This is a genomic window from Ideonella sp. BN130291 (assembly GCF_036231905.1).
Lineage (GTDB): Bacteria > Pseudomonadota > Gammaproteobacteria > Burkholderiales > Burkholderiaceae_C > CAMLIZ01.
On record NZ_JAZARE010000008.1, the window covers coordinates 165,128 to 277,403 of the forward strand.

The window sequence follows — 112,276 nt, forward strand, 5'->3', positions numbered from 1 at the left end:
TCGATGTCGAAGCTCAGGTACACCGGCCGGTCAGGGCCGATGCGTTCGCGCACCTGCGCCATCAGCGGCGCCAGCGACTGGTACCAGACCTCATGCGCCTGCACCACGGTGAAGCCCTGGGCGCGCGGCCAGTCGAAGTCGTCGGCCGCGTAGCCGGTGCCGCGCAGGCCGATCTGCCAGACGGTGTCGCAGGCGAGCAGGCCTTCTTCCACCGCGCGGCGAAAGGGCGTGCCGTGAGCGATGGCTTCGCCGAACATGTCGTCGTTGATGTCGGCATGCGCGTCCACATGCACCAGCGCCACCGGGCCGTGGCGGCGTGCGATGGCGCGCAGGATGGGCAGCGCGATGGTGTGGTCGCCGCCCAGCGTGAGCGGCTTGCAGCCGGAGGCCAGCACCTCGTCGTAGAAGTGTTCGATGATGCCCACCGACTTGGGCAGCGAGTAGGTGTTGATCGGCACGTCGCCCAGGTCGGCCACTTGCAGCATGTCGAAGGGCGCGGCGCCGGTGGCCATGTTGTAGGGGCGCAGCAGGGCCGACTCGGCGCGCATCTGGCGCGGGCCGAAGCGCGCCCCCGGCCGGTTGGAGGTGCCGATGTCCAGCGGCACACCGATGAAGGCGGCGTCCAGGCCGGCCGGCGAGGTGGCAGCCGGCAGCCGCATCATGGTGCCCGGGCCGGCGAAACGCGGCATGGCATTGCCGCTGAGCGGTTGGTTGAAGTCCATAGCCTTCAGCGCCTGCGGCCCCGCAGCCATTCCAGCACCAGCAGCAAGCTGGTGGTGAAAACGATCAGCAGTGTGGCGACCGCGGCGATCGTGGGCGAAATGTTCTCGCGGATGCCGGTGAACATCTGGCGCGGCAGGGTCACCTGCTGCGGCCCGGCGAGGAACAGGGTGACCACCACCTCGTCGAACGAGGTGGCAAACGCGAACAGCGCGCCGGAGATCACGCCCGGCGCGATCACCGGCAGGGTGATGCGGAAGAAGCTGCGCACCGGCCCGGCGCCCAGGCTCAGCGAAGCACGCACCAGGTTCTGGTTGAAGCCCTGCAAGGTGGCCAGCACGGTGGTCAGCACGAAGGGCGCCCCCAGGGCCGCATGCACCAGGATCAGCCCGGTGTAGGTGTCGGCCAGGCCGGCATTGGCGAAGAACAGGTAGGTGCTCACGCCCACCACCACGATGGGCACCACCATGGGCGCGATCAGCACGCTCATCAGCAGGCCCTTGAACGGGAAGTTCGCGCGCGCCAGGCCCACGGCGGCCAAGGTGCCCAGCGAGGTGGCGATCAGCGTGGCGGCGGGTGCCACGATGAAGCTGTTCTTCGCCGCGCGCACCCACTCGGCCGAGTCGAAGAGGTTGTGGTACCAGCGCAGCGACCAGCCGGTGATCGGGTAGATCAGGAAGGTGCTGTCCGAAAACGACAGCGGAATGATCACCAGGATGGGCAACAGCAGGAAGGCCAGCACGCCCACGCACAGGCCACGGAAGGCCCACCAGCCGGCCTTGTCCAGCGGCGTGGCGTAGGCGGGGAATTGCGGCTTCAGGAAGGCAAGGGGGCTGGCGGCCCCCTCGGGGGGCAGCGAACGAAGTGAGCGTGAGGGCTTCATCATCCGAGGCTCAGCTCCGACTTCACAATGCGGCGGTACACCGCATACAGCACCAGCGTGGCGGCCAGCAGCAGCGCGCCCAGCGCACAGGCCATGCCCCAGTTGATGTTCACGTTGGTGTACTGCGCGATGTAGTAGCTCAGCATCTGGTCGTCACCACCGCCCAGCAAGGCCGGCGTCACGTAGTAGCCGATGCTCAGGATGAACACCAGCAGGGCGCCGGCGCCGATGCCCGGGTACGTCTGCGGCACGTAGACGCGGAAGAACGCGGCCAGCGGCGGGCTGCCCAGCGACACCGCGGCGCGCAGGTAGGTGCCGGGCACGCTCTTCATCACGCTGTACAGCGGCAGGATCATGAAGGGCAGCAGGATGTGCACCATCGCGATCACCACGCCGGTGCGGTTGAACAGCAGCTGCAGTGGCTGCGAGATCAGGCCCAGGCCTTGCAGCGCGCCGTTCACCAGCCCGCCCGACTGCAGCAGCACGATCCACGCCGCCACGCGCACGAGGATGGAGGTCCAGAACGGCACCAGCACCAGGATCATCAGCACATTGGCCTGCCGCGCCGACAGCGTGCTCAGCCAATAGGCCAGCGGATAACCCAGCAGCAGGCACACCACGGTGACCACCGCGCTGATCTGGAAGGTGCGCCCCAGGATGGGCGCGAACACACGCTGGTCGGCCGGCATGCGCTCGATGTCACCCTGCGCATCACGCTTGAGGTCCACCGAGGCCAGCAGGTAGTCGGCGGTCCAGCGCGAGCTGTTCTTGGCGATCGCCTGCCAGTACTTCGGCTCGGCCCAGCGCTCGTCCAGCGCCAGCATCCTGGCTTTCACCTCGGCCGGTGAGCCATCGATCGGCAGTGCCTTGTAGGTGTTGAGGATCAGCGAGCGTGCGCCGGCCACCTCGCTGTTGAGCCGGCGCGCCAGGGCGCCGGCATCCGAGCGGTCGGGCAGGGCGGCCAGGTCGGCCGCCACGGCCGCGAAAGCGCTCGGTGGCGGCACCTCTTCGCGGTTCCAGCGCTGCAGCGCCTCGCCGGTGCGCGGCAAGGTGCTGGCCACCTCGGGGTTCTCCACGGCGCGCTTGAGCAGCGCGCCGATCGGCACCAGGAAGGTCAGCAGCAGGAAGCCCAGCAGCGGTAGGGTGAGGGCAAACGCACGCAGCTTGCGCATGCGCTCGGCCCGCGCCAGCGAGCGCTGCAGGCTGGTGCCACCAACGGGCAGTGGAACCGCGAGGGTGCTCATGCGCTGCGGCTTATTGCGCGACCCAGGAGGCGAAGCGCTTTTCCAGCTCCTCGCCCTGGTCGGCCCAGAACTTCACGTTGAACTGCACCGCGTCCTTCGCATTGGCCGGCGACGTGGGCAGGTTCGCCAGTACCTTCGGGTGCAGCTTGGCCAGCGCCTTGTTGTTGGTGGGGCCGTAGGAGATCTCCTCCGCGTACTTGGCCTGGTTGTCCGGCTGGCTGGCGAACTGGATGAACTTGTAGGCCGCGTCGCGGTTGGGTGTGCCCTTGGGAATGGTCCAGTAGTCCAGGTCGTAGATGCCGCCGTACCAGGCCACCTGCAGATACTTGCCTTCGCGCTGCGCGGCGCTGATGCGGCCGTTGTAGGCGGTGCTCAGCACCACGTCGCCGGCCACCAGGAACTGCGGCGGCTGCGCGCCCGCTTCCCACCACTGGATCTGCGGCTTGAGCTCGCCGAGCTTCTTGAACGCGCGGTCGGCGCCTTCCTTGGTGGAGAGCACCCTGTACACGTCGGCCGGCTTCACGCCGTCGGCCATGAGCGCGAACTCCAGGTTGTAGCGCGCGCCCTTGCGCATGCCGCGCTTGCCGGGGTACTTCTTCTGGTCCCAGAAGTCGGCCCAGCTGGTGGGGCGATCCTTGATCTTCTCGCCGTTGTAGGCCATGACGGTGGACCACACGAAGATGCCCACGCCGCATTCGTGCACGGCGGCGGGCTGGAAGTCGGCCTTGTTGCCCACCTTGGCCCAGTCGATCTTCTCGAACAGGCCTTCGTCGCAGCCGCGGGTGACGTCCGGGCTTTCCACTTCCACCACGTCCCAGGTGACCTTCTTGGTCTCGACCATGGCCTTCACCTTGGCCTGTTCGCCGTTGTATTCCACCGGCACCACCTTCACCCCGGTCTTCTCGAAGGGTTCGTAGTAGGCCTTCTTCTGCGCATTGGCGTTGGCGCCGCCGAAGTTCACGACCGTGATCTGCGACTGGGCCAGCGCGGGCAGCGCAAAGCCGGCCGCAACGACGACGGCCATGGCCAGGATGGTCTTGTTCATGGGGAGACTCCTTCGGGAGTGGGTGAGGGAAGGGAATAGATGCGGATCAGGTCCGGCGGGAACTCCAGCCACACGTCGTCGCCTGCCTGCAGCGGCTTCACCGCCGCCAGCGGCACCTTGACGGTGCTGTCCGGCTGGCCCCGGCCCGTGTTGCACAGCAGGCGCAGGTGGTCACCGTAGTAAATGACGCCGGCCACGCGTGCCTGCAGCACATTGGCGCGTTCGGCCGGTGCTTGCGTGTGCACGACGATGCGTTCGGGCCGGATGCAGGCCTCCACAGCCTCGCCCACCTGGGCGCCGTTGACGTTCAGGCCCGTGATCACGCGGCCATCGGGCAGCACGATGCCGCAGCGTTCGCTGTCGGCCGCGCGCACGGTGCCCTTGAGCACGGTGCTGTCGCCGATGAAGCCGGCCACGAAGCGGTTGGCCGGCGCTTCGTACATCTGCTCCACGGGCGCGATCTGCTGGATGGCGCCGTCGTTGAACACCGCCACCCGGTCGCTCATGGTGAGCGCCTCGCCCTGGTCGTGGGTGACGTACACGAAGGTCACGCCGAGCTGGCGGTGCAGCTCCTTCAGCTCGATCTGCATGTGTTCGCGCAATTGTTTGTCCAGCGCGCCCAGCGGCTCGTCCATCAGCACCAGCTGCGGCTCGAACACCAGTGCGCGTGCCAGCGCCACCCGCTGCTGCTGGCCGCCCGACAGCTGGGTCGGATAACGATCAGCCAGGCCGTCCAGCCGCACCATGCCCAGCGCCTTGGCCACACGTTGCGCCTGCTCGGTCTGAGCGACCTTGCGCACCGTCAACGGATAGGCCACGTTCTGGCCCACCGTCATGTGCGGGAACAGTGCGTAGTTCTGGAACACCATGCCGAAGTGGCGCTTGTGCGGCGGTGTGCGGGTGATCGGCTTGCCGTCCAGCACGATGTCGCCGGCGGTGGGGGACTCGAACCCGGCCAGCATCATCAGCGTGGTGGTCTTGCCGGAACCAGAGGGCCCGAGCAGGGTGAGGAACTCGCCGCGCCGGATGTCCAGGTCAAGCTGGCGCACCACGAGGTGCACGCCGTCGTAGGTTTTCTGCACGCCGCGAAAGCGCACCAGCGGCTCCGCCGTGGCAAGCGGGCGCTCCGCAGGTTCGAGCGGCGGGGCGGCCACGGCCTTCATTGGGCCGCGGCCAGGCTGTCGGCCAGGATCTGCAGGCCCTCGGCCACCAGCGCGTCGGCGGCCGTCAGCGGCACCAGGATGCGGATCACGTTGCCGTAGGTGCCGCAGGACAGCAGGATCAGCCCGCGCCGGGCGGCTTCTGCCACCACCCGCTTGGTGAGCTGTGCGTCGGGCCGCGCCAGGTCCCCACCTTCGAAGAGCTCGATCGCCACCATCGCGCCCAGGCCGCGCACGTCGCCAATCGCCGGCGTGTGCGCCCCGATGCGCCGCAGGCCGGCCACCAGCGCTTCGCCCATCGCCCGGCTGCGCTGCAGCAGCTGCTCGTCCTCGAACACCTTCAGCACCGCCAGCGCGGCGGCGCAGCCGATCGGCGAGCCGGCGTAGGTGCCACCCAGGCCGCCAGGCGCCGGTGCGTCCATCACGTCGGCGCGGCCCACCACGCCGGCGAGCGGGAAGCCGCCGGCCAGCGACTTGGCGGTGGTGATCAGGTCCGGCGCCACCGGCCACTGCTCGCTGGCGAACCAGGTTCCGGTGCGGCCGGCGCCGGTCTGCACCTCGTCGGCAATGATCAGGATGCCGTGGCGATCGGCAATTTGCTTCAACCCTGTGATGAACTCCGGCGGCGCGACATAGAAACCGCCTTCGCCCTGCACCGGCTCCAGGATGAAGGCCGCCACGCGCTCGGCCTCGATGTCGTTCTTGAAGATGGTTTCCACCGAGGCCAGCGCATCCGCCACGCTGATGCCGTGCAGCTCGTTGGGGAAGAGGGCGTGGAACACCTCGTTGGGGAAGGGCCCGAAGCCCAGCTTGTAGGGCGCCACCTTGCCGGTGAGGCCCAGCGTCATCAGGGTGCGGCCGTGGTAACCGCCGGTGAAGGCGATCACCCCGGCGCGCCGGGTGAAGCTGCGTGCGATCTTCACCGCGTTTTCCACGGCTTCGGCGCCGGTGGAGAGGAACAGCGTCTTCTTGGCGAAGTGGCCCGGCGCCAGCGCGTTCAGCCGCTCGGCCAGCTCCACGTAGGGCTCGTAGGCCAGCACCTGGAAGCAGGTGTGGGTGTACAGGTCCAGCTGCGCCTTCACCGCGGCGATCACCTCGGGATGGCAGTGGCCGGTGTTCAGCACCGCGATGCCGCCGGCGAAGTCGATGTAGCGCCGACCCTCCACGTCCCACAGCTCGGCGTTGGCGGCGCGCGCCACGAAGATCTCGTGCGCCTGGCCGACGCCGCGGGCCACGGCGGCGTGGCGGCGCGCCATCAGGGCGGCATTGCTGAGATGGGGTTCGCGGTGCATGGGGCTCTCCTCGGGGCTGGGACTGCTGGCGACTGTAGGCACCGGGGGTGCGGGCCGCCATATACAGCCACGCGGCTCGCGTGGTGTACTGTGCAGGTGCCGGCCCCTGTACATGGAACCCCTGACATGGAACCCACACGCTCACGTTGTTCGCTGCCCCCCGAGGGGGCGCCAGTGCCCTTCGGGCGGCCGGGCGGGCACTGACTCAGCGCCGGCTTGGCACACTCCCGCGTATCGCTTTCCGGCCCCGCCATGCTGAACGTCGACCCCGCTTCGTCCACGCCGCTTGTCACACAGATCGTCGAGGGCTTTCGCCGGCTCATCGCCGACGGGGCGCTCAAGCCGGGCGCCAAGCTGCCGTCCATCCGCAGCTTCGCGGTCTCGCACGGCGTGAGCGTGTTCACGGTGGTGGAGGCCTACGACCGGCTGGTGGCGCAAGGCTGGCTCACGTCCAAGGCGCATGCGGGCTTCTTCGTGCGCCGGCGCAGTGAGGAAACCCCTGCCGCCGAGGCGCCGCGGCCCGACCTGCGCTTCGACGCGCGCTGGTACCTCAAGCACATCTTCGAAAACAGCAACCTGCCGCTGAAGGCCGGCTGCGGCTGGATGCCGCACGACTGGCTGTTCGAGGACGGCGTGCGCCGCAGCCTGCGCCACCTGGCGAGCGACGGCGTGCAGCTGGGCGGCTACGGCCTGCCCTACGGTCACCTGGCGCTGCGCCAGCTCATCGCCGAAGGCCTGGCGCAGCACCAGATCTCGGTGGGCGCCGACCAGGTGCTGCTGACCCAGGGCTCCAGTCAGGCGCTGGACCTGGTGGCGCGCCGGCTGGTGCGCCCCGGTGACGCGGTGCTGGTGGACGACCCGGGCTACCCCAACCTGATGTTCATGCTGCGCTTCCTGGGCGCGCGGCTGGTGGGCGTGCCACGCCGGCCCAATGGCTACGACCTCGCGGCGCTGGAAGCGCTGATGATCGAGCACCGGCCGGTGGCCTTCTTCACCCAGCCGCGCTTGCAAAGCCCCACCAACGCCACCACGCCGCTGGCCCAACTGTACCGGGTGCTGCAGCTGGCCGAGGCGCACGACGTGGCGCTGGTGGAGAACGACATCTACGCCGACATCGACCCCGAGCCGCGGCCCTCGCTGGCCAGCCTGGACCAGCTGCGCCGCGTGGCTTATGTCGGCAGCTATTCCAAGACCATCTCGCCCAACATCCGCGTCGGCTACCTGGTGGCGCGGCCGGAGCTGGTGGACGAACTGGCCCAGCTGAAGATGGTGTCCGGCCTGACCTCGTCCGACCTCACCGAGCGCCTGGCCTATGGCGCCCTCACCGAAGGGCGCTGGCGCAAGCACCTGAAGTCGCTGCGCGACCGGCTGGCCGCGGCGCATGGGCAGGTGTCGCACCGGCTGGCCCAGCTGGGCTTCGAGATCTTCCACGAGCCCAAGGCCGGCATGTACCTCTGGGTGCGCCACCCCGACCTGACCGACAGCGCCGAGCTGTCGCAGCGCGCGGCGGCGGCCGGCATCATGCTGGGCCCGGGCCACCTGTTCCTGGTGGAGCCGCACACCACCGGATGGCTGCGTTTCAACGTGGCGTTCAGTGACGACGAGCGGCTGTACGGGTTTTTGGCCGAGCAGATTGCTTTGCATCCGCAGCCGGCGACGGTGTAGCGCAAACGCCTTCCCGCGATGACCGGCGCGTCTGATCGGGCCGGCGGGGCGCTCTGCTGCGCTCATGTCCCCCGGGCCTGTGGCCCTCCTCCTTTACTTCGCTCCGCAGAACGCCCCACCGGCCCGATCCCCCACCATCGTGGCTATTCCTTCCCCGCCCACCACGAGTGGTGGAGTGGCAAGGCTGGGGTGTGGCCCCGTAGCGAAGTCAAGGAGGAGGGCCGCAGGCCCGGGGGACATGAGCGAAGTGGGCCACACCCCAGCCTTGCCAACGCGCTCGACCACCCCTTTCCTATAATCAAAGGTTCCGCCGAATCAAGCACTTAACTGGCCCCCGCCGAGAGAGAACCGGATGAAAGCCTCCGAGATCCGCAACACGTTCCTGAAGTTCTTCGAGTCGAAGGGCCACCAGATCGTGGCCTCCTCGCCGGTGGTGCCGGGCGACGACCCGACGCTGCTGTTCACCAACGCGGGGATGAACCAGTTCAAGGACGTGTTCCTCGGCTTCGACAAGCGGCCGTATTCGCGCGCCACCACCGCGCAGAAGTGCATCCGCGCCGGCGGCAAGCACAACGACCTGGAGAACGTGGGCTACACCGCCCGGCACCACACCTTCTTCGAGATGCTGGGCAATTTCAGCTTCGGTGACTACTTCAAGAAGGACGCGATTGCCTTCGCCTGGGAGCTGCTGACCGAGCACTTCAAGCTGCCCAAGGACAAGCTCTGGGTGACGGTGTATGCCGAGGACGACGAGGCCTACGACATCTGGCACAAGGACGTGGGCGTGCCCACCGAGCGCATCGTGCGCATCGGCGACAACAAGGGCGCGCGGTATGCGTCGGACAACTTCTGGATGATGGGCGACACGGGCCCCTGCGGCCCCTGCACCGAGATCTTCTACGACCACGGCGAAGGCATCCCCGGCGGCCCGCCGGGCAGCCCCGATGAAGACGGCGACCGCTACATCGAGATCTGGAACAACGTGTTCATGCAGTTCAACCGCGACGAAGCGGGTGTGATGCACAAGCTGCCCAAGCCGAGCGTGGACACCGGCATGGGCCTGGAGCGCATCACGGCGGTGCTGCAGCACGTGCACTCCAACTACGAGATCGACCTGTTCGTGGCGCTGCTGGCTGCGGCCAAGAAGGCAGTGGATGTGGCGGGCGCGGGTGACTGTGACAAGGACTCGCCGTCGCTCAAGGTCATTGCCGACCACCTGCGCGCCTGCACCTTCACGGTCGTGGACGGTGTGATCCCCAGCAACGCCGGCCGCGGCTATGTGCTGCGCCGCATCGCCCGCCGCGCCATCCGCCATGGCTACAAGCTGGGTGCGCGCAAGCCCTTCTTCCACACGCTGGTGCCGGCGCTCGTGGAGCAGATGGGTGAGGCCTATCCGGAGCTGCGCCAGAACGCGCAGCGTGCGATGGACGTGCTCAAGCAGGAGGAAGAGGGCTTCTTCCGCACCATCGCCAACGGCATGGAGATCCTGGAGCGCGCGCTCGCCTCGGGCACGAAGCAGATCGACGGCGACACAGCCTTCAAGCTGCACGACACCTTCGGCTTCCCGGTGGACCTGACGGCCGACGTCTGCCGCGAACGCGGCGTGACGGTGGACGAAGCCCGCTTCAACGAGCTGCTGGACGAGCAGCGCAAGCGCGCCCAGGCGGCGGGCAAGTTCAAGATGGCGCAGGGCCTCGAATACAGCGGCTCGCCCACCACCTTCCACGGCTACGACAAGCTGATCCACGACACCGCGGCGGTGACCGCGATCTATGTGGACGGCACGCCGGTGCAGCAGGCGAACTCCGGCGACGACGCGGTGATCGTGCTCGACCACACACCGTTCTACGCGGAATCCGGCGGCCAAGTGGGCGACACCGGCGAGCTGCGCAGCAATACCAGCCGCTTCATCGTCGAAGACACGCAGAAGATCCAGGCCGATGTGTTCGGCCACCACGGCCGCATCGTCGAAGGCAGCATCAAGATCGGCGACACGCTCAATGCGAAGGTCGATGCCGACAAGCGCGCGCGCACCATCCGCAACCACAGCGCCACCCACCTGATGCACAAGGCGCTGCGGGAGGTGCTGGGCGGCCATGTGCAGCAGAAGGGTTCGCTGGTGACGCCCGAGCGCACCCGCTTCGACTTCGCACACAACGCGCCCGTTACCGATGAGCAGATCCGAAGGATCGAAGCCATCGTCAACGCCGAGATCCTGGCCAATGTGCCCACGCAGGCGCGGGTGATGCCGATCGACGAAGCGCAGAAGTCGGGCGCGATGATGCTGTTCGGCGAGAAGTACGGCGACGTGGTGCGTGTGCTGGAGATCGGCACGAGCAAGGAGCTGTGCGGCGGCACGCACGTACAGCGCACCGGCGACATCGGCCTGTTCAAGATCGTCGCGGAAGGCGGCGTGGCCGCAGGCATCCGACGCATCGAGGCGGTGACCGGCGACAACGCGCTGGCCTACCTGCAATCGCTGGAATCCACCGTGAACCAGGTGGCCGGCACGCTGAAGGCCACGCCGGCCGAGGTGTCGCCGCGCCTGCAGCAGGTGCTGGACCAGGTGCGTTCACTGGAGAAGGAACTCACCGCGCTCAAGAGCCGGCTGGCGTCGTCGCAAGGGGATGACCTGCTCGCGCAAGCCGTGGACGTCAAGGGCCTGAAGGTGCTGGCCGCCACGCTGGACGGCGCCGATGCCAAGGCCCTGCGCGAAACCATGGACAAGCTCAAGGACAAGCTGAAGACCGCGGCCATCGTGCTGGCCGCGGTGGACGGCGGCAAGGTGCAGATTGCCGCCGGCGTCACCGCCGACAGCATCGGCCGGGTGAAGGCGGGTGACCTGGTGAACTTTGTGGCCCAGCAGGTGGGTGGCAAGGGCGGCGGCAAGCCCGACATGGCGATGGCCGGCGGCACCGACCCGAGCAAGCTGCCGGCCGCACTGCAGTCGGTGCAGGGCTGGGTGGCCGAGCGCGCGTGACGCTACGGTGATCCGCAGGCGCCAGGCGCGCCTGCCTCGTCTACCATCGCCGCTCGCTGCCTCCAGGCTGGAGGCCCAACGAGCTCACAAGGCGAGGGAGACACATGAAGATTCAACGGCATGCACGATGGGCGGCTGCGGTCAGCGCCATCGCGCTGTGGAGCACGGGCGCGATCGCGCTCGACTATCCCGAAGCGCCAACGAAGCCGGTGGTGAACATCTACCACGGCGTGGCGGTGACCGATCCCTACCAGTGGCTGGAGCAGGGTGGCGCCGCCGAGGTCAAGGACTGGGTGGCCGCGGAGAACCGCCTGAGCCGCCAGTGGCTGGACGCGGTGCCCGGACGTGCGCTGCTGCGTGAGCGCATCGACCGCCTGATGAAGTCGAACTCGAATGCCTACTTCGACTTGATCGAGCGCGGAGGCCAGGTCTTCGCCATGAAGAGCCAGCCGCCGAAGCAGCAACCGCTGCTGGTGCTGCTGAAGTCGGTGGACTCCACCACCGAAGAGCGTGTGGTGCTGGACCCGAACACGCTGTCCGACCACGGCGCCATCACCATCGACTTCTACGAGCCCTCATTGGACGGGCGCAAGGTGGCGGTGTCGCTGTCGGCCAATGGCAGCGAGGATGGCACGCTGCATGTCTACGACGTGGCCACCGGCAAGGCCCTGCCCGATGAGGTGCCCCGCGTGGCATACCCCACCGGTGGCGGCTCGGTGGCCTGGAACGCCGACGGCAGCGGCTTCTTCTACACCCGCTATCCGGCACCCGGCGAGCGGCCGGACGCCGACGTCCACTTCTTCCAGCAGGTGTGGTTCCACCGGCTGGGCACGCCGGCCGCCAAGGACCGCTACGAAGCCGGGCGCGACTTCCCCCGCATTGCCGAGACCGTGCTGGAAACCGCACGCGACGGCGCCGCCACCACCGCGCTGGTGGCCAACGGCGACGGGGGTGACTATGCGCTGTACCTGCGGCAGGGCAGCCGCTGGCACAAGCTCGCGGACTTTGCCGATGGCATCAAGCAGGCCCGCTTCGGCAACGACGGCTGGCTGTACCTGCTGTCGCGCAAGGGTGCGCCCAAGGGCAGGATCCTGCGTGTGTCGATGAAGCAACCGCAGCTGGCGAAGGCCGAGGTCGTGCTGCCTGAAAGCGATGGCACGGTGGAGGCGTTCCAGGTGGCTGACGGCCAGCTGTTCGTCAGCGAACTGCTGGGCGGCCCCTCGCGCCTGCGCGCGGTGAACCTGCAAAGCGGCAAGGTCGACGAGATCTCACTGCCGGATGTCAGCGGCGTGAGCGGGCTGGTGCGCATCGGCCATGGCCAGGTGCTGGCGCGCGTGATGAGCTATGTGGCACCACCGGCGTGGTACCACGTGGCCGTGGGGCAGGCGCCGCGCAAGAGCGCGCTGGCAGTCACTTCAGCGGCCGACTACGGCGACACCGAGGTGCTGCGCGAGTTCGCCACCTCCAAGGACGGTACCAAGGTGCCGCTGACCATCGTCCGCCGCAAGGGCACCGCACTGGACGGCAGCAACCCGACCATCCTCCACGGCTACGGCGGGTATGGCGTCAGCATGACGCCTTACTTCAGCGCCTCGCGCCGGGTGTGGCTGGAACATGGCGGCGTGCTGGTGGTGGCCAACCTGCGCGGTGGTGGTGAATACGGCGAGGCCTGGCATCTGGCCGGCAACCTGACGCGCAAGCAGACGGTGTTCGATGACTTCATTGCCTCGGCCGAATACCTGGTTCAGCGCGGCTACACCCAGCCCGCACGGCTGGCCATCCAGGGCGGCAGCAACGGCGGCCTGCTGATGGGCGCGGCGCTCACCCAGCGGCCGGAGCTGTTCCGGGCGGTGGACAGCTCGGTGGGCATCTACGACATGCTGCGGGTGGAGCTCGATCCGAATGGCGCCTTCAATGTCACCGAGTTCGGCTCGGTGAAGGACAAGGCGCAGTTCGAGGCGCTGTATGCCTATTCACCGTATCACCGCGTGAAGGACGGCACCGCCTATCCGGCCGTGCTGATGGTCACCGGCGACAACGATGGGCGCGTCAACCCGGCGCATTCGCGCAAGATGGTCGCGCGCCTGCAGGCCGCGGATCCCAAGGGCCGCCCCATCCTGCTGCGCACCAGCAGCGCCAGCGGGCATGGCATCGGCACCGCGCTGTCCGAGGCGATCGAGCAGGCCACCGACGAATACGCCTTCCTGTTCCATGAGCTCGGGGTGTCGGTCACGGCGCCTTGACCCGCCGCGAGGAGCGCACCGATGAGCACGATCACTGTCCGCCGCGCCAGCGTGAAGGATGCCGCCGCCTATGCACGCGTCATGAGCCATCCGGAGGTGTTCCCCCAGTTGCTGCAGGTCCCCTTCAACGACGAGGAGCTGTGGAAGGCAAGGCTCGCCGAGAGCGCCACGCCCGGCAAACCGGATCTGCACCTGGTGGCCGAGCTGGATGGCGAGGTGGTGGGCAACGGCGGCCTGCACCCTGCGGCCTCGCAACTGCGCCGGCGCCACGCGATGGCACTGGGCATCGCCGTGGCGCATGAGGCGCAAGGCCGCGGCGTCGGCAGCGCGCTGATGCACGCGATGTGCGACTACGCCGACAACTGGGTGCAGGTGCTGCGCATGGAGCTCTCGGTGTTCACCGACAACCATCGCGCGATGGCGCTGTACCGCAAGTTCGGCTTCGAGGTGGAAGGCACCCACCGCGGATATGCGATGCGGCACGGCCAGTACGTGGACGTGCACTCGATGGCACGCTGGCATCCGGCTCCGCCCCGCGTGTCGGCCCCCGGCTGAGGCGTGTGCAGGGCGCCGATGTGGCGGCACCCGGCCGGCTACGATGCGGCATGGCTTCCATCGTTTCCCGAGTGCTGCTGCTTGCACTGACCACACTGAGCCTGGCCGCTTCGGCCCAGCAGTCGGTGCAGGTGCCCAGCCTCGACCCACCCGGCGGCCCGGCGCTGCAGCTGCCGGCGTTCTGGTTCGCTGCGAATGCCACCGGGCCGAGGCCGGCCGTGGTGCTGCTGCATGGGTGTGGCGGGCCGTATGGCAAGCAGCAGGGCCAGCTCTCCGAACGCATGCGCAGCTATGCGAGCCTGCTCAATACGGAAGGCTGGCACGTGCTGGTGACCGACTCGCTCACGCCGCGTGGCGAGCGTGAACTCTGCACCCAGCGCACCGGCACCCGCGCAGTCACGCAGACGCAGCGCCGGCGCGACGCGCTGGGCGCCTTGCGTTGGTTGGCGGCACGGCCGGATGTGGACCCGCAACGCCTGGTGCTGCTGGGCTGGTCCAACGGCGGCAGCACGGTGCTCGCGAGCACCCGCCGCAACCACCCGGAAGTCGCACGGTCGGACATCGCGCCGCGTGCGGCAGTGGCCTTCTATCCCGGCTGCGAGACGGACTTTCAGGCCGGCTACCGGCCGACCGCGCCCTTGCTCCTGCTGGTGGGTGGCAGCGACGACTGGACGCCGCCGCAAGCCTGCGTTCGCCTGACGGAAGCCGCTGGAGGTGCGGCCGGCACACCGCCGGTGCAGCTGCAGGTCTACCCGGGGGCCTACCACGGCTTCGATGGCGACGCCCCGGTTCGCCTGCGCCGCGACGTGCCCAACGGTGCGCAGCCCGGCGCCGGTGTGCACGTCGGGGCTGACCCGGCGGCCCGCGAGGCCTCGCGCGAGCGCCTGCTGGACTTTCTGCACGAGCAGCTGAAATAGCGCCTCGAACGGCAGGCGCGGTGGTATGGCTGCAGCGGGGCGGCGGCCACAATGGCTGCATGCGAATCGGTTTTTCCCTCAACGAAGTGCTCGCCCTGTTGACCGCGGCCACCGCGCTGTTGGCCGTGCTGTGGCGCTTGCGCCGCCGTGCCCGGCCCGGCGGCAAGCCCGGCTGGCTGGCCTGGGGCGCCGACTTCTTCGGCGTGGTGGCGCTGGTGTTCGGCTGCCGGGTCGCCCTGGCCGACTGGAAGGTGGTGCCCACCGGGTCCATGGAGCCCACCGTGCGCGTGGGTGACGTGATCCTCATCAACCATCTGGCCTACGGGCCGCGCCTGCCGTTCACGAACACGGCCCTGCCCTTGGGCCGGCCCCAGCGCGGCGACGTGGTGGTGTTCCGCGACCCGAAGGATGCGTCCGGTTATCTCGTCAAGCGCCTGGTGGGCCTGCCCGGCGACCAGGTGCGCTTCGTGCGCGACGTGGTGTCGGTGAACGGCGAGCCGCTCTCGGCCGCGGTGCTGGGCGCCGGCGAGCGGGCGGAGGACCTGGGCCACTGGCTGGTGCGCGAACAGAGTGCAGGCCGGGAACGGACCATCAAGATCAACCCGGTGCTGCAAGGCGGCATGCCGATGGCGGTGAACGCACCTGACTGCGTGAACGAGGCGGTGGGCGAATGGCACTGCAAGGTGCCCGCCGGCCACTACCTGATGCTGGGCGACAACCGCGACAACTCGGCCGATTCGCGCGTGTTCGGCTTCGTGCCGGAGCAGGAGCTCTACGGCCGGGCCGACCGGGTGATCTTCAACTACAAGGAACTGTCGCGCTTCTGGAACGCGCTATGAAGAAGGGGCCCCGCGGGGCCCCTGGTGCTCACTTCTCGACGAAGGCGCGTTCGATCACATAGTCGCCCTGTTCGCCCTGGCGCGGGCTGATCTGGAAGCCGCGTGCGTCCAACAGCTTGCAGCAGTCGTCCAGCATGGCCTGGTTGCCGCAGATCATTGCGCGGTCCACGGCAGGGTCCAGCGGCGGAAGGCCGATGTCGTCGGTGAGCTTGCCGGTGTCCAGCAGCTCGGTCAGGCGGCCGCGGTTGCGGAAGGGCTCGCGGGTGACGGTGGGGTAGTACACCAGCTTGTCGCGCAGCAGCTCGCCCAGGAACTCGTGCTGCGGCAGCTCCTGCTGGATGTATTCGGAATAGGCCAGCTCGCTCACGGTGCGCACGCCGTGCACCAGCACCACCTTTTCGAAGCGTTCGTAGACCTCCGGGTCCTTGATGATGCTCATGAAGGGCGCCAGGCCGGTGCCGGTGGCCAGCAGGTACAGGTGCTTGCCGGGCTTCAGGTCATGCGCGACCAGGGTGCCCACCGGCTTGCGGCCCACGTAGATCTCGTCGCCTTCCTTCAGGTGCTGCAGGCGGGAGGTGAGCGGGCCGTCCTGCACCTTGATGCTCAGGAACTCCAGGTGTTCCTCATGGTTGGCGCTGGCCACGCTGTAGGCGCGCAGCAGCGGCTTGCCGTTCACCGGCAGCCCGATCATCACGAAGTGCCCGTTGTGGAAGCGCAGGGCCGGGTCGCGCGTGGTGCGGAACGAAAACAGGGTGTCGTTCCAGTGGTGGACGTGCAGGACGCGTTCGGTACCGAGGTTGGACATGACGGGGCGGGCCTGTTGGTTAACCCCTATATTCTCCCTCAGCCGGGGATGGCCCTTAAGAATCTGAGAAAACTGTCTAAGGCCTATCCGTAACGCAGTTCACTCGCCTTGCCGCGGAACACCCAGTACGAAAACACCGTGTAAGCGCCGATCGCGGGCACAGTGACCGCGCAGCCCACCGCGATGAACACCAGCGACTTGTGCGCGCTGGCCGCCTGCCACAGCGTCATGCGGTCGATCACCACGTAAGGGTACAGGCTGTACGCCAGCCCGATGGCGCCCATCACGAACACCAGCACTGTCAGCACGAAGGGCAGCCAGCACAGCTTGCCGCGGATGCGGTGGGAATTGAGCAGCGCCCGCACGGCCAGCAGCGCGGCGGCGGTCATCAGCGGAATGGGCAGCAGGGCGATGAACTGCGGCAGCCCGAACCAGCGCTCGCGCACGGTGGGGCTCACCCAGGGCGTGGCGATGGAGATCAGCGCCATGCCCAGCACCATCGGCCCCCAGGCGGCCTTGGCCCAGCGCACCGCGCGCTCCTGCAGCTCGCCTTCGGTCTTCATGATGAGCCAGTTGGCGCCCATCAGCAGGTAGGCAGCGGGCAGGCAGAGCGCGATGGTGGCGGCGAACAGCTGGAAACCCAGGCCCTCGGCAAAACCGGTGATGTAGCGCCCCAGCATCCAGCCCTGGGACACCGAGGCCAGCGCCGAGCCCACGAAGAAGGCACGGTTCCACAGCGGTTTGTGCTGGTCCCGTGCCTTGACGCGGAAGTCGAAGGCCACGCCGCGCAGGATCAGGCCGATCAGCATCAGCGCCACCGGCAGGTACAGCGCGGTGAGCACGATGCCGTGCGCCTTGGGGAACGCCACCAGCAGGATGCCGATGCCCAGCACCAGCCAGGTCTCGTTGGCGTCCCAGAAGGGGCCGATGGAGGCGATCATCATGTCCTTGTCGGTGTCGCTGGCGCCGCGCAGCAGCATGCCGACGCCGAGGTCGTAGCCGTCCAGCACCACGTAGGTCAGCATGGCCAGGCCCATCAGGCCCATGAAGACCAAGGGCAAGGCTTGTTCAAAGCTCATGGTGTGCCTCCTGCCACTTCGGCCACCGCCTGCGCGGAGTGGCCGGGCGGTTTGGCTGCGGTGTCCACCGGGTGTTCCGCCAGGTACTTGAGCACGCTCACATACGCCACAATCAGCAGCGCGTACAGGCCGGTGTAGGCGGCGAAGGTGAGGGCGATGTGGGGCGCCGGCGTGCCGGACGCCACGTCGGCGGTTTTCAGCAGGCCGTACACGATGTATGGCTGGCGGCCGATTTCCGTGACGTACCAGCCGGCCAGCGTGGCCAGCCAGCCGGAGAAGGTCATCACGGTGAACAGGCCCAGCAGCGGACGCGGCAGCGCCTGCGCGTCCCATCCGCAGCGTCGATAGAGGAACCAGCCGCCCCAGCTGGTCAGCAGCATCAGCACGCCGGTGCCGACCATGATGCGGAACCCGAAGAACAGCGGCTTCACCGGCGGATGCGCACCTTCGAACTCGTTCAAGCCGCGGATCTGCGCGTTGGCATCGTGCGCCAGGATCAGGCTGCCGGCTTTTGGGATGCCGACGGCAAAACGGTTCTCCCGCGCGGCCTCGTCCGGCCAGGCGAACAGCAGCAGCGGCGCGCTGCGTTCGGTGTGCCAGATGCCCTCGATCGCCGCGATCTTCTGCGGCTGGTGCTCCAGCGTGTTCAGCCCGTGCAGGTCGCCCACCAGGATCTGCACCGGAATCAGCAGCGCGGCCAGGCTCAGGCCGAAGCGCAGCGCCTTGGGCGTGGCCTCGCTGGCCGTGCCCTTGAGCAACTGCCAGGCGCTCACACCGGTGATGAGGAACGCGCAGGTGAGAAAGGAGGCGAGCAGCATGTGCGTCAGCCGGTAGGGAAAGGACGGGTTGAAGATCACCTCCATCCACGACCGCACATGGAACTCACCGTTCACGATCTCGTGGCCGGTGGGGGTCTGCATCCAGGAGTTCAGGCTCAGGATCCAGAACGCGCTCATCGTGGTGCCGAAGGCCACGAGGAAGGTGGCGGTGAAGTGCACGCGCTCCGACACCCGGCCGTGGCCGAACAGCATCACGCCCAGGAAGGTGGCTTCGAGGAAAAAGGCCGTGAGCACCTCGTAGCCCAGCAGCGGCCCGGCGACGTTGCCCACGCGCTCCATGAAGCCCGGCCAGTTGGTGCCGAACTGGAAGCTCATGGTGATGCCGCTCACGACGCCGAGCGCAAAGCTGAGCGCGAACACCTTGGTCCAGAAGCGGTAGGCCGTGAGCCAGGCGTCGTTGCGGGTGTGCAGCCAGCGCCAACGGAAGAACAGCAGGCCCCATCCCAGCGCGATCGTGATCGTGGGGAACAGGATGTGGAAACTCATGTTCGCCGCGAACTGCAGGCGGGCGAGGATCAGCGGGTCCATGGATCAGGTGTCCTTCTCTTTGCGGCGGGTGGTGCGCTTCACCCGACAACGGCACGCCAGCAGTTTCTGCTCCTTGCGCCGATTCCGTCCATGGCGGTCACTTCCTGCGGACCCCGCTCCGTTACAGTGCCGCCCATGGACGAATCGACCGACCTCCAGGGCAAGCGCCTGGTGCTGGGGCTTTCCGGCGGCATCGCCTGCTACAAGTCCGCCGAGCTGGTGCGTGCGCTGGTGAAGGCGGGTGCCAGCGTGCAGGTGGTGATGACGCAAGCCGCCACCCAGTTCATCACCCCGGTGACGATGCAGGCGCTGTCCAACCAGCCGGTGGTGCTGGACCAGTGGGATGCGCGCGCGCCCAACAACATGGCCCACATCAACCTCACCCGCGAGGCCGACGCCGTGCTGGTGGCGCCGGCGAGCGCCGACTTCATCGCCAAGCTGGTGCAGGGCCGGGCCGACGAGATCCTGAGCCTGATGTGCCTGGCGCGGCCGATCGAGCGTTGCCCGCTGCTGCTGGCACCGGCCATGAACCGTGAGATGTGGGCGCACCCGGCGACCCAGCGCAACATCGCCCAGGCACGCGCCGACGGCGCCACGGTGCTCGGCCCGGCTGCCGGCGACCAGGCCTGCGGCGAGATCGGCGACGGCCGCATGCTGGAGGCGCTGGCGCTGCGCGATGAAGTGATCGCCTTCTTCGAGCCCAAGCGGCTGGCCGGCAAGCGCGTGCTCATCACCGCCGGCCCCACCTTCGAAGCCATCGATCCGGTGCGTGGCATCACCAACCTGTCCAGCGGGAAGATGGGTTTTGCGGTGGCGCGGGCCGCGCGGGAAGCGGGCGCGGCCGTCACCCTGGTGGCTGGCCCGGTGCACCTGCCAACGCCGGCGGGCGTGCGTCGCATCGATGTGCAAAGCGCGCTGCAGATGCATGATGCGGTGCTGCCGCTGGCGCCGATCCACGACGTATTCGTGGCCACTGCCGCAGTGGCGGACTGGCGCCCGGCCAGCCTGTCCGACCACAAGATCAAGAAAGATGGTGCCAAGCAGGTACCGAGCTTCGAGCTGACCGAAAACCCCGACATCCTGGCTGCGGTGGCGCGGCTGCCCCAGCGGCCTTACTGCGTCGGTTTTGCGGCCGAGAGCCACGACCTGCTCAAGCACGCGCGCGAAAAGCTCATCCGCAAGAATGTGCCGCTGATCGTCGGCAACCTCGGGCCCGCCACCTTCGGCCGCGACGACAACGCGCTGCTGCTGGTGGACGCGCACGGCGAGCGCCAGCTCGCCACGGCCAGCAAGCGAGCACTGGCGCGCGAACTGGTGCGCGAGATCGCCCAACGCCTTTCTTCCCCTACCGCCTCATGACCACCATCGACGTGAAAGTGCTCGACCCGCGCATGGCCGAGCAGTTGCCCGCTTACGCCACCGCCGGCAGCGCCGGGCTGGACCTTCGTGCCTGCATCGCGGCGCCGCTGGTGCTGCAGCCCGGCCAGGCCGAGCTCATACCCACCGGGATCGCCATCCACATTGGCGACCCCGGGCTGGCCGCAATGATCCTGCCGCGCTCCGGGCTGGGCCACAAACATGGCATCGTGCTGGGCAACCTGGTGGGCCTGATCGACAGCGACTACCAGGGCCCGCTGATGGTGAGCTGCTGGAATCGTGGCGGCGCCGCGTTCACCGTGCAGCCGATGGACCGCATCGCCCAGCTGGTGATTGTGCCGGTGGTGCAGGCGGCGTTCCGGCGGGTGGAGGAGTTCGAGGCGTCCGACCGAGGCGAGGGCGGCTTCGGCTCCACCGGCAAGCACTGAGGCTGAGAAGGCTCAGTGCACCCCGGGCCCGGTGGGCATGGTGTTCAGCACCGTGAGGCCCGCTTCGCCCACGCTGCCGGCCTCGATCTCTTCCTCGGTGGCTTCCCGCACGTCGCGCACCTGCATCTGCAGGCGCAGCGCGATGCCGGCCAGCGGATGGTTGCCGTCCAGCACCACGTGCGAGGGGTACACCTCGGTCACGGTGTAGATCACGTCCTGCGGCATGTCCGGTGTGCTGCTGCCCTCGGGCAGGCCTTCGAACTGCATGCCGGGCTCCACCTGCTCGGGAAAGATGGAGCGCTCCTCGTAGCAGACGAGATCGGGGTTGTAGTCACCGAACGCATGCTCGGGCTCCAGCTGCAGAAAGGCTTCGTGGCCAGCCTCCTGGCCAGCCAGCGCTTCTTCCACCTTGGGCAACAGGTCGTCGCCGCCAAAAAAGAACTCGACCGGTTCCTTCAGTTCGTCGATCGCCTGGCCTTGGGCGTCGGACAGGGTCCACGTCAGGCTGACGACACAGGGTGCTTGAATCAACATCGGAAGATGATCGCATACCGGTGCGCCGCCTTGGCCCATGGACAATCCCGGCATGGACATCGAAGCACCCACCGCCTTGCTGGGCGGCCTGTCGCCGCAGGCCTTCATGCGCAGGCATTGGCAGAAAAAACCCTTGCTGGTGCGGCAGGCCTGGGCCGGCGCCACCGCCCCGGTGTCGCGCAGTGCGCTGTTCGAGCTGGCCGCCCGCGACGACGTGGAATCGCGCCTGATCCAGCAGCGCGAGGACGGCTGGGCCCTGCGCCGCGGGCCACTGTCGCGGCGCGCACTGCCGCCCGTGAGTCGCCCGGGCTGGACCTTGCTGGTGCAGGGACTGGACCTGCATGTGCCGGCCGCGCATGAGCTGCTGTCGCGTTTTCGTTTCGTGCCGCAGGCGCGCCTGGACGACCTGATGATCTCCTATGCCACCGATGGTGGCGGCGTCGGCCCGCATGTGGACGCGTACGACGTGTTCCTGCTGCAGGTGCAGGGCCGCCGGCGCTGGCGCGTGGGGCGCGTGCCGCATCCACAGTGGGTGGACGGCGCGCCATTGAAGCTGTTGTCCAACTTCGAGCCCGAGACCGAGTGGGTGCTGGAGCCGGGCGACATGCTGTACCTGCCGCCGCTGTGGGGCCACGACGGCGTGGCCGAAGGCGAGTGCATGACCTGCTCCGTCGGCTTCCAGGCACCGGCTGCCGCACCGCTGGCGCATGACATGCTGCAGCACATGATCGATGGGCTCGACACGGATGTGTCCGAGCGGCTGTACCGCGACCCGCACCAGCCCGCCACCGATGCGCCCGGCCGCATTCCGGACGCGCTGGCGGCGTTTGCGCACGACGCGGTGCAGCGGGTGCTGCGCGAGCCCGACGCGCTGGCCTGCGCGCTCGGCGAGTCGCTCACCGAACCCAAGCCGCTGGTCTGGTTCGACGCCGGCACCCAGCTGGCGCCCGGCGTGGGTGTGCAGCTGGACCCGCGCAGCCGCATGATGTACGACGCGCGCCATGTGTTCATCAATGGCGAGTCATTTCGTGCGGGCGGCCGCGACGCGTCGCTGATGCGCCGGCTGGCCGACCGCCAGGTGCTGCAGGCGACCGAGGTGGCACGCCTGGGCGAAGAGGCGCGTGCCTTGCTGGACGAATGGGCGTGTGCCGGCTGGCTGCGGCCTCTGGCCGCGTGAGACGAAACAGGAGCCCAGGCGATGGCCACCACACCGATCAGCACCCGCGGCGAATGGATCGCCGCCTTGCGTGACAACCTGCAGCAGGCGCTGGCCGAGGGTGTGCCGCTGCTGCGCTGGTCCGATGTGGACTTTGCGGACTGGCCGCTGAACGAACCGGCGCTGATCGAGGCGCTCACCCGCTGGACCCGCCCGCACCACCGGCTGGTGCTGCTGGCCCAGCACTACGGCGAGCTGCAGCGCCGGCATCCGCGCTTCGTGCAATGGCGGCGCACCTGGGGCCACCTGGTGGAGCCGCGCTCGCCGACCGAGCTGCTGGCCAGCGACCACCCCAGCCTGCTGCTGGCCGGGCGTCGCACGGTGGAGCTGGTGGACCGGGATCACTGGCGCGGTCAGGTGAGCGACGAGCCTGCCGACGCCCAGCGCTGCCGGGAAGCGCTTGATGTAATTTTGCAACGCTCTGAGCCCGCGTTTGCGGCCACGACGCTCGGTCTCTAGGGAACTTCCCTAGCCGTCGTATAATCGTTGGCTAGGCAAAGGAAATGCTCGAGCGTTCCTTGTCTTTTCAAGAGGGAGCTTTGCACGAATCCTCGGCAGTTGTGAGGGGTCGGGTTCCCAGAATTACCGGTAATTGGTCGAACCTTTCATTGAGGACAAGCATGAACAAGTCGCTCCTGTTGGCTACCCTGGTCGCTTCCGTGGCTCTCGCCGCCTGCGGCAAGAAGGAAGAAGCTCCCGCTCCGGCGCCCGCCACCACCGTGGTGACCCCGCCGGCTGCCGCTCCGGCCGCTGCTGACGCCGCCGCTTCCGGCGCCGCTGCTGCTGCTTCCAGCGCCGCTGACGCATCGACGGCCGCTGCCACCGCCGCGACCGCTGCTGCTTCCGCTGCCAGCAAGTAAGCTGCTTCATCAGCCGGTTCGTCCGGCCGATGAAAGAAAAAAGCCGCCTTCGGGCGGCTTTTTCGTGGGCGCTCGCTGGCCCTCAGTGCAGGTCCAGCCAGGGGCTGCCTTGCCGGGGATCGGCGACCACGATGTCCTCGTGGCGCGTGCCCAGCACCTCGGCCAGCGTGCCCGCTGCCAGCTCCGGCCGGTTGTTGCGTTCGCTGAGGTGGGCGGCCACCACATGCTTGAGCCCGGCATGCCGGCAGCGCGACAGGATGCCGGCCGCGCTCGGGTTCGACAGGTGCCCGCGCGGCCCGGCAATGCGCCGCTTCAGGAAGTAGGGGTAGTCGCTGGCGGCCAGCAGGTCCAGGTCGTGGTTGCACTCCAGCAGCAGGGCGGTGCAGTGCTGCAGCTCCTGCACGATGCGCTCGGTCTCCACGCCCGCATCGGTGAGCACGCCCAGGCGGTGCCGACCGTCGCTCACCGTGAGTTGCAGCGGTTCGCGCGCGTCATGCGGCACCGTATAGGGGCGCAGCTCGAGCGTGCCGACCGCCACCGGCTCGCCGTCCCGCGCGAAGCGCAGCTCGGCCGGTGGCGCGTGCTCGCGCGCAAAGCCACGCCAGGTGCCTTCGCTCATCCAGACCGGCACCCGGTGCTTGCGCATCAGCGCGGTGGCGCAGCCCACATGGTCGCTGTGTTCATGCGTGACGAACACGGCGCCCAGGTCGGCCGGCGAACAGCCGCGCTGCGCCAGGCGGGCGGTGAGCTCGCGCAAGGTGAGCCCGCAATCCACCAGCACCCGGACGGTGGTGCTGCCGTCCTGCGCCTCGATCAGCGTGGCGTTGCCGCTGCTGCCGCTGCCGAGGTTGCAGAACCTCACTTCAGGTCGTCGACCAGCAGGTTGACGATGCGCTGGCCGATGTCACCCTTCTCGGGCGCGCCCTGCGCGTTGAGCACCGACACGGTGGTGTTCTCGGTGCCGCCGCGCTTGACCTCGATGCGGTAGCGCGCCGGCGCATTGCTGCCCGACTTGTCGCCGCCGAACAGCTTGGAGAAGAAGCCGGGGTCTTCCTTGCCGGCCTGCTTGGGGTCGGCGTAGCGCACGTAGTACACGCCGTTGGCGCGGTCGCGGTCTTCCACCGTGAAACCGGTGCGGTCCAGCGCCAGGCCCACGCGGCGCCAGGCGCGGTCGAAGGGCTCGTCCACCTGCAAGGCGGCGGCCGGCAGGTCGGTGAGCAGGCGTGCACGCGCCGGGGCCGCCGGCGTGGCGGCGGCGGTGGGAGTGGCGGGTGCGGCGCCGCTGGCAGCCGCTGCCGGTGCGGTGGCCAGCACTGCGCTGCGCGCGTCCTGCTCCTTGCTGCCCAGCTTGACCATCAAGCGGGCCAGCATCTCGGCCTCCAGCCCCGGGTCGGTGGGCCGCTGGCGCCAGAGGGTGCTGTCCTTGGCCTGGCCGGTGAGCACCTCCTCCATGCCGCGGTGGCTGATGAAGATCTCGGTGCCCTGCGGGGTGCGCTCGATGCGGGTGCGGAACTTGTCGCGTTCGCCGGTGGAATACAGCGAGTCGAAGAACTTGCCGATGGTGTTGCGCACCCAGTCGTTGGCCAGCTTGGCGCGGTTTTCGGCCCAGTCGGTTTCCATCACGCCGGCTTCGGGGCTGTCGATGGCGATGTTGAAGCCGCGGTCCTGCCAGAAGGAGCGCAGCTGCGGCCACACCTGTTCGGGCGACTGGGTGGTCACCAGCCAGCGGGTGTTGCCATTGCGCTCGACGCGCACTTCTCCCACCTGCTGGGGCGCCACCGCCGGGCCGGTGGCAGCCACCGGCGCAGCTCCGGCTGCGGCCGGGTTCTGGTAGTTGTTGGCACTGACCACACCGGCTTGCGGCTGGAAGCGGCCCTCGCGCTGCAGCTGGGTCAGGTCGGGCGGCACTTCGAGCGGTGTCGTCTTGGCGGCGGCGCTCTTGTAGTCGATCTTGTCGCCGGAGAGCATGTTCTCCATCGAGGAGCAGCCGGCAAGGCCCATGACGAGGGCCAGGGTGGCGGCCCGCACCGGGCTGATGGAAGGGAATCGATTCACGTTGCGCATCTCCAGCATCCGCACGCAATCGGCGCGGCGCATCTTCAGGGTCGGAAAACGGGTGAGGGTGGGCAAAACAGGGCGCACCTTACAGCACGCCGCCGTCGCGCAGCGCCTGTTCGAGCGCGGCATGGTGCGCGTCGGACAGCGGCGTGAGCGGCAGGCGCAGTGCGCCGCCGATGCGGCCCATGCGCGCCAGCGCCCATTTCACGGGGATGGGGTTGGGCTCCACGAACAGCTGCTTGTGCAGCGGCAGCAGCTGCATGTGCAGCTCGACCGCCTTCTTCGCGTCGCCGGCCACCGCGGCCATGCACAGCCCATGCATCGCCCGCGGCGCGACGTTGGCAGTGACGCTCACGTTGCCATGACCGCCCAGCAGCATCAGGGCCACGGCGGTGGGGTCGTCGCCGGAATAGATGGAAAAGCCCTGGGGCGCCTGCCTGATCAGCCAGGCCGCGCGGTCGATGTTGCCGCTGGCTTCCTTGATGCCGACGATGCCGGGCACCTGGGCCAGCCGCAAGGTGGTTTCGGGCAGCATATCGGCCACGGTGCGGCCGGGCACGTTGTACAGGATCACCGGGATGTCCACCGCCTCGGCGATCGCCTTGAAGTGGCGGTAGATGCCTTCCTGCGTCGGCTTGTTGTAGTAGGGCACCACCTGCAGGGTGCAGTCCGCACCCACGGACCTGGCGAACTTGGACAGCTCGATCGCTTCCGCGGTGGAGTTGGCGCCGGCGCCCGCCATGATGGGCACGCGGCCCTTGGCATGCTCCACCGCCACGCGGATCACCTCCTGGTGCTCGGCCACCGACACGGTGGGCGACTCGCCGGTGGTGCCCACGACGCCGATGCAATCGGTGCCTTCGGCGATGTGCCAGTCGATCAGGCGGCGCAGCGCGTCGTAGTCGACGCTGCCGTCCTCGTGCATCGGCGTGACCAGCGCGACGATGCTGCCAACAATGGGTGTCATGGATCTTCCTGCAGGGGAACCGGTGGATTTTAGCTGTGGGCCACCGGGCGGGCGGCGCGGGTCATGACGGCAGGGGAAAACGTGCCGGATCGGCGGCCGCGGCGCGCTCCCGCACGGCGGCGATGCGCTGCACGAAGCGCGCTGGATCGTTCAGGAACCCGTCCTCGTAGCCGAGCACCCGCAGCGCACCCGTGGTGGCCTGGAGCAGCTCGCCGGGCCGCAGCAGAAAGTCAGGCCGGGACGGCCGGCCGACGGATTCATTGCCGGCCGCGAAGGTTTCATACAGCAGCACGCCGCCGGGCGCGACGCTGTCCACCAGCAGCGGCAGCAGCGGACGCCAGAGGTAGTGGGTCACCACCACTGCATCGAAGCGGCGGCCCGTGAAAGGCCAGGGGCCGCCTTCGATGTCGGCCACCACCAGCTCGCCCACGCCCTGCAAGCCGGCCAGGGCCGCGGCATCCCGGTCCACGCCGGTGACGCGTGCGCCGCGCTCGGCAAACCAGCGCAGATGGCGACCGCTGCCGCAGGCCACGTCCAGCACGGTGGCGCCTGCGGGCACCAGGTGCGACCAGCGGCGGATCCAGGCTGATGCCTCGTTCATGGCTGGGCGCCTTCCCGGTTCAGGGCCTTGAGTGCCATGCGGTCCACCAAGGCAGGGGCGAGCAGCTTCATCCAGCGGCCGAGCTTGCCCTGGGCCGTCATGACGATGTCGCGCTGGCGCCGGGTGGTGCCGTCGATGATGAGGCGGGCGCATTCCTCCACGCTCATGGCACCGCGTTCGTCCAGTCCGCTGCGCCCGGCCGCCTGGCCCTGCGCGTCGAAGCCGCGATAGCGGATCTGCGTGGCCACCACGCCGGGGTAGGCGATGGTCACGCTGACGCCGCTGGCCGCGAGCTCGATGCGCAACGCTTCGAAAAAGCCGGTCATCGCGAACTTGGTGGCGCTGTAGGCGGTGCGGCCGGGCACGCCGACTAAGCCCGCCAGGCTGGACACCGCCACCAGGCGGGCGCGGCTGGCTTTCAGGTGCGGCAGCGCGGCCTGGGTGCACCACACCGCGCCCCAGTGGTTGATGCGCATCAGCGTCTCGTACCAGCCCAGGTCGTCCACCTGCTCGAACAGTGCGTGCGCGGACATGCCGGCGTTGTTCACCAGCACGTCGATGCGGCCGAAGGCCTGAACCGTCGCCTCGATCAGGGCGCGGCAGTCCGCCTGCACGCTGATGTCGCAGGGGCGCACCAGCACGGTGGCGCCGCGCTCGCGGCAGGCGGCCGCCACCTGCTCCAGCTTGTCCACGCTGCGCGCGGCCAGCACCAGGGCGGCCTGGGCGCCTTCACGGCCGGCCCACTGGCGCGCCATCTCGGCGCCGATGCCGTCGGACGCGCCGGTGATGATGATGACCTTCTGCATGCCCTGCTCCGCCTTGCACGAGGCGCGCATCGTCGCATGGCCCGGTGGGCCGCTGTCTGTCGTCAAGCCGACAAAGTGGCGGTCAGAAGCAGGCCCACACCTGGTTGGCCAGGTTGAAGACGAAGTCGCGCTGCAGGTAGCTGGCAAACACCAGCGCCAGCGCCGCCAGGCTCACGCTCCACCACAGGACCCGCTTGTGCCGCATCGTGCTGCCTCAAGCCGCCGCCGGCTGCGCGCGGGCGATGGCCCCTTCGCGCACCGGCAGGTTCACCAGCGCGGCGAACACACCCAGCGCCACCGCCAGCCACCACACCACGTCGTAGCTGCCGGTGGTGTCGTACAGCCGCCCGCCCAGCCACACGCCGAGGAAGCTGCCGATCTGGTGGCTGAGGAAGATGAAACCACCCAGCATCGACATGTACTGCACGCCGAAGATCTGGGCCACCACCGCGTTGGTGGGCGGCACGGTGGACAGCCACAGCACACCCATCACCGCCGAGAACACGTACACGCTCATCGGCGACAGCGGCACAGTGAGGAAGGCGACGATGGCCACCGAGCGCAGCAGGTAGATGGTGGCCAGGATGTGGCGCTTGGCGAGCTTCTGGCCCAGCACGCCGGCCGCATAGGTGCCGAACACGTTGAACAGGCCGATCAGCGCCAGCGCGGTGGTGGCCACGTCGGGCGTCATGCCCTTGTCGCGCAGGTAGCTGGGCATGTGCACCCCGATGAACACCACCTGGAAGCCGCACACGAAGTAGCCTGCCATCAGCAACTGGAAGCTGCGGTAGCCGAAGGCCTCGCGCAGGGCCGCGGCAATGCTCTGCTGCGGCTTCGCCGCTCCACTGGCCAGCCCCGGCTCCTTCAGGCCGAAGGCCAGCGGCAGGATGGCGAGCGCGGCGCATCCCAGGATGAACAGCGCGTTCTGCCAGCCCAGGTGGCCGATGAGGCCGTTTTCCACCGGCACCATCAGGAACTGGCCGAACGAGCCGGCGGCTGCGGCCACGCCCATGGCCCAGGAGCGTTTTTCCGGCGCCACGTTGCGGCCGATCACGCCGTAGATCACGGCATAGGTGGTGCCGGCCTGCGCCATGCCGATCATCAGGCCGGCGCTGCCGGTGAAGGCGATGCCGGAGGCCGACAGCGCCATCAGCACCAGGCCCGCCGCGTACAGCAGGCTGCCGATCACGATGACGCGGAAGGCGCCAAAGCGGTCGGCCAGCATGCCGGCGAACGGGCCGGTGAGGCCCCAGGCCAGGTTTTGTATCGCCAGCGCGAAGGCGAAGGTCTCGCGGGTCCAGCCGCGGGCCATCGTCATCGGCTGCAGCCACAGGCCGAAGCCGTGGCGGATGCCCATGGACAGGGTGACGATGGCGGCGCCGCAGACCAGCACCTGCGTCATCGACAGCCGGGCGGGAGAAACAAGGGTCGTGCTCATGGAGCGCGACTCTAGTGACAAAGCGATGCACCCGCTGCCAACGTGTGCATGCGGGCGTGCAAACGGTTTGTGCGGCGACGCAGAAGGCGCCACCCGCTGCGCCGGCATCCCGCGCGCGGCGAGCCGCGGGAGGGCCCCCACCTAGAATCCGCCGCCATGGCGACCAAAACGAATACGCCCGGCAGTTACGGCGAAGCCTCCATCCGCGTGCTCAAGGGCCTGGAGCCGGTGAAGCAGCGGCCGGGCATGTACACCCGCACCGACAACCCGCTGCACGTGGTGCAGGAAGTGATCGACAACGCGGCCGACGAGGCCCTGGCGGGCCACGGCAGGCGCATCACCGTGGTGCAGCATGCCGACGGCTCGGTGAGTGTGGAGGACGATGGCCGCGGCATTCCGTTCGGTTTGCATCCGGAAGAGAAGGTGCCGGTGGTGGAGATCGTGTTCACCCGCCTGCACGCGGGCGGCAAGTTCGACAAGGGCTCCGGTGGCGCCTACAGCTTCTCCGGCGGCCTGCACGGCGTGGGGGTGAGCGTGACCAACGCGCTGGCCAAGCGCCTGCAGGTCACGGTGTACCGCGACGGGCAGGTGGCCACGCTGGCCTTCAGCGGCGGTGACGTGATCGAGCCCTTGCAAGTGCGCAAGGCCGCCGCGGGTGACCGCAGGCAGGGCACCACCGTGCGCGTGTGGCCCGACCCGCGTTATTTTGAAAGTGCCGAGCTGCCCAGGACCGAGCTCACCCACCTGCTGCGCAGCAAGGCGGTGCTGATGCCGGGCGTCACCGTGACGCTGAAGAACGAAAAGGCCAGCGACCAGCAACAGTGGCTCTACAAGGGCGGCCTGCGCGACTACCTGCTGCAGAGCCTGACCGCCGACCCGCTGATCCCGCTGTTCGAGGGCGAGCGTTTCGCCACCGAAGGCGAGACCGAGAACTTCGCCGAAGGGGAGGGAGCCGCCTGGTGCGTGGCTTTCACCGAGGACGGCGCGCCGCTGCGCGAAAGCTACGTCAACCTGATCCCCACGGTGGCCGGCGGCACGCACGAGGCGGGGCTGAAGGATGGCTTGTTCGCCGCGGTGAAAGGCTTCATCGAGCTGCACTCCCTGCTGCCCAAGGGCGTGAAGCTGATGCCTGAGGACGTGTTTTCGCGCGCGAGCTTCGTGCTGAGCGCCAAGGTGCTGGACCCGCAGTTCCAGGGCCAGACCAAGGAGCGGCTGAACAGCCGCGACGCGCTGCGCCTGGTCACCGCCTACGTGCGGCCCGCGCTGGAGCTGTGGCTGAACCAGCATGTGGAACACGGCCGCAAGCTGGCCGAGTTGGTGATCAAGCAGGCGCAGACCCGCCAGCGCGCCAGCCAGAAGGTGGAAAAGCGCAAGGGCTCCGGCGTGGCGGTGCTGCCCGGCAAGCTGACCGACTGCGAAAGCCGCGACACCACCTTGAACGAACTGTTCCTGGTGGAAGGCGACTCCGCCGGCGGCAGCGCCAAGATGGGCCGCAACAAGGAAACACAGGCGGTGCTGCCGCTGCGTGGCAAGGTGCTCAACAGCTGGGAAGTGGAGCGCGACCGGCTCTTTGCCAACAACGAGATCCACGACATCTCGGTGGCCATCGGCGTGGACCCGCACGGTGCCGCGGACAACCCCGACCTGACCCAGCTGCGCTACGGCAAGATCTGCATCCTGAGCGATGCGGACGTGGACGGCTCGCACATCCAGGTGCTGCTGCTCACGCTGTTCTTCCGCCACTTCCCCAAGCTGATCGAACGTGGCCATGTGTTCGTGGCCAAGCCGCCGCTGTTCCGCATCGATGCGCCCGCCCGCGGCAAGAAGCCCGCGGCCAAGATCTACGCGCTGGACGAAGGCGAGCTCACCGCCACGCTGGACAAGCTGCGCAAGGAAGGCGCGAAGGAAAACAGCTGGAGCATCAGCCGCTTCAAGGGCCTGGGCGAGATGAGCGCCGAGCAGTTGTGGGACACCACGCTCAACCCGGATACCCGGCGCCTGCTGCAGGTGGCCTATGGCGAGCTGGACTTCGGCGCCACCGAGGGCTCGTTCACCAAGCTGATGGGCAAGGGCGAGGCGGCATCGCGGCGCGAACTGATGGAGCTGAACGCCGACGCGGTGGAAATCGACGTCTGATGGTCGATTGCACCTAGAGGGAAAACCCCTTCCAGTTGGCCTTCAACCAAGGGGTTGACCTGTAACAAGCGGCCCTCCAGAGTGACGGACTTCACAATCCACACTGGGGACGCTCTCATGGCGAAGTTCAATGGCCGCCTGGCCACCGTTGTACTGGGTATAGCAGCGGCCTTCGGTGCCGCTCCTCTGGCATCCCAAGCGGCCACCGCCGCGGACAAGGTCCGCGTGATCGTGGCCTTCAAGCAAGGTGCCGTGTCGGCCGGCCATGCAGCCATCGCCGCCGCCGGCGGACGCACGGTGCTCGATGTGGGTGGCTTCAATGCCGTTGCCGTGGAACTGCCGCGCAAGGCGGTCGCGCTGCTGCAGCGCAGCCCCCACGTGGAGTTCGTGGAGGAGGACAAGCTGCAGTACGCGTTCGCGCTCAGCGATCCGTCTGGCCCGCCCTACCTGCCGGGCCAGCAGGTGCCGTACGGCATCAAGATGGTGCAGGCCGACCAGGTCTCCGACAGCACCACCACCAACCGCACGGTCTGCATCATCGACTCGGGCTACGACCTGGCGCATGAGGACCTGAGCGCCAACCATGTGAGCGGCGAGAACCTCACCACCTCCGGCTCCTGGAGCACCGACGAAGCCCACCACGGCACCCACGTGGCCGGCACCGTCGCCGCCATCAACAACAGCGTGGGCGTGGTCGGTGTCAACCCCAACAAGAACCTGAACCTCTACATCGTCAAGGTGTTCGATGCCAGCGGCAGCGCACCGTCGTCGGTGATCGCCAAGGCCATGCTGCGTTGCGGCATGAACGGCGCCAACGTGGTGAGCATGTCGCTGGGTGGCTCCAGCCCCAACAAACTGCAGGAAAAGATCGCCGACTGGCTGACGACCAAGCGCAACACGCTTGTGATCGCTGCCGCCGGCAATGCAGGCAACAGCACCGTGTCCTACCCCGCCGGCTTCGAGAACGTGGTGTCGGTCGCTGCGTTGGACGTCAACAAGGCCTGGGCCAGCTTCTCGCAGACCAACCCCGACGTTGAAATCGCCGGCCCTGGCGTGAGCGTGCTGTCCACCGTGCCCATGGGCACTGGCACCACCGCCTCGGCCACCGTGGGCGCCACCGCCTACGAGGTGAACGGCTTCACCGGTTCGCCGCTGGGCACGGCCACCGCGCCGCTGGCCAACTTTGGCCTCGGTGACCACACCGACCCCGCCGTCGCGGGCAAGGTCTGCCTGATCCAGCGCGGCTCGGTCGACTTCGCCACCAAGGTCACCAACTGCCAGGCGAGCGGCGGCGTGGGCGCCATCGTCTACAACAACGCCCCTGGCGGCTTCCTCGGCACGCTGGGCACCGCAGTGACCACCATCCCCTCGGTCAGCGCTTCCGACACCGCCGGTGCCGACATGCTGACCAAGCTGGGCCAGTCGGCCACCGTGACGGTGGCAGCGAGCAACTACGCGCTGTTCGACGGCACCTCCATGGCCACGCCGCACGTGTCGGCCGTGGCTGCGCTGGTGTGGAGCCATTACCCGAACTGCACGGCCGCGCAGATGCGCAGCACACTGAACAAGAGCGCGCAGGACCTGGGTGACCCGGGCCGCGACGTCAAGTTCGGCTACGGCCTGGTGCAGGCCAAGGCCGCGCTGGACCGCATTGCCAGCCTGGGCTGCGGCAACTGAAAGTGATCGCCTGCACCTGCGGGTGCAAGCTGGACGGGGCCTTCGGGCCCCGTTTTCTTTTGCCTTCGGAATTGCGGGTTGTTTCACGCTTGGGCCCCGGAGCCGACTCCTAGAATGCCTTGATGAGTTCGCCGGCCGAGCGCATTCACCTGCGCCCCACCTTGTTGTCCGACCTGGACTACGTGATCACGGTCGAGAACGACGCCCAGAACCTGCCCTTCATCACGCCCTGGGAGCGCACCCAGCACGAAGGCGCGGTGCGTTTCCCCGACTTCCGCCACTTCATCGTGGAAGCGGGCGTGGAATACGAACCCTCGGGCTTCGTCATCCTCCAGGGCTGCCGCAACAACCACAAGAGCGTGGAGCTCAAGCGCCTGGTGCTGCAGACGAAGGGCCGCGGCCGCGGGCGCGCCTGCGTTCGCCTGCTCAAGCAGATGGCGTTCCGCGACCTGGGCGCACACCGCTTCTGGCTGGACGTGAAGACGCTCAACACGCGGGCGCAGCGGCTGTACCAGAGCGAGGGTTTCGTCGAGGAAGGCCGGCTGCGCGAGAGCGTGCGCGCCGGCGATGGCTACGACTCGCTGATCGTGATGTCGATGCTCGATCGCGAGTACCAGGCCCGCACGGCGCTGGGCCAGGAGCTGGGCTGATGGTCCGCACCGTCGCCCTGGTGCTGCTGGCGGCGCTGGCCGTGCCGGCCCAGGCCGCGCCGGTGCTGTGGGGTTATGTGGACGGCGGCGGGGTGGCCCACGTGGCCGACCACCAGGTCGATTCGCGGTACAGCCCGGTGCTGGGCGAGGTGAGCACATCCGGCGCCCGGGTGCCCGGCAAATCGGACGGCGTGGCACGCCTGCTCACCTGGCTGGAGTTCGCGCCCGAGGTCAAGTCCGTGCAGCACCTGCTGCGCGAGGCAGCGCGCCAGACCGGCGTGGACAGCGAGCTGCTGAAGGCGGTGATCGCGGTGGAGTCGGGCTTCAACCCGAATGCGGTGTCCCCGCGCGGCGCCATCGGCCTGATGCAGCTGATGCCCGACACCGCCGACCGGTATGCCAGGGGTGGCGAGGCCGCACGCCCGGCGTCGCAGCGCCTGCTGGATGCGCGCACCAACATCCTCACCGGCGCACGCATGCTGGCCGACCTGACGCAGCGCTTCGGGCGCATCGAGGTGGCCCTGGCGGCCTGGAACGCGGGCGAAGGCAACGTGCGCAAGGCGGGTGGCAACATGCCGCCGTTCGAGGAGACCCAGGCGCACGTGCACATGGTGCTGGAGCTGTACTGGGCGCTGCTGCAGCGCAGCCTGCCCAGCAAGGCGCAGGAGATGCAGTTGCATCCGGCGACCGGCAACACGCCCCGCTGACAACGCGGCCGAATTCAAGCGCAAGCGGCGGAGCGCGCGCAGGCCGCCTGGCCGGCACAGTGAGATCCATCGCGCCGTTGCGGCGACATGGAGCAGCCAATGACCCCCACCTTCACCACGGACGACGCGCGCTGGGCCGCGGTCAGCCAGCGCAATCCGGCCGCCGACGGTGACTTCTTCTACTCGGTGCGCACCACCGGCGTGTACTGCCGGCCTTCCTGCGGCGCCCGCCTGCCGCGGCGCGAGAACGTGGCTTTCCACGCTGATGCCCAGGCCGCGGAGCGCGCGGGCTTCCGCGCCTGCCAGCGCTGCCGGCCGGGCCAGCCGTCCACCGCCGCCCAGCAGGCACAGCGCGTGGCCGCCGCCTGCCGCCAGATCGAAGCGGCTGAGTCCCCGCCCAGCCTGGACGAGTTGGCGCAGGCCGCAGGCTGGAGCCCCTACCATTTCCATCGGGTGTTCAAGGCGGTAACCGGCCTCACGCCGCGTGCCTATGCCGCGGCGCAGCGGCACCGCCGCGTGCGCGACGAACTGCCACGCAGCCCCAGCGTCACCGCGGCCATCTACGACGCGGGTTACGGCTCCAACGGGCGTTTCTATGAAACCGCCACCCAGGTGCTCGGCATGGCGCCCAGCGCTTTCCGCGCGGGCGGCAGCGGTGCGGCCCTGAAGTTCGCGGTGGGCCAGTGTTCGCTGGGTGCCATCCTGGTGGCGGCCACTGCCAGAGGCATCTGCGCCATCCTGCTGGGCGACGAGCCGGAAGCCTTGGTGCGCGAGCTGCAGGACCGCTTTCCGAAGGCGGAGCTCGCGGGTGCGGACGCCGGGTTCGAACGCTGGGTGGCCCGGGTGATCGGGCTGGTGGAGGCGCCCTCCCTGGGGCTGGAATTGCCGCTGGACGTGCGCGGCACGGCCTTCCAGCAGCGGGTGTGGCAGGCGCTGCGCGACATTCCGCCCGGCAGCACCGCCAGCTATGCCGAGATCGCGCAGCGCATCGGCCAGCCGGCTTCTGTGCGCGCCGTGGCGCAGGCCTGCGCGGCCAACCCGCTGGCGGTGGCCATCCCCTGCCACCGGGTGGTGCGGCGCGACGGCGCGCTCTCAGGCTACCGCTGGGGCGTGGAACGCAAGCGCACCCTGCTGGAGCGCGAGGCGCAATCGTGAGCGCGCTGGCATCCGCGATGCCGGCCACCGGCCTGGACGAGCGCCTGGCGCAGCTGGACTGGCCCGTCATCGGGCAGGCGCTGGACCGGCAAGGCTGGGCGGTGCTGCCGGCCCTGCTGGCGCCACGGACCTGCGAGGCGGTGGCCGGCTGCTATGACGACGACACCCGTTTCCGCAACCGGGTGGTGATGCAGCGCCATGGCTTCGGGCAGGGCGAATACAAGTACTTCGACCATCCCCTGCCCGACACGGTGCAGCAGCTTCGCACCGGCCTGTATCCGCCACTGGCCGCCATTGCCAACCGCTGGCACGACGCCATGGGGCTGGCGGTGCGCTTTCCGCCGGACCATGCCGCCTTCATCGCCCGCTGCCACGCGGCCGGGCAGCGCCGGCCCACGCCGCTGCTGCTGCGTTATGGCGAAGGCGACTACAACTGCCTGCACCAGGATCTTTATGGCGAGCAGGTGTTCCCGCTGCAGGTGGCCGTGCTGCTGTCCCAACCCGGGCGTGACTTCACTGGCGGCGAGTTCGTGCTCACCGAACAGCGGCCACGCATGCAGAGCCGCGCCGACGTGGTGCCGCTGGGCCAGGGTGACGCAGTGGTGTTCGCGGTGAACCAGCGCCCGGTGCAGGGAACCCGCGGCCCCTACCGGGTGACGATGCGGCACGGCGTGAGCCGGCTGCGCGCCGGGCAACGCCACACGCTGGGCGTGATCTTCCATGACGCAACCTGAGCTGTTCGATGGGCCGGCCCTGCTGCCCCTGGCGCCGGGCGCCTGCGTGTTGCGCGGGTTCGCTGCCGCCGACGCGCCGGCCCTGTGGGCCTGCCTGCAGGCCGAGGTGCTGCCGCAGGCGCCGTGGCGGCACCTGGTCACCCCGGGTGGCTACACGATGTCGGTGGCCATGACCAACTGCGGCCGCGTGGGCTGGGTGTCGGACAGCAGCGGCTACCGCTACGACCCGGTCGACCCTTTGAGCGGCCAGTCGTGGCCCGGCATGCCGCCCGCGCTGCTGCAGCTGGCGGCCCAGGCGGCAGCGGCGGCCGGCTTCCCCGGTTTCGTGCCCGATGCTTGCCTGGTGAACCATTACGTGGCCGGCAGCCGGCTCTCGCTGCACCAGGACCGCGACGAGCGCGACCACCAGGCGCCGATCGTGTCGGTGAGCCTGGGGCTGCCGGCCACCTTTCTCTTCGGCGGCCTTCGCCGCACTGACCGGCCGCAACGCCTGCGGCTGGACCACGGCGACGTGGTGGTGTGGGGCGGCCCGTCGCGCCTGGCCTATCACGGCGTGGCCCCGCTGGCAGCCGGCGAACATGCGTTGCTGGGGGCCTGCCGGGTGAACCTCACCTTCCGCAAGGCGCTGTAGGCGGCATTGCCGGGCAGCGGCAGGGCGGCCTGGGCCACCGCCCCGGCGGCGAGCTTGCCGTGGGACTCCAGCGCCCAGCCGTCGGTGGCGCTGGCCCGGCTGAGCCACTGGCAGGCGGCGCCAGCCAGCTTGCGGCGGCCGGCGTACTGCACGATGTGCTCACATTCGCCCACGCTGAGGGACAGCGCCAGGCGCTGCCAGCGCCGCTGCACCAGCGGATGCAGCCACGCCTGCTCCATGCCGCGGCGCAGCGCCACCCCGGTGGCCAGCGGCCCGGCGGCGACCCGGCGTGCCAGCAAGGTGTGCATGAACACCTGGAAGGTCTGGCGTGCGGCGGTGCTGGGCATCACCGCGGCCAGGTCCGCCATGTTGCGGGCATAGGCCGGTTGGGTGAACAGCAGGGTGAGCAGGGTCTGCAGCGCCTGCACCGGGTTGAGCACCCGCAGGCGGTTGGGCGGCAGCACCAGCAGCGGCAGGCCGGCCACCTGCGCATGCTTCAAGGGCGTGGCCAGGCTCATCAGCACCCCCAGGCGCGACCACTCGATGGCGTCCAAGCCGCCGATGCGCTGCAGTGCGCCGCTGTCGATCTGGCGGGCGAAATCCAGCGCATCGTCCCAGCCGCAGTTGGCCTTGGCGGCCGCGGCGCGTGCGCTCATCACCACCAGGTTGCCGGCGGCCACGCCGGCGCCGTGGAACACGCGCTCCACCACGGCGTCGGTGCCCTGGCCCGTGCCTTCGGTGAGCGGTTCGCCGGTGACCGGGCAGTGCGTGACCGCCAGCTGGGCGAGGAAGTTGGGCGTGACCTGCATGGCCTCGAAGGCCTGGCCGCGCAGCCAGGCCTGCAGCCGCAGGCGCAACCACTGGCGCACGGCCGGCGTGGGGCGCAAGGTGCGCGGCCCGAACACCGCCTGGCCCGCCTGCCAGCCCTGGCGCACCGGGTGGCCCTGGTGCAGGTGCTCAGCCGGCGGCACCACGCGGTAGTGGGCATGGTCCCAGCCGATCTCGAACCCGAGGGCATCCCAGCCGGGGGCTTCGGAAGGCGTGTCGGTGGTGAACAAAGCGGCCTGAGACATGGAGAGCTCCCTGCACTGTGGGTCAACCGGGACATCCGGCAACACCAGTGTCGGCAGCCACAGGCTCAAGGCGTGAGCCACCTCAGGCTCACAATCGCGGTTGTTGCCCCGACCGATGCCCCATGGACCGCACCGAACGCTTCTACAAGATCGAGATGCTCATCCGCACGCGCGGCAGCGTCAGCTTCGCCACCCTGATGGACGAGCTGGGCGTCAGCCGCGCCACGCTCAAGCGCGACCTGGAGTACCTGCGCGCGCGGCTGGATGCGCCGATCGTGTATGACCGCTTCGACAACGGCTACAAGCTGCAGGCCGACCCGCGCGACCAGCGCCAGGTGAAGCATGAGCTGCCCGGCGTGTGGTTCAGCGAACGCGAGATCCATGCGCTGCTCACCATGCACCAGCTCATCCAGGGCCTGGACGAAGGCGGCGTGCTGGCGCGCCACCTGCAGCCGCTGCTGGACAAGCTGCACGGCATGTTGGGCACCAGCGAGCACGAGGCCAAGGAGCTGATGAAGCGCGTGCGCATCGCCAGCCCCGCGCGGCGGCCTGTGGCGCCGCGCCACTTCGAGCTGATCGGCAGTGCGCTCACCCGGCGACAGCGGGTGCAGATGAGCTACTGGGTGCGCAGCCGCCAGCAGGAAACGCAGCGCACCGTGTCGCCGCAGCGGCTGGTCCACTACCGCAACACCTGGTACCTGGACGCCTGGTGCCACAGCAGCGACGCGCTGCGCCGCTTTGCGCTGGACGCGATCCGCGAGGCCAGCCTGCTGGAGCAGCCGCGCGCCAAGGACGTCCCGGTCAAGACCATCGAGGCGGAGCTGGACGCCGGCTACGGCGTGTTCAGCGGTGCGAAGGTGCAGTGGGCGACGCTGCAGTTCTCGCCCGAAGCGGCGCAGTGGGTGGCGCACGAACAGTGGCATCCCCAGCAGCAGGCCACGTTGCAGCCCGATGGCGGGCTCACGCTGCGGGTGCCCTATGCCGACGCCACCGAGCTGGTGATGGACGTGCTGCGCCATGGTGAGCAGGTGAAGGTGCTGGCGCCCCAGGCGCTGGTGCAGCGGGTGAGCCGCCAGCTCAGGGACGCGGCAGACCGCTACGCCTGAAGAGGCGGGTGCAGCGCCGTCCCTTGGGGGCGGCGCCCGGGCGTGCCACACAGCGAGGCGTCGTCGCGAAACAGGCGCTGAGACATCGTGTTGCAGCCCCTCGCTCAACCCGCTCTATCCTGCCGGGTTCACAAAGAAGAGCGGGCTGTAGCAGGATGTTTGGTCGTTTCAATCCGGTCGCGTTCGACCCTTATGCCCGGCGCCGCAAGCACCGCAAGGTGCCCGCCTGGCTGGTGCTGCTGGCCGGTGGCCTGGTGGCCGGCGCGGCGGCGGTGCTGCTGGTGCAGGAGCGCTACCTGCCGCCACGCTTGTCCGCCGAGGCCTCGGAGCACCTGAAGACCTCGTTCGAGCAGGCCGACAAGGAGCGCACGCGCCTGAAGGCCGAACTGGCCGACACCGCGCGCCAGCTCGAGCGTGCGGTGGCCGACAACAAGCGCCTGGCGGACGAGCTGGCCGCCAGCCGGCGCGCCAGCGACGACCTGCGGCAGGACCTGGCGGCGCTGGTGGAATCCCTGCCGGCCGATCCGCGCGGTGGCGCGGTGCAAGTGCGTGCGGCGCGCTTTCGCACCGAAGGCGCGAAGCTTCTCTACGACGTGGTGCTCTCGCGTGAACGTGCCGGCGGCAAGGCCCTCAGCGGCGTGATGCAGGTGGTGCTGGCCGGTGCCGGCAAACGCGGCGCCGACACCACCGTGAAGCTGGAGCCGGTGGCCATCTCGGTGAAGGCCTTCGAAAGCCTGCGCGGTGGCTTGGCGCTACCCGAGGGCTTCGACCCACGCGAAGCCACCATCCATGTGCTGGACCGTCCGGAAGGCAAGCTCCTGGGCATGCGGGTGCTGAAGGTGAAGTAGGCGCCGGCGCGTCAGGGCGGCTTCAGCCGGCCTGGCCGGGCTTGCACTCCACCGCGAGGGTCTTGTCCGGCACGATCAGCATGCCGCCGGCCATCTGCTGCAGGCCGGGCACGCCGGTGGGGCGGTCCACCACCTCGAAGCCGGCGGGGCACAGCTTCTCCGCGCGCTCCTTGCAGCCTTCGATGCTGCGGAACATGCCGCTGCACTGCATCAGGTAGGCCTGCTGTCCGTGCGGGCCGGTGAACTTCATCGGCGGTTGCACGAAGGCGCAGCCGGAAAGCAGGACAAGGGGAGCGAGGAGAAAGCGCATGGCAAAGGCGGTCTGGAGGGGCAACGCCGGATCGTAAGCGCTCCGCGGCCCGGTCGGCCCCCCGCTTTTGCGTGCCCGGCGCGCCGGCGCAGCGGGCCGGGGGCACCCCGCTAAACTGCGCCCCTTCCCAGGTGCCCCGCACCGTCGCTCCCCACCCCATGGACCTGTTCACCCCCACCGACACCCCCGGCGACGCCATCACGCTTGCGCATTACGCGGAGCGGGCCTACCTCGAATACGCGCTGTCCGTCGTCAAGGGCCGCGCGCTGCCTGACGTGTGCGACGGCCAGAAGCCGGTGCAGCGCCGCATCCTCTATGCGATGGAGCGCATGGGGCTGGCGTTCACCACCGCGGCCGGCCCCAAGCCGGTGAAAAGCGCCCGGGTGGTGGGCGACGTGCTGGGCCGTTTCCACCCCCACAGCGACCAGGCGGCCTACGACGCCATGGTGCGCATGGCGCAGGACTTCTCGCAGCGCTATCCGCTGGTCGATGGCCAGGGCAACTTCGGCTCGCGCGACGGCGATGGCGCCGCGGCCATGCGCTACACCGAGGCGCGCCTGGCGCCCATCACCCGGCTGCTGCTCGACGAGATCGACGAAGGCACGGTCGACTTCGTGCCCAACTACGACGGCTCCACGCAGGAGCCGCGCCAGCTGCCGGCGCGCCTGCCCTTCGTGCTGCTCAACGGCGCCTCCGGCATCGCGGTGGGCCTGGCCACCGAGGTGCCCAGCCACAACCTGCGCGAGGTGGCCGCTGCCGCCGTGGCGCTGATCCGCAACGACCGCTTGAGCGACGACGAGCTGCTGGCGCTGCTGCCGGGCCCCGACTTCCCCGGCGGCGGCCAGATCATCAGCAGCGCGGCCGACATCCGCGAGGCCTATCTGAGCGGCCGCGGCAGCCTGAAGGTGCGCGCGCGCTGGAAGATCGAGGACCTGGCACGCGGCCAGTGGCAGATGGTGGTGACCGAGCTGCCGCCGGGCGTGTCGAACCAGCGCGTGCTGGAGGAGATCGAGGAGCTCACCAACCCCAAGGTCAAGGCGGGCAAGAAGGCGCTCAGCCAGGAGCAGCTTCAACTCAAGCAGACGCTGCTCGGCGTGCTGGATGCGGCACGCGACGAGTCGAACAAGGACGCACCGGTGCGCCTGGTATTCGAGCCCAAGACCTCGCGCATCAGCCAGCAGGAGCTGGCCCACACGCTGCTGGCGCACACCAGCCTGGAGTCGTCGGCGCCCATCAACATGACCATGGTGGGCCGCGACGGCCGCCCGGTGCAGAAGACGCTGCGCCAGGTGCTCACCGAATGGATCGATTTCCGCCTGGTGACCGTGCAGCGCCGCACCCGCCACCGGCTGGACAAGGTGCTGGACCGCATCCACGTGCTCGAAGGCCGGCAGCTGGTGCTGCTGAACATCGACGAGGTGATCCGCATCATCCGCAATGCGGACGAGCCCAAGCCGGCACTGATCGCGCGCTTCGCCTTGAGCGACCGCCAGGCCGAGGACATCCTCGAGATCCGGCTGCGCCAGCTGGCGCGGCTGGAAGCGATCAAGATCGAGCAGGAGCTCAAGCAACTGCGCGACGAGCAGAAGAAGCTCGATGAGATCCTCGGCAGCCCCGCCGCGCTGAAGCGCACGGTCATCAAGGAGATCGAAGCCGATGCCAAGGTGCATGGCGACGAGCGCCGCACGCTGATCCAGGCCGAGAAGAAGGCCGTGGCCGAGGTGAGGATCGTCGATGAACCCGTGACGGTGGTGGTCAGCCTCAAGGGCTGGGTGCGTGCGCTCAAAGGCCACGAGATCGACCCCGCCACGCTGCAGTTCAAGAGCGGTGATGCGCTCTATGGCGTGTTCCCCTGCCGCAGCGTGGACCCGCTGCTGGTGTTCGGCTCCAACGGCCGGGTGTATTCAGTGGCGGTGAGCGGCCTGCCCGGCGGGCGCGGCGACGGCCAGCCGATCACCACCCTGATCGAGCTGGAATCCGGCACCCAGGTGGTGCACTACTTCGCCGGCTCGCCCGAGCAGGTGCTGCTGCTGGCCAACACCGGCGGCTTCGGCCTGATGGCCAAGGTGGGCGACATGCTGAGCCGCCAGCGCGGCGGCAAGAGCTTCCTCAGCCTGGAGCCGCAGGACCACGTGCTGCCGCCGGCGGTGCGCCTGCCCGAGCACACCCAGGTGGCCTGCCTGTCGATGACCGGTCGGCTGCTGGTGTTTGCGCTGGACGAACTGAAGCTGCAGTCCAACGGCGGCCGCGGCCTGACCCTGATGGACGTGGACGCCAAGGACCCGCTGGTGTCCGTGGCCACCGTGGGCTCGGCAGTCAAGGTGATGGGCCTGGGACGGTCTGCCAAGCCCAAGGAAGAGGACCTCAAGGGCAACGCGCTCGCCGGCCACGTAGGCAAACGGGCGCGCAAGGGCAAGAAGGTGGAGGGCTTCCCGAAGGCGCAGCGGGTGTTGGCGGTCTGAGGCTGTTCAGGTGAGCGCCAGCTCGCGTTCGCGGATCCACGCCATCAGCACGGGCAACGGCAGGGGCTTGGCGAACAGGTAGCCCTGCAGGTGGTCGCAGCCGAGCTCGCGCAGGTGCTCGGATTGCGCCTCGGTCTCCACGCCTTCGGCCACGGTGGCCAGGCCGAGCGACTGCGCGATGCTGGCGATGCTGGCCACGATGACGGCGCTCTCGCGCTTGTGCGGCAGGCCGCGCACGAAGCTGCGGTCGATCTTGAGCTTGTCCACCGGCAGGCTCTGCAGGTAGCTCAGGCTCGAGTAGCCGGTGCCGAAGTCGTCGATTGCAATGCTGAAGCCTTCCCGGCTCATCGCATCCAGCAGCGGCGCCTGCTTGTCGGGCCGGCTCATGATGACGCTCTCGGTCATCTCCAGCTCCAGGTCGGCGGGCTGCAGGCCGTGGCGCGCGATCGCGCCGCGCAGCTCGGCCAGCAGCGGCACGTTGCTGTCGAGCTGGCGCGCCGACACGTTCACCGCCATGCAGGGCGGCTGCAGGCCTTCGGCACGCAGGGTGGCCACGGCCGCGCAGGCCATGTCGATCACGCGCAGGCCGATCGGGATGATGAGGCCGGTGTCCTCGGCCACGGGAATGAAGTCCAGCGGCGGTATCACGCCGCGTTCCGGGTGGCGCCAGCGCAGCAGGGCCTCCAGGCCGCACAAGCGGCCGCTGCGCGAGTCCACCTGCGGCTGGAACTCCAGGAAGAACTGGTCGTCTCGCAGCGCCACGCGCAGCTGCGCCTCGGTGTCCAGGCGCTTGCGCACCGCATCACCCAGCTCCTGCGAGAAGAACTGGCAGTTGCCACGGCCCTGGCCCTTGGCCTGGTACATCGCCAGTTCGGCCTGGCGCAGCAGCTCCTCGGCACCGGCGCTGCCGGCATCCACCATCACGATGCCCACCGACAGGCCCACGTGGGCCAGCGCTTCGCCGGCGGTCACCGGCTCGCAGGCCGACGCGATCAGGCGCCCGGCCACCCGCGCCGCATGGTCGGGCAGGGGCGTGCCGGTGAGGATGATCGCGAACTCGTCGGCGCCCAGGCGGGCGGCGATGTCGCAGTTGCGCAGGCTGCCGCTGAGCCGGTGGCCCAAGGCGCCCAGCACGCGGTCGCCGAGCTGGCGGCCCCACAGGTCGTTGACCCGCTTGAAGCCGTCCACGTCCAGGTAGAGCAGGGCGGAGGCGCCCTGGTAGCGCCGGTGGCGGTCGATCGTCTGCTCCAGCGCCTTCAGCAGCGCGTTGCGGTTGAGCAGGCCGGTGACCTCGTCCTCCGTGGTCAGGCGGGCGATGTTGGCCTCGGCCGCGGCCGCGCGCGCCAGCACCCGGCGGTAGGCCTGCGCGGCCAGGCCCACGCCCACCGTGCCCAGGGCGACCAGGGCGGTGGGCAGGCTGCCCGGGTCCAGCCACCAGACCGCGACCAGCACCAGCATCGCCACCAGCCCGGCCGCTGCCATGCGCAGCAATGCGCTGCGCTGCCAGGCGGTGCGGATGGCTTCGGCGCGGTTGTCGTCGACGCGCGGGGTGCGCGGGGCCGGTGCGTTGCCGGCGCGTGCGTCCGCGCGTGGGGTGGCTCGCATCGAAGTCGGCCCTGCGTTGTGAAGCGTGGTCGGCATGTTCAGAACAGCTCGACTTCGTTGTCCTGCCGCGCGGCTTCGAGGTCACCGGAGGCGATCAGCGCGGCATGGCTGCAGACGCGGTTGCGGCCGTGCTGCTTGGCGTGGTAGACCGCCTTGTCGGCGCGCTCGAAGGCCGCCGTGGGCGTGTCGTTGGGCAGCACCTCGGTGAAGCCGATGCTCACCGTCACGCGGCCCACCTGCGGGAAGCTGTAGTCGGCCATGTTCAGGCGCAGGCGGTCCAGCGCCACCAGCGCGTCGCTTTCGGTGGGGCAGCGCAGCAGCACCAGGAACTCCTCGCCACCGAAGCGGTACAGCCGGTCCTGGAAGCGGAAGGTGCTGCGCATGATGCGCCCCACCAGCAGCAGCACCTCGTCGCCGATCAGGTGGCCGTGGGTGTCGTTCACCGACTTGAAATGGTCGATGTCCAGCAGCGCCAGCCAGTGGCCGGTGTGGCTGTGGTGAATGCCGTCCACGCCCTGGCGCCGGCCCACCGCCGGCAGCTGGGACGTGGCCTGCACCGTCTTGTAGAAGGTCTCGTCGAAGGTCTTGCGATTGAGCAGGCCGGTGAGCGTGTCGCGCTCGCTGTAGTCCAGCAGGCCACAGAAGTTGCGGTACACCCGCAGCACGCTGTCGGCGGTGTGCAGCGCATCGTTGGAGAACGGCCCGCTGCAGCGCAGCTCCAGCACGCTGGCCTGCTCGCCCAGCGCCATGGGGAACAGCACGATGCAGCCGCCGGCCGCCGCGCCATCGGTGGCCGGGATGTCGTCGATGCGGATGACCTTCTGCTGCTCCACGCAGCTGGCGTGCGCCGGCATCGCGTCGCGTTCGGGCAGTTCGTCCAACCGCACCCAGCTCGGGTCGGAGGAGGCGGCCACGTCCTTGGCCTTCAGCCGGGCGCGCAGCAGCCAGCGCTGCGGTGCCCCCGGCGGGCCGACCAGCATGTGGATGGACACCTGCGATGGGCGGAACAGCTCACGCATCGAATGCGCCAGCGTCACGTCCAGCAGGTCCCGGTCGCGGTGGACCGTGAGGGAGGCCAGGTGATCGATCGCGTTGTTCGGCTGCATGGGATCCATGGTTCGGCCACAAGGCCGCTAGCCGGGTTATCGGCCACCCCGGCCCTGCTTGAACCACTGGCGCCGTGCGCGGCGTGAACTTGTGGCGTTTCATGCCGGCGTGTCGCGGCCGGCGTTACACAATCGGCCGATGACGCCTTTCGAACCCACGGTCATCCACACCGATCGGCTCACCTTGCGTTGGCTGGGTGCGGCCGATGCGCCGGCTTTGTTCACCATCTTTTCCGACCCCGAGGTGATGCGCTACTGGAGCACGCCGCCGGTGGCCGACATGGCGCAGGTGGAGCGCACGCTGGCGGCCGTGCAGATCGCCTATGCGGACGGCAGCAGCATGCGGCTGGGCATCGTGCGCAGCGAGGACGAGGCGCTGGTGGGCACCTGCACCGTGTTCGATGTCCAGGCCGGGAACCGGCGTGCAGAGATCGGTTATGCGCTAGGCCGGGCGCACTGGGGCCGCGGTTACATGCACGAAGCGCTGGAGGCCTTTGTCGACCACCTGTTCGGCCCGCTGGGCCTGAACCGGCTGGAGGCCGACATCGACCCGCGCAACACCGCATCGGCCCGCACGCTGCAGCGGTTGGGGTTCCAGCAGGAAGGGTTCCTGCGCGAACGCTGGATCGTGAACGGGCAGGTGTCCGACAGCGCGCTGTATGGCCTGCTGCAGCGCGACTGGACGCAGCGCCCGATTGCTGTGCGGCCGACACGGGCGTAGAGTGGGCCGGGTCACGAACGATGAGGGTGCCTGAGCGGGCGGCTTCCAGCCACCCGGGCCCACAAGGCCGCCGGCACTCCGCACAGGAGACGACGTGCAGCCTACCGGCATCGAAGATCCCGCCTACTTCCACAAGGTCGTCGACTGTCAGTGGGCCTGCCCGGCCCACACGCCGGTGCCGCACTACATCCGCCTGATCGCGCAGGGCGACTACACCGAGGCCTACCTCGTCAACTGGGCCTCCAACGTGTTCCCGGGTGTGCTGGGCCGCACCTGTGACCGGCCCTGCGAGCCCGCCTGCCGGCGGGGGCGGGTGGAGGACTCGAATGGGGAACGCCCCGAGCCGGTGGCGATATGCCGCCTCAAGCGCGTGGCCGCGGACTTCAAGGACCCGGACATCCGCGCCAGGCTGCCGCGCCCTGGGCCGCGCAACGGCAGGCGCGTGGCCTGCATCGGCGCCGGGCCAGCATCGCTCACCGTGGCGCGAGACCTGGCGCCGCTGGGTTACGAGGTCACGGTGTTCGACGGCGAGGCCAAGGCCGGCGGCTTCATCCGCACACAGATTCCGCGCTTTCGCCTGCCCGAGTCGGTGATCGACGAGGAGACCGGCTACATCCTGGACCTGGGCGTGCAGTTCCGGGCCGGCCAGGCCATCACCTCGATGAAGGCGCTGCTGCAGCAAGGCTACGACGCGGTCTTTGTGGGTTGCGGTGCGCCGCGTGGGCGCGACCTGGCGCTTCCCGGCCGCCACGAGGCGGCCGCGTTCATTCACATCGGCATCGACTGGCTGGCCTCGGTGTCCTTCGGCCATGTCACCTCGGTGAAGCCGCGTGTCATCGTGCTGGGCGGCGGCAACACGGCGATGGACTGCTGCCGCTCGGCGCGCCGCCTGGGCGCCGCCGAGGTGAAGGTGGTGGTGCGTTCCGGTTTCGAGGAGATGAAAGCCTCGCCCTGGGAGAAGGAGGATGCCATGCACGAGGGCATCCCCATCCTCAACTACCACGTGCCGCGCAGCTTCGAAGTGCGCGACGGCCAACTGGTCGGCATGAGCTTCCAGCTGGTGCGGGCCGAGCGCGATGCCAAGGGCCGGCGCCAGCTGTTGCCCACCGGCGAGCCGGACGTGTTCATCGAATGCGACGAGGTGCTGGTGGCGGTGGGGCAGGAGAACGCCTTCCCCTGGATTGAGCGCGACTGCGGCATCGGCTTCGACGAACACGGCCTGCCGGCGCTGGACGCGAAGACCTTCCAGTCCACCTTGCCGAACGTGTTCTTCGGCGGCGATGCCGCCTTCGGGCCCAAGAACATCATCACTGCGGTGGCGCATGGCCATGAAGCGGCCGTGTCCATCGACCGCCTGCTGCACGGCGAGGCGCCGTATGTGCGGCCGGCGCCCATGGCCAATCTGGTGTCGCAGAAGATGGGCATCCACGAGTGGAGCTACCACAACGCGGTGTCCAACGACGAGCGCTTCAAGGTGCCCTGGGCTGCGGCCGAGAAGGCGCTGGCCAGCATCAAGGTGGAAGTGGAATTGGGCTTCGACCTGCCCACGGCGTTCAAGGAAGCGCAGCGCTGCCTGAACTGCGATGTGCAGACGGTGTTCAAGCAGGCGGCCTGCATTGAATGCGATGCCTGCATGGACATCTGCCCGATGGACTGCATCAGCTTCGTGCCGCCCGCGGCGGAACCGGAGCTGCGCACGCGGCTGAAGGCCCCGGCGCTCAACCTCACGCAGGACCTCTACGTCTCCGACCCCTTGAAGACCGGCCGCGTGATGGCCAAGGACGAGGACGTCTGCCTGCACTGCGGCCTGTGCGCAGAGCGCTGCCCCACCGGCGCGTGGGACATGCAGAAGCTGATGTTCATGACCACGCAGGCCGGCCCGTCCTGCCGCGACGCCCACCCCGCCACGCGCGCCGCGCCGGAGGCCACGGTATGAAGCGCCTCGAAGCGACGAACGACTTCGTCATCAAGTTCGCCAACGTCAACGGCTCGGGCTCGGCGTCCGCCAACGAGCTGTTCGCCAAGGCGATCCTGCGCATGGGTGTGCCGGTGAGCCCGCGCAACATCTTCCCGAGCAACATCCAGGGGCTGCCTACCTGGTACGAAGCACGGGTGAGCGAGCAGGGCTGGCTGGGCCGGCGTGGCGGCATCGACATGATGGTGGCGATGAACCCGCAGACCTGGGCCCAGGATCTGGCGGAGGTGGAGCCCGGCGGCTACCTGTTCCACGACAGCACCCGGCCGCTCACACCGGCCGAGATGCGCGACGACATCCACTTCATCGGCATGCCACTCACGGCCATCTGCAACGCCACCTACGACGACGCACGCCAGCGCCAGCTGTTCAAGAACATCCTCTACGTGGGCGCGCTGTCGGTGCTGATGGACATCGACCCGGCGGAGATCGAGCGCTTGTTCGGCGAGCAGTACAAGGGCAAGGAAAAACTGCTGGGCGCCAATGTGCGCGCGCTGCACCTGGGCCGCGAATTCGCGCAGGAGCACCTGCAGCCCATCGGCCTGAAGGTGCGGCGCAGCCAGGCCGTGGGCGACAAGATCTTCGTCGACGGCAACAGCGCGGCCGCGCTGGGCTGCGTGTACGGCGGTGCCACCGTGGCGGCCTGGTATCCGATCACGCCGTCTTCTTCGGTGGCCGAGGCCTTCCAGAAATACTGCCAGAAGCTGCGCGTGGACCCGGCCACCGGCGAGCACCGCTACGCCATCGTGCAGGCCGAGGACGAGATCGCTTCCATCGGCATGGTGGTGGGCGCGGGCTGGAACGGCGCGCGCGCCTTCACCGCGACCTCCGGCCCCGGCGTGTCGCTGATGACGGAGTTCATCGGCCTGGCCTACTTCGCCGAGATACCGGTGACCATCATCGACGTGCAGCGCGGCGGCCCGTCCACCGGCATGCCCACGCGCACCCAGCAGGCCGACATCCTGGCCTGCGCTTACGCGTCGCACGGCGACACCAAGCACGTGCTGCTGTTCCCGCAGGACCCCACCGAGTGCTTTGAACACGCCGCGGCCGCGCTGGACCTGGCCGACCGCCTGCAGACGCCGGTGTTCCTGATGACCGACCTGGACATTGGCATGAACCAGCGCCTGTGCCAGCCCTTCCAGTGGGACGACAGCCGCGCCTACGACCGCGGCAAGGTGATGAGCGCCGAGGAGCTGGAAGCCGGCCGCGACTTCGGCCGCTACAAGGACGTGGACGGCGACGGCATCCCCTGGCGCACCCTGCCGGGCACCCACCGCAGCAAGGGCGCCTACTTCACCCGCGGCACCACACGCGACCCCTACGCCCGTTATTCCGAGGCCGGGCCGGACTACCTCTACAACGTGCAGCGCCTGCTGAAGAAGTTCGCCACCGCCGCCACACTCGTGCCGCAGCCGGTGCTGGCACCCGCGGCACAGAAGACGCGGCTGGGCGTGCTGTATTTCGGCTCCACCTCGCCCGCGATGGCCGAGGCGCTCACGGTGCTGGCGGCCGACGGCATCCACATCGACGCGATGCGGCTGCGCGCGTTCCCATTCCCAGCGAGCGTCGCCGACTTCATCGCCATGCACGATGCGGTGTTCGTGGTCGAACAGAACCGCGATGCGCAGATGCGCAGCCTGCTCGTCAACGAACTCGAGATCGACCCGATGCGGCTGCCCTCGGTGCTGCACTACGACGGCACGCCGATCACCGCACGCTTCATCACGCAGGCGATCACGAAGGCGGTGCACGCGATGGTGGTTCAACCACTGGCGGCGGAATGAATACAGCCCTCGCTCGGCGAGTGGGAAGCGATCGGGCGGGCGGGGCGCTCTGCTGCGCTCATGTCCCCCGTCGCCGGCCTGCGGCCGTCGCCTCCTCCTTTACTTCGCTCCGCAGAACGCCCCGCCCACCCGATCCACCCCCACCAGGCTGTTCGACGGTGGAAGAACACGCGCGTGTCCTGCCAAGGACGGCGGGTGGCCGGCGTAGCGAAGTAAAGGAGGAGGCGCGGGCGAAGCCCGGGCCGGGGGACATGAGCGGAGTCGGCCACCCGCTGGCCTTGGCGCGCACCAACCGTCGCATGGGGCGCGTCAGCCCCACAGCCGAGAAATGACATGACCTACATCGCCAAGCCGAAACTGCGCCACCCCAGCCTGCAGCCCAACGCCGTCGGCTACACCCGGCGCGACTACGAAGGCAAGATCTCCACGCTCTGTGCCGGCTGCGGCCATGACTCGGTGTCCGCGGCCATCGTGCAGGCCTGCTGGGAGCTGGATATCGAGCCGCACCGCGTCGCCAAACTCTCGGGCATCGGCTGCAGCTCCAAGACGCCGGATTATTTTCTCGGCGCCTCGCATGGCTTCAACACCGTGCATGGGCGCATGCCCAGCGTGCTCACCGGCGCCAACCTGGCGAATCGCGAGCTGCTGTACCTCGGCATCTCGGGCGATGGCGATTCTGCGTCCATCGGGCTGGGGCAGTTCGCGCATGCGATGAGGCGCGGCGTCGACATGGTCTACATCGTGGAGAACAACGGGGTCTACGGCCTCACCAAGGGCCAGTTCTCCGCCACCGCCGACCGTGGCTCGCAAAGCAAGAAAGGCGTGCTCAACAGCGACAACCCGGTGGACCTGGTGGCCATGGCGCTGCAGCTGGGGGCCACCTACGTGGCGCGCGGGTTCTCTGGCGACAAGCAGCAGCTGGTGCCGCTGATCAAGGGGGCGATGAAACACCGCGGCGCCGCCTTCATCGATGTGGTAAGCCCTTGCGTGGCCTTCAACAACCATGCGGGCAGCACCAAGAGCTATGACCATGTGCGCGAACACAACGAGGCGCTGAACCGCATCGACTTCATTTCCTTGGATACGGTGCCGGGCGCCATGCTGGAACCCGGCGCCGTGCTGGACCTGCCGCAGCCCGATGGCAGCGTGATGCGGCTGCGCCAGCTGCGTTATGACCACGACCCCTGCGACCGCACGGCCGCGATGACCCAGCTGCTCAAGCACCAGGCGGACGGCGAGCTGGTCACCGGCCTGCTCTATGTCGAGTCCCAGGCGACCCACCTGCACGACGCGCTGAACACCACCGCCACGCCGCTGAACCGCCTGGCCGAGGCGCAACTTTGCCCGGGATCGGCCGCGCTGGAGCGCATCAACGCCGGCCTGCGCTGAACCACTCCACTACATTAGGCGGCGTTGTCCTTCCGGAGCACGCCGTGCGATTGATCCATTGCACCGAAGCCGAGCACGCCCTCGCCATCCTGACGATCTTCAACGAAGCGATCGCCACCTCCACCGCGCTGTGGGATTACCACGCACGGACCCCGGAATCGATGGTGGGCTGGTTCGCCACCAAGCGCCAGCACGGCTACCCGGTGATCGGCCTGGAGACGGACAGCGGCGAACTCGCCGCGTTCGCCAGCTACGGCAGCTTCCGCGCCTGGCCGGCCTACAAGTACACGGTGGAGCACTCGATCTACGTGCAGCGTGAGCACCGCGGCAAGGGCTTGGGGCGCCAGCTGCTGCAGCGGCTGGTGGCCGAGGCGCGTGAACGCGAGGTGCATGTCATGGTGGGCGGCATCGACGCCACCAACGCCGCGAGCATCGCGCTGCACCGGCAGCTCGGCTTCGAACATGCCGGCACGGTGCGCCAGGCCGGCTTCAAGTTCGGCCGCTGGCTGGACCTGGCGTTCTACCAGCGCACCCTGGACACGCCGGCCGAGCCGGTGGACGGCTGAGCCGCTGCCTCAGGAGAAGTGCAGGTTGCCGATGCGCAACCACGGCAGCCGCACGCTGCCGGTGTCGATGCGCTCGCGGCTGACGGCCACCACGTCGCGCAGCATCTGCGCCATGTTGCCGCTGATCATCACCTCCGACAGCGCCGGGCCCACCTGGCCGTCGACGATGGCGAAGCTGTTCTTGATCACACCGGAGAAGTCGCCGTTGGCGGCCGGGTTGCCCATCGACAGCCGGCCCACGAGCGCACCCCGTGCCACGCCGGCCACCAGCTCACTGCGTGGTGTGCTGCCGGCGTCCAGGTCCCAGCCGGCCGAGGCCACCGGTACGTGCGGCAGCCCGGTCTTGCGGCTGCCGTAGAGGCTGGGTGTCAGCGTCATCAGCTGGCCGGCGCGCAGCAGCTCCACTGGCGCGGCGGCGAAGGCGTCGGCGGAGATGGCGGCCACACCGGGTGCGTCGAAGCGGCTGCGCAGGTGCAGCAGCGGCGAGGCGATGGCCTGGCCCACGCTGTGGCGGTAGAGCGAGCTGCCGGCAATCAGCTGCGTGTCGCCCAGCTGCCCCAGCAGCCAGCCCAGCAGCGCGCTCACGGCATTGGGTGTGAGCACGACGTCGCCGGTGAAGCGGCCGCCCAGCGGCTGGGTGTGGATCTGCTGCTCGGTGTCGCGCAGCATCTCGCCGATGCCGAAATGCTCCACCGCATGGCGGTCGGCCAGCTGGTCGGTGAAGCCGCCGGTTTCGTTGAAGGAGCTCGACTGCTTGCCGTCGCGCGCGGTGCCGAACAGGTCGATGGCGTACCAGCCAAGGCTGCAGGAGAGGTCGCTGCCACCGGTGGTGAGCGTGTGGCTGCGCAGCAGCGTGTGGCGCGCGCTCGCCTCGTCCACCATCATCTTCGGCGTCTCGCGGGCGCGGAACTCCAGCAGCTCGCCCACCTTGGCCGCCAGCAGCGGCACGTCGGCCTGCTGCGGGCCTTGTTCGATGCGCACGGCCTGGCCGGAGGAGACGGCGTTCGCTGCGTCCTGCGGCGCGGAGCCCGCATCGGCGAACAACCCGGCCACGGCCGCACGCATCGCGTCGGGCGCCAGGTCGGCCAGCTCGGTGCTGGCCATGCGGCCGTCCACGATGCCCAGCAACGACAGGCGCTGCATCTCGGTGCTGCGCATCAGGCTGGGTTCGTTGTGGTTGACGTTCAGCTCGTCCATCACCGTGCGGCTGGCGGACACCTGCGCGTGCTCGAACCCTTGTTCGCGCATGCAGGCCAGCGCCTGCTCTGCAATGTTCTGCAAAGACATGCTCGACTCCATCACTGGCCTCCCAGATGCGCACGCACCCGCAACGCGGGCCCGCCCATCGACACCACCATCGGTTGTTTCTTGCCGCAATAGCCACTGCAGTTCCAGGCCATGTCGCTGGAGACCGCGTCCGCGCTTTGCAGCACCTTGATGGCCGAGCCCGACAAGGTGGTGTCGCGGATGGCGGCACCGATGCGCCCGCCCTTGATCTCGTAGGCCAGGCTGATGCCGAACATGAACTCGGTGGTCGAGTCGGCCTGGCCGTTGGCCGTCTTCAGCAGCAGGTAGCCGTCCTCCACGCCGGCGATCATGTCCTCGAGCCGGCTGGTGCCCGGCAGGATGGCGGTGTTGCGCATGCGCACCAGCGGCTCGTCGGTGGGCGCGTAGGCGCGTGCGCTGCCGGTGGGCTCGCGCTCCATGCGGCCAGCGGTCTCACGGCTGTTCATGAACTCGGTGAGCACGCCGTTGCGGATGAGCACCGCGTCGCGCGCCGGCGTGCCCTCGTCGTCGGCATACACCGGGATCATCACTTCCTCGCCGCGGAAGCTGTGCGCCAGGTCCACCATGGTGATGAGGTCGCTGGCCACGCGCTGGCCCACCAGGTCGCGCGTGACGGCGCCGCCCAGCACCAGGTCGGCTTCGCACGGATGGCCCATCGCCTCATGGGCCAGCATGCCCGCCAGCGATGCGTCCAGCACCACGGTGTGCAGGCCGCCGCGTGCGGGCACGGCCTGGCGCTTGGCCTGCAGGTGCCGGTGCAGCTCGTCCAGGCGCGGCGCAAGGGTGTCGATCGACAGGTCCAGGTCCGCCAGGCTGCCCTTGCACGACAGCTGTTCCATCAGCTCCACCGGCGCACCGTCGGCGCCTTCGGCGGTGAAGGTGATGTAGCACAGCGCCCGCTGGATGCTGCTCAACACCTCGCTGCCGTTGCTGGTGGACAGGCGCTTGCTGTGGTGTTCGTCGGAGAGCACGAACTTGGCCGAGCGCAGGCCAGGATATTCACGCTTGCACCATGCGTTCAGCTCGGCGAGCCGGTCCACGCAATCCTTTTGCGAGAGGGCCGGCCGGCCGCGGAACACGTGCTCGCCGCGGTAGCTGCCGCCGGGCAGCGGCATCGCGCTCTTCTGCCCGAAGCGGGCCATGGCCTGAGCGTTCTGGCGCGCCTGGCGCTGCAGCCGCTCCACGCTCGCGTCATCGGCCGTGGGCGCGGCCGCAAAGCCCCAGTAACCGCCCTGGTAGGTGCGCGCACTGGCGCCGGCGTCGGCGGTCTGCGAGTTCAGCGTGAGGTTGCCGTCCACCATGAGCAGGCGGCGTTTGCGCAGCTCATGGCGTCGGGTTTCGACATAGGTCATGCCAGCTCCCTGTGCATTGTGGTGTGCCGATGATAGGCAGATCGGCACACCACGCGCATCAGCTGGCGACCAGGGCTTTCTGCAGCAGCGTCAGCGCGAGTGCGACCTCGTCGCCGGCGATGTTCAAGGCCGGTACGAAGCGCAGGCTCTGTGGCCGCACGGCGTTGACCAGCAGCCCGGGCGTGTTGGCATTGGTGGGCTGGCGGGCCGCGTCCGCCACCTGGGCAGCCTGGTCGGCCAGGGGCAGGTCCAGCGCCAGCAGCAGGCCGCGGCCGCGCACACGGCCCGTGCCGAGCCGGTCGGCCAGCGCCTGCAGGCCCGTGCGCAGCTGCGCGCCGCGCGCCTGCACCGCAGGCAGGAAGCCGGGCTCGGTCAGCGCGTCCAGCACGGCCAGCGCCACCGCGCACATCAAAGCATTGCCGCAGTAGGTGCCGCCCTGGTCGCCGGGCGCGAAGCAGCTCACGGCCTCGCGTGCCAGCAAGGCGCCGATCGGCACGCCGCCGCCCAGGCCCTTGCCCAGGGTCATGATGTCGGGCCGGATGCCGGCCTCGCTGTGGCCCCACAGCGTGCCGGTGCGGCCGATGCCGGTCTGCACTTCGTCCAGGATCAGCAGCAGCCCGAGCTCGTCGCACATCGCACGCAGGCCGCGCAGGAACTCGGGCGTGGCCTCGATCACGCCGGCTTCGCCCTGGATCGGCTCGAGCATCACCGCCACCGTGTTCGGGCCGATCAATGCGGCCACGCTCGCCAAGTCGTTGAGGTTCGCCTTCGGAAAGCCGGGCACCTGCGGCGCGAAGAGCTTGTCGAAGCCTGGCTTGCCGCTCGCGCTCATGGTGGCCAGGGTGCGGCCGTGGAAGGCGTTGTGGAAGGTGATTACCTCGAAGGCGCCGCCGCGGCGCACCTGGCCGTACTTGCGGGCGAGCTTGATCGCGCCTTCGTTCGCCTCGGCGCCGCTGCTGGTGAAGAAGCAGCGTTCCAGGCCGCTGAGCTCGGCCAGGCGATGGGCGAGTTTGATCGCGCGGTCGTTGTGCAGGCCCGGGCCGGCCTGCACCAGGCGCGTGGCCTGTTCCGCGAGCGCTTCAGCGATCTCCGGCGCCGCGTGGCCCAGGGTGTTCACCGCCCAGCCCTGCACCAGGTCCAGGTGGCGTCGGCCTTCGGAGTCCCACAGCCAACTGCCGCGGCCACGGGTGAAGACCTGCGCGGGTTTGTGGGCCACCGTCATCAGCGACTGCACCGGGTAGGCGCTGAAGGGTGTGATGGCGGGGGCAGGGGCGGTGGCGTGCATGGTGTCGTCTTCCTGAAGGGAGGAGAAAACGAAGGCACCAGGCCCCTCGGGCATCACCGCAATGACAAAGGCCACGAGGGGTCTCGTGGCCTTCGGGGGTGAACGCTCGAAACCTCTCAACGTCGACGTCGGGACAGTCGTCGCGAGAAGCTGCGTTGGGTGGCGTTCATGCGCTGCAGCATAACCCAGTTTGGCGCGCTGCACGGCGCCTCCGAGGTTCAGGCGCGCAGGAAGCGGATGTGCAGGTGCTGCTCCAGCAGCGACAGCAGCTCGCCGGCCTTGAACGGCTTGGTGATGAAGGCAGAGGCACCGGCCGACAGCGCGCGCGCTTGACCATCGCTGACCGCGCTGGCCGAGATCGCAATCACGGGCACGTCGCGCAACGTCGGCAGCTGGCGCATGCGCCGCGTGGCTTCCAGGCCGTTCATCACCGGCATCACATAGTCCATCAAGACCAGGTCCGGCGGATGCGCCGCTGCACGCGCGACACCTTGCTCCCCGTCGACCGCCTCCTCGATCTCAAATCCCAGTGGCCCCAGCATGTCCGCCAGCAGTGCGCGATTCTGGGGCACGTCGTCCACCACCAGCAGCCGCTTGCGCGGCCCTTCATAGCCCAGCACGACGGGCGCGTCGTGCTCCGCGAGCTGCGGCGTACCGGCCGACACCAGCTGCAGGACGAAGCCGAAACGGCTGCCTTCGCCCGGCACGCTGTGCACCTGGAGCTCGCCGCCCATGTGGCGCACCAGCTGCTGGCTGATCACCAGGCCGAGCCCGGTGCCGCCGCGGCGGCGCTGCTGGTCACCCACCTGCTGGAAGGGCTGGAACAGCGTGCGCAGTTCGGCGGGGGAGATGCCGACGCCGGTGTCGGTCACCTCCAGCGCCAGCCGCACGGTGCCGGCATCTTCGCGTTCGGCCCGCGCACACAGCGTGACGCTGCCGTGGTCGGTGAACTTGGCGGCGTTGCTCAGCAGGTTCAACAGCACCTGGCGCAGACGCCGCTCGTCCGCCATCACGGCCGGGGGCAAGCCCTCGGCCTCGTGGCAGAACAGCACGCCCTTCTGCTCGACCCGCACCCGGATGATGTTGGCGATGCTCTGCAGGAACGGCTGCAGCGCGACCGGGGTGAGGTGAAGCTCCAGCCGGCCGGCCTCGATGCGAGACAGGTCCAGGATCTCGTCGATCAGCTCCAGCAGGTGCTGGCCAGCCTGCTCGATGGTCTTGAGCGACGTGCGCTGCTGAGCGGTGAGCGCGGCCGGGTTCCATTGCAGCAGCTGCGCGTAGCCCAGCACGGCGTTCAGCGGCGTACGCAGCTCGTGGCTCATGCTGGCCAGGAAGTCGCTCTTGGCACGGCTGGCCTCGGCGGCCTGGTCACGCATCACGGCGAGCCGGTCCACCATTTCGGCCAGCTCCCGCTCGTGCATGCGCAGGCGCTCGTTGGCGAGCCGGAAGGCCTCCAGCGCCTGGGCCATGCGGCCCACCTCGTCCAGCCGTTCGCGTGCGGGCACGTGCACCTCATGTTCGCCTTGTGCCAGGCGCGACATCACGTCGGTCATCTGCACCAGTGGCGCGGAGATCGCGCGGCCGATCGACCAGGTGGCCAGCAGCCCGAGCGCTATGGCGGTCGCCACCGCGAAAAGCATCAGATTCACCGAGCGCGCGACGAAGCTTTCGCTGCGCTGCTGGCGCTCCTTCGCGGCACGGGTGGTGATGTCGGCCAGCTGGTTGAGGTAGGTGTCGAGCTGGCTGTAGTGGGCCATCAAGCTGCTCACGAGCACCGGATTGGGCTTGTCCTGCATGGCGCGGGTGGCGACGATGCGGTAGATCGACAGGAACTCGCCGATCGCATGGAGCAGGTCCGCGTCCAGCGAGATGGCGTTGGTCTCGATGCTCTGCAGCATCGATGCCACCTTGTCGAAGCGTTCGGGCAGCCGGGCACGCAGCTCGGCGCGCGCCTCGGTGCCGCTGTCGCTGCCGGGCAGGTCGATGTGGCGCACCACGTCAGAGTGGATGGCAGCCACGGCCAGCGACATCCGGCTGGTGGTGGTGGCGGTGTCGAAGGCGCCGCCCACCACCTCGCGGAACGCCTGGCCCTGGCCGCGCAGCAGCCAGATCGAGCCGGCCGAGACCGCCACGCACAGCAGCATGACGATCAGGGGCGCGACCATCACCTTCAGCCGTATCGACAACCGAGTGAGCATGCGTGCAGCCTGCTTCTGGTGGTTGCACACATCGGCCCTCCGATGACCGGCCGTGTGCACTCGACCGGCGCCCCGGGCAAGCGTACCCTATCGTGTGGCCGAACAACATGGGGGTCAACCATGCAAGCCTTGATCGCACTCCTGCTGGGTTTGGCGATGGCCGCGGCCCACGCCGACACCGACATCGTCATGCTCACCGGCAACACCGGCGGGGTGTACTACCCCATGGGCATCGCCCTCGGCAAGATCTGGGAACGCACCATCCCGGGTGCCCACGTCAGTGTGCAGGCCACCCAGGCCTCGGTGGAGAACTTCAACCTGCTGCAGCAGCGGCGGGGTACCTTCGCCTTCGGCCAGGGCGACGTGATGTCCGCGGCCTTCAAGGGCAACGTGGAGGCGGGGTTTCCCAGCTCACGCGACCGGCTGCGCATGGTCGCGGCGCTGTTTCCCAACTACCTGCATGTGGTGGCGCTGAAGAGCGCCCGCATCCGCTCGGTGTACGACCTGAAGGGCAAGCGTGTGTCGGTGGGTGCATCGCGCAGTGGCAACGAGCTCAATGCGCGCGCCCTGCTCGGTGCGGCCAGCATCAGCTACGCGGACCTCAAGCGGGCCGACTTCGTGCCCTACAACGACGCGGTGGCGCTGATGCGCGACGGCCAGCTCGACGCCGTGATCGTCTCGGCGGGGTTGGGTGTCAAGGCGGTGAGCGAACTGGCCGATTCGGTGCCGGTGGACATCGTGCCGATCACACCTGATCTGGTGGCCAAGGCAGGCGGCCTGTTCGTTGCCGGCACGCTGCCGGCACACACTTATGCCGGCCAGGCGCAGGACGTCCCGACCGCAGCACTGATCAACTTCCTGGTCACGCACAGCGGCGTGCCCGACGCGCTGGTCTACGAGGCGCTGAAGCAGCTTTACAGCCACCTCGACGAGCTGCGCCGTTCCCACCTGGCGGCCCGCGACATCGTGAGGGACGCGGCCCTGTCGAGCCGGCCGATCGCCTTGCACCCCGGGGCCGAGCGCTATTTCCGAGAGATGGGGGTTCTGCGCTGATGGACCTGTGTGTATGGCTGGCCGCTGGCACAGTGCTGTGGCTGCGCAGTGCAGGGCCGGTGCGCATCGAGTGGGAGCACAGCGTCGAACACTTCCGGATCGAGGAGCTGTACCAGGCCACGCCAGCCGGCGTGGTGCTCGCCCAGGTCGGTGTGCGCGGGCTCGGGGCCGGGGTCGAGCCGCCGGCCGACGCCGTGCTGGCCGACGGCTGGTGGCGCCATGCGCCCGCTGCGTCCGCGATGCCGGCCGTTGAATTTGCCAACTCGCGGCACGCGAAGGGTTACCGCGCCTGCGCTTCAGGCACCTGCCGTCCCGTGCCGGCGGGCAGTGCGATCGGCCTGCGTCGCTGCGGTCCCTGACTCGGCCGGCGCAGCCATCGCGGGGTCTGCCGGGCCCGCGTGCGGCGGCGCCGCGCCCCGGCCACGCCAAGCCACCGCGTGGATCACTCCCAGCACGAGCAAGGCCATGCCACCGTCAATGGCAAAGAGGGCCGACATGGAGACGAAGGGCAGAAGCAGCGCCGCCACCCAGGGCGCCGCCAGCATCGCCACGCTTTGCAAGGCGCTCACCTTGCCGCTGACCGCGCCCACGGCATCGGGAAACTGCTGCACGATCACCACGTTGGCGCGTACCGCTTCCACCGAAGAGAACAGGCCGGTGAGGAAGAACAGGGCGGCGGCGGCCACTTCTGCGCTGCCCGTGGGCAACAGGAAAGCGATGCCGAGCAGGCAGAAGCAGACGGCCACTGCCACGACCGACACCACCGTCGCCCGCATCGGATCTGCCTCAGGTTGACGGCGGCGGCTCAGGATGCTTGCGGCCAGGATGCCGCCCGCGCCGGAGCTGGAGACCAGGACGCCCAGCAGTGCCTTGTCGAAACCTGCTCCGTGCAGCAGCACCGGCAATTGGTTGTTGATGAGAAACACCATGAACGCATACGTCGTCACGGTCCACAGGAGTTGCCGCAGCAGCGCCCGTTTTTTCGGCGCGACGGTGGTGGCCGCTTCGGCTGCCTGGCGTCCTTTCGAGGTGTCTGCGACGCATGGCTCACCGAGCCATCGGCCCGGCTGCCGCAACGCCACCACGAGGCAGCAGAGTGCGAGGGACGTCAGCAGGACAGACAGAGCGACCGAGGCCCGCTCCCCCAGCAGCGATGCAATGGCGCTGCCGAGCACCGGCGCCGCGATCTTCGAGGCATTGCGCAGGACGCCCAGGGTGCCGAAATACCGCTGCACATCCGCCTGGTCGATGGTTCGCGACACCAGCACGTTGCTGGCCGGCTCCACCGGCACGGCCACGAAGGAGCGCAGTACGAGCAGCGCGCAGAACCAGGGCAAGGGCATGCCGGCCAGCAGCAGCACAGTGGCCGATGCGCGCAGTACCAAGGTGACCAGCAGGATGGGGGCCGGTCGTGCACGGTCCACCCCCCGGCCGACGAGCGGACCGATCAGCATGCCTGGCACCAGCAGCAGGGCGCTGATGCCCGCCATCTCGACGGCCGTGGCGCGGTACTCGTAGGCGGCCAGGGTCAGGATGGCGAGGAAGTCGATCCAGAAGCTGAAGCCGGCAAGGGCAGATCCGGCCATCAAGCCGAGCGAGGTTCTGTTCCACATCGCGGCTCCTGCCGGCGCAAGACGCCTGCCGATGGCGAACCGCTGTCTAGCGCCCGCGCCCGATCGGCTGCACCAGCACCAGCGCACCCGCCACGCCCAGCCCGATGAACAGGGCCAGGCTGTAGAACTCGTAGGGCACGCCCAGCAGCTTGACCGCGGCGTCGGCGCAGCTGGCGCGCGCCTGGAAGATCTCCGGCAGCATCGCGTCCAGCCCCAGGCTGTTCATCACCCGGTCGGCGAAGGTGAGGTTGCACGAGGCCGATGCGGCGGCCACGAAGTGCTGCCACAGCGCGGCCACGATGCCTTCGATCGCCAGCAGGATCACCGCGCCGCCGGCGATGCGGCGTGCGGTGCGTCCGCGCATCAGCAGGCCGATCACGCAGGCCAGCGCGATCACCGCGAAGATCAGCCGCTGCAGCACGCACCAGGGGCAGGGCTGGATGTCGTACACATGCTGCGACACCAGGGCGGCCCCGATCGCGGCCACGGACACCACGGCGCTGCCGCCCAGCAGCAGCACCGGCCGCTCACGCAAGGCCAGCAAACCCATTCACGCCACCTCGGCGATGAGCTCGATCTCCACGCAGGCCCCGGTGGGGATCTGCGCCACGCCGAAGGCGGCACGGGCATGCGTGCCCACCGTGGGGCCGAACACCTCGCCCAGCAGTTCGGAGCAGCCGTTGGTCACCAGGTGGTGCTCGGTGAAGGTGGGCGTGCTGTTCACCAGGCTCAGCACCTTGACGATGCGCTTGACCTGGGACAGGTCCCCCACCGCGGCTTGCAGGGTGCCCATCAGGTCGATGGCCACTGCGCGCGCGGCGGCCTTGCCTTCGTCGGTGCCCATGGTCAGGCCCAGCTGCCCCACCCAGGGCTTGCCGTCCTTCTTGGCGATGTGGCCGGACAGGAAGACGAGGTTGCCGGTGCGCACGAAGGGCACGTAGGCAGCGGCCGGAACGGCCACCGGCGGCAGCGTGATGCCGAGGGCGGCGAGACGGTCTTGGGGGGTGCTGGACATGGTTGTTGTGCAAGCGGAGAAGGCAATGAGCGGCGATGCTACACGACGCATTTGCGGTGCCCGCAGGCTCTTTTTGCCCCTTCGGCGAATGGGGGTCTGGCAGCGGTCATGTGGGAGGTTCATGATGCAGCGCAGGGGGTTGTCGCATGGATTTCCTCATCGTCGAAGACGACCCGGTGATGCAGCAGCTGATCGGCGGCATGCTGCAGCGCCTGGGTTATGCAGTGCGCGTGGCCGAGGACGGTTTTGCCGCCCTGGCCGCGTGCGCCAAGCGGCCGCCGAATGCCGTGCTGATGGACGTGCAGATGCCGCGCATGGACGGGCTCACCGCCACGCGCGAGCTGCGCCGGCTGCAGCGTGAGGAGGGCCTGGCGCGCTTTCCGATCATCGTGGCCAGCGCCTTCTATTCGCCCGCTGACCGTGCAGCCTGTTTCGAGGCCGGCGCCGATGGCTTCGTCACCAAGCCGCTGATGCTCGCCAAGTTGGGCGCAGAGATCTATCGCGTGGTGGGCCGGGCCGAGTCGGACCGGGCTTCTACACTGCGCCGATGGGAGCGGGAGGAGTCCACGGGCACGATCGGCCGGCAAGCCGCCTGACCTACGCCGGCACGGCCCTGGCCGGCGTGCTGCTGGCCTGGCTGGGTGGCCTGGTGCTGCAACTGCAGCAGCCGGCGCTGTGGTCAGCCGCCTTGTACGGCGGCATCGCGTCCGCGGCGTTCATCCTTGTCGGCCTGGCCTGGCGCGCGCGGAGCCATGGGTGGCCTGCGTTGCTGGCCGCCATGCTGGCCGTCGGCGCAGTCGGTTTTTCCTGGGCTGGCTGGCGCGCCGGGCTGCGCCTGGCCGATGGCCTGCCCACTGCGCTGGAAGGCCAGAACCTGATGGTCACCGGCGTGGTGGCGAGCCTGCCCCAGGTGTCCGCCTCTGGCAGCCGCTTCCTCTTCCGGGTGGACAGTGCGCAGTGGCGCGGCCAGCCGGTGCAGCTGCCACCGCTGCTGGCGCTCGGCTGGTATCGCAACTGGCAGGACGACACCCCGCTGGATGATCCGCGTGCGGAGTTGCGCGCCGGCCAGCGCTGGCAACTGCCGGTGCGACTGAAGCGGCCGCATGGCGCGATGAACCCGGGCGGCTTCGACCAGGAGCTGTGGCTGTTCGAGCAGGGTGTGCGCGCGAACGGTTATGTGCGCGCCACCCCCGCCACGCCGGCGCGCCAGCTGGAGGAGGCCGCCGGCTTTGCGCTGCAGCGGCTGCGCCAGTCGGTGCGCGATGCCATCTTCGAACGCGTGCCCGACCCCCGTGCGGCCGGCGTGCTGGCGGCGCTGTCGGTGGGCGACCAGGGTGCGATCGAGCGCGAGGACTGGGAGCTCTTCCGCGCCAGCGGCATCGCGCACCTGGTGAGCATCAGCGGGCTGCACGTGACCATGTTCGCCTGGCTGGCCGGCACGCTGATCGGCGTGGCCTGGCGCCGCAGCGCCCGCCTGATGCTGCGCTGCCCGGCGCCCTGGGCGGCGCGCTGGGGCGGGGTGGCGGCCGCGGCCGGTTATGCGCTGCTGTCCGGCTGGGGTGTGCCTTCGCAGCGCACGGTGTGGATGCTGCTGACGGCCGCGGCGCTGTGCAGCATGGGCACGCGCTGGCCCTGGCTGCTGGTGCTGCTGGCGACGGCGGCGGTGGTCACGGTCATCGACCCCTGGGCGCTGTTGCAGGTGGGCTTCTGGTTGTCCTTTGTGGCGGTGGCGCTGCTGATGTCGTCAGCGCCCGGGGCGGCGCCTTCGCCGTCGGCGCCGGCGGGGCGCTGGCATCCCGCCATCGCGGGTGCTGCGCGCGCGCTTCGCGAGGGCGTGCGCACCCAGGCGATCGCCACGCTCGGGCTGGCGCCCTTGACGCTGGTGTTCTTCCAGCAGCTGTCGCTGGTCGGCTTCGTGGCCAACCTGGTGGCGATTCCACTGGTCACACTGGTCATCACGCCGCTGGCCTTGTTGGGCCTGTTGCTGCCGCCGCTGTGGCAGCTGGATGCCTGGGTGGTGCAGGCGCTGGCCGGGCTGCTGGGCTGGCTGGTGGCGCTGCCGGGCGCGGTATGGACGGTGCCGCAGGCGCCAGCCTGGGCGCAGGCCGCGGGCCTGTTGGCGGGCGCACTGCTGCTGTTGCCCTTGCCGTGGAGATGGCGGCTTCTGGCCATGCCCTTGGCGCTTCCGCTGTTATGGCCGGCGGTGCCGCAGCCACCTCACGGCCGCTACGAACTGCTGGCAGCCGACGTGGGGCAGGGCACTGCGGTGCTGCTGCGCACCCGCTCGCACCAGCTGTTGTACGACACCGGCCCGCAGTATTCGCCGGAGAGCAACGCCGGCGATCGCGTGCTGCTGCCGCTGCTGCGCCTGCGCGGCACCGAGCCGCTGGACCTGCTGATGCTTAGCCACAGCGACACCGACCATGTGGGCGGTGCCGCCAGCCTGCTGGCGCATTGGCCGGTAAGTGCGCTCAGCAGCTCTCTGCCGCCCGGCCACGCGCTGCTGGCCAAGGGCGTGCAGCACACGCCCTGCCAGGCCGGGCAGCAGTGGCAGTGGGATGGCGTGCGCTTCACCGTGCTGCATCCATCGGCCCAGGCGCTGCAACCGCCACCGCCCGGCACCAAGCCGCCCAAGCCCAACGCGCTCAGCTGCGTGCTGCGCGTGGAGGACGCGGCCGGCCACAGCGTATTGCTCACCGGCGATGCCGAGGCCGCCCAGGAGGCGCTGATGCTGGCCGCGGGCGGCAACGCCAGCTTGCACAGCGAGCTGATGCTGGTACCCCACCATGGCAGCCGCACCTCGTCCACACCCGCCTTCCTGGATGCGGTGGCGCCGCGCCTGGCCATCGTGCAGGCCGGCTACCGCAGTCGCTTCGGCCATCCGGCACCCGACGTGATGGCGCGTTACGCCGAGCGCGGCATCGCGGTGGTGCGCAGCGACCGTTGTGGTGCCTTCCTGTGGAGCGCCGACGAAAGCGCATGCCAGCGCGACCTGGCTCGCCGATACTGGCACTTCACCGAATAGGTCCGGAACTTGCGGCAAGCGCGGATCCGCCCACCCGAAGGAACTTGCCTGTGGCCATCCATGTCGCGCTGAATCACGTCACCCATTACCGCTACGACCGGCGCGTGCAGCTGTCGCCCCAGGTCGTGCGCCTGCGCCCGGCGCCGCATTGCCGCACGCCCATCCTGTCGTACTCCTTGCGCATCGAGCCGGTGCAGCACTTCATCAACTGGCAGCAGGACCCGTTCGCCAACTACCTGGCACGCCTGGTGTTCCCGGAAAAGACCACCGAGTTCAAGGTCACCGTGGACCTGGTGGCCGAGATGTCGGTCTACAACCCGTTCGACTTCTTCCTGGAGCCCGAGGCCGAGAACTTCCCCTTCGCCTATGCCAGCGGCCTGCGCCATGAGTTGGCGCCGTATCTGGTGACGGGCGAGCTCACGCCGAAGTTCAAGGCCTTCGTCGACAGCATCGACCGCAAGCCACAGCGCACGATTGATTTCCTGGTGGGCATCAACCAGCGGCTGCAGAACGACATCCGCTACCTGATCCGCCTGGAGCCCGGCGTGCAGACCGCGGAGCACACGCTGGAAACGGCCAGCGGCTCCTGCCGCGACACCAGTTGGCTGCTGGTGCAGACGCTGCGCCAGCTCGGCCTGGCGGCGCGCTTCGTGTCCGGCTACCTGATCCAGCTGAAGCCCGACGTGAAGTCGCTCGACGGCCCCTCGGGCGCGGAGGTGGACTTCACCGACCTCCATGCCTGGTGCGAGGTGTACCTGCCCGGCGCCGGCTGGGTCGGGCTGGATCCCACCTCCGGGCTGATGGCCGGCGAGGGCCACATCCCGGTGGCCTGCACGCCGGAGCCGTCCAGCGCTGCGCCGGTGTCCGGCGCGGTGGACGAATGCGAGGTGACCTTCTCGCACCACATGGAGATCACGCGGGTGCATGAGTCGCCGCGCGTCACCAAGCCCTACACCGAGCAGCAGTGGCAGCAGGTGCTGGCGCTGGGCGAGCGCGTGGATGCGCAGCTGCAGGCGCAGGACGTGCGCCTCACCATGGGCGGCGAGCCCACCTTCGTGTCGGTGGACGACCGCGATGGCGAAGAGTGGAACACCAGCGCGCTCGGGCCCACCAAGCGCGGCATCGCGCAATCCCTGGTGAGCCTGCTGCGCGACAAGTACGGCCGCGGCGGCTTCCTGCATTTCGGCCAGGGCAAGTGGTATCCCGGCGAGCAATTGCCGCGCTGGGCCTTGTCGATTGCCTGGCGGGCCGACGGCCAGCCCTGCTGGAACGACCCCGCGCTGTTTGCCGACGAACGCCAGGCGCACCACGCCACCGACGCCGATGCGCGCCGCTTCATGGACACGTTGACGCGCCAGCTCGGGCTGGACGGCAGCACCGTGCAGCCGGCCTACGAGGACACCTTCTACTACCTCTGGCGCGAGCGCCAGCTGCCGGTGAACGTGGACCCCTTCGACGCCCGCCTGGACGACGAGCTCGAACGCGCCCGCCTGCGCCGTGTCTTCGGTCAGGGCCTGGACCAGCCGGTGGGTTACGTGCTGCCGCTCAAGCACAAGGACGCGGCCGAGCTGCAGGGGCCCGATTGGGAAACCAGCCGCTGGCACCTGCGCGACGAACGGCTGTACCTGATCCCCGGCGATTCGCCCTTGGGCTACCGGCTGCCGCTGGACGCACTGCCCTGGGCCAAGGAGGGCGAGCGCCAGCAGGTGATCGAGCAGGATCCGTTCGCCGGCCGCCAGGCGCTTCCCACGTCCGGCGTGGTCACGCTTCAGCCGCACCTGCCCGCGAGCAAGCCGGACGCTGCGCCACCGCAGCGCTTCGAGTCGGCCAAGGACCTGGTGCGCACGGCGCTGTGCGTGGAAGTGCGCGACCCGCAGCGCGGCAACGGCCCCAAGGCCGAGCGCCAGCATGGCGGCCAATCGCAGGTGCTGTATGTCTTCATGCCGCCGCTGGCGCGCCTGGAGGAATACCTGGCGCTGCTGGCGGCCATCGAGGCCACCGCACGCGAGCTGAAGCAGCCGCTGGTGCTGGAAGGTTATCCGCCGCCGCGCGACCCGCGCCTGAAGCTGCTGCAGGTCACACCGGACCCCGGCGTGATCGAGGTCAACATCCATCCCGCGGCCAACTGGGAGGAGCTGGTGGACCACACCGAGTTCCTGTACCAGGCGGCACACGAGACGCGGCTGTCCACCGAGAAGTTCATGCTGGACGGCCGCCACACCGGCACCGGCGGCGGCAACCACTTCGTGCTGGGCGGCGCCACGCCGGCCGACAGCCCCTTCCTGCGCCGGCCCGACCTGCTGGCCAGCCTGCTCGCGTTCTGGCACAACCATCCGTCGCTGAGCTACCTGTTCTCCGGCATGTTCGTCGGCCCCACCAGCCAGGCGCCGCGGGTGGACGAAGCGCGCAACGACCAGGTCTACGAGCTGGAGATCGCGCTGACCGAGCTGGACCGGCAGCTGCAGGAGCGTGGCGACAACGTGCCGCCCTGGCTGGTGGACCGGCTCTTCCGCAACCTGCTGATTGACGTGACCGGCAACACCCACCGCGCCGAGTTCTGCATCGACAAGCTGTACTCACCCGACGGCCCCACCGGCCGCCTTGGCCTGCTGGAGCTGCGTGCCTTCGAGATGCCGCCGCATGCGCGCATGAGCCTCACCCAGCAGCTGCTGCTGCGCGCGCTGGTGGCCTGGTTCTGGCGCACGCCGTACCGGCCGGCCGCGCGCACGCGGCTCACGCGCTGGGGCACCAGCTTGCACGACCGCTTCGTGCTGCCCAGCTTCGTGCAGCAGGACTTCGACGACGTGCTGGCGCAGCTGCAGCATGCCGGCTTCGCGTTCGATCCGGCCTGGTTCGCGCCGCACTTCGAGTTCCGCTTCCCGCTGATCGGCGAGCTGGCCACGCAAGGGATGCAGCTCACCCTGCGCAATGCGCTGGAGCCCTGGCATGTGATGGGCGAGGAGGGGGGTGCGGGCGGCACCGTGCGTTATGTCGATTCGTCGCTGGAGCGGCTGGAGCTCAAGGTGAGCGGCCTCAACGGCAACCGCCATGTGATCACGGTGAACGGACGGGCGCTGCCGCTGCAGCCCACCGGCCGCGAAGGCGAACACGTATGCGGCGTGCGTTATCGCGCCTGGCAGCCGTCGTCCGCGCTGCACCCCACCATCCCGCCGCATGCGCCGCTGACCATCGACATCGTGGACCGCTGGCTGCAGCGTTCGATCGGGGGCTGCCGATATCATGTGGCGCACCCCGGCGGGCGCAACCACGACACCTTCCCGGTCAACGCCTACGAGGCCGAAAGCCGGCGGCTGGCCCGCTTCTTCAAGTTCGGCCACACGCCGGGCACGGTGCAGGTGGAACCGGCCTCGCCCAGCCTGGAGTTCCCCTTCACGCTCGACCTGCGGCGGCCTTGACCGGCCGCCATCGCCCCACGATCGATGGCCCACACCTCGCCGCTGCCGCTGCACACCGACTCCGCCGCCGGCGCCGGCCTGGCCACCGAGGTGCTGCGCCATGCCGGCCCGGTGCCCGGCGGTGCCTTCGACGAACTGCGCGAGTCGCCCGACCGACTGCGTGAGCGCTGGCAGCGTTTCTTCCAGTGGGCCGGCAGCCAAGGCGGTGCGGGCCTGGACCAGGCGGCTGCGGGGCTGACGCAGCAGATCCGCACCGACGGCATCACGCACAACGTCTACAGCGAGCAGGGCTCGGCCGCACGCCCCTGGTCGCTGGAGCTGCTGCCCGCGCTGATCGAGCCGGCCGACTGGGCCGTGATCGAACAAGGCGTGGTGCAGCGCGCCGAGCTGCTGAACACCATGCTGGCCGACCTGTACGGCCCGCGCCGCCTGCTGCATGACGGCCTGCTGCCGCCGGCGCTGCTGTTCCGCCACCCCGGCTACCTGCGGCCGTTGCACGGCGTGGTGCCGCCCGGCAGGCTGCACCTGCACATCGTGGCGTTCGACATCGCGCGCGGGCCCGATGGCCGCTGGTGGACGCTGGCGCAGCGCACGCAAGGGCCGTCGGGCCTGGGTTATGTGCTGCACAACCGGCTGCTGGTGTCGCGTGCGTTCCCGGATGCCTTCCGCGAGATGCGGGTGCAGCACATCGCCTCCAGCTACCGCCGCCTGCTGGACACGGTGGAGGCGCTGGCGCGCCAGCAGGCGGGCGTGCCGCCGCGCATCGTGCTGCTCACGCCCGGGCCGCACAACGAAACCTATTTCGAGCACGCCTACCTGGCACGCTACCTCGGCCTGCCGCTGGTCGAAGGCGGTGACCTGATGGTCAAGGGCGAGCGCCTGTACCTGAAGACGGTCGAAGGCCTCGAGCCGGTGCACGGCGTGATGCGCCGGCTGGACGACGACTACTGCGACCCGCTGGAGCTGCGGGCCGATTCCACCCTTGGCGTGCCGGGCCTGCTGCAGGCCGTGCGCGCCGGTACGGTGGTGATGGCCAATGCACTGGGCAGCGGCTTCCTCGAATCGCCCGCCATCCAGGGCTTCATGCCGGCGGTGTGCGAGCGGCTGCTGGGGCAGGCGCTGGCGATGCCGTCGCTGCCTTCGTGGTGGTGCGGCGAGCCGGCCGCCTGGGAGGCGGTGCGCGGCGGGCTCGACGACAAGCTGGTGCGGCGCAGCTTCCCACGCCGCGGGGACGAGCGGCTGCTGCCGCATGCGGCCGACTCGGGCAGCTGGGCCGCGCGCATTGAAGCCGACCCGCAGGCGTGGACCGTGCAGGCGCGCATGCCGCTGTCGCACACGCCGCTGTGGCAGCGCGGCCGGGTGCAGCCCACGCCCTCGCTGCTGCGGGTGTACGCGGTGGCCGATGGCGCCGGGCACTGGCATGTGCTGCCGGGCGGCATGACGCGCGTGGCCACCGGGCCTGCGCACAGCGTGTCCATGCAGCAAGGCGGCTCCAGCCTGGACACCTGGGTGATGACCAACGGCCCGGTGGACACCTTCTCGATGCTGCCGCAGCGGCTGTCGGTGGACGACATCACGGCGCGGCACCGGCCGGTGTCCAGCCGCACCGGCGAGAACCTGTTCTGGCTCGGCCGCTACACCGAACGCACCGAGCAGCTGGTGCGCCTGGCGCGCGCCACGCTGAATCTGGTGGACGCCGATGCCGACGCACCGCCGGAGGTGCTGGCCGCCTTGTCCGCCCTGGCCGAACACAGTGGCCTCGCACCCGCCGGCACACCGTCGGCCACACGCTCGCCGCAGGTGTTCGAACGGGCCGTGCTGGCCGCCCTGGGCGACGCTCAGGGTGCCACCAGCATCGGCTTCAACCTGCAAGCACTGGCCGGCGCCGCCGGTGCCTTGCGCGATCGCCTGTCGCCCGAGCACTGGGGCCTGGTGCGCACCATGGCCGAGAGCTTCCGCGAGCGCCTGGGCGGCACGCTGGCGGCGGGCGGCGTGCCGGCGGTGGCGCAGGTGCTGCCGGCGCTGGACGCGCTGGCGGTGCAGCTGGCGGCGATCACCGGCGCACAAAGCGACCGCATGACGCGCGACCACGGCTGGCGCCTGCTCACCGTGGGCCGCTTCATCGAGCGCCTGATCGGCGTGAGCAACCAACTGGGCACCTTGCTCGAAGGCGGCGCGCTGGCCCATCCGGCGGGCATCGACCTGCTGCTGGACCTGTTCGACAGCACCATCACTTTCCGCGCGCGCTACCAGCGCCACCAGGACCTGATCGCACTCACCGACCTGCTGGTGCTGGACAACTCCAACCCGCGCGCCTGGGCCTGCGTGCTGCGCCGCCTGCGCAACGAATGCGCCAAGCTGCCCGGCGCCGTGGCCTCGCTGGACGAGCTGCTCGCCCGCCTGCCGCGCCAGGGCACGGGCCTCACGCTGGACGAACTGCGCACGCTGGGCGATGAGCCGCTGGCGCAGCGGCTGGCCGCCATGGCCACCCAGCTGGCCGAAGCGGGCGCACAGCTGTCCGACGACATCGGCCACCGCTATTTCGCCCATGCCGACGGTGGCGACCAGCTCCAGCAAATCTAGGAGGGATGGTGACCAGCGCGGTGCTCCAGGTCGAACACGACACCCACTACGCCTATGCCTGGCCGGTGGAGCAGGCGCAGCATGTGGCCTTCCTGCGCCCGCTGGAGGACGAACGACAGCAGGTGGAAGCGTTCGAGATGGTGGTGGAGCCGCCGCCCTCGCACCATGCGAGCGGGCGCGACGTGTTCGGCAACCAGCGCGTGCTGTTCAGCGTGCACAGCCCCCATGCGGCGCTGCGGGTGGCGGCGCGCAGCCGGGTGCGGCTGGTGGCGCCGGCGGCCTTCGATCCCGCGGCCACCGTGGCCTGGGAAGCGGTGCGCGATCGGCTGGTGTTCCATGCCGGTGCACCCTTCGAGCCGGCGGCGGAGTTCACCGCACCCTCACCCTATGTACCGCGCCTGGCCGCCTTGCGCGAGTTGGCGGCCGAGGTGTTCACACCCGGGCGCGCTCTGGGCGAAGCCGCCATCGCGCTGATGCAGCAGGTCCACCTCGACTTCCGCTATGAAACCGCCAGCACCGCAGTGGACACCCCGCTGCAGCAGGTGCTGGTGCAGCGGCGCGGCGTGTGCCAGGACTTCGCGCACCTGATGATCGGTGCGCTCCGCTCGGTCGGGTTGGCGGCCCGCTATGTCAGCGGTTACCTGCTGACCACGCCGCTGCCGGGCATGGCAGCGCTGCAGGGGGCGGACGCCTCGCATGCCTGGGTGTCGGTGTACTGTCCGGGCGTGCCGGGCGACTGGTTCGAGCTGGACCCCACCAACAACCTGCTGCCCTCCACCGAGCATGTGCGCCTGGCCGTCGGCCGCGACTATGGCGACGTGACGCCGCTGCGCGGGGTGATCCGCGGTGGCGGCCGGCACACCCTCACGGTGCGTGTGAACACGGTACGGTTGGACTAGAAGTTGCTAGAGTGGCCTGAGGAGACGAGACCCATGAAGCCCAGCTTCGACGAGATGCAGGCCGCCCCCGACGCGGTGCGGGAGCACTACCGGATCTACGACCGCTGGCTGGCGGGCCAGCCGCGCGAGGTGATGCATGCGCGGCGCGAAGAAGCCGAGATGATCTTCCGCCGCGTCGGCATCACCTTCGCGGTGTACGGCGCCAAGGACGAGGACGGCGCGGGCACCGAGCGGCTGATCCCTTTCGACCTCATTCCCCGCGTGATCCCCAGCGCCGAATGGCGTGAGATGGAGCAGGGCCTGCGCCAGCGCGTGACCGCGCTCAACCGCTTCATCCACGACGTGTACCACGAGCAGGCCATCGTCAAGGCGGGCATCGTGCCGGCCGAGCAGGTGTTCCGCAATGCGCAGTACCGCCCGGAGATGCAGGGCGTGGACGTGCCCGGCGGCGTGTACTCCCACATCTCCGGCATCGACATCGTGCGTGCGGCCAATGCCGACGGCTCGGGCAGCTACTACGTGCTGGAGGACAACTTGCGCGTGCCCAGCGGCGTGAGCTACATGCTCGAGAACCGCAAGATGATGATGCGGTTGTTCCCCGACCTGTTCAGCGCGCACCGCGTGGCACCGGTGGCCCACTATCCCGACCTGTTGCTGGACACCCTGCGCGCGGTGGCGCCACCCAGCGTGAACGAGCCCACCGTGGTGCTGCTCACCCCGGGCATGTACAACAGCGCCTACTTCGAACACGCCTTCCTCGCACAGCAGATGGGCGTGGAGCTGGTCGAAGGCAAGGACCTGTTCGTCAAGGACAACTTCGTCTTCATGCGCACCACGCAGGGCCCCAAGCGGGTGGACGTGATCTACCGGCGGGTCGACGACGACTTCCTGGACCCGCTGGTGTTCCGGCCCGATTCCACGCTCGGCTGCGCCGGCCTGCTGAGCGTGTACCGCGCCGGCAACGTGATGCTGGCCAATGCCATCGGCACCGGGGTGGCGGACGACAAGTCCATCTACCCCTACGTGCCCAAGATGATCGAGTTCTACCTCGGCGAAAAACCCATCCTGAACAACGTGCCCACTTGGCTGTGCCGTGAGGACGAGGACCTGAAGTACGTGCTCGGCCACCTGGACGAACTGGTCGTCAAGGAGGTGCACGGCGCCGGCGGCTACGGCATGCTGGTGGGGCCGGCGGCCAGCAAGGCGGAGATCGAGGCCTTCCGCGGCGCACTGATCGCCAACCCGAGCAACTACATCGCGCAGCCCACGCTGGCGCTGTCCACCTGCCCCACCTTCGTGGACAGCGGCATCGCGCCGCGCCACATCGACCTGCGGCCCTTCGTGCTGTCGGGCAAGACAGTGCAGATGGTGCCGGGCGGGCTCACCCGCGTGGCGCTGAAGGAAGGCTCCCTGGTGGTCAATTCCAGCCAGGGCGGCGGTACCAAAGACACGTGGGTCCTGGAGAGCTAGAGATGGACAACCCCCACGCTCACATTCGTTCGCTGCCCCCCGAGGGGGCGCAGGCCTCCCTTGGGGCGGCCCGGCAGGAGGCCTGACGTGTTATCAAGAACCGCCGACCACCTCTACTGGATGGCCCGCTACATGGAGCGGGCGGAGAACACGGCCCGCATGCTGGACGTGAACTACCAGACCGCGCTGCTGCCGCAGTCGGCCGACATGGCCGAGCAGGGCTGGCGCGGCCTGCTCAGCATCTCCGAGCTCACCCACGCCTTCCACAAGAAGTACGACAAGGTGAGCGCCGACAACGTCATGGACTTCATGGTGCGCGACGTCGCCAACCCGTCCAGCATCGTGGCCTGCCTGCGCGCGGCGCGCGAGAACGCGCGCGCGGTGCGGGGCGCGCTCACCACCGAGGTGTGGGAGACGCAGAACCAGACCTGGCTGGAGTTCAACCGCCTGCTCGCCGGCCCCGCCTTCCGCAAGGATCCGAGCGCGCTGTTCGAATGGGTGAAGTTCCGTTCGCACCTGAGCCGCGGCGTCACGGTGGGCACCATGCTGCAGGACGAGGCGTTGCATTTCCTGCGCATCGGCACCTTCCTGGAGCGGGCCGACAACACCGCGCGCCTGCTGGACGTGAAGTTCCATGCGCTGACCAGCGGCGAGTTCTATGGCATGCAGCAGACGCAGACCATGAACGGCATGCGCCAGACGCAGATGATCGCGCGCGACCAGCCGGAATTCGACTTCTATCACTGGTCGGCGATCCTGCGCTCGGTGTCCGGCTTCGAGGTGTACCGCAAGGTCTATCGCAACGTGATCCGGCCGGAGAAGGTGGCCGAGCTGCTGATCCTGCGCGCAGACATGCCGCGCTCGCTGGCCGCCTGCATCTGCGAGGTGGTGAACAACCTGCACCACGTGGCCAACGAGCAAAGCGGTGAAACCTTGCGGCGTGCAGGCCGCCTGCATGCCGACCTGCAGTACGCCCGCATCGACGAAATCCTGGCCACCGGGCTGCACGCGTTCCTCACCCAGTTCCTCGACCGGGTGGGCGACGTGGGCTATGGCATCAGCCGCGACTTCCTCGTGCCGGTTGCCGCGTGATCCTGGCGATCACGCACACCACCGAGTACCACTACAGCGAGCCGCTGAAGCACGCGATCCAGACGCTGTGCCTCACGCCGCGCTCGTCGGCGCACCAGACGGTGCAGCAGTGGCAGGTGAGCGGGCCGGGCCGCCTGTTCGCCAGCACCGACGGTTTCGGCAACTGCATGCACACCTGCACGCTAGCGCGACGCGCGGTGCGAGGGCGGGTGCACGCGCATGGCGTGGTGAGCACCCATGCGTCGCCGTGGACAGTGGACGAGGAACCGGACATGCCGCCGCCCTGGCTGTACCTGCGGCCCACGCCGCTGGCCTGCGCCCATGCGCCGCTGCACCAGTGGGCGCGCAGCCTGCTGGCGCCTGCCCAAGCCGACGCGGCGGCCGTGCTGCAGCTGGCCGCCGGCGTGCGCGACCGGGTGCGCTATGAGCCGGGGCAGACCAGCGTGCACACCACCGCGCCACAGGCCTTCGACCATGGCAGCGGCGTGTGCCAGGACCAGGCCCATGTGTTCGTGGCCGCCTGCCGCAGCCTCGGCCTGCCGGCGCGGTACGTGAGCGGCTATTTCCATGCGCCAGGCGCACCTGCGCTGGCCAGCCATGCCTGGGCCGAGGTCTGCCTGGACACGCAAGCGCGGCGCTGGCTGGGCATGGACATCACCCATGCTTGCGCCATCGACGAACGCCATGTTCGCCTGGCGGTGGGCCCCGACTACGCCGCCTGCGCGCCGGTGCGCGGCATGCGCAGCGGAGGTGGCGAGGAGCGCATGGAGGTCAGCGTGAGCATCAGCCGGGCCGACGCGTGAAGCGCATCTCGGCCAGCTTCACCAGCCGGCCGGATTGCAGGGCCACCTGGTAGAAGGTGAGGGTGCGCTTGTCGTTGCCCTCGTACGCTTCGGTCATGCGGTAGTTCACCGAGTGGCCATTGCCGTCGGGCTGCAGGGCGGTCCAGTACAGCGTGCGCGTCTGTTCGTTCCAGAAGCCGTAGTCGGTGCGCACCGCGCCGTCGTTGGTGTCCACCCAGGTGTCCACGTACTGCCGCGCCACGGGATCCCAGCCCCACACGCCGTGGCCCTGGAAAGTGGGCTGGCCCTTGGCACCCTCGGGGCCGTGCACCTGCAGGTCGTTGGTCACCCAATGGCCGTTGGCCAGCAGCACATTGGTCTGCACGCCCTTGGCCCCGCCGGTGCGCTCGCCACTGGCCGGGTCGAAGAAGCTGATGTCCGCGTCCCACACGCCCGCCTGCAGTCGCACCGGCTCGTACACGGCAGCCGGCGTGGCCGGCGGCGCGGCGGCGGGCTGGGCTTGCGCCATGCCTGCGGCCAACAACAGACACAGGGTGATCGTGGACATCATGGTGCGCATGGCGGCACTCCCGGTGGATGAAAGGCGCGCATCTTAGGAGGGGCGGCGCGGTCTCAGGCGTGCATGCGACCAGTGGCGGTTCTGGGAGGATGGACTACAGTGACCGACATCCCCTAGCATGGCAAAACACCCATGGGCATCGAACTGAACAAGGACGCACGCAACCAGGCGATCCTCTCCATCGAACGCTACTTCAAGGAACACATGGACGAGCCGATCGGCAACATCCAGGCGATGGGGTTGCTTGGTTTCTTTCTCGAGGAGGTCGGCCCCTGCATCTACAACCAGGCGGTGGCCGACGTGCAGGAACGGCTGCTGATGCGGGTGCAGGAGCTGGACATCGAATGCCACAAGGACGAGTTCGGCTACTGGCAGAAGTACGAGCAGGGGCAGAAGAAGCGACGCTGAGGGTGCGGCGGGATCGGGCCGGCGGGGCGCTCTGCTGCGCTCATGTCCCCCGGCGCCGGCCTGCGGCCGTCACCTCCTCCTTTACTTCGCTACGCAGAACGCCCCGCCGTCCCGATCTGGCAACACCGGGCTGTTCGACGGTTGAAAGCCACTGCGCGTCGAAGCGAGGGCGGCGGGTGCCCGACCCCGGGAAGTAAAGGAGGAGGCGCGGGCGCAGCCTGCGCCGGGGGACATGAGCGGGGTCGGGCACCCGCCGCCCTCGCCGCACCAGCCCGCCAGCCGCGTCCGCCGCGCCACCACCAGCGGACCGTCACCCCTTCATGTGCGCCGGCAGCCAGGTCACCAGCTGCGGGAAGGCATACACCAGCGCCACCGCCACCACCATGATGAAGAAGAAGGGCAGGGTCACGCGGGCGATCCAGCTGATCTCGCGCTTGGTCATGCCCTGCAGCACAAAGAGGTTGAAGCCCACCGGCGGCGTGATCTGCGCCATCTCCACCACCAGCACGATGAAGATGCCGAACCACAGCGGGTCGATGCCGGCCTTCTGCACGGTGGGCATGATCACGCCCATGGTGAGCACCACCATGGAAATGCCGTCGAGGAAGCAGCCCAGGATGGCATAGAAGATCGTGAGCGCCACGATCAGCTGCACCTTGCTCAGGCCCAGCGTGGCGATCCATTCGGCCAGGTGGCGCGGCAGGCCGATGTAGCCCATCGACAAGGTGAGAAAAGCCGCGCCGGCCAGGATGAGCGCGATCATGCAATACAGCCGCGTGCCGCCCAGCAGCGACTGCTTGAAGGTGGCCCAGTCCATCGACCCCTGCGCCGCCGACAGGACGAGCGAGCCCACCACGCCGATGGCCGCGGCCTCCGTGGCGGTGGCCACGCCGGTGTAGATGGAGCCCAGCACCGCCACGATCAGCAGCACCACCGGGATGAGGCTGCGCGAGGCCGCCAGCTTCTGCATGAAGGACAGGCGCTGGTCGCGCGGCGGCACGGCGCCAGGGTGGCGCAAGGCCCACAGCACGATGTAGCCGGAGAACAGCAGCGCCAGCATGATGCCGGGGATGACGCCGGCGATGAACAGCTCCGCGATCGACACGTCGGCGGTGACACCGTAGACGATCATGATGATCGAGGGCGGGATCAGCAGGCCCAGCGTGCCGGCGCCGGCCAGCGAGCCGATGGAGATGTCGTCCGGATAGCCGCGCTTGGCCAGCTCCGGCAGCGACATCTTGCCAATGGTGGCGCAGGTGGCCGCACTCGAGCCCGACACCGCGGCGAAGATGGCGCAGCCCATCACGTTCACGTGCAGCAGGCGGCCGGGCAGCCACTGCATCCAGGGCGCCAGGCCCTTGAACATGTCCTGCGACAGGCGCGTGCGGAACAGGATCTCGCCCATCCACACGAACAGCGGCAGCGCGGTCAAGGTCCAGCTGGAGGACGAGCCCCAGATGGTGAGCGCCATCGCGTCGCCCGCGGGCCGGGCGCTGAACAGCTGCATGCCGATCCAGGCCACGCCCGAGAGCGTGAGCCCGATCCAGACCCCGCTCGCGAGAATCAGGAACAGCGCCGCGATCAGCAGCGTGGTGACGAGCAGGTCGTTCATGCGGGCTCATTCATTGCGAAGCGGCTCCTCGGTGGCCGGCAGCACCCGCTGGCCGCGCAGCTCCAGCACCAGGTCGTCCAGCATCGCGATCAGCAGCACCAGCGCGCCCACCACCATCGCCAGCTGCGGTATCCACAGCGGCGTGGCGTCGGTGCCGGTGGACACGTCGTTGAACTCATGCGACTGCCAGGCCAGCTTGGCGCTGTAGAACGCGAACAGCCCGGCCAGCAGGGTGCCGGCCACCAGCGTCCAGATCTCGAGCGCGCGCCGCAGCCGCGGGGGCACCGCGTTCACCAGCAAGGTCACGCGGATGTGCTCGCCGCGCTTGAGCGTGTGCGCCAGCGAGAGGAAACCGGCCGCGGCCAGCAGGAAGCCGGCATAGCTGTCCACACCCTGCACGTTGAAGCCCAGCTGCCGGCTCACCACCGACAGCAGCACCGCCACCAGCAGCCCCACCATGGCGATCGCCGCCAGGGCAGCGGCACCGTCGTACAGCGCGTCGAGCAGGCGCCTCACAGGCGGCTCACTTCTTGGCCGGCGCCTTGGCGGCCGCGGCGGCCTGAGCCTTCTTGAAGGAGGCGACCAGCGCCTGCCCGTCCGGCCCGGCGCTCTTTTCCCAGTCGGCCAGCATGATGGCGCCCACCTGCTGCAGGTCCTGCTTGAGCTTGGCCTGCGGGCGGTGGATGGTCATGCCCTTGTCGGCCAGCTGCTGCTTGTACCACTCGTTCTTTTCCTGGCTCACCTTCCAGCCGCGCGCGTCGGCCTCGGCGGCGGCCTTGAGCAGCGCGTCCTGCGTGGGCTTGTCCAGCGACTCGAAGGCCTTCTTGTTCACGATGACAGCGTTCTTGGGCAGCCAGGCCTGGGTGTCGTAAAAGTTCTTGATGTGCTCGTAGGTCTTGGTGTCGTAGCCGGTGGAGCCCGACGACATGTAGCTCTCCACCGTGCCGGTGGCCAGCGCCTGCGTCAGCTCGGCCGCCTGGATGGTGACCGGCTGCGCGCCGATCAGTTCGGCGATGCGCGCGGTGGCCGGGCTGTAGGCGCGCCACTTGATGCCGCGCATGTCGGCCACCGAGTTGATCAGCTTCTTGGTGTAGATGCCCTGCGGCGGCCAGGCCACCGCGTACAGCAGCCTCATGCCCTGCGACTGCAGCAGCTTGTCCAGCGCGGGGCGCTGCACGTCGTAGAGGATCCGGGCGTCCTCGTAGGAATTGGCAAGGAAGGGAATGCCGTCCAGCGCGTAGATCGGGTTTTCGTTGGCGAAGTTCGCCAGCAGGATCTCGCCGGCCTGGGCCTGGCCACCCTGCACCGCGCGCTTGATCTCGTTGGCCTTGAACAGCGACGCATTGGGGTGCACCGTGATCTTGAGCTTGCCGCCGGTGGCCTTGTCCACGTCGGCCGCGAACTGCACCAGGTTCTCGGTGTGGAAGTTGGAGGGGGGGTAGGCGCTGGGCAGGTCCCATTTGGTCTGGGCGCTGGCGGCGCTGGCCAGGGCCAGGGCGGCGGCGCCCAGCAGCAGAGAACGTCGAGCGGTCATGCGAACTCCTGCAGGAAATAGGTCGGAACGGAGCATGGCGGCTGCCGGCGCAGCGCTGGATCGGTGTTGACCCGGGTGTGCCCCAGTCTAGAAATCATTACGATAAATTGTCAATAAAACTTCAACGTCTCATCAACGAATTCCGGGAAACCACCGATGCCGCGCAAACCCTCCAGCCCCGCCGGCGGCGGCATCGTGTCGTCGTCCCACCTGGTCTCCCCGCGCAGCGTGGAGCTGAGCGAGTTCGAGTTCGGTCTGATCGTGGCCTGGAACGCCTTCTCGCGCTGGGCCGTGCGCTGCATGGACGCCGCCGGCTGCCCCGACCTGGCCATCACCGACGTGCTGCTGCTGCACAACCTGAACCACCGTGCGCGCAACAAGAAGCTTGCCGACATTTGCTTCATGTTGAACTACGAGGATACGCACGTCGTGGCCTACTCCTTGAAGAAGCTGGTGGCCGCCGGCCTGGCGCGGGCGGACAAGGTGGGCAAGGAGGTGGCCTACAGCCCCACGCCTGCGGGCGAGGCGGCGGTGCAGCAATACCGCCAGGTGCGCGAAGCCTGCCTGGTGAGCAGCCTGGACATCGAGCGCAACCACGACATCGGGGAGCTGGCCCGCCTGTTGCGCACCATGTCGGGCATGTACGACCAGGCCGCACGCGCGGCAACCTCGCTTTAGCGGGCCGCACTGCCATGAACCAGCGTTTTGTCGAGGCCTTCTACTGGGTGGCCACCCTGCGCAGCATGACGCGCGCGGCCGAGAAGCTGTTCATGACGCAGTCGGCCATCTCCAGCCGCATCTCCGCGCTGGAAGAGGAACTCGGCGTGCTGCTGATCGACCGGCGCGACAAGCAGCAGTTCAGCCTCACGAACGCCGGTGTCCGTTTCCTGAGCTACTCCGAGCGCTTGATGGCGCTGCATCGGCAATTGCGCGACGAACTGGGCACCGAGGATGGCAGCGCCCACCTGCTGCGCGTGGGCGCGGTGGAGTCGGCACTGCACACCTGGCTGATCCCGCTGCTCAAGCACCTGCGCACGGAGCATCCCAAGCTCGAGCTCGAGCTCACGGTGGAGATCACGCCGGTGCTGCTCGAACAGGTCAAGCGCGGCAACCTCGACCTGGTGTTCGCGGCCTCGTCGCTGGCCGCCACCGGCATCCGCACCCGCGCACTGCCGCCCATGGCCATGGTGTTCGTGGGGCCCACCAGCATGAAGCGGCGCGAGCCGTATTCACTGGCCGAAATCGTCAGCCAGGAACTGATGACCTTCCAGCGCGGCTCGCAGCCGCACGTGGCGCTGCTGGAGCTGCTGCGCGGCGCGGGTGTGGAGCCGCCGCGCCTGCACACGGTGTCGTCCATCCCGGCGATGGTGCGCCTGATCGAAAGCGGCTTCGGCATCGCCACGCTGCCCTACGTGGCAGCCAAGACCCTGGTGCGCGGCCACGACGTCGCCATCCTGCCCTGCGACACCGAGCTGCCGGCCCTGCCGCTGCATGCGAGCTACCGGCTCGATCCGAGCTCGTCGGCCCTGGCCGCCGTGGTGCGGGGCGCGCTGCAGTTCATCGACGACTTCGTCGCCGGCCAATCGGCCGGCAAGCGCGCCCCCCGCGCTGCCGGCTCGGCTTGAGCCGAACGCGTCTCGCCTGACCACTGCCAGGCGCCTGCCGCACCGTGGTGCGCGCCTGCGCAAAAGCGGTGCAGATGCACGGTCGGCCTCACAAGAAAAACTGATGGCCAGACCAAAAGAATTTGCGTTTGCGCCGGCCCGGGCAGCGAAAACACAATGGTTCACATGCCCCTTTGCATGACCACCTCAACGAGGAGACACATGAAAGCAATCTGGAAAGCAAGGCTCGTTGCCACCGCGTTCGCCGCAGCGTTCGGCGCCTCGGCGCAGGCCCAGCAGGAGATCAAGATCGGCGTGATCTATCCGCTCACCGGCTCGCTGGCAGCAGCCGGCGCCGAGATGCGCAGCGCGCTCGAACTGGCGGCCGACATCATCAACAACGGGGCCAAGGGCGTGGGCGACCTGCCGTTCGCCGCGGGCGGCGGCCTGCCCAACCTGAAGGGCGCGAAGATCAAGCTGGTGTTTGCCGATCACCAGGGCAACCCGCAGATCGGCTCCACCGAAGCCGAGCGCCTGATCAGCCAGGAGAAGGTGGTGGCGCTGGTCGGCGCCTACAACAGCAACGTCACGGCCACGGCCAGCCAGGTGGCCGAGCGCAACAAGGTGCCGTTCCTGAACCCGGAGTCCTCGTCGCAATCGCTCACCCTGCGCGGCTTCAAGTGGTTCTTCCGCACCACGCCGCACGATGAGTTCTTTGCCCACAACGCCTTCGAGTTCCTGAAGGAAGTAGAAGGCAAGAAGAACATCAAGATCGCCAGCGTGGCCACCTTCAGCGAGAACACGCTGTTCGGCAACGAGGCCTCCAAGCTGCAAAGCAAGATGGCCGGCATGCAGGGCTACAACATCGTCAAGCAGGTGAGCTACCCGGCCAAGACGACGCAGCTCACCTCGGAAGTGCAGACGCTGAAGGCGGCCAACCCGACGGTGCTGGTGCAGAACTCGTACTCCGAGGCCATCCTGTCGATGAAGACCTACAAGGAGCTGGGCTACCTGCCGGACATGATCCTGGCCAACGATGCCGGCTTTGCGGACACCGAGTTCGTGAAGACGCTGGGCAAGGACGCCGAGTACGTGATCTCGCGCGAAGTGTGGGCGCTGGACCTGGCGCAGAAGAAGCCGATCATCAAGCAGGTGAACGACCTCTTCAACGCGCGCTACAAGATCAACTTCACCGGCAACTCCGCACGCAGCTTCACCGGCCTGATGGTGATGGCCGATGCGATCAACCGCGCCGGCAGCACCGACCCGGAAGCCATCCGCAAGGCACTCACCGAGACCAACATCCCGGCCGCCAAGCTCATCATGCCGTGGAAGGGCGTGAAGTTCGACGAGAGCGGCCAGAACACCCTGGGCGCCGGCATCCTGGTGCAGATCCTCGACGGCAAGTACAACACCATTTGGCCGGCCGACCTGGCCACCCGCGAAGTGGTGTGGCCCATGCCGAAGTGGGACCAGCGCCGCTGATCGTCGATCGCCGCGCCGGCTTGTGCCCTGCTTGATCCGGGTGCAGGCCGCCGCCGCGGCAAGGAGCCTGCCATGACCATTGACCTCTTGCTTCAGACACTCGCCTCGGGTGTGCTGATCGGGCTGATCTACGCCCTCGTCGCCATCGGCCTGACGATGATCTTCGGGGTGATGGAGATCACCAACTTCGCGCACGGCGAGTTCCTGATGCTGGGCATGTACGCCAGCTTCTGGATGTTCTCGCTGTACGCGCTGGACCCGATGTTCACCCTGCCGCTCACGGTGATCATGCTGTTCGCCTTCGGCGTGCTGCTGTACCGCATCGTCATCAAGCGCATCATCGATGCGCCGCCGTTGAGCCAGATCTTCACCACCTTCGGGCTGATGCTGCTGTTTCGTGGGCTGGCACAGTTCTTCTGGAAGCCCGACTACCGCACCATCGAAGGCTCGCTGGTGGCGGGCAGCGTCAAGTTCGCTGGCGTGCAGATCGGCCGGCCCCAGCTGGTCGCGGGCATCGGCGCGATCCTGGTGACCTCGGTGGTCTATTTCTTCCTCAACCGCACCAAGATGGGCGCGGCACTGGAAGCCACGGCCGCCGACAAGGAAGCCGCGCGCCTGATGGGCATCGACTCCAACAAGATGTTCGCGCTCGCCTGGGGCATTGGTGCAGCCTGTGCCGGCGCTGCGGGCGGCCTGCTGTCCACCTTCTTCCCCATCTTCCCCGACGTGGGAGCCAACTTCATCCTGCTGGCCTTCGTGGTGGTCAACCTCGGCGGCTTCGGCAGCGTCACCGGAGCCTTCTGGGCCGGGATGCTGGTGGGCGTGATCGAGGTGCTGGGTGGGCTGCTGCTCGGGCCGCAATACAAGATGGCGGTGGTGCTCACCTTGTTCCTGGCGGTGCTGATGTTCCGGCCGCAAGGGCTGATGGGGAGGGCGTGATGGAACTGCACCGCATGCCGAGGTTGGGGCTTGATCGGGACGCTGGGGTGCTCTGCTGCGCTCATGTCCCCCGGCAACGGCCTGCGGCCGCTGCCTCCTCCTTTACTTCGCTACGCAGAACACCCCACCGTCCCGATCCGGCACCGCTGCGGCTGTTCGACGGGCCGGGAACCACGGTGCATCGAAGCGAGGACGGTGGGTACCCGGCTCCGGGAAGTAAAGGAGGAGGGGCAGGCGAAGCCTGGCCCGGGGGACATGGACGGAGTCGGGTGCCCGCCGTCCTCGCCGCACACAACCCCGCACGCAGCCAAGACGTCTTCGTAGATCGCCAATCCCCCGGTGGAGCACTGACATGAGCTTCGATCCAAAGACTTCTCCAACCTCGCGCGGAGTCGCCATGCCGCTCGTACTCGGTGTCCTGGCCGCCATTGCCGCGCTGCTGGTGCCCTTCCTCACGAAGGACCCGTCGCATCTCAACGTCGCCATCCTCGCGCTGATGGCCGCGCAGATCGGCGTGGCCTGGAACCTGGTGGGCGGTTACGCCGGCCAGGCGTCGCTGGGGCATGCGGCCTTCTATGGCATCGGGGCGTACACCTCGACGCTGCTGCTGCTGAAGTTTGGCGTGAACCCCTGGTTGGGGATGCTGGCAGGCGGCGTCATGGCCGCGGTGTTGAGCGGCGCCTTTGGCTGGTCGTGCTTCCGCCTGAAGGGCCACTATTTCACGATGGCCACCATCGCGGTGGCGGAGATCGTGCAGATCGTTTTCACCAACTGGGAATACGCCGGCACGGCGGTGGGCTTGTACATCCCGATGGACAAGCAGGGCCTGGGGGCGATGGTGTTTGCCGACAAGCAGTCGTACTACTGGCTGGCGCTGGCGCTGCTGGTCGTCACCCTGTTGGCGACGCTGGCGGTGGAACGCAGCTACCTGGGCTACTACCTGCGCGCGATCAAGGACGAGCCGGACGCCGCGCGCAGCATCGGCGTGGACATCGCGCGCTACAAGCAGGTGGCCTTGAGCCTGAGCGCCTTCTTCACCGCGCTGGGCGGCAGCCTGTATGCGCAGAAGGAGCTCTACATCGACCCCGGCTCCGTGCTGTCCACCGCACTGTCGATCAAGATGGCGCTGGTGTCCATCCTGGGCGGCGTCGGCACGCTGTTCGGGCCGGTGATCGGCTCGGTGGTGCTCACCACGATCGAGGAGCTCACGCGCGCGGCCTTCGGCGGCACCGGCCGCGGCACCGACACGGTGATCTATGCCGGCCTGATCGTCATCATCGCGGTGTTCTACCCCACCGGCATCATCGGCTGGTACCAGGACCGCATGCGACGCTGGAAGTCGCGCCGTGAACAGGCACGCGACACCAGCGAGCACGAGGCTGTGCGCAATGTGCAGCGCCCGTCCACCCCGTCCACGGAGGCTGCACTGTGAGCCTGCTCGAACTGCAATCGGTCAGCAAGCGCTTTGGTGGCCTCACGGCCAACCAGGACGTGTCCTTCAGCCTGGAGAAAGGGCAGATCGTCGGCCTGATCGGGCCCAACGGCGCGGGCAAGACCACGCTGTTCAACTGCGTGGCGGGCTACTTTCCGCCCAGCGCCGGCAGCATCACGCTGGAAGGCCAGCCGATCGCGGGCCTTCCGCCGGAGGCCTGTGCACGCGCCGGCGTGGGCCGCACCTTCCAGATCGCACGCACCTTCACCAGCATGACGGCGGCGGAGAACGTGCTCAGCGGCGCGCTGCTGCGTGAGCGCAAGCTGCGCAAGGCGCGCGAGGCGGCGATGCGCTGGCTGGCGTTCGTTAACCTCGACCGCTTTGCCGACAAGCCCTCGGGCAGCATGACCATCAGCGAGCAGCGCCGCCTGGCGGTGGCGCGTGCGCTGGCCACCGAACCGAAGCTGCTGCTGATGGACGAGGTGATGGCGGGGCTGAACCCGTCGGAAGTGCGCGAGACGGTGGACGTGGTGCTGAAGATCCGCGACCAGGGCATCGCCTGCCTGATCGTGGAGCATGTGCTCGAAGGGATCATGCCCATTGCCGACAAGATCGTGGTGCTGGACCGCGGCGCCAAGATTGCCGAGGGCCCGCCGGCCGAGGTGTCGCGCGACCCCGCGGTGATCCACGCCTACCTGGGAGACGAGTGATGCTCGAAGTCACCAATGTGCGGGTCAGCTACGAGGGCGTGCTGGCGCTGTCGGACGTGAGCCTGAAGGTCGAACCGGGCCGCATCGTGGCGCTGGTGGGCGGCAACGGCAACGGCAAGTCGACCACCCTGCGCGCCGTGGCGGGCCTGAACCCGCTGGACGCGGGCAGCATCCGCTTCAATGGCCAGCCGGTGCACGCGCTGCCGGCGCACAAACGCGTGCCGCTGGGCATCTCGCTGGTGCCCGAAGGCCGGCGCCTGTTCCCCAAGCTCACGGTGCGGCGCAACCTGGAGCTGGGTGCGTACACCCGCGACAGCGACGATGAGGTGGCGCAGAGCGTCGACCAGATGTTCGAGCTGTTCCCGATCCTGAAGGAACGCGCCACCCAGCTGGCCGGCACCATGAGCGGCGGGGAGCAGCAGATGCTGGCCATCGCGCGCGGGTTGATGGCCAAACCGAAGCTGCTGATGCTGGACGAGCCCTCGTGGGGCATTGCGCCGAAGTTCGTGACCAAGGTGCTGGACGTGATCCAGCGGGTCAACGAAACCGGCGTGGCCATCCTGCTGGTGGAGCAGAACCTGCACAAGGCGCTGGCGATCGCGCACGACGGCTACGTCATCCAGACCGGGCGCATCGTGATGAACGGCGCGGCCAACGCGCTGCTGCACGACGAGGAAGTCAAGAAGGCTTATCTCGGCCTGTGACCCCGCCGCGAGACCGAGCGATGACGCGGCGCGAGACCCGGATCGACAGCCACCGTGCGCAGTACCTGATCGAGACCTACCTGCAGGCCAAGGACGGCAACCGGCCGCACCTGATGGCGCGCGCCTTTGCCGCCGACGCGACGGTGAACGTGGCGTCGTTGCGCAGGACGGCTGCGCCGCCCGCGCGCCTGCAGGGGCTGGAGGCGATCACCGCGGCGCTGGTGAGCGAGGTGGACCAGGCGTGCGAGAACATCTATTCCTTCTGCCTCCAGCGCCCCGACGAGCCGCTGAAGGCCAGCGCCTTCACCTGCGACTGGCTGTTCGTGATGACCCAGCGCAGCAGCGGCGACGTGCGCATCGGCTGCGGCCGCTACGACTGGCGCTTTCGCTTCACCGACCGCTGGCTGGTGCAGCGGCTGGACATCGTGGTGGCCGGCATCGAGGTGCTGCCGCCGTCGATGTGGCAGGCGGCGCTGGCCTGGGTGAACACGCTGGGCTATCCCTGGAGCAGCAGCGACGAGGTGCTGGCCTACTGGCCGGGCGAGCCGCGGCTGGATGCGCTGAAGCGCTTTGTCGCCGCCGGCGTGTCGGCGTCCTCCGGCACGCTGGGCTGAACCGCCGTGCCCGGAACGCGGAGCGCTTCACATCCACCCCATCGAAACTTTCGATGACCTGATTCATAAATTTCCCGTTTGCGCCGCCGCAGGCCTAAACCAAGAATCGATTCCATCGTTTCCGAACCCCGCCATGTCCAACCCTTCGCACCCTTCACAAGCCGAGCAGGCCCCCATGCTGCGCAGCGCCATTGCGGCCCGCGCAGCCATCCGCAGCGGCCAGTGGCAGGGCCACACCAGCGGCCTGGCCGCGGGCCATGTGCAGGGCAACCTGGTGATCCTGCCGAGCGCGGCGGCCCACGACTTCCTGCGCTTCTGCCAGCGCAACCCCAAGCCCTGCCCGCTGCTCGCGGTGTCCGAGCCTGGCGTGCCGCAGCTGCCCACGCTGGGCGCTGACATCGACATCCGCACCGACGTGCCGCGCTATCGCGTCTGGCGCCACGGGGAGCTGGTGGACGAACCCACCGACATCACCGGCCTCTGGCGCGACGACCTGGTGTCCTTCGTCATCGGCTGCTCGTTCTCGTTCGAGCAGGCGCTGCTGGAGGCCGGGCTGCCGCTGCGCCACGTGGAAAGCGGTGGCAATGTGGCGATGTTCAAGACGAGCATCCAGTGCGAGCCGGCGGGCCCGTTCCGCGGCCCGATGGTGGTGTCGATGCGGCCCTTCAAGCCGGCCGATGCGATCCGTGCGGTACAGGTCACGTCCCGCTTTCCGGATGTGCACGGCGCGCCGGTGCACATCGGCCGGCCCGAGCTCATCGGCATCCGCGACATCACGGCGCCCGACTACGGCGACCCCATCCACGTGGCCGACGACGAGCTGCCGGTGTTCTGGGCCTGCGGTGTCACGCCGCAGGCGGTGGTGCAGGCGGCACGCCCGGAGTTCTGCATCACGCACGCGCCCGGCGCCATGCTGATCACCGACCTGCTCAACAACCAGCTGGCCAGCCTGTGACCTCGCCGGCACCAGCCCTGACCCGACCTTGCCCCTTGAACCGACCGTGGCCTGATGTGATTCAACCCTGAAGGAGCCGACGATGAACCCGGTGATGGACATGCGCAACACCTTGCGTTCCTGCGCCTTGGCAGCAGGCCTCGCGGCCGCCATGGCGGGCGCCTGGGGCCAGACCACCTGGCAGCTGGCCACCGGCTACCGGGCCGACTCCTTCCACACCGAGAACCTGAGGCAGTTCGCCAGGGAGGCGGCCGCCGCCACGCAAGGCGCACTGCAGATCGAGGTGCATCCGAACAATTCGCTCGCGCGGCTGAACGACATCCGGGCCCAGGTGGAAGCCGGGCAGATCGCCGCCGGCGAAGTGATCATGACGAGCCTGGTGAAGGAAGTGGCCGTCGCGGGCGCGGACTCGGTGCCCTTCGTGGTGGGCAGCTATGAGGACGCGCGGCGCCTGTGGCAGCACCAGCGTCCGGTGGTGGAGCAGGCGCTGGCGCAGCGCGGCCTGGTACCGCTGTACGCGGTGCCCTGGCCGTCGCAGGGCCTGTACACCACGCGGCCCATCGCCAGCGCGGCCGACCTCAAGGGCTCGCGCATGCGCACCTACAACGCCACCACCGTGCGCATCGCCGAGCTGCTGGGCGCCGCGCCGGTCGACGTGCCCATGGCCGACGTGGGCAAGGCGCTGGCCAGCGGCCGCATGGACAGCATGATCACCTCCGGCGTCACCGGGGTGGAGAACAAGGTGTGGGACCACCTGAAGTACTTCTACGACATCAAGGCCTGGTTCCCGAAGAACCTGGTGCTGGTGAACAAGGCCCGCTTCGATGCGCTCACCGCCGAGCAGCGCGAGGCCGTGCGTCGTGCGGCGCAGGTGGCCGAAGAGCGCGGCTGGGCCGCCAGCGAGCAGGCGTCCGCCGCGTCGCTGCGCGAACTGGCCAGCCACGGCGTGCACATCGAGGCGCCGAGTTTCGAGTTCCGCAACGAGCTGCGTCGCTACGGAGACAAGTTCTCGGTCGAGTGGGTGCGCGCCACCGGCCGGGACGCCAGCACCATCCTGATTCCCTATTACACCGCCGGGGCTGCTCGCACGCCGCTGGTGAGCCGCTGAACAAAACCATATCCTGAGGACACATGGACACACACGCACCCGCAGGCAGCCAGCGTTGGCAGTTCTGGATCGACCGTGGCGGCACCTTCACCGACATCGTCGCCAAACGGCCGGACGGCACGCTCACCACGCACAAGCTGCTGTCGGAAAACCCCGAGCAATACCGCGACGCGGCCGTGGCGGGCATCCGCCACCTGCTGGGCCTGAAGGCCGGCGAGCCGATCACGCCCGAGCAGGTGGAATGCGTGAAGATGGGCACCACGGTGGCCACCAACGCGCTGCTGGAGCGCAAGGGCGAAAAGACGCTGCTGGTCACCACGCGCGGCTTCCGCGATGCGCTGCGCATCGCCTACCAGGACCGGCCGCGCCTGTTCGACCGCCACATCCAGCTGCCGGAGCTGCTGTATTCACAGGTGATCGAGGCGCAGGAGCGGGTGGGTGCGCATGGCGACGTGGTGCAGCCCCTCGATGAGGCGCACCTGCGCACGCAGCTGCAGGCCGCGCATGACGAGGGCTACCGCAGCGTGGCCATCGTGTTCATGCACGGCTACCGTTTCACCGAGCATGAACAAGCCGCCGCGCGCATCGCGCGCGCCATCGGCTTCACCCAGGTGAGCAGCTCGCACGAAACCAGCCCGCTGATGAAGCTGGTGAGCCGCGGCGACACCACGGTGGTCGATGCCTACCTCTCGCCCATCCTGCGCCGCTATGTGGAGCAGGTGGCCGGCGAGATGCCTGGGGTGAAGCTGTTCTTCATGCAGTCCTCGGGCGGCCTGACCGATGCCCATGCCTTTCAGGGCAAGGACGCCATCCTGTCCGGCCCGGCCGGCGGCATTGTGGGCATGGTGCGCACCGCTGAACTGGCCGAGTTCGGTCAGGTGATCGGCTTCGACATGGGCGGCACCTCCACCGATGTGTCGCACTACGCCGGCGAATTCGAACGCGCCTTCGAAACCCAGGTGGCCGGCGTGCGCATGCGCGCGCCGATGATGAGCATTCACACTGTCGCGGCCGGCGGCGGCTCGATCCTGAGCTTCGACGGCGCGCGTTTCCGTGCCGGCCCGGAGAGCGCGGGCGCGAACCCTGGCCCGGCGTGTTACCGCCGGGGCGGGCCGCTGGCCGTGACCGATGCCAACGTGATGCTGGGCAAGATCCAGCCGGCCCACTTCCCCAAGGTGTTCGGCAAGGCTGCCAACGAAGCGCTGGACCGCGAGGTCGTGGTGCGCAAGTTCAGTGAGATGGCCAGCGCCATCGAAAAGGCCACCGGCGTGAAGCGTGCGCCGGAGGAGGTGGCCGAAGGCTTCATCGACATCGCGGTGGGCAGCATGGCCAACGCGATCAAGAAGATCTCGGTGGCGCGCGGCTACGACGTCACGCGCTACACCTTGCAGTGCTTTGGCGGTGCGGGCGGGCAGCATGCCTGCCGCGTGGCCGATGCGCTGGGCATGAACCGCGTCTTCGTGCACCCGCTGGCCGGCGTTCTGTCAGCCTACGGCATGGGCCTGGCCGACCAGAGCGTGATGCGCGAGGCCGCGGTCGAGCTGCCGCTGGCGGAGGAATCGTTGCCCCGCATCCACCAGCGCCTGGACGCGTTGGCTGATGAAGCGCTGGCGGAGATCCGCCGCCAGGGCACCAGCGCCGGCGAGGTGCGCGTGATCAAGCGGGCCCATGTGCGCTACGAAGGCACCGACTCGGCCCTGGTGGTCAACCATGGCGACGGCAGCGTCGCCGCGGTGCGTGCGGCCTTCGAGGCGGCCTACCGCCAGCGTTTCGCCTTCCTGATGGACGGCCGGCGCCTGATGGTGGAAGCGGTGTCGGTGGAAGCCGTGGCCGCCGGCGATGCACCGGCCGAGCCGCGCTACACCGCGCTGCCGGACGTGCCGGCGCCGGTGACCGAGGCGGTCAAGATGTTCAGCGGCGGCCGCTGGTGGGACGCGGCCCTGGTGGTGCGCGAACGCACCAAGCCCGGCCATGTGATCGCCGGCCCGGCCATCATTGCCGAGAAGAACGCCACCACGGTGGTGGAGCCCGGCTGGCAGGCGCGCGTGACAGACCTGGACCACCTGGTGCTGCAGCGCGTGGCACCGCGCGAGGCGCGCAAGGCCGTGGGCACCAGCGTGGACCCGGTGATGCTGGAGGTGTTCAACAACCTCTTCATGAACATCGCCGAGCAGATGGGCCTGCAGCTGCAGAACACGGCTTACTCGGTGAACATCAAGGAACGGCTGGACTTCTCCTGTGCGCTGTTCGACGCCCAGGGCAACCTGATCGCCAATGCGCCGCACATGCCGGTGCACCTGGGCTCGATGAGCGAATCGATCAAGACGGTGATGCAGCGCAATGCGGGCCGCATGCAGCCGGGTGACGTGTACACGCTGAACGACCCGTATCACGGCGGCACGCACCTGCCCGACATCACGGTCGTGACCCCCGTGTTCGACGAGCACGACAAGGAGATCCTCTTCTACGTGGCCTCGCGCGGCCACCATGCCGACGTGGGCGGCACCACGCCGGGCTCCATGCCGCCGTTCTCCACCCGCATCGAGGAGGAGGGCGTGCAGCTGGACAACGTGAAGCTGGTCGAACGCGGCCGCCTGCTCGAAGCCGAGATGCTGGCGCTGCTGAAGAGCGGCGACTACCCCTCGCGCAACCCGGAGCAGAACATCGCCGACCTGAAGGCGCAGATCGCCGCCAATGAAAAGGGCGTGCAGGAGCTGCGCAAGATGGTGGCGCAGTTCGGGCTGGACGTGGTGCAGGCCTACATGGGCCATGTGCAGGACAACGCCGAGGAATCGGTGCGCCGCGTGATCACGCGCCTGAAGGACGGGCAGTTCACCCTGCCGCTGGACAACGGCGCGCAGATCACGGTGGCCATCCGGGTGAACGCGGCGGCGCGCAGCGCGGTGATCGACTTCACCGGCACGTCGGCACAGCTGGAGAACAACTTCAACGCGCCCACGGCGGTGTGCATGGCGGCGGTACTCTATGTGTTCCGCACCCTGGTCAACGACGACATCCCGCTCAATGCGGGCTGCCTCAAGCCGCTGCAGGTGCTCATCCCCGAAGGCTCCATGCTGAACCCACGCCCGCCCGCCTCGGTGGTGGCCGGCAATGTGGAAACCTCCACCTGCATCACCAATGCGCTCTACGGCGCGCTCGGCGTCATGGCGGCCAGCCAGTGCACCATGAACAACTTCACCTTCGGCAACCAGCGCTACCAGTACTACGAAACCATCTCCGGTGGCTCGGGTGCCGGCGCGCTGATCGACGAACAAGGCCAGGTGGTGGGCGGTTTCAAGGGCACCAGCGTCGTGCAGACCCACATGACCAACTCCCGCCTCACAGATCCCGAAGTGCTGGAGTTCCGTTTCCCGGTGCGCCTGGAGAGCTACGAGATCCGCCAGGGCTCCGGCGGGGCAGGGCAGTGGCAGGGCGGTGACGGCGGCGTGCGGCGCGTGCGCTTCCTGGAGACCATGACCGCTTCCATCCTGAGCAACGGCCGGGTCCATGGCGCCTTCGGCATGGCCGGTGGCGCGGCGGGCGCGGTGGGTGTCAACCGGGTGGAGCGGGCCGATGGCCGCGTGGAGGCACTCGGCCACATCGGCTCGGCCGACATGGCGCCGGGTGATGTGTTCGTGATTGAAACACCGGGCGGTGGCGGCTACGGCGCGCCCGGGCAGGGCTGAGGCCATGGGCGCGTCGCACGCTGCCGTGGCGGCCGAGCGGGTGAGGACCTACCTGCGCGCCAAGGACGACAACCGCCCGCACCTGATGGCGCAGGTGTTTGCGTCCGACGCCACGCTGGAGATGGTGGTCAAGACCGACGCCATGGTCTTTCCCGAGCGGGCACGCGGCCGCGAGGCCATCACCGACGTGCTGGTGCGCCGCTTTGCGTGCAACTACGAAAACGTCTACAGCTTCTGCCTGCAGCGGCCCTCCGGCGAGGAAGCCCTGCACCGCTTTAACTGCGACTGGCTGGTGGGCATGTCCAGCAAGTCCAGCCGCGAACTGCGCGTGGGCTGGGGCCGCTACGAGTGGCAGTTCCAGGCCGGCGCGCCGCGCCTGGTGGAGGGCCTTCGCATCACCATCGAGGCGATGGAGCTGTTGCCGCCGCACTGCGGTGAGGAGGTCTTCGGCTGGCTGAGCCGGCTGCCTTACCCCTGGTGCGAACCTGGCCTGCTGGCCGAACACGCGCCGCGCATCGACGGCCTGCAGCGCGTGCTGCAGCAGGCCATCCGCGCCAGCAGCGTTGCCGCGCCATGCACCAGCGTGTCCTGATCACCGGCTTCGAGCCCTTTGGTGGCGAGGCGGTCAATCCGTCGGCGCAGGTGCTGGCGCAGTTGGCGCCGTGGCGTCCGGCCGGCGACGCGAGTTTGGTGGTGCAGCTGCTGCCTTGCGTCTTCGGCCAGGCCATCGCCGTGCTGGAGCAGGCGCTGCGGCGCGAGCAGCCGCAGCTGGTGATCGCGCTCGGCCAGGCGGCCAGCCGCGACGAGGTGACGGTGGAGCGGGTGGCGATCAACATCGACGACGCCCGCATTCCCGACAACGCCGGTGCGCAGCCGATCGACCTGCCGGTGGTGCCCGGTGGCCCGGCGGCCTATTTCTCCAGCCTGCCGATCAAGGCGATCGTCGTGGCGCTGCAGCAGGCCGGCATCCCGGCCTCGGTGTCGCAGACCGCGGGCACCTTTGTCTGCAACCATGTCTTCTATGGCCTGGCGCATGCGCTGGCCACACGCCACACCGGTGTGCGCGGCGGTTTCATCCACTTGCCCTGCCTGCCGCAGCAAACCGCTGCGCTGGGCCCGCGGCCCGGCATGCCGCTGGTGACGATGGTGCAGGCGGTGCAGATCGCCGTGCAGGTGAGCCTGCGCACCTCGGTGGACCTGCGCACCGGCGGCGGCACGATCGATTGATGCTGCCCCTCAAGCTGGCACTGGTCGCCATGTCGGTGCTGCTCGCCTCGCTGGGAGCACGCCGCTTCGGCCATGCGGTGGGCGGCACGATTGCCGGCATGCCGATGATCGCCGGCCCCATCATGGGCTTCGTGCTGCTGCAGGCACCGGCCGGCCAGGCGCGCGCGATCGCATTGGCCACGCTGGTGTGCCTGCCGGCCACCATCGTTCACATGCTGGTGTTTGCCTGGAGCGCGACACGCTGGCGCTGGTGGGCGGCCTTCGTGGCGGCCAATGCGGCCTTTGTGCTGGTGGGCCTGTTGCTGGTGCGCCTGGACGCGAATGCGCCAGTGGTGTTTGCGCTCGCGCTGGTCACACCGGCGGCGGGGCAGGCGCTGATGCCGCAGCTCGCGCTGACGGCGTCCATCGCACACATTCCGCGCGTGGAGCTGGCCTGCCGGGTGGTGGGCGCGGTGGCCATGGCCTGGCTCATCATGCGCAGCGCCGGGGTGGCGGCAGCGGGCGTGAGCGGCCTGCTGCTGGCGCTGCCCATCACCGGCAATGTGCTGCCCTGCTTCACGCAGGCCCAGCACGGCCCGGCTGCCACGGTGGCCCTGCTGCGCGGGTTTGTGCGCGGGCTGCTCGGCTTTGCCGCCTTCTTCGTCGCCCTGCATGCCGGCCTGGGCGCGCTGCATCCGGGGCTGGCCTATGGCCTCGCCTGGTTGGCCGCATTGCTCACCGCGCTATCGCTTTACCAACTGAATCAACGCGCGCGCCGCAGGCAATCAGCAGGCCTGCCGCCGGTGGCCTGAACCCCCGTCTGACCGCTGAAGCCAGACTGATGACCGCGTGATCCCGGCCCGGGATCACCCTGATCCGCCTCACGAAACGATCGTCCCAAATAGCGCCCCTGCATGGCTTCAAAGGGGCTGGCGATGGCGCGAATCGCAACCACGAGCGGGTTGGCGTTGATGGGCACCGCGGCGGTCACGGCCGCCTGGTGGTGGCTGGCGCCGGTGGACGACACCCGCATGGGCGCCACGGCCGCGCCGCTGGCTGCGGCGGCGCCCGTCGCACCTGCGCTGCTGGCGCCCACACCGGCCTCCCAGCAGGCCGGCTTGCGCGGCCCGGCGCAGTTCACGCGCTGGCTCGAAGAGCAGAGCTCCCTGCGCGGCATGGCCGAGCTGGACGGCAGCTGGGATGTCGATGGCCAGGGCCGCTTTCAACCCACGCTTGCATTGCGCCGCCGCTTCGACCAGCTGCTCACGCTGGCCGGCGAGGCGCCGGTCGACGAGATCACCGCCTACATCGAACACGAGGTGCGCGATCTCGTGGGTGCGCCCGGCGCGGCCGCGGTGCTCGACGCCTGGCAGCGCTATCTCGCGCTGCAGCGCACGCCCTTGAGGACCGCCGCGAACAGCAAGGACCGGCAAGCCTGGCTGGCCGCGCTGGCCGAGCGCGAGCAGCTGCGCCAGCGCATCCTGGGGCCCCAGCTCACCGAAGCCTTTTTTGCCGAGGAGCAGGCGCAGTTGCAGGCCTTGCTGCAGGCCGCGCCACGCGATGCCGCCGCGGTGCCTCCAGTCCACAGCACCCGCATCGACCGAACGCGGCTCGACCCGGCTGCGCTCGCCCGCCTGCAGCAGGAAGACGCTGCCTGGGCCGACTGGCGGCGTCGCCTGGCGCTGGCGCAGCGTGAAGCCCGTGCGCTGCAGGCGGCACCCGAGTTGTCCGACCTGCAGCGACAGCAGGCGCTCGAACGCCTGATCACACAGCAGTTCGATGCCCAGGAGGCGGTGCGTGTGCGGGCGCTGCTGCAGCTTTCACCCACCTCGTGAACGACCAAGGAGACCCCAGCATGCTGAAACGACTGTTCCTGGCACTGTGCTTGTGCCTGCTGCTCGCGCCGGCCGCGCGTGCGGACACCTACACCCAGACCCGCTACCCCATCGTGCTGGTGCACGGGCTGCTCGGCTTCGACGCCATCGGGCCGGTGAACTACTGGTACGGCATTCCGTCGGCGCTGAGCGCGGGCGGCGCCAAGGTGTTCGTGTCGCAGGAGTCGGCCGCCAATTCGAGCGAGGTCCGCGGCGAGCAGCTGCTGGCCGAGCTGCGCCAGCTCAAGGCCGCCTACGGCTACACCAAGTTCAACCTGATCGGCCACAGCCATGGTGGTTTCACCGTGCGCTACGTGGCCGCGGTGGCGCCGGAGCTGGTGGCCTCGGTCACCACGGTCGGCACGCCGCACCAGGGCAGCAAGGTGGCCGACGGCATCAAGCGTGACGCCGCCAACACCGGCACCACCCAGTTCATCGCTTCCATCGTGGACGCGCTGGCCAGCTTCATCAGCTGGGTGTCCGGTGCGCCCAGCCTGCCGCAGGATTCACTGGCCGCGCTGGAGTCGCTGGACACGCCGGGAGCGCAGGCCTTCAACGCCAAGTACGGCGCCGGCGCGCCCACCAGCAGCTGCGGGCAGGGGCCGGCCACGGCCAACGGCGTGCGCTACTACTCGGTGGGCGGCACCTCGTTGTGGACCAACATCTTCGACCTGTCGGACCCGGCGCTGGCGCTCACCGCCACCTACTTCGGCAGCGAGCCCAACGACGGGCTGGTGAGCAAATGCTCTTCGCACTGGGGCGTGGTGCTGCGCGACGACTACCCGTGGAACCACCTCGACGAGGTGAACCAAGCCTTCGGGCTGCGCGGGCTGTTTGCGCCCGACCCGGTGGCGTTCTTCCGCTCGCAGGCCAACCGGCTGAAGTCGGCCGGCTTGTGAAAGTGGTGGAGGCGAGGCGTGCTCAGGGCGCCTCGTCCCCGCCCTCGGCATAACGCCGCCAGCGGCCCGTCGCCTCGCGCATGAACTGCACCTGCTTGAGGAAGCGCGGGCAGGCGACGCAGATCTGCATGTGCAGCCGCACGGCCACGCGCTCGTGCCAGCGCAGCGCCTGGTCCTCGTTGCGGAGCACCATCTCGGTCACCTGGCGGCAGGTACGGCGGGGCCACACACGCATGGCATACAGCTTTCTGATCCAGTAGCTCATCGCTGCCTCGTTGCCGCGCTGAACCAGTGCACCTGCAGGCATTCCCGCAGGCGGAGCCGTGCCCTGTGCAGCATGACCCACAGGTTGGTCGCGCTGATCGACAGTTCCTTACAGATCTCGTCGGTGTCCAGCTCCAGCCATTCCCGCATCATGAACACCCGGCCCTGCGCGGGCGGCAGGTGTTCCATGCAGGCCTCCAGCACCTCGAAGAACTGGCGCTGGCCGCAGGCCGCCTCCGGGCTGCCCCAGTCCTCGGGGATCTGGCGGAAGTGGCCGCCTGGCTCGAACAAGAGGTCCGCAATGTCCTCGCCGTCCTCGCCCACCAGCACGATGGCCTCGCGGCTGTGGCGGCGCAGCTGGTCCACCACCTTGTGCTTGAGGATGCCCACCAGCCAGGTCTTCAGCTGCGACTGTCCGGCAAAGGACTGCGGCTTCTCCAGCGCGGCGAGCAGGGTGTCGGACACCGCGTCCTCCGCCCAGGCGTCGTTGCGCAGCTGGGTGCGTGCAAAACGAAGCAATTGCGGCCGCAGGCTTTCGACTTGGCGCGCAAAATCCGGGGTGGAAGGCGAGGCGGACACAGGCGCGAGTGTAAGGACTGTGAAGCGGCGCCGACTCACCCCTGCCGCAAGGCCGGCCACCGAGCCGTCCACCATCATCCACCCTGGAGACTGATCCATGAACCAACGCCTCATCGTTTCTTCCGCCCTCGCGTCCGCACTGGCCCTCGGCCTGCTGAACACCGCCGCCGCCGCGGACGAGAAGGGCAAGGAAAAGTGCTACGGCATTGCCAAGGCCGGGCAGAACGATTGCGCCAACCTGTCGGGCACCCACTCCTGCGCCGGCCAGACCAAGGCCGACATGGACGCCAACGACTGGAAGTACGTGGCCAAGGGCACCTGCAAGACCATGAACGGCCTGACCGCCGAAGAGGCCAAGGCGAAGCTCGCCGACACCAAGAAGAAGGGCTGACGAGATGCCGGCCCCCACGGACGGCGCAAGGCGCCCGCCCGGCGGGGGCGGGCTCGCAACGGCAGGTCCGATGGCGGGCATCGGCTTGCGGCAGCCGCACTACGGTGAGCTGCTCGAAGGCCGTCCGCCGCTGGCCTTCCTGGAAGTGCACTCCGAGAACTTCTTTGCCGAGGGCGGCGCGGCGCTGGCGGTGCTGCAGCAGGCGCGCGAGCACTACCCGGTGAGCCTGCACGGCGTGGGCTTGGCGCTGGGCTCCGCGGCCGGCCTGGACCCGTGGCACCTGGACAAGCTGGCCGCGCTGGTGGCCCGGGTGCAACCCTGCCAGGTGAGCGACCATGCCTGCTTTGCCCGCGCGCCCCTGCATGACGGCGGGCCGGTGGTGCATGCCAATGACCTGCTGCCGGTGGCCTTCAACGAGGCCAGCCTGGCCATCATGGCGGCCAATGTGTCGCGCGTGCAGGACCGGCTGCAACGCCCCATCCTGGTCGAGAACCTCTCGGCCTATGTGGCCTGGGCCGACGACACGCTGGCGGAGGCCGATTTCCTCAACCAGCTCGCCTGCCGCACCGGCTGCGGGCTGCTGCTGGACGTGAACAACCTGGTGGTCAATGCGCTCAACGCCGCTGCCGATCCGGTGGCCTCGGCCTGCGCCTTCGTGGACGCGGTCGACGCGCCGGCGGTGGGCGAGATCCACCTCGCCGGCTACCACGACGATGGCGAGATCGTCATCGATGACCACGGCAGCCGGGTGCATGCACCCGTGTGGCAGGTGTACCGGCATGCGGTCGCCCGCCTGGGCGCAGTGCCCACGCTGATCGAATGGGACACCGGCGTGCCCGCGTTGCAGGTGCTGCTCGATGAAGCGGCACTGGCGCAGCAGGCGGCGGCCGAGGCGCTGTCGATCAACGCGTGCGGCGCGTGACCATGAGCGACGACGCGTTGGAGCGTGAGCACCGGCGCCAGCAGGCCTTGCTGCAGGCGCTGTGGCAGCCCCAGGCGCGCGCGCAGCAAGCCCTGGCCGGATGGCTGCGTGAGCCGGACGCTGCGCTCACCGGGCGCGGCTTGCGTGCCTATGCCGCGAATGCGGGCGCCAGTGCGGAGCGTGCGCTGGCCGCGTCTTTCCCGACCGTTCGGGCCTTGGTCGGCGAGGAGGCCTTCGCCGGCCTGGCCCGCGCCCGCTGGCGCGCGCTGCCGCCCGAGCGCGGCGACCTTGCCTGCTTTGGGGCGTCGCTGCCAGGTTTCATCGAGGCGGACCCACAGCTGGCCGACGTGCCGTACCTGGGTGACAGCGCCCGCCTGGACGCCTTGCTGGCCCAAGCCGAAGCCGCCGCCGACGTGCCCGCCGAACCGCACAGCTTCACCCTGCTGGCCGACACCGATCCCGCCGGTTTGCGCTTGCGGCTCGCACCCGGCTTCGCGCTGCTGCGCTCGCGCTATCCGGTGGTGCAGGTGTGGCAGGCGCACCAGGGCACGGAACCTGAGGCCGTGGAGGCTGCACGCGCCGCGCTGGCCGAAGGGCAGGCCGACAACGCGCTGGTGTGGCGACAGGGCTGGAAGGCCCGTGTGCAGGCGATCGATGACGCGCAGGCACGCTGGTGCGACGCCTTGCTGGCGGGCCGCAGCCTGGCTGATGCGCTCACGCGGGCCGGGGATGCGTTCGCTTTCGAGCCCTGGCTGCTGCAGGCGCTGCAATGTGCCTGGGTGCTCGGTGTGCAGCCGCTGTAAGGCCACCGCGGCCTGGCGCGACTAGCTGCACATTCACACCAATCGAGGACAACCCATGAACTCCTTGCTGCAGCGCGCGCACCATGCCCGGGCTCGCATCGTCTCGCTGCTGGAGGCGCTGCAGCCGCTGGCCCAGCTGGCCGCGCGCCTGTATGTCGCTCAGGTGTTCTTCCTCTCCGGCCTCACCAAGATCCGCGACTGGGACACGACCATCGCCTTGTTCACCGACGAATACAAGGTGCCGCTGCTGCCGCCCGCGCTGGCGGCCTTCATGGGCACCGGTGGGGAGCTGGTGCTGCCGGTGCTGCTGGTGCTGGGCCTGTTCGGGCGCTTTGCCGCCGCAGGGCTCACGGTGCTGAATATCGTGGCCGCGCTCAGCCTGCCGGACATTACCGAGGCCGCTTTGCAGCAGCATGTGTTCTGGGGCAGCCTGCTGCTGGGGTTGCTGCTGTGGGGCCCCGGCCGCTGGTCGGTGGATGGCCTGCTGGGCGAGCGCTTCCGGGGCCGCTTCGGCGAGGCGGGCGCGCCTCATACCCGCCCGGCGTGAGCGCGGCGCGCCCGGTGCGTGCATGATGCGACCGGACTGCACACACGCCCCATGGATCGCATCGACCTCCCTGCTCACCAGCGCGGCACGCTGGCCGCCGTGCTGCTCGCGCTGGCCGCATGCGCCCATGCCGCCGACGCGCTCACACCCTGGTCGGCAACGCAGGATTCCCACCCGCCGGCGCCCTGGCATGTGAGCGGCCTGCCGCACCAGAGCAAGCCCTTCACGCGTTTCGCGGTGGAGCCGGTGGCCGGCACGCCGGCGCTGCGGGTGGAGGCCGACCGCTCCTACGGCAACCTGCTGCATCCGCTGGCCGCCAGCCAGCTGCGCCACCTCAGCTGGCGCTGGACCATGGACGAGCCCAACCTGCTGGCCGACCTGCACCATCGCAGCGGCGAGGACGTGGCGGTGCGGGTGTGCGTGCTGTTCGACATGCCTTTGGACAAGGTACCCCTGGCCGACCGCGCGATGATGCTCTTGGCCCGCGGCGGCGAGCCGGTGCCCGGGGCCACCGTGTGCTACATCTGGGACCAGAAGCTGGCACCAGGCACCGCGCTGCACAGCCCGTACACCGGCCGCATCCGCATGCTGGTGCTGCGCGGCGCTGAAACCCCGCTGCACCAGTGGGTGAGCGAAACCCGCGACCTGGCGGCCGACTTCAAGCGCCTGTTCGGTGACGAGGCCGACACGGTGCCGCCGATCATGGGCGTGCTGGTGGGTGGGGATGCCGACAACACCCAGAGCCACAGCCTGGCGCACGTGGGGCCGTTGCAGCTGGTGCCGTGAAGGCGCAGTGCTTCAGCCCTTGGGCCGGAAGCTGATGATGATGGCCGAGGGCACCCGGCCGTCCTCGTCGCGCGGCAGGCGGCCGGTCTTGTCGATCGCATCGAGCACCGCGTCGTCCCAGTCGGTGTTGCCGCTGCTCTTGGTGATCTTGCGGCTCATGATGGTGCCGTCCAGCGCCGCACGCACCAGCACTTCGGCCACTGGGTTCCCCTCGGTGGTGTGGATCCAGGTGATCCTCGGTTCGATCGCGGCCCGCACCTTGCCCGCATAGCTGGCGGACGGCCCGGCGTCGCGGGCCGCGGTGCCGGCCGAGGTAGGCGTGCCAGTGCCGCCCACCTGGCCCATGATGCGTTCGAGCTGCTGCTGGCGCAGCTGCTCGCGCAGCTTGGCCTGGCGCGCGTCTTCTTCCTGCTTCTTGCGCTTGTCGGCCTCGGCGTCCGCCTTGGCCTTGGCCAGCTTGTCCTTCTCGGCTTTTTCCTTCAGCGCCTTCTCGCGCTCGGCCTGCTTGCGTTCCTCTTCCGCCTCGCGCGCCTTTTCCTTTTCGCGCTTGGCTTTTTCGATCGCAATCTCGGCGTCACGCTGGGCCTTCTGCGGCACTGGCTCCTCCTTCACCACCCGCGGTGCCGGTTTCACCGGCTCGGCCTTCACCGGCTCGGGCGGCGGCGGTGGTTCGGCCGCCGGCGGCGCGGCGACTTGCGGCACGGCGGCCCACAGCTCGGCAGTCACGCCTTCGGGCTCGCTGGCATGCCAGTTCACACCGAACGCCAGGCCCAGCACCAGCAGCACATGCACCAGCAGCGCGACGAGGGCGCCCGCGCCCAGGCCGTCCTCGCGCTGCGGCAGCAGCACGGCCTCGCGGCGCACGATGGCCACCGTCATGGGTTCAGCTGCCTTGTTTGACCGACAGGCCCACGCGCTGTACGCCGTTGCGCTGAAGGGTGTCCATCACCTTCACGACGCTGTCGTACTTGACGTTGCGGTCGGCCGAGATGACCACGGGCGTGTCGTCGCTGCCAGCCTGGGCGCTCTTCACCCGCGAGGCCACCTGGGCCAGGGTGACCGCGCTGGCCTCGGTCTGCCCGTCACGCTTGAGCTTGAGCTTCTCGTCGGTGCCGATCACGATCTCGATCACGCTGGTGGGCTTCTGCTTGGCCTTGCCCACGCTGGGCAGGTCCACCACGCCGGTGGTGATCAGCGGTGCCGTGGCCATGAAGATGATCAGCAGCACCAGCATCACGTCGATGAAGGGCACCATGTTGATCTCGTTGATGGTGCGGCGGCGTCCTCCGCCCCGGTGCGCAACTGCAGGCATGTGGAGCTCCCGGTTCAGCGCGTGCCGGTCGCCGGCTGGGGTACCGGGCCCACCGCCGCGTTGCGCTGCAGGATGTTGGAGAACTCCTCGATGAAGGTCTCCAGCTGGATCGCGATGCGGTCGATGTCGCGCGCGAAGCGGTTGTAGGCGATCACCGCCGGAATCGCGGCGAACAGGCCGATCGCAGTGGCCACCAGCGCCTCCGCGATGCCGGGCGCCACCGTGGCCAGCGTCACCTGCTGCATGTTGGACAGGCCCACGAAGGCATGCATGATCCCCCACACCGTGCCGAACAGGCCGATGTACGGGCTGATCGAGCCCACGGTGCCGAGGAAGCTCAAGTGCGACTCGATGGTGTCCAGCTCGCGCTGGAAGCTGGCACGCATCGCACGGCGGGCGCCGTCCAGTTGCGCACCGCCGTCCAGCCGGCGCTCGCGCAGCTTCATGAACTCGCGCATGCCGCTGGCGAAGATGCGCTCCATCGGCGAGCTCTTTTCCTTGGTGGCCGCGGCCTGGTGCAGGTCCGCCAGGTTCTTGCCGGACCAGAACTCGCGCTCGAAGTCGTCGTTCATGCCGCGCACGCGCTTCAGGCCGAACAGCTTGCCGAAGATGACGGTCCAGCTCACCAGCGAGGTGAGCATCAGGCCCGCCATCACCAGCTGCACGACGAAGCTGGCGTGCAGCACGAGAGTGACGATGGAAAAGTCCTGGTTCATGCGATGCGTTCGAGGATGGGGCTGGGAATGCGCTGCGGCCGGAAGGTTCCGGCGTCCACGCAGCCGATGCGGATCTCGCCTTCGGCCAGCAGGGCCTGCTGGCACCAGGCCTGCTGCGCGATGGTCATGGACGCACGGCCGGCATGGCGCACGCTCACGGTGAGCTCCAGTTCGTCGTCCAGCCGGGCGGGGCGCAGGTAGTTCACTTCGGTGCGGCTCACCACGAACATCACGCCTTCTTCGGTTCTCAGGCGCTCCTGGCTGAAACCCAGGCCGCGCAGCCATTCGGTGCGGGCGCGTTCGAAGAACTTGAGGTAGTTGGCGTAGAACACCACGCCGCCGGCGTCGGTGTCTTCCCAGTACACCCGCACACGATGGCGGTGCTGGACGGAAGCGGTGGGATCGTGAGTCATCGGTGGCAGAGCAGCCACCGATTATGCGGGACGGAGGGTTCCGCCCGTTACATGTTCACTGCGGCACGACGCGCTTGTAGACCGGGCCCCAGAGCGGGTGGCCGGCTTCCGACCGGGTGAGCACGAAGGCCGGGTCGGCCTGGCGCGCGGCGCGGAAGGCCTGTTCACAGGCCGGCACCCGGTTGCTGGTGCAGTAGATGAAGGCCAGCAGCTTGTTGGCGGTGGCGCGGTCCTTGGGGCTGGCCAGCCCGGCGGCCAGGGCCTTGCCGAGCGACTGCTCCGCGTCGGTGTACTGGGCGTCGTCGTAGGCGCGGATGCCGGCCAGCAGCGCCTTCTCGGCCGGGCGCTCCATCACGTCCGCCAGGCCCTGCGGCTGCTTGGGCGCTTCCACGCAGGCGACCAGCAGCGAGCCCGTGAGCAAGGCGGCAAGCAGCGGAAGGCGGCGCAGGGGCAGGAGCGAGGTCATGATCCGAAGCGGTGTTTCAGCGTGGCGGGCTGGTCGGCGGTGATTTTCACCGTGGTGGTGAAGGGCGGGAAGTCGGCGTTGCGGACCGTGATGGTATGCGTTCCCTCGCTCAGGTTGAGCCGGGTGAGCGGCGGCACCGTGCCGGCGGCCGCACCATCGACCTCCACCTCGCCCCAGGGGCTGACCGCGAGCTGCAGCACGCCGGTGGCGGTGGCAGCCGGCACGCTGGGCTGCACGCGGCGGTCCAACTTTTCCTTGGCCTTGCGTTCACGCGGCGCCGCCGGCTTGCTGGCCGCGGCCGCCACTTCAAGGGCTGCGGTCGCGGCCGGCTGGGACGCGGCGCCGGCCTCTGGCACCGCGCTGGCAGGCAGCGCAGCCGACGCGGCAGCTTCGGTGGCGGACGCGGCCGGCGCGACCGCCGAGGCTGCCGGTTCAAACACGGCCGCGCTGGCCGCGGGCGCTTCCGCGACAACTGCAGGCGCTTCTTCGGAGGCGCTGCCCGGCCACCACACCGCGAGCGCGATGCCCAGGCCGCCCAGCACCGTGGCGCCAGCGGCCAGGTGCTCCCAGCGCAGGCCGGTGCGGCGCGCCGGGCCGCTGCGCTTGGCAGGGTGTTCCGCCATCCACAGCCGCAGGGCCTGCGCCAGCTGGCGGGCAGAGCGGAAGCGCTGGGCCGGGTCCTTGGCCAGCGCCCGGTGCGCGATCGCAGCCAGCGTGGCGGGTGTGTCGGGGCTGATCTCCTGCAACGGCGCCGGGTCCTGGTTCAGCGCCGCCTCCACCACCTCTTCCAGCGAACTGCCAGTGAAGGCGCGCCGGCCGCTCAGCAGCTCGTAGAGCACCGCGCCCAGCGCATACACGTCGCAACGCCGGTCCAGCGGCTCGCCGCGCAGCTGCTCGGGCGCCATGTAGCAGGGCGAGCCGGCGGCAAGAGCGGCCTGCGCGTTGTCACTGGAGCCCTTGGCCACATGGGCGATGCCGAAGTCCAGCACCTTGGGCGAGGTGCGACTGACCATGAAGATGTTGGCCGGCTTCACGTCGCAGTGCACCACGCCCTTGTCGTGGGCGTAGGCCAGCGCGTCGGCCACGCGGCGGATGATGGTGGCCGCCTGGTGGTGGGTGGGCTTCCAGCCGCCCTGCAGGATCTGCCGCAGGTCGGCGCCCTTCAGGCGCTCCATCGCGATGTACAGGCCCTGGTCGCTGGTGCCGGCGTCATGCACCGTCACGATGTGCGGATGGTTCAGGCCGGCCGCGGCACGCGCCTCCTGCAGGAAGCTGGCTTCCAGCGCGGCGCGGTGTTCCGGCGCCACCTCCACATGCAGCATCTTCACCGCGATCGGGCGTGACAGCAGCGGGTCCAGCGCGGCGTACACCGTGCCCAGGCCCCCTTCGCCCAAGCGGTACTTCAGCGCATAGCGCCCGATGTGGCCGATGGTGGGCAACTCCTCGAACGGCCGGTCGTCCGGGGGCGGCGCGTCGTTGAGGATGATGTCGTCGGTGCCGCTGTCGTTGGCGGCCGGGTCCTCGGCCACCGTGGCGGCAAAGGTCGAGTCGGACGCCTCATTGGCGCCCGGTTTGCGGGAGATGAAAGCAGGCAGCTTCACGCCGGGCAGCTTAAGCGCGGCGCGAAGGAACGTACGAGCCAAATAGCCGGGTCAAAGGCATTCTTAACGCGTGCTCACCAAGGCTTCGGAGTTTCAGTGACAAAGGTCACAGGGCCTGTTGCAGGCGCTCCACGGCCTCTTCCAGATGAGCCATCGAACTCGCGAAGGACAGGCGCAGGAAGCGCTCACCCAGGTGCGGGCCGAAGTCGCGGCCGGGCGTGAGCGCGATGTGGGCGCGCTGCATCAGGTCGAAGCAGAAATCCCAGCTGCTGGCCGCATGGCCGCTGCAGTCGGCCCAGGCATAGAAGGCACCGTCAGGCACCACGGGCACCGGCAGGCCCAGGCGCTGCAGGGCCGGCACGATGAAGTCGCGCCGGCGCTTGAACTCGCCGCGCCGGCGCTCGTACTCCGCGATGGCTTCGGCTTCGAAGCAGGCCAGCGCCGCATGCTGGGCCACGCTGGAGGCGCAGATGAAGAGGTTCTGCGCCAGTTTTTCCACCGGCGCGACCAGCGCCTCGGGCAGCACCAGCCAGCCCAGGCGCCAGCCGGTCATGCTGAAGTACTTGGAGAAGCTGTTGATGGAGATGATGTCGTCACCGAAGCGCAAGGCGCTGTGGCTGAAGGCGTCGTCGTAGCTCAAGCCCAGGTAGATCTCGTCCACCAAGGTCATGCCGCCGCGCTCGCGCACGGTGTGCACGATGCGCTGCATCTCATCCGGCGCGATCGAGGTGCCGGTGGGGTTGGAGGGCGAGGCCAGCAGCACGCCGCGCGTGTGCTCGTTCCACGCGGCCTGGACCGCCGCCGCATCGAGCTGGAAACGCGCCGTCGCATCGGCCGGCAGCAGCTTCGCGCGTGCGCCGGTGGCGGCCACGAAGTGGCGGTTGCAGGGGTAGCTGGGGTCGGGCAGCAGCACCTCGTCACCCGTCTCGAACAGCGCCAGCGTGGCCAGCTGCAGCGCCGCCGAGGCGCCGGCGGTGACCACGATGCGGCGCGCCGGAATGTCCAGCCCGAAGCGCGTGCCGTACCAGCGGCTGATGGCCTCGCGCAGCGCGGGCAGGCCCACCGCGTCGGTGTACTGCGTGCGCCCGGCGCGCAGGCAGGCATCGGCCGCGGCCTGCACGATCGTCGGTGCGGTGAAGTCTGGCTCGCCGATGTTCAAGAAGATCATGGGCGAGCCGCCCTGCGCGGGGTCGCAGGCGGGGCTGCGCGCGATCTCGCTCGCAGCCTTGGCGCACTCCATCACATAGAAGGGCTCGATGTGATCAAGCCGCGAGGCGAGCTTCATGCCGGCCGCCTTGGCGCGCGTCAGCGCCGCGCGTTGCGTGCGGCTTCCACTTCCACCGGCCGCAGGTCGATGGCGGCCTTGTCCAGCACGCCGTTGACGTACTTGTGGCCGTCGGTGCCGCCGAAGCTCTTGGCCAGCTCCACCGCTTCGTTGATCGCCACCTTGTAGGGCACGTCGATGCAGTGCTTGAGCTCGTAGGCGCCGATCATCAGCACGCCGTGCTCGATGGGCGAGAGTTCGGTGGTCTTGCGGTCCACGTGGCGCGACAGCACCGCGTCGAGGTCAGCCGCTTCGCGGATGCAGCCGTGCAGCAGTGCGTCGAAGTGCGTGCTGTCGGCCTTGTCGAAACCTTCCTGCTCGCGCATGTGGGCTTCGATCACGCCGGCGTCGGCGCCGGAGATCAGCCATTCGTACAGGCCTTGCAGTGCCACTTCGCGCGCGCGGCGGCGGGCGGATTTGGGCGCACCGGCGCGCTTGCCTGCCGGTTTTTTCGGGGGGGTACTGCTCACGACAATTGATCCAGCAGGTTGGCCATTTCCACCGCCACACGGGCGGCATCACGGCCTTTGTCTTCGGCACGCGCCCAGGCCTGGGCTTCGTTCTCGACGGTGAGGATCGCGTTGGCGATCGGGATCTGGTGGTCCAGCGACACCCGGGTGACACCGGCGCCGCTTTCGTTGGCCACCAGCTCGAAGTGGTAGGTCTCGCCGCGGATGATGCAGCCCAGCGCGATGAGCGCGTCGTAGTCCTGGCTGTCGGCCATGGCCTTGAGGGCTACCGGAATCTCCAGCGCGCCCGGCACGGTCACGTGCTGCACGTGACGGCCTTGCACACCGAGCGCGGCCAGCTCGGCCAGGCAGGCTTCGGCGAGTATGCCGGTCAGCGCGTCGTTGAAGCGCGCCTGCACGATGCCGATGTGCAGGCCATCGCCTCGCAGGTCGGCGCCCTGGCCCTTGTCAGCGCCTTGCATCGATGATTTCCTTTGCGTCGGTGGCGGAGAGGAAACCGCTCACCTCGAGTCCATAACCGGTCATGCTGGGCATGCGGCGCGGGCTGCCGAGCAGCTGCATGCGGGTGACGCCCAGCTCGCGCAGGATCTGCGCGCCCACGCCGTAGATGCGCAGGTCCATCTGGCGCTGCGGCGCGGGCACTGGTGCGGCGCAGCGCAGCACCTGCGGCAGCAGGGTGTCCACGTCCTCGGCGCAGTTGAGCAGTACGGCGACGCCGCACTCGCTGGCCTGCAGGAAGGCCAGCGCCTTGGGCAGCGACCACGAATGGTCGGCACGGCCCACGTCCAGCAGGTCCATCACCGACAGCGGCTCATGCACGCGCACCGGCACTTCCTGGCCGGGCTGCCACTGGCCCTTGACCAGCGCGAGGTGCAGGCCGCCGGTGCGGTCGCGGTAGATGCTGCAGTCGAACGGGCCTTGCGCGGTAACCAGCGGGCGCTGGCCGATGCGCTCCACCAGGCTTTCGTTCTGGCTGCGGTGGTGGATCAGGTCGGCAATGGTGCCGATCTTCAGCCCATGTTCGCGTGCAAAGAGCTCCAGGTCCGGCAGGCGCGCCATGGTGCCGTCGTCCTTCATGATCTCGCAGATCACGGCAGCCGGCGTCAGGCCCGCCATGGCGGCGAGGTCACAGCCCGCTTCGGTGTGGCCAGCGCGCATGAGCACGCCGCCATCCTGGGCCTGCAACGGGAAGATGTGGCCGGGCTGCACCAGGTCGGTGGCCTTGGCGTCGCGGGCCACCGCGGCTTTCACCGTGCGCGCACGGTCGGCCGCCGAAATGCCGGTGGTCACGCCTTCAGCGGCTTCGATCGACACCGTGAACGCGGTGCCATGCTTGGTGCCATTGCGTGTGGCCATCGGCGGCAGCTGCAGGCGTTCGCAGCGCTCGCGGGTGAGGGTAAGGCAGATCAGCCCGCGGCCGTACTTGGCCATGAAGTTGATCGCCTCGGGGCTCACATGGTCGGCGGCGAGCACGAGGTCACCCTCGTTTTCGCGGTCCTCCTCGTCGACCAGAATGACCATGCGGCCGGCTGCCAGTTCGGCGACCAGCTCGGGTACGGGGGAAATCGGCATAGGGGCGGATTATCTCTCGCCCACAGGGGCGCTGCCCTCGAGCATGCGGGCCACGTAGCGGGCGATCAGGTCGACTTCCAGGTTCACGGCCGCCCCCGGCTTCAGGCTGCCGAGGGTGGTGTTGTCCAGGGTGTGGGGAATGAGGTTGATGCTGAACTCGCAGCCCTCGGGCTCGTCGCGCACCGAGTTCACCGTGAGGCTGACGCCGTTGACGGTGATCGAGCCCTTGTAGGCCAGGTAGCGGCCCAGCGCCTGGGGTGCCCGCACCCGCAATTCCCACGATTCGCCCACCGGCGCGAAGTGCGTCACGGTGCCCAGGCCGTCCACATGGCCGCTGACGAGGTGGCCGCCCAGGCGGTCGTGCGCCCGCAAGGCCTTTTCCAGGTTCACCGGGCCGATCGCGCCCAGGCCGGCCGTCAGGCGCAGGCTCTCGGCCGAAATGTCGATCGTGAAGCGGCCGGCAGCCGCATCGAAGGAGGTGACCGTCATGCACGCGCCGTTGAGCGCGATGCTGTCGCCCAGCGCCACGTCGTCCAGGTAGCCTGCAGGCGTTGTGATGGTCAGGCGCTTGCCGTGCGCGGCGTCCGCGCCCAGGTCGTGCACGTCGATGATGCGGCCCAGGCCGCTGATGATGCCGGTGAACATGCGGCCATTGTCCTTCAGCACCTGGGCTGGCGTGGTCACCCGGGCGACGTGAGCAGCGGCGCCAGCCAGGCGTCGTGCGCGGCACCTGCAGGGCGGCGTGCCAGCAGGCGCAGGTCATCCCCCACGCGGTCGGTGCTGGTGAAGCGCCACGCCGGCGCCTCGTCCAGCCCGCCCAGCGGGCCGAGTGCGGCCAAACCGAGGCCGTCACCGAGCAGCTTGGGCGCCAGGTACACGAGCAGCTCGTCGACCAGCCCTTCGCGCAGCAGCGAGCCGTTGAGCTTGTGGCCGGCTTCCACATGCAGTTCATTGATGCCGCGCCGGCCCAGGTCCGTGAGCGCCGCAGCGAGGTCGACCTTGCCATGTGGCCCTGCGCAGTCGGCGACTTCGGCGCCGGCCTCCCGCAGCGCCGCCACGCGGGCAGCGTCCGGATGGGCGGCATACAGCAGCACGGCGCCCGGCGGCGCCAGCAGCCTGGCTGTCAAGGGCGTGTCCAGCCGCGAGTCGATCACCACCCGCAGGGGTTGCAGCTGCGTGGGCACCAGCCGCACGTCCAGCCGGGGGTCGTCGTCACGCACCGTGCCGACGCCGGTGAGCACGGCGCCGGCGCGCCTGCGCCAGGCGTGGCCATCGGTGCGGGCCGGCACGCCGGTGATCCACTGGCTGCGACCGTCGGGCAGGGCGGTGCGCCCGTCCAGCGAGGCCGCCACCTTCAGGCGAACCCAGGGCCGGCCCCGCACCATGCGCGAGAGGAAGCCGATGTTGAGCTCGGCGGCCTGCTCCGCCAGCAGGCCGGTGTGCACCTGAATGCCCGCGGCACGCAGGCGCGCGCTGCCCTGGCCGGCGACCAACGGGTTGGGATCGTTCAGCGCGACCACCACGCGGGCGATGCCGGCCTGCACCAGTGCGTCGCAGCAGGGCGGCGTGCGGCCATGGTGGGCGCAAGGCTCCAGCGTGACGTAGGCAGTGGCACCGCGCGGATCCCAGCCCTGGGCGGCGGCATCGCGCAATGCCATCACTTCGGCATGTGCCTGGCCGGCCGCCTGGGTGTGGCCTTCGGCCCGTTGCCCTTGCGGGCCGATCAGCACGCAGCCGACCCGGGGGTTGGGGTCGCTCACGCCGATGGCCTGGGCGGCCAGGCGCAGGGCGTCCTGCATCGCGGCCTGGTCGCGTTCGGAGGAGGGGGCTGCCGGCATGCCGGCGATTGTCGGTCAGCGCTGCGGCTCAGGCGGCCGGCGTCGGTGTGGCACGCGGGGCGTGTTCCACCGTGTTGCTGTTCACCATGTCGCCGCGCGCCGGGTCGGCCGGCACGTCAGCCGGGCAGGCGTTGCCGCCGCGGATAACGAGGAAGTTCTGGTGTGTCAGGGGACCATGCACCTGGGTGTAGTCCAGCGGATGCTCCTCGTTGCTCACATGATGGTTGCCGTCGTGGTCGGCTGAATAGCGGCACACGCGGTAGGCGGCGGCATCCGCACCCACAGTCCAACCGATGGGCAGCACGTCGAGCCGGCCCGACCAGCCAGGGCTGCCGGCGCTCACGGTCACCAGGCAGTGGTAGGCGACGACGCTGCGCGTGGTGGCGCCGGCGGCGTCGTCCACGCAGGTGGCGGATGTGGGTGTTCCGTCGGCGTGGCGCAGCGTGAGCTGCATGTCGAGGTTGAGCGCCGCGCTGCCGGGTCGCTCGGCGTCCGCTGCGCTCGCGGTGGCGCCGGTCGCAAAACGCACGGCGCCGCTCAACAGGAGCGCGTGAGTGGTGCTGCACTGGGTGAGGGTGGCGGCCGAAACGGTGGTGCCTGGCGGCACGGCGCAGATGTCGGTCACCTGCCCGCTCTGGTTGTTGAAGACCCAAACAAAGCCCGCGGCACCCGGTGGTGTGAAGGCGCTGCGGCCGTCACCCAGGTCAGTGGCCTGCAGCGGAATGGCGGCCGAGCGCCCCAGCGGGGCGGTGTAGGCGCTGGCGGCAGCGGGTGTGAAAAGCCGGCCCGACAACACCGGGTCGATGGCGGCGATGACGCTGTCCAGCCCCAGGCTTGCGGACTCTCCTCGCCGGTCGGTCCAGCGTACGCGCACCGACGCGGCCACGTAGGCGGCGTCGGGCTGCGGTGCCACGGTTCTTTCGATCACGAAGCGGGTGTTCGACTGCTGTGTGGCCGATGTGGTGTCGGTCGCGCCGGCCAGCTCGGCCGGTGCCAGCGCGCGCAGGCGTTCCATCTCGCCTTGCGCGAGCCGCACCGCCTCGGCGCGCTGGCGCACGGTGTCGCCGCTCTGGCGAAGCGCCGTCTGGGTGCCCACCATGGCGAGCAGCCCGACCGAGCTGATGGCAAACGCCACCAGCGCCTCCACCAGCGACATGCCGCGCTGGGCCGACCGTGCGGTTCTCATGAAGCGTCCTTCCAGCTGCCCGGCACCTTGACGAAGCTGCCGGTGAGGCGGTTGAGCGTGTGCAGCACCGCCGCGTCGTACATCAGGTCCGGTGTGCCGGACAGCTGCGCATCGCCGGCCACCATGGCGGCGCCGCGCAGCCAGGCGCTGCCACTGGCGCCGTGGTCCCATTGCAGCGAGCGGGCCAGCATGAAGCCGGTGATGCGCACGCCGGCGCTCAGGCTGAGGCGACCATCGACCACCAGCACGACCGGCGCGGCGGTGGTCCCCAGTTCGACGTCGGCGAGCGTGGCATCGCCGACGATCCACAACTGTCGAATGCCGGACCGCACTGCCGCTTGCACCGCGGCCGTGCAATCGCCGGCGCACTGGAGCGTGCGCACGCTCGGCAGCTGCCCATAGCTGTCCTTCGGCACGCCCAGGTGCGACAGCATCAGGCGTTCGAAAGACCGGGCGGCCAGGGCCGAGTCGTTGGCGAGCACGGCCGACATGGCACCCGGCGGCCCGGCCACCCGCGCGCCCTCCGCTTGCACGCTGGCGCCTGCGTGCACGGCCAGGCCGCTGCCGCGAGCATCGGTGTTGTACAGGCCCACCGCGGCGGTGCCGGTGCGGATGCTTCCGCTGGCGGTCAAGGTGGCGGCCGGCGGCGTCGCGAGCGCGGGCAGCAAGGCCGCCTGCACCTGGGCCACGGCGAGGGCCACATCGGTGGCAGCGCTCGGTTCACAGGCCATGGATGCGCCCGCCCGGGCGCAGCCTTGCGCGGTGATCTGCACCAGGCTGGGCGCCGATGCCGCGCCTGCGGGCGGCGCAACGCCCTGGAAGTGCAACTGGAACGCGGGTGTCGCGTGCGTGCCGGGCTGCACGCCGGGGCGGCGGCTGCCAGCGCTGGGGCAGGTGCATTGCCACTGGCCGGCCGGGTCTCGCACACAGGCCGGCGCACCGGTCTGTG

The 112,276-nt window shown here is 69.2% G+C and carries 106 protein-coding genes (2 of these 106 cut by a window edge); 58 read left to right on the plus strand and 48 right to left on the minus strand.

Features of this window, described 5'->3' with window-relative positions; all coding sequences use genetic code 11:
* The 6 genes in view from speB to gabT are tightly spaced (at most 10 nt apart) and all read right to left on the minus strand, a layout consistent with a single transcriptional unit that may run on beyond the window.
* On the minus strand, positions 1-722 hold the 5' portion of the coding sequence (speB, locus tag VPH43_RS18250) for an agmatinase (protein WP_328579164.1). The gene continues 226 nt to the left of window position 1, outside the view; only the first 722 of its 948 coding nucleotides appear in the window; it begins with the start codon at positions 720-722; the stop codon falls past the left edge of the window.
* 5 nt (positions 723-727) lie between these two features.
* Positions 728-1,603, minus strand: a complete 876-nt coding sequence (locus VPH43_RS18255) for an ABC transporter permease (RefSeq protein WP_328579165.1) — start codon at positions 1,601-1,603, stop codon at positions 728-730.
* Positions 1,603-2,847, minus strand: coding sequence for an ABC transporter permease (locus VPH43_RS18260; RefSeq protein WP_328579166.1), 1,245 nt, complete (start codon positions 2,845-2,847; stop codon positions 1,603-1,605). Before VPH43_RS18260 ends, VPH43_RS18255 begins: the two co-directional genes overlap by 1 nt.
* Before the next feature lie 10 nt (positions 2,848-2,857).
* Positions 2,858-3,892 carry an ABC transporter substrate-binding protein gene (locus tag VPH43_RS18265; protein ID WP_328579167.1) on the minus strand — a complete coding sequence of 345 codons (1,035 nt, stop codon included), beginning with the start codon at positions 3,890-3,892 and terminating at the stop codon, positions 2,858-2,860.
* Positions 3,889-5,055, minus strand: coding sequence for an ABC transporter ATP-binding protein (locus VPH43_RS18270; protein WP_442909311.1), 1,167 nt, complete (start codon positions 5,053-5,055; stop codon positions 3,889-3,891). The genes VPH43_RS18265 and VPH43_RS18270 overlap by 4 nt, the downstream gene beginning before the upstream one ends.
* Positions 5,052-6,344 carry a 4-aminobutyrate--2-oxoglutarate transaminase gene (gabT, locus tag VPH43_RS18275; protein WP_328579169.1) on the minus strand — a complete coding sequence of 431 codons (1,293 nt, stop codon included), beginning with the start codon at positions 6,342-6,344 and terminating at the stop codon, positions 5,052-5,054. Before gabT ends, VPH43_RS18270 begins: the two co-directional genes overlap by 4 nt.
* A gap of 252 nt (positions 6,345-6,596) precedes the next feature.
* On the opposite strand from gabT, the gene VPH43_RS18280 reads away from it, so the two are divergent.
* The 6 genes from VPH43_RS18280 (at position 6,597) to lepB (ending at position 15,543) form a co-directional block, all read left to right on the plus strand.
* Entirely contained in the window at positions 6,597-8,009 is a 1,413-nt protein-coding gene (locus VPH43_RS18280; RefSeq protein WP_328579170.1) for an aminotransferase-like domain-containing protein, read from the plus strand.
* Between the two features lie 352 nt (positions 8,010-8,361).
* On the plus strand, positions 8,362-10,989 hold the full coding sequence (gene alaS / locus VPH43_RS18285) for an alanine--tRNA ligase (RefSeq protein ID WP_328579171.1): 2,628 nt from the start codon (positions 8,362-8,364) through the stop codon (positions 10,987-10,989).
* A 104-nt stretch (positions 10,990-11,093) separates the two neighbouring features.
* A complete protein-coding gene (locus VPH43_RS18290; RefSeq protein WP_328579172.1) occupies positions 11,094-13,232 on the plus strand; it encodes a prolyl oligopeptidase family serine peptidase in 2,139 nt (712 codons plus the stop codon).
* Positions 13,233-13,253: 21 nt separating this feature from the next.
* Positions 13,254-13,787 carry a GNAT family N-acetyltransferase gene (locus VPH43_RS18295; protein ID WP_328579173.1) on the plus strand — a complete coding sequence of 178 codons (534 nt, stop codon included), beginning with the start codon at positions 13,254-13,256 and terminating at the stop codon, positions 13,785-13,787.
* A gap of 50 nt (positions 13,788-13,837) precedes the next feature.
* A complete protein-coding gene (locus VPH43_RS18300) occupies positions 13,838-14,704 on the plus strand; it encodes a dienelactone hydrolase family protein (protein WP_328579174.1) in 867 nt (288 codons plus the stop codon).
* Between the two features lie 59 nt (positions 14,705-14,763).
* Positions 14,764-15,543, plus strand: a complete 780-nt coding sequence (lepB, locus tag VPH43_RS18305) for a signal peptidase I (protein ID WP_328579175.1) — start codon at positions 14,764-14,766, stop codon at positions 15,541-15,543.
* Between the two features lie 28 nt (positions 15,544-15,571).
* Here lepB and VPH43_RS18310 read toward each other — a convergent pair whose 3' ends face one another.
* The 3 genes from VPH43_RS18310 to VPH43_RS18320 all read right to left on the minus strand — a co-directional run bounded on the left by VPH43_RS18310 (position 15,572) and on the right by VPH43_RS18320 (position 18,794).
* Positions 15,572-16,348, minus strand: coding sequence for a ferredoxin--NADP reductase (locus VPH43_RS18310; protein ID WP_328579176.1), 777 nt, complete (start codon positions 16,346-16,348; stop codon positions 15,572-15,574).
* 83 nt (positions 16,349-16,431) lie between these two features.
* Entirely contained in the window at positions 16,432-17,427 is a 996-nt protein-coding gene (locus tag VPH43_RS18315) for a cytochrome d ubiquinol oxidase subunit II (RefSeq protein ID WP_328579177.1), read from the minus strand.
* Positions 17,424-18,794, minus strand: a complete 1,371-nt coding sequence (locus VPH43_RS18320) for a cytochrome ubiquinol oxidase subunit I (RefSeq protein ID WP_328579178.1) — start codon at positions 18,792-18,794, stop codon at positions 17,424-17,426. Before VPH43_RS18320 ends, VPH43_RS18315 begins: the two co-directional genes overlap by 4 nt.
* 135 nt (positions 18,795-18,929) lie before the next feature.
* Between VPH43_RS18320 and coaBC the strand changes: the two genes are divergently transcribed.
* Positions 18,930-20,153, plus strand: a complete 1,224-nt coding sequence (coaBC, locus tag VPH43_RS18325) for a bifunctional phosphopantothenoylcysteine decarboxylase/phosphopantothenate--cysteine ligase CoaBC (protein ID WP_328579179.1) — start codon at positions 18,930-18,932, stop codon at positions 20,151-20,153.
* Positions 20,150-20,599, plus strand: a complete 450-nt coding sequence (dut, locus tag VPH43_RS18330; protein WP_328579180.1) for a dUTP diphosphatase — start codon at positions 20,150-20,152, stop codon at positions 20,597-20,599. The genes coaBC and dut overlap by 4 nt, the downstream gene beginning before the upstream one ends.
* A 12-nt stretch (positions 20,600-20,611) precedes the next feature.
* Here the strand turns inward: dut and VPH43_RS18335 are convergent, their stop codons facing one another.
* The gene (locus VPH43_RS18335) at positions 20,612-21,133 is read right to left on the minus strand and encodes an FKBP-type peptidyl-prolyl cis-trans isomerase (RefSeq protein WP_328579181.1); all 522 of its coding nucleotides are present in this window, start codon (positions 21,131-21,133) and stop codon (positions 20,612-20,614) included.
* Between the two features lie 52 nt (positions 21,134-21,185).
* Between VPH43_RS18335 and VPH43_RS18340 the strand changes: the two genes are divergently transcribed.
* From VPH43_RS18340 to VPH43_RS18350, 3 genes are all read left to right on the plus strand, one after another.
* A complete protein-coding gene (locus VPH43_RS18340) occupies positions 21,186-22,310 on the plus strand; it encodes a JmjC domain-containing protein (RefSeq protein WP_328579182.1) in 1,125 nt (374 codons plus the stop codon).
* Between the two features lie 21 nt (positions 22,311-22,331).
* A complete protein-coding gene (locus VPH43_RS18345) occupies positions 22,332-22,808 on the plus strand; it encodes a hypothetical protein (protein ID WP_328579183.1) in 477 nt (158 codons plus the stop codon).
* A 161-nt stretch (positions 22,809-22,969) separates the two neighbouring features.
* The gene (locus tag VPH43_RS18350; RefSeq protein ID WP_328579184.1) at positions 22,970-23,209 is read left to right on the plus strand and encodes a hypothetical protein; all 240 of its coding nucleotides are present in this window, start codon (positions 22,970-22,972) and stop codon (positions 23,207-23,209) included.
* 82 nt (positions 23,210-23,291) lie between these two features.
* Here VPH43_RS18350 and VPH43_RS18355 read toward each other — a convergent pair whose 3' ends face one another.
* The 7 genes from VPH43_RS18355 to VPH43_RS18385 form a co-directional block, all read right to left on the minus strand.
* Entirely contained in the window at positions 23,292-24,071 is a 780-nt protein-coding gene (locus VPH43_RS18355) for an MBL fold metallo-hydrolase (RefSeq protein WP_328579185.1), read from the minus strand.
* Positions 24,068-25,273: an outer membrane protein assembly factor BamC gene (bamC, locus tag VPH43_RS18360; protein WP_442909313.1), complete on the minus strand. Its 1,206-nt coding sequence runs from the start codon at positions 25,271-25,273 to the stop codon at positions 24,068-24,070. The genes VPH43_RS18355 and bamC overlap by 4 nt, the downstream gene beginning before the upstream one ends.
* Positions 25,274-25,352: 79 nt before the next feature.
* Complete coding sequence (dapA, locus tag VPH43_RS18365) at positions 25,353-26,234, minus strand: 4-hydroxy-tetrahydrodipicolinate synthase (protein ID WP_328579186.1); 882 nt, start codon at positions 26,232-26,234, stop codon at positions 25,353-25,355.
* Between the two features lie 61 nt (positions 26,235-26,295).
* Positions 26,296-26,835 carry a class I SAM-dependent methyltransferase gene (locus VPH43_RS18370; RefSeq protein ID WP_328579187.1) on the minus strand — a complete coding sequence of 180 codons (540 nt, stop codon included), beginning with the start codon at positions 26,833-26,835 and terminating at the stop codon, positions 26,296-26,298.
* Positions 26,832-27,641 carry an SDR family oxidoreductase gene (locus VPH43_RS18375; RefSeq protein WP_328579188.1) on the minus strand — a complete coding sequence of 270 codons (810 nt, stop codon included), beginning with the start codon at positions 27,639-27,641 and terminating at the stop codon, positions 26,832-26,834. The genes VPH43_RS18370 and VPH43_RS18375 overlap by 4 nt, the downstream gene beginning before the upstream one ends.
* Positions 27,642-27,723: 82 nt before the next feature.
* Positions 27,724-27,846, minus strand: a complete 123-nt coding sequence (locus tag VPH43_RS18380; protein WP_328579189.1) for a hypothetical protein — start codon at positions 27,844-27,846, stop codon at positions 27,724-27,726.
* Between the two features lie 9 nt (positions 27,847-27,855).
* Entirely contained in the window at positions 27,856-29,079 is a 1,224-nt protein-coding gene (locus VPH43_RS18385; RefSeq protein ID WP_328579190.1) for an MFS transporter, read from the minus strand.
* A gap of 156 nt (positions 29,080-29,235) precedes the next feature.
* Between VPH43_RS18385 and VPH43_RS18390 the strand changes: the two genes are divergently transcribed.
* From VPH43_RS18390 to alkB, 7 genes are all read left to right on the plus strand, one after another.
* Positions 29,236-31,215 (plus strand): DNA topoisomerase IV subunit B, encoded by a 1,980-nt coding sequence (locus VPH43_RS18390; protein ID WP_328579191.1) that lies wholly within the window; start codon positions 29,236-29,238, stop codon positions 31,213-31,215.
* Positions 31,216-31,332: 117 nt separating this feature from the next.
* Positions 31,333-32,892: a S8 family serine peptidase gene (locus VPH43_RS18395; RefSeq protein ID WP_328579192.1), complete on the plus strand. Its 1,560-nt coding sequence runs from the start codon at positions 31,333-31,335 to the stop codon at positions 32,890-32,892.
* A gap of 122 nt (positions 32,893-33,014) precedes the next feature.
* Positions 33,015-33,542, plus strand: coding sequence for a GNAT family N-acetyltransferase (locus tag VPH43_RS18400; RefSeq protein ID WP_328579193.1), 528 nt, complete (start codon positions 33,015-33,017; stop codon positions 33,540-33,542).
* Entirely contained in the window at positions 33,542-34,249 is a 708-nt protein-coding gene (locus VPH43_RS18405; RefSeq protein WP_328579194.1) for a lytic transglycosylase domain-containing protein, read from the plus strand. Before VPH43_RS18400 ends, VPH43_RS18405 begins: the two co-directional genes overlap by 1 nt.
* Positions 34,250-34,348: 99 nt before the next feature.
* On the plus strand, positions 34,349-35,404 hold the full coding sequence (gene ada / locus VPH43_RS18410) for a bifunctional DNA-binding transcriptional regulator/O6-methylguanine-DNA methyltransferase Ada (RefSeq protein WP_328579195.1): 1,056 nt from the start codon (positions 34,349-34,351) through the stop codon (positions 35,402-35,404).
* A gap of 17 nt (positions 35,405-35,421) precedes the next feature.
* A complete protein-coding gene (locus tag VPH43_RS18415; RefSeq protein ID WP_328579317.1) occupies positions 35,422-36,138 on the plus strand; it encodes a 2OG-Fe(II) oxygenase in 717 nt (238 codons plus the stop codon).
* Entirely contained in the window at positions 36,125-36,769 is a 645-nt protein-coding gene (alkB, locus tag VPH43_RS18420; RefSeq protein ID WP_328579196.1) for a DNA oxidative demethylase AlkB, read from the plus strand. The genes VPH43_RS18415 and alkB overlap by 14 nt, the downstream gene beginning before the upstream one ends.
* Here alkB and VPH43_RS18425 read toward each other — a convergent pair.
* Positions 36,685-37,842: a hypothetical protein gene (locus tag VPH43_RS18425; RefSeq protein WP_328579197.1), complete on the minus strand. Its 1,158-nt coding sequence runs from the start codon at positions 37,840-37,842 to the stop codon at positions 36,685-36,687. The genes alkB and VPH43_RS18425 overlap by 85 nt on opposite strands.
* A 122-nt stretch (positions 37,843-37,964) precedes the next feature.
* Between VPH43_RS18425 and VPH43_RS18430 the strand changes: the two genes are divergently transcribed.
* Positions 37,965-38,948 (plus strand): helix-turn-helix transcriptional regulator, encoded by a 984-nt coding sequence (locus VPH43_RS18430; RefSeq protein WP_328579198.1) that lies wholly within the window; start codon positions 37,965-37,967, stop codon positions 38,946-38,948.
* A 155-nt stretch (positions 38,949-39,103) separates the two neighbouring features.
* Positions 39,104-39,796, plus strand: a complete 693-nt coding sequence (locus VPH43_RS18435; RefSeq protein WP_328579199.1) for a hypothetical protein — start codon at positions 39,104-39,106, stop codon at positions 39,794-39,796.
* 22 nt (positions 39,797-39,818) lie between these two features.
* Here VPH43_RS18435 and VPH43_RS18440 read toward each other — a convergent pair whose 3' ends face one another.
* Positions 39,819-40,130, minus strand: a complete 312-nt coding sequence (locus tag VPH43_RS18440) for a hypothetical protein (RefSeq protein WP_328579200.1) — start codon at positions 40,128-40,130, stop codon at positions 39,819-39,821.
* A 134-nt stretch (positions 40,131-40,264) separates the two neighbouring features.
* Here VPH43_RS18440 and parC point away from each other — a divergent pair, with 134 nt between their 5' ends.
* The gene (gene parC, locus VPH43_RS18445; RefSeq protein WP_328579201.1) at positions 40,265-42,568 is read left to right on the plus strand and encodes a DNA topoisomerase IV subunit A; all 2,304 of its coding nucleotides are present in this window, start codon (positions 40,265-40,267) and stop codon (positions 42,566-42,568) included.
* Positions 42,569-42,574: 6 nt separating this feature from the next.
* On the opposite strand, the gene VPH43_RS18450 is transcribed toward parC, so the two are convergent.
* Together VPH43_RS18450 and VPH43_RS18455 are read right to left on the minus strand one after the other, a co-directional pair.
* On the minus strand, positions 42,575-44,173 hold the full coding sequence (locus VPH43_RS18450; protein ID WP_328579202.1) for a putative bifunctional diguanylate cyclase/phosphodiesterase: 1,599 nt from the start codon (positions 44,171-44,173) through the stop codon (positions 42,575-42,577).
* Positions 44,174-44,211: 38 nt separating this feature from the next.
* Complete coding sequence (locus tag VPH43_RS18455; protein WP_328579203.1) at positions 44,212-45,279, minus strand: GGDEF domain-containing protein; 1,068 nt, start codon at positions 45,277-45,279, stop codon at positions 44,212-44,214.
* A gap of 139 nt (positions 45,280-45,418) precedes the next feature.
* On the opposite strand from VPH43_RS18455, the gene VPH43_RS18460 reads away from it, so the two are divergent.
* From VPH43_RS18460 to VPH43_RS18480, 5 genes are all read left to right on the plus strand, one after another.
* On the plus strand, positions 45,419-46,000 hold the full coding sequence (locus tag VPH43_RS18460; protein ID WP_328579204.1) for a GNAT family N-acetyltransferase: 582 nt from the start codon (positions 45,419-45,421) through the stop codon (positions 45,998-46,000).
* Positions 46,001-46,094: 94 nt separating this feature from the next.
* The gene (locus VPH43_RS18465) at positions 46,095-47,936 is read left to right on the plus strand and encodes an FAD-dependent oxidoreductase (RefSeq protein ID WP_328579205.1); all 1,842 of its coding nucleotides are present in this window, start codon (positions 46,095-46,097) and stop codon (positions 47,934-47,936) included.
* Positions 47,933-49,762 (plus strand): 2-oxoacid:acceptor oxidoreductase subunit alpha, encoded by a 1,830-nt coding sequence (locus tag VPH43_RS18470; RefSeq protein ID WP_328579206.1) that lies wholly within the window; start codon positions 47,933-47,935, stop codon positions 49,760-49,762. Before VPH43_RS18465 ends, VPH43_RS18470 begins: the two co-directional genes overlap by 4 nt.
* Before the next feature lie 333 nt (positions 49,763-50,095).
* The gene (locus VPH43_RS18475) at positions 50,096-51,151 is read left to right on the plus strand and encodes a 2-oxoacid:ferredoxin oxidoreductase subunit beta (RefSeq protein ID WP_328579207.1); all 1,056 of its coding nucleotides are present in this window, start codon (positions 50,096-50,098) and stop codon (positions 51,149-51,151) included.
* 44 nt (positions 51,152-51,195) lie between these two features.
* Positions 51,196-51,717: a GNAT family N-acetyltransferase gene (locus VPH43_RS18480; protein ID WP_328579208.1), complete on the plus strand. Its 522-nt coding sequence runs from the start codon at positions 51,196-51,198 to the stop codon at positions 51,715-51,717.
* 9 nt (positions 51,718-51,726) lie between these two features.
* Here VPH43_RS18480 and VPH43_RS18485 read toward each other — a convergent pair whose 3' ends face one another.
* From VPH43_RS18485 to VPH43_RS18500, 4 genes are all read right to left on the minus strand, one after another.
* Positions 51,727-53,004, minus strand: a complete 1,278-nt coding sequence (locus VPH43_RS18485) for a metallopeptidase TldD-related protein (protein WP_328579209.1) — start codon at positions 53,002-53,004, stop codon at positions 51,727-51,729.
* Positions 53,005-53,015: 11 nt separating this feature from the next.
* Positions 53,016-54,356, minus strand: a complete 1,341-nt coding sequence (locus VPH43_RS18490) for a TldD/PmbA family protein (RefSeq protein ID WP_328579210.1) — start codon at positions 54,354-54,356, stop codon at positions 53,016-53,018.
* 58 nt (positions 54,357-54,414) lie between these two features.
* Positions 54,415-55,641 carry an acetylornithine transaminase gene (locus tag VPH43_RS18495; protein ID WP_328579211.1) on the minus strand — a complete coding sequence of 409 codons (1,227 nt, stop codon included), beginning with the start codon at positions 55,639-55,641 and terminating at the stop codon, positions 54,415-54,417.
* A 218-nt stretch (positions 55,642-55,859) separates the two neighbouring features.
* Positions 55,860-57,839 carry an ATP-binding protein gene (locus tag VPH43_RS18500; protein ID WP_328579212.1) on the minus strand — a complete coding sequence of 660 codons (1,980 nt, stop codon included), beginning with the start codon at positions 57,837-57,839 and terminating at the stop codon, positions 55,860-55,862.
* Positions 57,840-57,959: 120 nt separating this feature from the next.
* On the opposite strand from VPH43_RS18500, the gene VPH43_RS18505 reads away from it, so the two are divergent.
* Positions 57,960-58,892 (plus strand): TAXI family TRAP transporter solute-binding subunit, encoded by a 933-nt coding sequence (locus VPH43_RS18505; RefSeq protein ID WP_328579213.1) that lies wholly within the window; start codon positions 57,960-57,962, stop codon positions 58,890-58,892.
* Entirely contained in the window at positions 58,892-59,251 is a 360-nt protein-coding gene (locus VPH43_RS18510; protein WP_328579214.1) for a DUF1850 domain-containing protein, read from the plus strand. The genes VPH43_RS18505 and VPH43_RS18510 overlap by 1 nt, the downstream gene beginning before the upstream one ends.
* On the opposite strand, the gene VPH43_RS18515 is transcribed toward VPH43_RS18510, so the two are convergent.
* The 3 genes from VPH43_RS18515 to VPH43_RS18525 are packed head-to-tail and all read right to left on the minus strand — an operon-like array spanning position 59,189 to position 61,520.
* On the minus strand, positions 59,189-60,505 hold the full coding sequence (locus VPH43_RS18515) for an MFS transporter (protein ID WP_328579215.1): 1,317 nt from the start codon (positions 60,503-60,505) through the stop codon (positions 59,189-59,191). The two genes, VPH43_RS18510 and VPH43_RS18515, sit on opposite strands and share 63 nt — an antisense overlap.
* A gap of 46 nt (positions 60,506-60,551) precedes the next feature.
* Complete coding sequence (locus VPH43_RS18520; protein ID WP_328579216.1) at positions 60,552-61,055, minus strand: disulfide bond formation protein B; 504 nt, start codon at positions 61,053-61,055, stop codon at positions 60,552-60,554.
* The gene (locus tag VPH43_RS18525; protein ID WP_328579217.1) at positions 61,056-61,520 is read right to left on the minus strand and encodes a RidA family protein; all 465 of its coding nucleotides are present in this window, start codon (positions 61,518-61,520) and stop codon (positions 61,056-61,058) included.
* A 146-nt stretch (positions 61,521-61,666) separates the two neighbouring features.
* On the opposite strand from VPH43_RS18525, the gene VPH43_RS18530 reads away from it, so the two are divergent.
* From VPH43_RS18530 to VPH43_RS18565, 8 genes are all read left to right on the plus strand, one after another.
* Positions 61,667-62,116, plus strand: a complete 450-nt coding sequence (locus tag VPH43_RS18530; RefSeq protein ID WP_328579218.1) for a response regulator — start codon at positions 61,667-61,669, stop codon at positions 62,114-62,116.
* Positions 62,068-64,545 (plus strand): DNA internalization-related competence protein ComEC/Rec2, encoded by a 2,478-nt coding sequence (locus VPH43_RS18535; RefSeq protein WP_328579219.1) that lies wholly within the window; start codon positions 62,068-62,070, stop codon positions 64,543-64,545. Before VPH43_RS18530 ends, VPH43_RS18535 begins: the two co-directional genes overlap by 49 nt.
* 50 nt (positions 64,546-64,595) lie before the next feature.
* Positions 64,596-67,961, plus strand: coding sequence for a transglutaminase family protein (locus tag VPH43_RS18540; RefSeq protein ID WP_328579220.1), 3,366 nt, complete (start codon positions 64,596-64,598; stop codon positions 67,959-67,961).
* A 24-nt stretch (positions 67,962-67,985) separates the two neighbouring features.
* On the plus strand, positions 67,986-70,544 hold the full coding sequence (locus VPH43_RS18545) for a circularly permuted type 2 ATP-grasp protein (protein ID WP_328579221.1): 2,559 nt from the start codon (positions 67,986-67,988) through the stop codon (positions 70,542-70,544).
* A gap of 5 nt (positions 70,545-70,549) precedes the next feature.
* Positions 70,550-71,443 (plus strand): transglutaminase family protein, encoded by an 894-nt coding sequence (locus VPH43_RS18550; protein ID WP_328579222.1) that lies wholly within the window; start codon positions 70,550-70,552, stop codon positions 71,441-71,443.
* A gap of 33 nt (positions 71,444-71,476) precedes the next feature.
* Positions 71,477-72,913, plus strand: coding sequence for a circularly permuted type 2 ATP-grasp protein (locus VPH43_RS18555; protein ID WP_328579223.1), 1,437 nt, complete (start codon positions 71,477-71,479; stop codon positions 72,911-72,913).
* Between the two features lie 87 nt (positions 72,914-73,000).
* A complete protein-coding gene (locus VPH43_RS18560; protein ID WP_328579224.1) occupies positions 73,001-74,005 on the plus strand; it encodes an alpha-E domain-containing protein in 1,005 nt (334 codons plus the stop codon).
* A complete protein-coding gene (locus tag VPH43_RS18565; RefSeq protein ID WP_328579225.1) occupies positions 74,002-74,808 on the plus strand; it encodes a transglutaminase family protein in 807 nt (268 codons plus the stop codon). The genes VPH43_RS18560 and VPH43_RS18565 overlap by 4 nt, the downstream gene beginning before the upstream one ends.
* Here VPH43_RS18565 and VPH43_RS18570 read toward each other — a convergent pair.
* A complete protein-coding gene (locus VPH43_RS18570) occupies positions 74,789-75,367 on the minus strand; it encodes a DUF1579 family protein (RefSeq protein WP_328579226.1) in 579 nt (192 codons plus the stop codon). The two genes, VPH43_RS18565 and VPH43_RS18570, sit on opposite strands and share 20 nt — an antisense overlap.
* Before the next feature lie 132 nt (positions 75,368-75,499).
* Between VPH43_RS18570 and VPH43_RS18575 the strand changes: the two genes are divergently transcribed.
* Entirely contained in the window at positions 75,500-75,775 is a 276-nt protein-coding gene (locus VPH43_RS18575) for a DUF2164 domain-containing protein (protein WP_328579227.1), read from the plus strand.
* A gap of 310 nt (positions 75,776-76,085) precedes the next feature.
* Here VPH43_RS18575 and VPH43_RS18580 read toward each other — a convergent pair whose 3' ends face one another.
* Genes VPH43_RS18580 through VPH43_RS18590 form a run of 3 tightly spaced genes read right to left on the minus strand, consistent with a single transcriptional unit; the run spans position 76,086 to position 78,921 of the window.
* The gene (locus VPH43_RS18580) at positions 76,086-77,387 is read right to left on the minus strand and encodes a TRAP transporter large permease (protein WP_328579228.1); all 1,302 of its coding nucleotides are present in this window, start codon (positions 77,385-77,387) and stop codon (positions 76,086-76,088) included.
* A 6-nt stretch (positions 77,388-77,393) separates the two neighbouring features.
* On the minus strand, positions 77,394-77,903 hold the full coding sequence (locus tag VPH43_RS18585; RefSeq protein WP_328579229.1) for a TRAP transporter small permease: 510 nt from the start codon (positions 77,901-77,903) through the stop codon (positions 77,394-77,396).
* Between the two features lie 7 nt (positions 77,904-77,910).
* Complete coding sequence (locus tag VPH43_RS18590; protein ID WP_328579230.1) at positions 77,911-78,921, minus strand: TRAP transporter substrate-binding protein; 1,011 nt, start codon at positions 78,919-78,921, stop codon at positions 77,911-77,913.
* Positions 78,922-79,077: 156 nt separating this feature from the next.
* Here VPH43_RS18590 and VPH43_RS18595 point away from each other — a divergent pair, with 156 nt between their 5' ends.
* The 16 genes from VPH43_RS18595 (at position 79,078) to VPH43_RS18670 (ending at position 96,137) form a co-directional block, all read left to right on the plus strand.
* Positions 79,078-79,599 (plus strand): winged helix DNA-binding protein, encoded by a 522-nt coding sequence (locus VPH43_RS18595; RefSeq protein WP_328579231.1) that lies wholly within the window; start codon positions 79,078-79,080, stop codon positions 79,597-79,599.
* A gap of 14 nt (positions 79,600-79,613) precedes the next feature.
* Positions 79,614-80,546 carry a LysR family transcriptional regulator gene (locus VPH43_RS18600; RefSeq protein WP_328579232.1) on the plus strand — a complete coding sequence of 311 codons (933 nt, stop codon included), beginning with the start codon at positions 79,614-79,616 and terminating at the stop codon, positions 80,544-80,546.
* A gap of 201 nt (positions 80,547-80,747) precedes the next feature.
* Positions 80,748-82,010 (plus strand): ABC transporter substrate-binding protein, encoded by a 1,263-nt coding sequence (locus VPH43_RS18605; RefSeq protein WP_328579233.1) that lies wholly within the window; start codon positions 80,748-80,750, stop codon positions 82,008-82,010.
* Between the two features lie 72 nt (positions 82,011-82,082).
* Positions 82,083-82,949, plus strand: a complete 867-nt coding sequence (locus VPH43_RS18610; protein ID WP_328579234.1) for a branched-chain amino acid ABC transporter permease — start codon at positions 82,083-82,085, stop codon at positions 82,947-82,949.
* 397 nt (positions 82,950-83,346) lie between these two features.
* The gene (locus VPH43_RS18615; protein WP_328579235.1) at positions 83,347-84,381 is read left to right on the plus strand and encodes a branched-chain amino acid ABC transporter permease; all 1,035 of its coding nucleotides are present in this window, start codon (positions 83,347-83,349) and stop codon (positions 84,379-84,381) included.
* The gene (locus tag VPH43_RS18620) at positions 84,378-85,091 is read left to right on the plus strand and encodes an ABC transporter ATP-binding protein (RefSeq protein WP_328579236.1); all 714 of its coding nucleotides are present in this window, start codon (positions 84,378-84,380) and stop codon (positions 85,089-85,091) included. The genes VPH43_RS18615 and VPH43_RS18620 overlap by 4 nt, the downstream gene beginning before the upstream one ends.
* A complete protein-coding gene (locus tag VPH43_RS18625; protein WP_328579237.1) occupies positions 85,091-85,795 on the plus strand; it encodes an ABC transporter ATP-binding protein in 705 nt (234 codons plus the stop codon). The genes VPH43_RS18620 and VPH43_RS18625 overlap by 1 nt, the downstream gene beginning before the upstream one ends.
* A gap of 20 nt (positions 85,796-85,815) precedes the next feature.
* Complete coding sequence (locus tag VPH43_RS18630; RefSeq protein WP_328579238.1) at positions 85,816-86,409, plus strand: nuclear transport factor 2 family protein; 594 nt, start codon at positions 85,816-85,818, stop codon at positions 86,407-86,409.
* 175 nt (positions 86,410-86,584) lie between these two features.
* Positions 86,585-87,364, plus strand: coding sequence for a putative hydro-lyase (locus VPH43_RS18635; RefSeq protein ID WP_328579318.1), 780 nt, complete (start codon positions 86,585-86,587; stop codon positions 87,362-87,364).
* An 82-nt stretch (positions 87,365-87,446) separates the two neighbouring features.
* The gene (locus tag VPH43_RS18640; RefSeq protein WP_328579239.1) at positions 87,447-88,472 is read left to right on the plus strand and encodes a TRAP transporter substrate-binding protein; all 1,026 of its coding nucleotides are present in this window, start codon (positions 87,447-87,449) and stop codon (positions 88,470-88,472) included.
* A 23-nt stretch (positions 88,473-88,495) separates the two neighbouring features.
* Positions 88,496-92,158, plus strand: coding sequence for a hydantoinase B/oxoprolinase family protein (locus VPH43_RS18645; protein WP_328579240.1), 3,663 nt, complete (start codon positions 88,496-88,498; stop codon positions 92,156-92,158).
* Positions 92,159-92,162: 4 nt separating this feature from the next.
* Positions 92,163-92,750: a nuclear transport factor 2 family protein gene (locus tag VPH43_RS18650; RefSeq protein ID WP_328579241.1), complete on the plus strand. Its 588-nt coding sequence runs from the start codon at positions 92,163-92,165 to the stop codon at positions 92,748-92,750.
* Positions 92,732-93,385: a pyroglutamyl-peptidase I gene (gene pcp / locus VPH43_RS18655; protein WP_328579242.1), complete on the plus strand. Its 654-nt coding sequence runs from the start codon at positions 92,732-92,734 to the stop codon at positions 93,383-93,385. Before VPH43_RS18650 ends, pcp begins: the two co-directional genes overlap by 19 nt.
* The gene (locus VPH43_RS18660; RefSeq protein ID WP_328579243.1) at positions 93,385-94,176 is read left to right on the plus strand and encodes a hypothetical protein; all 792 of its coding nucleotides are present in this window, start codon (positions 93,385-93,387) and stop codon (positions 94,174-94,176) included. The genes pcp and VPH43_RS18660 overlap by 1 nt, the downstream gene beginning before the upstream one ends.
* A gap of 123 nt (positions 94,177-94,299) precedes the next feature.
* Entirely contained in the window at positions 94,300-95,199 is a 900-nt protein-coding gene (locus tag VPH43_RS18665) for a lipase chaperone (protein ID WP_328579244.1), read from the plus strand.
* 20 nt (positions 95,200-95,219) lie between these two features.
* A complete protein-coding gene (locus VPH43_RS18670; RefSeq protein WP_328579245.1) occupies positions 95,220-96,137 on the plus strand; it encodes an esterase/lipase family protein in 918 nt (305 codons plus the stop codon).
* Positions 96,138-96,159: 22 nt separating this feature from the next.
* Here VPH43_RS18670 and VPH43_RS18675 read toward each other — a convergent pair whose 3' ends face one another.
* Positions 96,160-96,402 carry a zf-HC2 domain-containing protein gene (locus VPH43_RS18675; protein WP_328579246.1) on the minus strand — a complete coding sequence of 81 codons (243 nt, stop codon included), beginning with the start codon at positions 96,400-96,402 and terminating at the stop codon, positions 96,160-96,162.
* Positions 96,399-96,980 (minus strand): sigma-70 family RNA polymerase sigma factor, encoded by a 582-nt coding sequence (locus VPH43_RS18680; protein WP_328579247.1) that lies wholly within the window; start codon positions 96,978-96,980, stop codon positions 96,399-96,401. Before VPH43_RS18680 ends, VPH43_RS18675 begins: the two co-directional genes overlap by 4 nt.
* A 97-nt stretch (positions 96,981-97,077) precedes the next feature.
* Between VPH43_RS18680 and VPH43_RS18685 the strand changes: the two genes are divergently transcribed.
* From VPH43_RS18685 to VPH43_RS18705, 5 genes are all read left to right on the plus strand, one after another.
* A complete protein-coding gene (locus VPH43_RS18685) occupies positions 97,078-97,371 on the plus strand; it encodes a BufA1 family periplasmic bufferin-type metallophore (RefSeq protein WP_328579248.1) in 294 nt (97 codons plus the stop codon).
* Positions 97,372-97,441: 70 nt separating this feature from the next.
* Positions 97,442-98,293, plus strand: coding sequence for an MNIO family bufferin maturase (bufB, locus tag VPH43_RS18690; protein ID WP_328579249.1), 852 nt, complete (start codon positions 97,442-97,444; stop codon positions 98,291-98,293).
* A 2-nt stretch (positions 98,294-98,295) separates the two neighbouring features.
* Positions 98,296-99,096 (plus strand): HvfC/BufC family peptide modification chaperone, encoded by an 801-nt coding sequence (locus VPH43_RS18695; RefSeq protein WP_328579250.1) that lies wholly within the window; start codon positions 98,296-98,298, stop codon positions 99,094-99,096.
* Between the two features lie 55 nt (positions 99,097-99,151).
* A complete protein-coding gene (locus tag VPH43_RS18700) occupies positions 99,152-99,643 on the plus strand; it encodes a DoxX family protein (RefSeq protein WP_328579251.1) in 492 nt (163 codons plus the stop codon).
* Positions 99,644-99,694: 51 nt separating this feature from the next.
* Entirely contained in the window at positions 99,695-100,429 is a 735-nt protein-coding gene (locus tag VPH43_RS18705; protein WP_328579252.1) for a DUF3047 domain-containing protein, read from the plus strand.
* Positions 100,430-100,441: 12 nt separating this feature from the next.
* Here VPH43_RS18705 and tolA read toward each other — a convergent pair whose 3' ends face one another.
* The 14 genes from tolA to VPH43_RS18775 all read right to left on the minus strand — a co-directional run.
* Positions 100,442-101,308 carry a cell envelope integrity protein TolA gene (gene tolA, locus VPH43_RS18710; RefSeq protein WP_328579253.1) on the minus strand — a complete coding sequence of 289 codons (867 nt, stop codon included), beginning with the start codon at positions 101,306-101,308 and terminating at the stop codon, positions 100,442-100,444.
* Between the two features lie 4 nt (positions 101,309-101,312).
* Positions 101,313-101,741 carry a protein TolR gene (gene tolR, locus VPH43_RS18715; RefSeq protein WP_328579254.1) on the minus strand — a complete coding sequence of 143 codons (429 nt, stop codon included), beginning with the start codon at positions 101,739-101,741 and terminating at the stop codon, positions 101,313-101,315.
* A gap of 14 nt (positions 101,742-101,755) precedes the next feature.
* Positions 101,756-102,457, minus strand: a complete 702-nt coding sequence (tolQ, locus tag VPH43_RS18720; protein WP_328579255.1) for a protein TolQ — start codon at positions 102,455-102,457, stop codon at positions 101,756-101,758.
* Positions 102,454-102,870, minus strand: coding sequence for a tol-pal system-associated acyl-CoA thioesterase (ybgC, locus tag VPH43_RS18725; protein WP_328579256.1), 417 nt, complete (start codon positions 102,868-102,870; stop codon positions 102,454-102,456). The genes tolQ and ybgC overlap by 4 nt, the downstream gene beginning before the upstream one ends.
* A gap of 55 nt (positions 102,871-102,925) precedes the next feature.
* Positions 102,926-103,336 carry a TssQ family T6SS-associated lipoprotein gene (locus VPH43_RS18730; RefSeq protein WP_328579257.1) on the minus strand — a complete coding sequence of 137 codons (411 nt, stop codon included), beginning with the start codon at positions 103,334-103,336 and terminating at the stop codon, positions 102,926-102,928.
* Positions 103,333-104,937 carry a serine/threonine-protein kinase gene (locus VPH43_RS18735; RefSeq protein WP_328579258.1) on the minus strand — a complete coding sequence of 535 codons (1,605 nt, stop codon included), beginning with the start codon at positions 104,935-104,937 and terminating at the stop codon, positions 103,333-103,335. The genes VPH43_RS18730 and VPH43_RS18735 overlap by 4 nt, the downstream gene beginning before the upstream one ends.
* A gap of 106 nt (positions 104,938-105,043) precedes the next feature.
* On the minus strand, positions 105,044-106,222 hold the full coding sequence (locus VPH43_RS18740) for a pyridoxal phosphate-dependent aminotransferase (RefSeq protein ID WP_328579259.1): 1,179 nt from the start codon (positions 106,220-106,222) through the stop codon (positions 105,044-105,046).
* A gap of 20 nt (positions 106,223-106,242) precedes the next feature.
* Positions 106,243-106,737: a transcription antitermination factor NusB gene (gene nusB / locus VPH43_RS18745; RefSeq protein WP_442909314.1), complete on the minus strand. Its 495-nt coding sequence runs from the start codon at positions 106,735-106,737 to the stop codon at positions 106,243-106,245.
* Positions 106,728-107,192 carry a 6,7-dimethyl-8-ribityllumazine synthase gene (gene ribH, locus VPH43_RS18750; protein ID WP_328579261.1) on the minus strand — a complete coding sequence of 155 codons (465 nt, stop codon included), beginning with the start codon at positions 107,190-107,192 and terminating at the stop codon, positions 106,728-106,730. Before ribH ends, nusB begins: the two co-directional genes overlap by 10 nt.
* A complete protein-coding gene (ribBA, locus tag VPH43_RS18755; RefSeq protein WP_328579262.1) occupies positions 107,179-108,303 on the minus strand; it encodes a bifunctional 3,4-dihydroxy-2-butanone-4-phosphate synthase/GTP cyclohydrolase II in 1,125 nt (374 codons plus the stop codon). Before ribBA ends, ribH begins: the two co-directional genes overlap by 14 nt.
* A gap of 9 nt (positions 108,304-108,312) precedes the next feature.
* Positions 108,313-108,948, minus strand: coding sequence for a riboflavin synthase (locus tag VPH43_RS18760; RefSeq protein ID WP_328579263.1), 636 nt, complete (start codon positions 108,946-108,948; stop codon positions 108,313-108,315).
* A 35-nt stretch (positions 108,949-108,983) separates the two neighbouring features.
* Positions 108,984-110,141 carry a bifunctional diaminohydroxyphosphoribosylaminopyrimidine deaminase/5-amino-6-(5-phosphoribosylamino)uracil reductase RibD gene (gene ribD / locus VPH43_RS18765; RefSeq protein ID WP_328579264.1) on the minus strand — a complete coding sequence of 386 codons (1,158 nt, stop codon included), beginning with the start codon at positions 110,139-110,141 and terminating at the stop codon, positions 108,984-108,986.
* A gap of 28 nt (positions 110,142-110,169) precedes the next feature.
* Positions 110,170-111,327: a prepilin-type N-terminal cleavage/methylation domain-containing protein gene (locus VPH43_RS18770; protein ID WP_328579265.1), complete on the minus strand. Its 1,158-nt coding sequence runs from the start codon at positions 111,325-111,327 to the stop codon at positions 110,170-110,172.
* Positions 111,324-112,276, minus strand: the 3' portion of a protein-coding gene (locus VPH43_RS18775; RefSeq protein ID WP_328579266.1) for a pilus assembly PilX family protein. Its footprint extends 325 nt past the window's final position; the window shows 953 of its 1,278 coding nt (coding positions 326-1,278); its start codon lies beyond the right edge, outside the window — the gene reads right to left on this strand; its stop codon occupies positions 111,324-111,326. Before VPH43_RS18775 ends, VPH43_RS18770 begins: the two co-directional genes overlap by 4 nt.

Coding starts and splice junctions, on each gene's coding strand:
- ribD (WP_328579264.1), bottom strand. CDS start 110,141: ATGCCGGCAGCCCCCTCCTCCGAACGCGACCAGGCCGCGATGCAGGAC.
- VPH43_RS18625 (WP_328579237.1), top strand. CDS start 85,091: ATGCTCGAAGTCACCAATGTGCGGGTCAGCTACGAGGGCGTGCTGGCG.
- VPH43_RS18510 (WP_328579214.1), top strand. CDS start 58,892: ATGGACCTGTGTGTATGGCTGGCCGCTGGCACAGTGCTGTGGCTGCGC.
- VPH43_RS18340 (WP_328579182.1), top strand. CDS start 21,186: ATGGACATCGAAGCACCCACCGCCTTGCTGGGCGGCCTGTCGCCGCAG.
- VPH43_RS18630 (WP_328579238.1), top strand. CDS start 85,816: ATGACGCGGCGCGAGACCCGGATCGACAGCCACCGTGCGCAGTACCTG.
- pcp (WP_328579242.1), top strand. CDS start 92,732: ATGCACCAGCGTGTCCTGATCACCGGCTTCGAGCCCTTTGGTGGCGAG.
- VPH43_RS18615 (WP_328579235.1), top strand. CDS start 83,347: ATGCCGCTCGTACTCGGTGTCCTGGCCGCCATTGCCGCGCTGCTGGTG.
- VPH43_RS18685 (WP_328579248.1), top strand. CDS start 97,078: ATGAACCAACGCCTCATCGTTTCTTCCGCCCTCGCGTCCGCACTGGCC.
- VPH43_RS18500 (WP_328579212.1), bottom strand. CDS start 57,839: ATGCTCACTCGGTTGTCGATACGGCTGAAGGTGATGGTCGCGCCCCTG.
- VPH43_RS18320 (WP_328579178.1), bottom strand. CDS start 18,794: ATGGACCCGCTGATCCTCGCCCGCCTGCAGTTCGCGGCGAACATGAGT.
- VPH43_RS18310 (WP_328579176.1), bottom strand. CDS start 16,348: ATGTCCAACCTCGGTACCGAACGCGTCCTGCACGTCCACCACTGGAAC.
- VPH43_RS18550 (WP_328579222.1), top strand. CDS start 70,550: ATGGTGACCAGCGCGGTGCTCCAGGTCGAACACGACACCCACTACGCC.
- VPH43_RS18490 (WP_328579210.1), bottom strand. CDS start 54,356: ATGACCTATGTCGAAACCCGACGCCATGAGCTGCGCAAACGCCGCCTG.
- VPH43_RS18390 (WP_328579191.1), top strand. CDS start 29,236: ATGGCGACCAAAACGAATACGCCCGGCAGTTACGGCGAAGCCTCCATC.
- VPH43_RS18645 (WP_328579240.1), top strand. CDS start 88,496: ATGGACACACACGCACCCGCAGGCAGCCAGCGTTGGCAGTTCTGGATC.
- VPH43_RS18675 (WP_328579246.1), bottom strand. CDS start 96,402: ATGAGCTACTGGATCAGAAAGCTGTATGCCATGCGTGTGTGGCCCCGC.
- VPH43_RS18300 (WP_328579174.1), top strand. CDS start 13,838: ATGGCTTCCATCGTTTCCCGAGTGCTGCTGCTTGCACTGACCACACTG.
- VPH43_RS18650 (WP_328579241.1), top strand. CDS start 92,163: ATGGGCGCGTCGCACGCTGCCGTGGCGGCCGAGCGGGTGAGGACCTAC.
- ybgC (WP_328579256.1), bottom strand. CDS start 102,870: ATGACTCACGATCCCACCGCTTCCGTCCAGCACCGCCATCGTGTGCGG.
- VPH43_RS18380 (WP_328579189.1), bottom strand. CDS start 27,846: ATGCGGCACAAGCGGGTCCTGTGGTGGAGCGTGAGCCTGGCGGCGCTG.
- VPH43_RS18255 (WP_328579165.1), bottom strand. CDS start 1,603: ATGAAGCCCTCACGCTCACTTCGTTCGCTGCCCCCCGAGGGGGCCGCC.
- VPH43_RS18740 (WP_328579259.1), bottom strand. CDS start 106,222: ATGAAGCTCGCCTCGCGGCTTGATCACATCGAGCCCTTCTATGTGATG.
- bamC (WP_442909313.1), bottom strand. CDS start 25,273: ATGCGCAACGTGAATCGATTCCCTTCCATCAGCCCGGTGCGGGCCGCC.
- VPH43_RS18705 (WP_328579252.1), top strand. CDS start 99,695: ATGGATCGCATCGACCTCCCTGCTCACCAGCGCGGCACGCTGGCCGCC.
- ribH (WP_328579261.1), bottom strand. CDS start 107,192: ATGCAAGGCGCTGACAAGGGCCAGGGCGCCGACCTGCGAGGCGATGGC.
- VPH43_RS18470 (WP_328579206.1), top strand. CDS start 47,933: ATGAAGCGCCTCGAAGCGACGAACGACTTCGTCATCAAGTTCGCCAAC.
- tolR (WP_328579254.1), bottom strand. CDS start 101,741: ATGCCTGCAGTTGCGCACCGGGGCGGAGGACGCCGCCGCACCATCAAC.
- VPH43_RS18270 (WP_442909311.1), bottom strand. CDS start 5,055: ATGAAGGCCGTGGCCGCCCCGCCGCTCGAACCTGCGGAGCGCCCGCTT.
- VPH43_RS18260 (WP_328579166.1), bottom strand. CDS start 2,847: ATGAGCACCCTCGCGGTTCCACTGCCCGTTGGTGGCACCAGCCTGCAG.
- VPH43_RS18350 (WP_328579184.1), top strand. CDS start 22,970: ATGAACAAGTCGCTCCTGTTGGCTACCCTGGTCGCTTCCGTGGCTCTC.
- parC (WP_328579201.1), top strand. CDS start 40,265: ATGGACCTGTTCACCCCCACCGACACCCCCGGCGACGCCATCACGCTT.
- VPH43_RS18400 (WP_328579193.1), top strand. CDS start 33,015: ATGAGTTCGCCGGCCGAGCGCATTCACCTGCGCCCCACCTTGTTGTCC.
- VPH43_RS18405 (WP_328579194.1), top strand. CDS start 33,542: ATGGTCCGCACCGTCGCCCTGGTGCTGCTGGCGGCGCTGGCCGTGCCG.
- VPH43_RS18595 (WP_328579231.1), top strand. CDS start 79,078: ATGCCGCGCAAACCCTCCAGCCCCGCCGGCGGCGGCATCGTGTCGTCG.
- VPH43_RS18435 (WP_328579199.1), top strand. CDS start 39,104: ATGTTTGGTCGTTTCAATCCGGTCGCGTTCGACCCTTATGCCCGGCGC.
- VPH43_RS18415 (WP_328579317.1), top strand. CDS start 35,422: ATGCCGGCCACCGGCCTGGACGAGCGCCTGGCGCAGCTGGACTGGCCC.
- VPH43_RS18485 (WP_328579209.1), bottom strand. CDS start 53,004: ATGTCTTTGCAGAACATTGCAGAGCAGGCGCTGGCCTGCATGCGCGAA.
- VPH43_RS18395 (WP_328579192.1), top strand. CDS start 31,333: ATGGCGAAGTTCAATGGCCGCCTGGCCACCGTTGTACTGGGTATAGCA.
- VPH43_RS18495 (WP_328579211.1), bottom strand. CDS start 55,641: ATGCACGCCACCGCCCCTGCCCCCGCCATCACACCCTTCAGCGCCTAC.
- VPH43_RS18460 (WP_328579204.1), top strand. CDS start 45,419: ATGACGCCTTTCGAACCCACGGTCATCCACACCGATCGGCTCACCTTG.
- VPH43_RS18335 (WP_328579181.1), bottom strand. CDS start 21,133: ATGTTGATTCAAGCACCCTGTGTCGTCAGCCTGACGTGGACCCTGTCC.
- VPH43_RS18295 (WP_328579173.1), top strand. CDS start 13,254: ATGAGCACGATCACTGTCCGCCGCGCCAGCGTGAAGGATGCCGCCGCC.
- VPH43_RS18290 (WP_328579172.1), top strand. CDS start 11,094: ATGAAGATTCAACGGCATGCACGATGGGCGGCTGCGGTCAGCGCCATC.
- VPH43_RS18450 (WP_328579202.1), bottom strand. CDS start 44,173: ATGCGAGCCACCCCACGCGCGGACGCACGCGCCGGCAACGCACCGGCC.
- VPH43_RS18525 (WP_328579217.1), bottom strand. CDS start 61,520: ATGTCCAGCACCCCCCAAGACCGTCTCGCCGCCCTCGGCATCACGCTG.
- VPH43_RS18535 (WP_328579219.1), top strand. CDS start 62,068: ATGGGAGCGGGAGGAGTCCACGGGCACGATCGGCCGGCAAGCCGCCTG.
- VPH43_RS18520 (WP_328579216.1), bottom strand. CDS start 61,055: ATGGGTTTGCTGGCCTTGCGTGAGCGGCCGGTGCTGCTGCTGGGCGGC.
- lepB (WP_328579175.1), top strand. CDS start 14,764: ATGCGAATCGGTTTTTCCCTCAACGAAGTGCTCGCCCTGTTGACCGCG.
- VPH43_RS18545 (WP_328579221.1), top strand. CDS start 67,986: ATGGCCCACACCTCGCCGCTGCCGCTGCACACCGACTCCGCCGCCGGC.
- VPH43_RS18575 (WP_328579227.1), top strand. CDS start 75,500: ATGGGCATCGAACTGAACAAGGACGCACGCAACCAGGCGATCCTCTCC.
- VPH43_RS18515 (WP_328579215.1), bottom strand. CDS start 60,505: ATGTGGAACAGAACCTCGCTCGGCTTGATGGCCGGATCTGCCCTTGCC.
- VPH43_RS18530 (WP_328579218.1), top strand. CDS start 61,667: ATGGATTTCCTCATCGTCGAAGACGACCCGGTGATGCAGCAGCTGATC.
- VPH43_RS18610 (WP_328579234.1), top strand. CDS start 82,083: ATGACCATTGACCTCTTGCTTCAGACACTCGCCTCGGGTGTGCTGATC.
- ribBA (WP_328579262.1), bottom strand. CDS start 108,303: ATGCCGATTTCCCCCGTACCCGAGCTGGTCGCCGAACTGGCAGCCGGC.
- VPH43_RS18640 (WP_328579239.1), top strand. CDS start 87,447: ATGAACCCGGTGATGGACATGCGCAACACCTTGCGTTCCTGCGCCTTG.
- VPH43_RS18425 (WP_328579197.1), bottom strand. CDS start 37,842: ATGTCTCAGGCCGCTTTGTTCACCACCGACACGCCTTCCGAAGCCCCC.
- dut (WP_328579180.1), top strand. CDS start 20,150: ATGACCACCATCGACGTGAAAGTGCTCGACCCGCGCATGGCCGAGCAG.
- VPH43_RS18570 (WP_328579226.1), bottom strand. CDS start 75,367: ATGCGCACCATGATGTCCACGATCACCCTGTGTCTGTTGTTGGCCGCA.
- VPH43_RS18265 (WP_328579167.1), bottom strand. CDS start 3,892: ATGAACAAGACCATCCTGGCCATGGCCGTCGTCGTTGCGGCCGGCTTT.
- dapA (WP_328579186.1), bottom strand. CDS start 26,234: ATGACACCCATTGTTGGCAGCATCGTCGCGCTGGTCACGCCGATGCAC.
- tolA (WP_328579253.1), bottom strand. CDS start 101,308: ATGACGGTGGCCATCGTGCGCCGCGAGGCCGTGCTGCTGCCGCAGCGC.
- VPH43_RS18590 (WP_328579230.1), bottom strand. CDS start 78,921: ATGACCGCTCGACGTTCTCTGCTGCTGGGCGCCGCCGCCCTGGCCCTG.
- VPH43_RS18730 (WP_328579257.1), bottom strand. CDS start 103,336: ATGACCTCGCTCCTGCCCCTGCGCCGCCTTCCGCTGCTTGCCGCCTTG.
- tolQ (WP_328579255.1), bottom strand. CDS start 102,457: ATGAACCAGGACTTTTCCATCGTCACTCTCGTGCTGCACGCCAGCTTC.
- VPH43_RS18430 (WP_328579198.1), top strand. CDS start 37,965: ATGGACCGCACCGAACGCTTCTACAAGATCGAGATGCTCATCCGCACG.
- VPH43_RS18555 (WP_328579223.1), top strand. CDS start 71,477: ATGAAGCCCAGCTTCGACGAGATGCAGGCCGCCCCCGACGCGGTGCGG.
- VPH43_RS18315 (WP_328579177.1), bottom strand. CDS start 17,427: ATGAGCTTTGAACAAGCCTTGCCCTTGGTCTTCATGGGCCTGATGGGC.
- VPH43_RS18505 (WP_328579213.1), top strand. CDS start 57,960: ATGCAAGCCTTGATCGCACTCCTGCTGGGTTTGGCGATGGCCGCGGCC.
- VPH43_RS18600 (WP_328579232.1), top strand. CDS start 79,614: ATGAACCAGCGTTTTGTCGAGGCCTTCTACTGGGTGGCCACCCTGCGC.
- VPH43_RS18580 (WP_328579228.1), bottom strand. CDS start 77,387: ATGAACGACCTGCTCGTCACCACGCTGCTGATCGCGGCGCTGTTCCTG.
- VPH43_RS18375 (WP_328579188.1), bottom strand. CDS start 27,641: ATGCAGAAGGTCATCATCATCACCGGCGCGTCCGACGGCATCGGCGCC.
- VPH43_RS18475 (WP_328579207.1), top strand. CDS start 50,096: ATGACCTACATCGCCAAGCCGAAACTGCGCCACCCCAGCCTGCAGCCC.
- VPH43_RS18385 (WP_328579190.1), bottom strand. CDS start 29,079: ATGAGCACGACCCTTGTTTCTCCCGCCCGGCTGTCGATGACGCAGGTG.
- alaS (WP_328579171.1), top strand. CDS start 8,362: ATGAAAGCCTCCGAGATCCGCAACACGTTCCTGAAGTTCTTCGAGTCG.
- VPH43_RS18665 (WP_328579244.1), top strand. CDS start 94,300: ATGGCGCGAATCGCAACCACGAGCGGGTTGGCGTTGATGGGCACCGCG.
- VPH43_RS18280 (WP_328579170.1), top strand. CDS start 6,597: ATGCTGAACGTCGACCCCGCTTCGTCCACGCCGCTTGTCACACAGATC.
- VPH43_RS18605 (WP_328579233.1), top strand. CDS start 80,748: ATGAAAGCAATCTGGAAAGCAAGGCTCGTTGCCACCGCGTTCGCCGCA.
- VPH43_RS18760 (WP_328579263.1), bottom strand. CDS start 108,948: ATGTTCACCGGCATCATCAGCGGCCTGGGCCGCATCATCGACGTGCAC.
- bufB (WP_328579249.1), top strand. CDS start 97,442: ATGGCGGGCATCGGCTTGCGGCAGCCGCACTACGGTGAGCTGCTCGAA.
- VPH43_RS18345 (WP_328579183.1), top strand. CDS start 22,332: ATGGCCACCACACCGATCAGCACCCGCGGCGAATGGATCGCCGCCTTG.
- gabT (WP_328579169.1), bottom strand. CDS start 6,344: ATGCACCGCGAACCCCATCTCAGCAATGCCGCCCTGATGGCGCGCCGC.
- VPH43_RS18370 (WP_328579187.1), bottom strand. CDS start 26,835: ATGAACGAGGCATCAGCCTGGATCCGCCGCTGGTCGCACCTGGTGCCC.
- VPH43_RS18455 (WP_328579203.1), bottom strand. CDS start 45,279: ATGCAGCCGAACAACGCGATCGATCACCTGGCCTCCCTCACGGTCCAC.
- VPH43_RS18770 (WP_328579265.1), bottom strand. CDS start 111,327: ATGAGAACCGCACGGTCGGCCCAGCGCGGCATGTCGCTGGTGGAGGCG.
- VPH43_RS18695 (WP_328579250.1), top strand. CDS start 98,296: ATGAGCGACGACGCGTTGGAGCGTGAGCACCGGCGCCAGCAGGCCTTG.
- VPH43_RS18635 (WP_328579318.1), top strand. CDS start 86,585: ATGCTGCGCAGCGCCATTGCGGCCCGCGCAGCCATCCGCAGCGGCCAG.
- VPH43_RS18700 (WP_328579251.1), top strand. CDS start 99,152: ATGAACTCCTTGCTGCAGCGCGCGCACCATGCCCGGGCTCGCATCGTC.
- alkB (WP_328579196.1), top strand. CDS start 36,125: ATGACGCAACCTGAGCTGTTCGATGGGCCGGCCCTGCTGCCCCTGGCG.
- coaBC (WP_328579179.1), top strand. CDS start 18,930: ATGGACGAATCGACCGACCTCCAGGGCAAGCGCCTGGTGCTGGGGCTT.
- VPH43_RS18660 (WP_328579243.1), top strand. CDS start 93,385: ATGCTGCCCCTCAAGCTGGCACTGGTCGCCATGTCGGTGCTGCTCGCC.
- VPH43_RS18670 (WP_328579245.1), top strand. CDS start 95,220: ATGCTGAAACGACTGTTCCTGGCACTGTGCTTGTGCCTGCTGCTCGCG.
- ada (WP_328579195.1), top strand. CDS start 34,349: ATGACCCCCACCTTCACCACGGACGACGCGCGCTGGGCCGCGGTCAGC.